Raw genomic sequence first — 115,343 nt, forward strand, 5'->3', positions numbered from 1 at the left:
AGATGAGATTTCCCATACGTAAGTAGTAAGACACCTCAAAGACTAAGAGGTAGATAGGCTGGGAGTGGAAGAGCCGTGAGGCTTGGAGCGGACCAGTACTAATCAGTCGAGGACTTGACCAAAGCTTGAAGGCAATTAAGGTTTTTTTAGCGGATTATATTTAGTTTTGAGTGTAAAAGCTCACAAGGAAAAAAGTACGGTGGCAAGAGCAAGAAGGAAACACCTGTAACCATGCCGAACACAGCAGTTAAGCTTCTTCACGCCGAGAGTAGTTGGTGGGAGACTGCCTGCGAGGGTAGGACGCTGCCGTGCTTTTTAGTATTCCGGCTTAGCTCAGTTGGTAGAGCGCTTGACTGTTAATCAAGATGTCGTCAGTTCGAGTCTGACAGCCGGAGCGAAGAGAGAAGAGGATCTGGAAAGGTCCTCTTTTTTTGTGCTTAATAATTTAAATACCCTGGATTAATTATTGTGTCCTATTTGATATTAGGTTCAATTTTAAGTTTTTGGAAAGCTGAAATTAAATTCTTTAATCCTGGTTTTAGTTCCTGTCCATGTTTAACTGCAATGAAATATTTAATTTGGATCAAGTTATGATCAACAGGAAGTAGGTTAATAGGTGTCTGTGCCATTCTTTTGATTATGCTGGCTGCAGAAATAGTTAACCCTACACCTTTTATTGCCAAGTTAGTGGCAGTGATAATACTGCTACTTTCTAAAACAATATTAGGCTTGATATGAAATTTTTGAAACGCACCGTTGACTTGGTGACGTATAGCAGAATTAGTTGAACTGACAACAAAAGGTTCTTGCAAAATATCTTTAATGTCATATTCCTGCGGCTCGAGAATAAACCGTCCTTTTTTAAAATACTTTGATCTTGGTGAAATAATAACAAAATAGTTTTCACCACCATTGACATAGAAGTCTAGTCCTTGATTAAGTGATTCAGGAGTTTGACCGAGATAGCAATCTATTTGTTCATGCAATAGATGTGTTTCACTCACCCTGGGAAAGCTTTCCGCTAATTGTATTTTAATATGAGGATTTTCAAACATAAAATTAGGCAGCAGTTCGGGTAATAAAAATGTACCTAGACTTTCTAAAACACCAATTCTAATTACTTCTCTATTAGGTGACACGTATGGTATTAACTGCTCAGTTAGTTTTTGTTTATTGGAAATTTTAGTTTCTAAATAATTGTAATAAATTATTCCGGCTTCTGTTAACTTGAATGGAATTGATTCGCGGTCAATTATCTTAGTTCCCAGTTTCCGCTCTATTCTTTTAATTAGTTGCGTTAAATAAGGCTGTGAAATATATAATTCGCTGGCTGCTCGTGTAAAATTACTTTCTTTTAGTAGGACATCAATAAAATGTAAAACTGTTTCAGGGTCATTCATATTTTACCTCCCATAACAATTTTATTATAATCTTTTTACTTTAAAACTATTTCATTTTGCTAAAAAAAGTTAGTAAAATTTAACTGATAAGTATTTAAAGAAAGGAAGTATATTAATGATGAAACCTGGTACTTACAAAGTTAAGGCTAAAGGTCATGGCTCCAGTTTTATGCCTATGGAAGTGACCCTTTCTGAGGATAAAATCAAAGAAATTGGTATAGATTCAAGTGGTGAAACTGCAGGAGTAGCCGATGAAGTTTTTAAACGTTTGCCAAAGCAAATTATTGCTAGCCAAACTTTAAATGTTGATGCGGTTAGTGGAGCTACTATTTCCAGCCATGGAGTAGTCGATGGTGTGGCTCAGGCAATTAATGAGGCCGGTGGAGACGCACAAGAATGGTTAAACAGGCCAAAACCTCAGACCGCTAATAGTTCAGACGCTGAATACCAAACTGATGTTGTGGTGATCGGTGCCGGCGGGGCTGGTCTTGCTGCAGCCGCCAGAACAATTCAAAACGGTAAAAAAGTAATAGTATTGGAAAAATTCCCTCAAATCGGTGGTAATACTACTAGGGCTGGTGGTCCTTTAAACGCTGCTGAGCCAGAATGGCAAAATAAATTCCAAGCCTTACCTGGTGAAAAAGAAAGCCTGGAAAAATTAGCCGCTACGCCGATTGCTGAAATTGATCCAGAATACCGTGATGATTTTAAAGAATTGCAAAAGCAAATTAAGGCTTATGTGGATTCAGGAGAAAATTATCTTTTTGACTCGGTATTATTACATGAGATACAGACTTATTTAGGTGGCAAAAGAACTGACTTAAATGGTAATGAAATTCACGGTAATTATGCTTTAGTTACTGAACTTGTCAATAACGTACTTGATTCAGTTAAATGGCTAACTGATTTAGGAGTAAAATTTGACCGCTCTGATGTCACTATGCCGGTTGGAGCTCTATGGCGTCGCGGTCATAAGCCGGTTGAACCTATGGGTTATGCATTTATTCATGTTTTAGGTGATTGGATAAAAGATCATGGTGCTACGGTTTTAACTGAAACTAGGGCACAGCATTTAATTATTGAAGACGGTAAAGTTACAGGTGTTGTATCCCAAGGAAACGATGGCAGTAAGGTTACTATTCATGCCCAAAAAGTAATTTTGACTTCTGGCGGCTTTGGTGCAAATACTAAAATGGTACAAAAATACAACACTTACTGGAAGCACATTGATGATGACATTGCTACTACCAATTCACCAGCAATTACTGGTGATGGGATAGCTCTAGGCCAAGAAGCAGGTGCTGATTTAGTAGGTATGGGCTTTATTCAATTAATGCCTGTTTCTGATCCTAAGACCGGTGAATTATTTACCGGTATCCAAACTCCGCCTGAAAACTTTATTATGGTTAATCAAAAGGGTGAACGCTTTGTTAACGAATTTGCAGAGCGTGATACTTTAGCTAAGGCGGCAATTGCTAATGGCACTTTGTTCTACTTAATAGCAGATAAAAAAATAAAGGCTACTGCCTATAATACAACTGAGGAATCACTTGAGGCTCAGGTAAAAGCCGGTACATTATTAAAGGCTGATACTCTTGAAGAACTAGCCGAAAAAGCTGGTATGGATCCTGCTACTTTGGTCAATACTATTAAAAAGTATAATTCATACGTTGATGCTGGTAATGATCCGGAATTTGGTAAAAGTGCATTTAACCTTAAATGTGAAGTTGCCCCATTTTACGCAACGCCTCGTAAGCCAGCTATTCACCATACAATGGGTGGCTTGAAGATTAATCCTAAAGCGCAAGTATTAAATAAAGAGGGCCAGGTTATTGCAGGTCTATACGCTGCTGGCGAGGTTGCTGGCGGCTTGCATGCTGGTAATCGCCTTGGCGGTAATTCATTAGCTGACATCTTTACCTTTGGTAGAATCGCTGCCGATACTGCATGCGGTGAAATTGCACATAATGATGCCGTAACTGGTGCATCTGAAAAATAATATTTTGATTCTAGTAAAAAGGAAGGCGATTTGCCTTCCTTTTTATATATATCCTCTTTCAAAAGCAACAAAAATGGTGACAATTAGTAAATCTGCACAACCGCCTAAGCTGTAATTATGTACTAAGCACTCTTTACTTAATTTTTGCAATTGCTTTTTCCCAGCTGCAGCAGCATAGCCACCAAGATCTAAATATTTTGTTGCTTCTTGGTGGAGCCATTTAACTACATCATAATTTCCGGCCCGTTTAATTAGGTTACTGTCAACCGCTACTGTAGCTATTTTCATTAATGTGTCCAGAAGCCTGGTTTGAACAGTCCCAGTACTGCTTTTTAAAAAAGGCAGGGCCACTTCTCTGACTATGGGGTAGCCCTGCTCTGCCTGTGCTCTTGCTCCGCCTATCTTATATTTAACAAATTCTTGTTCACCAGCTGTTTGTAATTCATTATTTTGAACTAAATCACGCTGTACAAGCCCTTTACACATCTTGGTAATAGTAAGAAACAGTTCGGTCTTGTTTGTCATACTATAACTTTCGGCACAAACAAAAATTCCTAATGCAAAAATTGCTCCTTTATGGGTATTAGCACCATGGGTAGCAGTAAACATTTCTTTTTCAGCAGTGATGCCTCTTTGCCTTAATTGCTGAAACATTTGGGTTAAGTCAGTTGAGTGAAAAGTCTGGCCAATTTTAACAGCAGTGGCAAAATACGATTCTAAACTGATAGAGCTGTCAATAAAAGTATAAATATCCATGTCGGGATGTGGGCCTGGGCTCCCAGGATCTACCAGACCAGGTTTGGGTTCAGTAACAACTTCATACAAAAGCGAGCGTAAAGCGTTTTGGGTAATTGAATTAGTCATATTATAGGTTTGATTCATTGGTTAATTAATTCTTTGACAACTTGTTGAACGATTCTAATAATTTTTATGTTATAACTCTTTGCCATAATATCAGTATATCCTATTTCAAGACCCCGCTACCATACATTTATTAATTTCTGATAGATGTCAGTTTTACTTTTTATATTTTAGTTGACAGGAATGTTATCAACAATTTTTTGAATATCTGGTTTATGACTTTTAAGAAAGTCAATGAAATCAACAGTTCCTGGTGAAAAATTTTGGCTGGAATCATAAACTAAATAAACCTGACGGGTATTTTTAGGTAAATCCAGTTTTATAATGTGAATATCGAAACCACTCAGATAAATAGTTTTGGCAACGATGCCGACAATGTCATTGGTCAGTACTTGTCCTGCAATTGCTAATTCATCATGTAGTCTATTTGTGATATTTAGATCAGATGCAGTCGCCAATAAAGCATTAGTTATGTCTTTACCAATCTGAATTTTTTTAGAGTAGGTAATAATTGACTCGCCTTGTAATTCTGCAGGCGTAATTTCTGTTATTTTAGCCAGGTTGTTTTCTTTTGAAACGATAGCAATAATTTCTTCAGTGTAAAGGGGAATATAAGTAAAATAACTAAATTCAGGTACAAATGAGGAAATTCCAATATCATACCAACCATTTTTAATACCTTCGCAAATTTGATATGAAGGATTATCGTGGTAGATGAAGTGAGGGGAAATATTACTTTCTTGTTGATATTGCTTAGTTAAGTGGGGCAATATAGTTCCAATTGCTGTAGGTATACCGGCAATATGGATATTGCCCTGATCCTGACTGATACGCTGCTCAATCTGCTTTTTACCACGATCTAAAGTATTTAAAGATTTGGTTACAGTATCATAAAAAATTCGCCCATATTCAGTTAATTGCACATAACGTCCATTATGGTTAAACAGTTTGCATTGGAGCTCATTTTCCAGTTGCTTAATCGATATCGAGAGGGTAGGTTGACTGATGAACAAATTGTCTGCTGCTTTTGTGTATTGTTTTTGGTCTGCCAATTCACGAAAATAATAAAGTTGATTTAGATTCATGATGTCACCTCAAAATTATTTTTATATTCAATATTAATATTAATAATTACTATACTTAGTTTGATAAAGCCTTTACAAAATTTATTTATATTGTTATTGCTGAAATTAATATTCATACGTTATCGTTAATTTTACTATGTTTTGACGCTTTTAACTAATGAGTCTTTTTTATTATTGGCAACTATTTACGGCTAAACTTTACATTTTTGTTTCCTTTATCTGACTGCTGCAAAAGAATTAATTGACATAATTCAAAATGAGCCTAAAAATTAATACTCTGAAATTATGAAAATGAAAAATATTGTTGTAGTAGCGCTTTTAATTATAGTTATTTTTTATAATTTAGTAATCAGAAATAATTATTCATATCCGTTTTAATAGGATATATTTATTTCTGAATTATCAGCAGTCTTAATTTTGAAAGGTAAAGCTATGAAAAAAGGGAAAAGTTATAGTGGCGTTGCTGCCTCAGTTTATACCCATTTTGCAGTTGTGGGGGCAGCTACCTTATTTATTAGTCAATACAGAGAAATATTGGCCCATTCTTGGAATGCCAGTGCGACCCAAGTTTCACTTGTAATTGCAATGGTGGGCTTGGGTAGAATTTTTACAATTTTATTTGCTGGTGCTATTTCAGATAAGATTGGTCGTAAAAGGGCCTTGTTAATTGCATTGCTTAGTGACGCAATTTTTCTTCTTGGTGCTGCTTTTGCAAACAATATTTGGATAGCGGGGTTAGCAGCAATGTTTTTCGGTGCAACCAATTCATTTGGCGATACAGCCGGTTATCCTGCACTTGCAGATGCTTTTCCAGATAAAACAGCCACAATGAACTCGTTTGTTAAAGCCGCAATGCAAGTCATGCAAATGTTATTTCCATTTTGCGTAAAAATAATTAAAAACCCTAAGATTACAGCGTTAATATTAGTCATTATTATTTTACTGGATGTTGTATTTACAATGAAAACAGCTTTTGCCCCACAAGCTGAGGCAAAAGAGGCTCCTGCAGAAGAAAAAAGCCAAGAAACTGGTATTAGTGAGCAGAATCAGCCTAAGTTGGCTGTTGATGGCTTAATGATCATTGGTTTAGGTTTTACAATTTGTTTTACATTCTATATTTTTTCTCTTTATGCTCCCTACTATGGGCAGTATGTGTTAAATGAGTCCGCTGCTAACGCCAATCAGCTTGTATCATGGTATTCGATTGCTTCCTTAATATCTGTGTTTGTGACCTCAGCTTTAGTAACTAGGGTAAAAAGATTGAATTTAATTATGGTATATTCAGCTATTACTGCCCTTGGCCTGCTGTTTATGGTCTTAAAACCGTCCCTGCTAGCTGGTGAAATAGGTTCTTTAGCTGTCGGTTTCTTTACTGCAGGGGGAGTCTGGCAAGTTGCACTTTCCGTTTTGACTTCTTATTTTCCCCAAAGTCACGGAAAAATTACTTCATACTACAGTTTTGCGCCAGCCGTGGTTTATTTTGTAGCACCACTTATAGCTGCGTTTGTATTAAAGGCCAATGCTGCAAGTACATTGATGGTATTTTGGATAACTACAGTGATAACGATCATTTCGGTGGTTCTATGTGTTGTCTTGATTAGTCGTAGTAAAAACTTCAATATCAAAAATTAATATAAAGTAGAAGGTGAATTTATGTCAGAAAAAACAATTAAAGCAACAGCAGAAGGCAGAAATGGTCAAATCGACTTTGATATTAAAGTTGAAGATAATCAAATTACAGATATCAATGTGACTAAAACTGCCGAAACCCCGGGTATCTTCAACCAGGTTGTGGGTAAATTAAAAGAGAATATTATTAATAATCAAAGTTTCGCTGTTGACGCTATTTCCGGTGCTTCGATTATGACACAAGCTATGCTTGACTCTGGTAAAAAGGCCTTAAAAGCAAATGGTGTAAATATTGCTTCTCAGCCTAGCAATCAGTCACATCAAGATGTAACCTATGATGTGGATGTAGCCGTAATTGGTTCGGGGATGGCAGGCTTAATGGCTGCCTCTCGGGCATTATCAATGGGTAAAAATGTTCTTTTACTTGAAAAAAATGGCTATCTCGGTGGAGCTACAATTTTAAATGGTTCAAACGTAGTTGGCACTGGTTCAAAATTAGCAGCTACTTTATTTGGTGAGCAAGCAAAAAAAGATTCTCCGCAGTTCTTGGTTCAAGATATTGCCCGAGAATGCCGGGGGACAAACTATCCATTACTTTCAGATTTACTAGCGCAAAATATTGGTAAAGCAGTTGATTTTATTACTGAATTTGCAGATCTAACCTATCAGAAAGCTGAAACACAAACTATTGAACATTCTGTTAACCGCCAAATTGAAATGCCAACGGAAAGTTCTTATGAATTAATAGCTAAAGTGGCAAGTGCTTTTACCAAAAAGGGTGGCAAAATTTTACTGGAAACTCGGGTGGAACACCTGAATAAAAATGAACAGGACCAGCTCGTCTCATTAGTTGCTGAGGGTAAGCACGAAACAGTTACCGTAAACTTTAAGTCCTTAATTATGGCAGCTGGAGGCTGGGGCGCGCGTGATTACCGGCAGCACAAGACCAACATCCCTTATTATGGTCCAATGACTTCAACTGGTGATTATTTTGATTTTGCTAAAAATATGAATTTAGCTTCCCGCAATCTTGACTGGTATAAAGTTTACCCCCATGGTTTAGAAGTTGAGCCTGGTATTGCCAAATTAACCACCTATTCAACTAAAGAAGCGACGGACATGGGTGCTATTTTTGTTAATACTAGTGGTAAGCGAATTGTAAATGAATCTGCCCCATACACTCACTTTAGGAATGCCATTGCTGAACAAAAGGATAAAATTGCTTTTGTAGTGATGGATGAAAGAACATGGAACAGATTTTATGAACTGTTACTTAAATATGGTTTTAGCAAAGATGAAGTTCAAGGCTTCTTTGATCTTGACGGCAAAAAGAGTCCGATTTTAGTTAGCGGAGACCTGCAGACTGTAGCTCAAAAAGCTGGCATTAATTATGACAACCTAAAGAAGACTTTAACTGACTATGAAAAATATGTAACTTCAGGTAATGATCCTGAGTTTGGTCGTCCTTCCCAGTTTATGCATAAATATGAAGGCGATACCTACTTTGTGATTGAGCAGAAATTACGTTTTTGTACTACCCTTGGTGGTTATGAAACTAATCAGCGTATGCAACTTTTAGACCAAGATTTAAAAGCGTTAGACAATTTCTATGCCGCCGGAGAGATTGTTGGCGGTGCTAACGGTCATGATTCAATGCCAAGTATGATGAATTCTTGGTCTTATGCTTCAGGTTTTGTGGCCGGAACAGAGGCTGCTGATAATGCCAATTATCAAAAATTTGAAAAGACTGCACCTGATCCAACTGATGCAGTGTCTGGTGCTTCTAAAAATTAGTATAGAATAATTATTTTAAATTTAATAAAGGAGAAAAATGATGACTAATAAAATTACTGGTGTTAATGGTCCTATTACTGGCTGGCTTGATGGTCATACCTACTTAATTGGGTTGATGGCTTATCCTATTCGGCATTCAATGTCACCAACAATGCACAATAATGCGTTTGCTAAGCTGGGCTTGAATTACACCTATCTTTGTTTTGAAGTTGGCAACGATAAATTAAAAGGCGCAGTTGACGCTATTCGCACGTTAGATATGCGTGGTTCCAACGTTTCGATGCCTAATAAAAAAGAGGTCATTCAATACCTCGATAAATTATCACCTGCTGCTAAAATGTGCGATGCTGTTAATACTATTGTGAACGATCATGGCGTTTTGACAGGCTACACCACTGATGGTATCGGTTTTGTGCAATCACTTAAAGATGAAGGCTTTGATATTAAAGGTAAGATTATGACCTTAACTGGTGCAGGTGGTGCTGCAACACCGATAGCGGTTCAGTCAGCTTTAGATGGTGCTAAGGAAATTAGAATGTTTAACATTAGAGATAAAAATTGGCCTCAAGCTGAAAAGACTGTTAAAACTATTCGTGAAAACACTGACTGCAAGGTTTCTCTGACTGAATTATCTGATCAGGAAGCATTCAAACAATCAATTGCAGAAAGTGATATTTACTGCGATGCAACTAGCATCGGAATGAAGCCGTTTGAAGATAAGACATTAGTTTCAGATCCATCATGGTTCCATCAGGATATGGTAGTATTTGACACGGTTTATTCTCCAAGAACTACTAAGTTAATGAGAGTGGCACAAGAGGCCGGAGTTAAGCATGTCTATGATGGTATCGGCATGATGATTGATCAAGGTGCAGCATCATTTAAGCTATGGACAGGTAAAGAGATGCCAACCGATTATATCCGTGAGATTATATTTTCAGACGACAACGATTAGTTGAGGGATTAACTAATGGCTACTGTAAGGATTAGAAATACTGTTTTAGGTGCAGGGCTGCCCAAAATTGCCGTCCCTAATGTCGGAACAAGCACAGAAGAAATTTTGACTGCAGCTGAAAAGATTAAGTCTGCCAAACCTGATTTAATGGAATGGCGGATTGATTATTATGCTGCAGGAGTTAATGACTTTGCCAAGCTAAATACTACTGCCAAGAAATTGCGGCAGGAAGTGGGTGAGCTGCCTATTTTGGTTACCTTTCGCACTAAAAATGAAGGTGGGGTCTGCAGTCTGGCTGAAGACGAATATTTAAATTTAATAGAATATGTCGTTACTAATAGGCTGGGTGATGCAGTTGATATAGAACTTTTTCATGATGAAAAAAGAGTAAAGTCTTTAGTAAACTTAGCTCATGACTACAATGTCGTAGTAATTATGAGTAACCATGACTTTGAAAAGGTGCCAGCTAAAGATGTTATTGAATTTCGTTTACGAAAAATGGCTCAACTTGGTGCAGACGTCCCTAAATTAGCCTGCATGCCTCATAGTGCCTCTGACGTTTTAACTCTTTTAGCAGCAACGACAGAAATGAATGCAGAAATTTCTAACCCCTTGATTACTATGGCTATGGGCGATATTGGTAAAGTTACCAGAGTAGCCGGTCAAGTTTTCGGTTCTAGTTTATCCTTTGGTGCAGTTGGCCAAACTTCGGCACCCGGTCAATTGTCAATTGCAGATTTGCGGAATGCGGAAAAGTATTTGGCAGTGGATTAAAATTAATATAATAATAGTATTAAAAAGCTAACTTTATATACTGATAAAGTTAGCTTTTTGTGTACAAATTTTATTTTGAATAGTAAAAATTGAAATAACTAAGACGGTTTATATAATAAGATTTTTTATTTTATTTTATATGTAACTAGGTAATATTATAATGTCTATTTTTTGTGAGACAGTACAAGAGTACAATTATCAAGAGAAGTAATTTGAAAGCATATTCAAACTTTAAATGATAAAATGTTTAGAGCAAAAGAATACTATTTTATTGTAAATCATTAAACTTTTAAAATAAATGTAAGGAGAGATCATCAGTTGGCTACAATTCGTGATGTTGCGAAAGAAGCAGGTGTGTCTTTAGGTACTGTTTCGCGCTATTTGAATGGATATACTCTAAAAAAAACAAATATGGATAAAATTGCTGCAGCTATTAAGAAACTTGGTTTCAAGCAAAATTATTTAGCAAAGGGCTTAAAAACAAAGAAAAGTCATGCAATAGGTGTTGTGGTAAATGCTTTAACAGATATTTTTGCTGCATCCATAGTCACTTCTTTAGAGGACTTTTTGGAAAAGAATAACTATGAGTTAATAATTGCTGATTATAAAAACAATATAAAATTGCTAAACGAAAAGCTTAAATTTCTGTACTCAAGAAATGTAGATGGCATCGTTCTTTTTCATGTTGAACAAGCAGTGCCCATATTAAAAGAATTCCGGAAGAAAAAAATCCCAGTAGTAGCTGTTGATACTCCCATATCTGGGTTTGAGTGCGATACGGTACTGCTGGATAATTATCATGCTTCAGTTGAAGCTGTCAAATCCCTCTATGAAATAGGTCACAGACAAATTGGCATTATTTCGGGTGGCCAACAAGGGTATGTTGGCTCTGAAAGATTGCGCGGTTATGTTGCTGCAATGAAAAAATACGGTATTTTTGATCGCGAGTTAATAGTAGGTGGAAGTTCATTTAAAGATTCAAGCTATGATGCTACTTTAGATTTACTTAAAAATAATCACCAAATAACCGCACTATATTCTACAAATTATTATATGACAATAGGAGCTATTCAAGCAATAAATGAGTTGAATCTCAGAATTCCTGTGGATATTTCATTTATTGGCTTTGATGACTATGATATTTCTACAGTAATAAAACCCCAGTTAACCGTTGTAGCACAGCCAGTCGCAAAAATCGGCCGAGAAATCGGGAAAATAATTATACAAAAAATTACTAATCCGGCTGACTTAAACTACCAAACCAAGTTTTTTAAAGCCAAAATTGTTTGGCGAGATTCTGTCATAAATAAAAACTTTTAAGAAAGCGATTGCAATTAATTTCTAAAAGTAATATTATTATTGTGTAATTGAACCGGTTCAATTATTAAAAGCTTTTTATTGTTTAGATACATTTAGGGTTCATTTTCGTAATATATATTATTCTGCTTTAGTGAACATTATATTTTATTATAAAAATGAACCGGTTTAAAAAAGTTTTGTTTATTTAAGTAAGGAGAAATTTTATGGATGACAAAAGTGTTATTCAGCAGAGTAAAAAACTAATGATAGCGATCATGGGTATTTCTCTGGTTTTATCTACTTCAGGAGCTATTAGTGGTACTATTCCTTTAATGGAAAAGCATTTTGCTAACATGCCAACTTCTACTGTAGAATTGATTGTCACTATTCCGAGCTTCTCTGGAATTTTTATTCCGTTGCTTGCTGGGTTTATTGAAAAGGTTACTGGTAAAAAACTGTTGGCATTGCTGGGATTAGGTATCACTGCAATTTGTGGTGTTATTCCAGTATTTACCGGTAATTATTGGTTAATTTTATTTTCCAGAATAATGGTAGGAGTAGGGATCTCTCTTCTTACTCCATTAAGTGTTTCATATATCACTGATATTTATGAAGAGAAAAGAGCTAATGAGCTTTTAGGCTACAGAAACTCTTTTATTAATATTGGTAGTACCGTTTTACTCTTTTTAGCTGGTTATTTAATAAAAATTGGTTGGCATTCTGCTTACTGGGTATTTGCTCTAGCTGTTATTCCGTTCATAATGACGCTGGTTTGGATACCTAAGCGTTTTGATAACTATAGTGTTACTGTGGGCGAAGATGTCGATCAGCAAAAGATTAAACAGACTACTAACTGGCAAATAATTGGCTATGCGATTTTGTTTGGCATTATGCAAATTAGTTATATGGGAATTAGTCTTAAAATTCCAAGCTACATTGTTAATAATCATATTGGTGATAGTAGTACAGGAAGCTTTATCTTAAGCTTATTACCAATTGCAGCTATTGTTTCAGGGCTTCTTTATAAATACATTTATCATGTCTGGCAGAAAAATACCACTGCGTTTAGTGCTACCATTGCTGGTCTTGCATTAGGAGTTACACTATTTTTACGCAATTCCTACTTAATTGGTGCTTGCATTATGATTTCCGGCTTTTTCTGGGGCATCATGAATCCTCATATGACTGAACTGTTTGCCCTTAGTTCGCCAAAAGGTTCAATGACGTTGAGCACTTCCATAGTTATCTTTGGAATTAATATCGGTGGAACGTTTGCTCCATTTATCTTCCAATTTTTAGGAGCTTTATTCCATAATTATAGCCCTGAAATGGGTCTGATCATTTCAGCACTTATTTGGATTATTTTTGGTGTGGTATTTTTGATTGTAAATTTGATGTTAGCTAATAAAGCTAAAGGAGACAATAAAGATGCGTAAAAGAACTGTTCACTTGGATTTTCACACTAGTCCATATGTTAAAGTTGGTGAAAAATTTGACAGTCATGAGTTTGCTCAAACCTTAAAAAAAGCTCATGTCAACTCTATTACCTGTTTTGCTCGGGATCATCATGGGTATCTCTGGTATAATTCTAAAAATCATCCTGAAATGATTCATCCAGGATTAGTCAATCATAACTTGCTTGCAGAACAAATTAAAGCTTGTCATGAGGTAGGAATAAAAGTTCCTATTTATTCTACCTGTCAATGGGATGAATATTGCATGTTAAATCACCCAGAATGGCTCTGCCGAGATCCTGAAGGCAATAGAATTAATATGGGTGATGAAAAGCCTAATTTTAATGATGTTTTATGTTTAAATAGTGATTATCGTCATTATTTGTTCGACCATGTTAACGATGTGATAGACAGTATTGGAGCAGAGAACATTGATGGTTTCTTCTTTGATATTTTTTTCCTAGTGCCATGCGATTGCAAACATTGCAGAAAAGAAATGGCTCGCCTAGGTATCGACCACACAATTGAAAGTGAACGTGTACGGTATTGTCATTTAATGCTAAAAGAGTTTAAACGTGAAATGACCAGTCTAATTCATAAACGAGTTAAGAATGCTACTATTTTTTATAATGGTTCTCATGTTGGACCTTATATTAAAACTTCACTGCGTTACTACTCACATCTTGAAATAGAGAGTCTCCCTGGTGGAAACTGGGGCTACGATAATTTCCCTCTAGTAGACAGATATGCTAGAACACTGGGTAAAGATATTATCGGTATGACTGGAAAGTTTCATACATCATGGGGTGATTTTCAATCCTTTAAAAATAAAGAAGCTTTGGAATATGAAGTTTTCCAAATGTTATCTTTTGGTGCAGGGTGTTCAATTGGTGACCAATTACATCCTAGTGGACAATTATCTCCTGCTACCTATGAATTAATTGGCCATGTGTATAAGACTGTAGAACAACTAGAACCAGAACTTGAAAATACGAAGCCTTTAGCAGAAATTGCTGTAGTTACTCCGGAAAGCATATGGGACAACGGTATGACTTTAGACGAATCCCTTATCGGAGCCAACCGAGTCCTCGACGAACTGGGATATCAATTTAATATCATAGACTTAGAAGCAGATTTTTCTCAATATAAATTGCTGATTCTGCCAGACAAAATTAAAGCTACACCAGAAAGTTTTGCCAAACTGCAAAATTATGTCAAAAACGGTGGCAAGGTGTTGTTGTCATACCAGTCAATGGATCAAGGAGTTTACAATGAAAACCCTCTGACTGGTAATTTAATGGAAGGATACTCTTTCTGGGATCGCGATTATATTTATCCTAATTCACAAATAGGACATAATTTACCTCAAGAAGAACATGTTATGTATGAGCAGGGAATGGCTGTTGAACCAATTAGCTCAAAAGTTATTTTGGAAACACGTGAACCCTACTTTAACCGTGAAGGTAAATATTATTACGGCCATAAACATGCTCCTTCCACAGGCAAAAAAGGTGTACCAGCAGCTACTCTGAAAGGAAACTGCATTTACTTTTCACATCCTGTTTTCAAGATTTATCGTGACTATGCTCCTCGGTGGGTAAAAGAAATCATCTCTGATGCTTTGAACATATTACTTCCAGATCGGTATGTTGTTAAGCCAGAAGATAAACCAAGCCTGTCAGCACAGTTACATTACTCATCAAATAAAAATAAGTTTTTGTTACACCTATTAGATTATCCTCTAAAGAAAAATGCGGTTAATTTATATACTATTGATGAACGGTCACAGTTGATAAATCAAAACTTTACAGTTTTAGTAGGAAACAGAAAAGTTAAAAAGGTCGAACTTATAAGGCAAAATCAAGAAATTGCTTTTCACCAAGATGATACCAAAATTAGCTTTACTGTTCCCAAAATTGACGGCTATGAAATTGTAAAAATACAATGTTAGGAGAAGTATATGAATAAAAATAATAATATTGAATGGTTCAAAAATGCTAAATATGGCATGATGATTCATTGGGGATTATATTCTCTTCTTGCTGGTGAATATGAAGGAAAATCTTCAAGTTATTATGCCGAATGGATTCAATCTAAATTGCAAATACCTATTGTTAAGTACCGCCAACTTGCAACAGCTTTTAATCCAATTTATTTTGACGCTGATAAGATTGTCGCATTTGCTAAAAATTGTGGTATGAAGTACCTGGTAGTTACTACTAAACATCATGATGGTTTTGCAATGTATCATTCACAAGTTGACCCATACAATGTTTATGACGCGACACCTTTTCACAGGGATGTAATCGGAGAATTGGCAGAAGCTTGCCAAAAGGCAGGTTTGAAATTTGGTCTTTATTATTCACAAGACTTAGACTGGCATGAACCTAACGGTGGCGGCTACCTTTCAAATGATATCGAATCAGCTGGTACTACTTGGGATAACAGCTGGGATTTTCCACAGAAAAACAAGAACTTTGCTCAGTGTTTTAATGACAAAATCATACCTCAGATTAAGGAAATAATGAGTAATTACGGTGAGATAGCTACAGCTTGGTTTGATGTACCAATGACTTTGACTGAGGCTCAGAGTCAGGAAGTTTACGACACGGTGAAAAAACTGCAGCCAAACTGTTTAATCAATTCCCGTCTTGGTAATGGTAAATATGATTATGTTTCACTTGGTGACAATGAAATTCCAAGTGACAAAGAAGAAAATCAACAAAATGTTGATTATAATTCAATTGAAGGATTTAAACCGTCTCCTTATGGCTTATATGAAACGGCTGGTACAATTAACGATTCTTGGGGCTTTTCGTACCGCGATCAAAATTGGAAATCTCCCGCAACAATTTACCAATACCGCAAACATTTAAATAGTTTAGGAATCAATTATCTTTTAAATGTTGGACTTGATGGCTTAGGCAGAATTCCTTTACCAGCCCAAGAAAATATTGCTGCTGCAGCAAAATTGGTTGAAAATTAATAAAATGTTTTAACAATGATATGACCTCCGAAATTAAGTCAGTTTCGGAGGTCGTATTTTTTAACTATTTAATACAATAAAAAGGCTCATCATAATTCGATGCGCCTTAGTTAATGAAAGTAATTCTGGATTTTTTGAGCGAGATTTTCTTTAGTGCTTAATATAAGCTCAATATAAATTATTTTTTCTTTTTTATCTACATGGTAGAAGATATATTCATATTTATCAATTAAAACATAATAACTATTAAGTAATTCAGAGAACTTAGCAGCTTTAATGCCCAGATATGGAAATGACCCTAGATTCTCTAGTTTTTCTTTTTCCCTGGCTAAAACTTCTTTTTTTACTTTTTCACCAAAACTAGATAATAAGTATGTTTTGAGATTTTCAAAATATTTTATAGAAGGGCTTGATAATTTTAATGTGAACATTAGCTGAATAACTTTTTTTTAATTTCATCAAAATTATAGTGCTTTGACTTTTCAGCTTTTTTAATTTTATTTACCAGCTCAAGAGCAGTAGTAAATTCATCATATTTTTCGATATCTATGAGCGCAAATTTGCCATAGCCATTTTTGGTAAGAAAAACTGGATTATCTTTTTTAACTTTATCAAGAACTTTATTGTAATTTCTTAATTCTGAAACAGGTCGAATTTGTAGCATAATTATCACTTCCTTTGACAAATATTGTACATTATTTTGCTAAAAATTTACAGCATAATAATGAACAGAATTAATAAACGCCATTTTTAAGTTTTTCATTACTGTCTGGTATTAGACTACTTAGTCGTTAGACAAGGGATTTTTTGAAACTAGAATAAAATTCCTTACATAAATGAGGTTAGTAACATATTTTTGGTAGATGATGTACCCAATTGATATTTAAAAGAAACTATTTTATTGGTATATGAGTGCATAACAACAAGTATTTATTAGAAAAAGACTTAGAAAAATAATTTAATCATCAAAAAAAGCAGGCATACAAACATATGCCTGCTTTTTACTATTTATGTTAATTAATCTTCGTAAGTACCGACTTTTTTCAACTTACCCAAGACACTTTCACCGTGAGGTGATTGTCCTATTGCAACAGTTAAATCACGGCCGGCTAGATTGCCATGGTGCTCACCATCAGTCCAGTGCGGATTACCAGTTACATCATAAACAACACCTTTAATAGCAACATAGGCTGGATTGCCATTTTTGCCATCATATTTTGCTAAAGACTCTTTTGTGAATTTTTCCATTGGAAATATCCCCTTTCCAAATACACTTACTAATTGTCACCTCAATTATAGTCGCAAAAAAATCACAAGTCTAACTTTTATTTTGATTTTTTTGATAGTTGAAACGCCAGCCAGCAATATCCCAGGGGGTAAAAGTCAGATCCAACTTACGCTGGTAAGCCTTTTCATAGGCTGTAACTTTTTGCTGATAATCACATGCCATCATCTTCTTGGAATTTTCATTGGCACTGAGCTTAACATCCGGAAAAATTGGTGGTAAAACGTGGACTACATATTTTGTTTGATAAAAATTAGGATGATCTTTTTCTAGTTTATCGATTGTCTGGATTTCAATAAAAGTTGAAATAACGGGGACATTTTGCTTAGCAGCAAAATAGTATGCGCCCCGTTTTAATTCACGGGGCTTGCGGTAATTCCACCACATTTCCTGTTCAGGATAAATTAAAACCCAGTTGTTTTGCTCTAAAGCATCATGCAGGTGATTCGGGAACTCGTTACCAACATAGCTGGGAGTTTCTATTAAGGGAATAGTGCCCACATAGTTCATTAAATAGCATAAAATTCCCGGTAATTTCAAATTAGTATCTTCAATGGCAATTGTTAATGAATGATGAGTTTTATTTGCTAAATGTTTAATTGGCAGGGAGTCAATTTGATTAAAATGATTGGCCGTAATAATTGCCCCGCCTTGAGGTAAATCAGCCAGGTTTTCGAGTCCGGTAAATGTGGTCGATGATGTCAAAATACGCATCAAAGTATTGAAAAGCAAGTGACCAATTCGATCATTTATTTTTCCCTTGACAGTTTTTTGTTCATGCCAAAAATTGTTGACTAATTCTTTACTCTCTTTGATGGATAATACAGGGTCACCAATTTCGACTTTGGCATGCCAATCCCTTTTGGCAACAGCTTCTTTAATATTTTGAATTACTTGTTCACGATTGTCACCGATAATCATAAACTAACAGGTCCTTGTTTTTTTACATTAGCCCAGTTATGAGGGTCATTAATGGTTTTGTCTTCTTTGGCTAGCATATGATCCAATTTGTGCCGGTCTTCATCACGCTGTTTATCAGTATAATTATTTAATTCTGCTAACAAATCATTGTAAAACTTAGTTTCTTTGGCACTGTTCCAAAAATATTCTTCATACTGCACATTTTGAAAATGCCACGGTTTAAAGAAAAGATTATAGTGAATTAAACTGGGATTAGCTAGGGGCTCAGTATTATCATTTGGCATTGCGTCCCATTTGGGATCTAAATGTAAAATTCTTTTATCGCCAATTTCATTTAAGTAGTCTTGATCAGGAGCAATACAGTCAAAATGATATTTTTTGAGTAAACTCATAAAATGGTCAATAAAGTGTTCGTCGCGAAAGGCTTTGCAGTTTAAAACCAGCATTCCGGAATTAATATATTTTTTCGGATCAAGAATTAGCACTTCTTTAATATACTTCACCATTTTTGTCACATGTTGAATTGAAGAGTCGGTGCAAGCGGCAAAGAGGTGACTACCTAGCTTAGTGTCATACAGTCTGCCAATATCATCGTTAACGATTGTGTCACTGTCGATATAAATAGCCTTATCGTATTGGGGAAACAGATCAGGAATGAATAAACGGTAGAAAATGGACATGGTAAAAAAGTCAGCCCGCAAAAAGTTTTCGGTACGATTCTGAATAGGGGCAACTATTTCATCATTAATATTAAAAAACTTAACGTGAACATTGCTGGTACCTATTTCTTGTAGGTCCTGTTTATGCTGTGTAGTTAAATCCTGACTTAAAAAATAAACTGTATAATCTTTATCAGTAGCGGCATTTTTAACCAAAGAATTGAGCGATACTGCCGCGTATTTCGTAAAGTCATCACTGATAGCATAAAAAACTGGAATTGTCATGTTGTTATTTTCTCCAAAAGTTATTTTTTTATTAAATTGCTTTTAACATTAAGATAATTAGTCAAAATGTCATCATATTCATGCAATTTTAGCACTTTATGTACACGTTGAACATCCCATGGCTTAACCGTCAAGGTATGAAAGACGGGCCAAAAGCGAAAACTGGTAGTAAAGTGCTGGATCACAGTGTCTGGTTGCAATTTATACTGTTCATTATAGCGCCTGGGAGCAATTTTCTTTTCTCGTGCATAACGGTTAAGCGCAGTTTGATCTGGCATTAAAACAGTTCTGGTTTGTAAGAGGTGTCGAATGCGGGCAAATAAGTTAGTTTTCCTGATTTCAGGCAAGTTAAGCAGCAAAACGCCGGAATTAACGTAATCAAACACTTTGTGTTCGTGCAAGTTGTGGAAAAAGAAGCGCCCCCAGTAATCAAGGACACCAACAAGTTCAGTGCCAGTTAAATCTTGCTGGTAAAAGTTGACTAAACTGCGTCTGACAATCACGTCAGCATCAAGATATAATATTTTATTTGGCAGCTGCGGTATTTCATCCGCAAAAAGTCTGAGCATAGCATAGGGAGTAAAATGAGTACTCATATTTGCTATGAGAGGTTCTCTGACAAATAAACCAGTACAGTCCATCAATTTTAAAGTGTTTTGGGGATTTTGCTTTACTAAGAGTGATTTGAGATAATCAGCCGCGTGCTTACTAAAAGGCTGAAATTTTTTATGATAACTTTGAGTATACATTGTTAGGATGTATATATGGAGTTCTTGGGCACCACTGTTTTTCAATAATGAAAGAGTAGCGATAAGAATGCCATCCTCGGCGTTATGGTCACCGCAAAAAAGAATATTCATTGAGAACTCCTTAGTTTATTTTTTGGTACGTACAATATTCATAATTACTTTTTAAGGCTCGTTTTTGCATTGTTTGATAAATTTCCTGGTGCAGCTTTTCTTGTGCCCGCTTTTTACCAATGTGTGAATCTGGGTAAAAAGGGCCATCGAGATACACAATTATGCGCGGCCTTTTACCCCATTTGGGCTTAGTATAAGTTGTAGTCATAGTAAAACTGGCCACGCCAAGTGTAACGGGAAAGTGCATACTGGTTGCAGGAAAAGGCCTGATTTTAGTGTAATAGGGCCAAACGTGAGCTTCAGGATAGATGACAACTACTTTTTTAGCCTTAATAACGGTAGCTACTGCCTTAATTAGTTTACCAGATTGCTGTAAGTTCTGACCCACAGGAAGCCCAAAATAAGGCAAAACCAGTTTGCCTAACACAGGGATGCCCCAATTTGATTGTGCCCCAATTGCATAATAATTTTTGGTTGGAATAATACTTAGCGGTAAAACCACGTCACCAAAGGCTTGGGTATGGTTGCCATAGATAAAGTAGCCTTGATTTGCGGCAGCTTGCAGCTTATCCTTGCCAACTATCTTTACCCTTAAAACCAACTTAATATAGATTATACTAATTAAATGCCCTAATGAACGTATAATTTTTGCCCAGACTTTTCCACCTAAAGAATGGGGGAAAATATTATAGCTATTTGGCAAGTGATAATCCTGGCTCTGGCTAACTACCAAATCATCAGTTAAATGATGATAAAAGTATTTGTGCTTACCCATGAAACCCTTCTTTCGATAATGCCATCAAGTAATTCTATCATGAATCTTGTGAGATTAAAAAGGGGGGGCGATATAGGTTAGTTGTCATAACTTTATCTAGGCAATCTATCTTCACATACTTGCTTAATTTATTAATAGTTAAGCAAGTACTTACCCAAAATATTATAAGTAGGTAATTACTTGTCGATTAAATTAACTTTATGTACACAAAAAGAGCACATAATTGACATGTGCTCCTAAATTAACTGAAAATAAGTATAAGATGTGCTTTTCACAAATGCATGGTTAAAATAATCCAATCAAACAACCAATAGTTATAATTACTACCATGATGATAATGACTTTAGTAGCTGTCATTTGTTTACTGGAAACAAGCCACCAGCCTAAAATAACCATAGCTAAAGGCAATAGTCCAGGGAAAATACCGTCTAGAACCGTTTGTAAAGGTTGCGATTTGCCACCTAAAGGAATTTTCGCCACTGTCTTTAAGACAATGGTATTTGCGGCTAATGCACCTACGACCATTACACCTAAGATGTTAAAAGCATCGGTAATTCTTTTGGAGTTTTCGCCTACAATGGTGTCGATTGCGCCAACTCCCAGTTTATAACCACTATGAAACGCAATATAGGAAATTGTAGGTCCGATTATACCGTAGGCAATGATGTAAAATAATGGTCCAACAGGACTGCCACCCTTGGCTAGACTCATAGCAATTGATAATAGAATAGGAACAATAATTCCTTGAATAATTGAATCACCAATGCCGGCCAAAGGACCCATTAAAGTAGCTTTAATGTTAACTGGCATTTCTTCTGAAACGTCATTACCCAAAGCGATTTGCTCTTCTAGGGAAGCAACAATCCCATTAATAATTTGACCTGTTTGTGGTTCAGTATTGTAAAACATGGAATGACGTTCAAGTAGACGTCTTTTTTTCTCAGGATCATTTTTATAATATTTACGTGCAAAAGGTAAGTAAGAATATGCCCAGGCATGTCCCTGCAGCTTTTCATAGCTCATTGAACTGAGATGTGTAAAACCCCACCGATACCAAATTTGATTAAGTTCATGTTTTGATAGTAGCTTTTGTGGTTCAGTATTATTTTCATTTGTAGCCATTTTTAACACCTCTCGTTAAAATAAGTCTTCATCTTCATATTCGTCATCATTATCAACCGCTTGTTCTGCATTATTTGCAGAGCTGGTAGCAGTTGAAGCACTGCTTTTACCAGTTGCCATGTAATACAGATATGCGACTAAAGCGGAAATAAAGACAATTGCAATCATGCTTAATTTGGCAAAAGCAAGTAAAACAAAGCCGACAAAGAAGAAAATAAAGTGTGATTTGTTTTTGATTACTATGCTCATTAGCATTGCAATACCCAAGGCCGGCAAAACGCCGCCCAAAACCTGAATAATGTGGGTTACAATAGCGGGAATGCTGTCGATTAGCCAATTGACTAAGCCTTTACCATAATAAATTGCCAGAAAAACTGGTACGGCACGTAAAAGGAAGGTAGTGATTTGTGGATAAACTAGATGGTTCAGGACAATACCGCGATCGTCATTATTATGAGCGGCGTTTTCAGCGCGAGTGTTCCAGAAAGAATAAAGAGCCATTCTGCCGTTATAGAAAATTAAGCCAAATGTCTGACCAATAAGAATGGCTAAGGTAACAGCGATTGCAGGATTTTTAGTAGTCGCCATTGCTAAGCCGATTCCACCATAAGCTGCATAAGTAATTTCACTGTTAGTAGCGCCTCCAGTTGACAGGTTAGCGATGAAAACTGCTTGTACAGCTAAGCCGCACAAAATACCATTTTTAATATCACCAAAGGCAAGACCGACTAGTAATCCGGCTACCAAAGGTCTACCAACAATATAGAAGCCTCCAGTCATACCAAAGAGCCAAGGTGTTTCAATCGCTCCCAGATAACAGAAAATTCCTGTTAAAAGTGCGGGAAAAAATAAATTATTCATTTTTATTGCCTCCAAAAATTAGGACATAGAATCATATTTCTTTTTCATAGTTGACCAAGGCTTAATCTCATCATCAGGTAATAGCTGAAATTGAATATCAATACCATGCTTGGCAATATCTTCAAAAGCGTTATAGTCGTCTTGATCGATGGCCACTGTCCGTCCGAGTACCTTAGTTCCAGGACGGGTATTCATCGGGCCAACATTTAATACTTTGCCAAAGTCAACGCCCATGTCTGCCATTTGGGCAAAAGTCTTAGGGGAGTCGCTGATTAAGAAAAATTTCTTTTTAGATTCAATCCCCTTTTTGATTTTTTCGCCAGCTTCAGCAACCGTATAAATGCCAACTTTTAAGTCGTTAGCAGCAGCTTTTAATACCTTACGGCGCAACTTATCGTGGGCTATATTATCACCGACAACTAAAATGCCGTCCACAGGACGTGCTTTTGTCCAACGGGTCATAGTTTGGCCGTGGATTACCCGATCATCAATTCTTACTACTGAAATACTCATTATTACTACACCTTTCTTATTTTTTAAAATTCAATATCGTCATCATCATCTTGCTGGTCTTGAGCAACTGCAATACCATTGGTTCCTGCCTGTAAAACTGTCTGTACGGCTTCATCAAGCGTTGTATTGTCAGATAACTGAGGAACAAGTTCTAAAAGCATTGGTAGATTCAGTCCACTGACCACTCGTATTCTTTCTGTATGAGCCAAGTAGTACTTAAAGGACTCATTGTATGGAGTTCCACCTTTTAAGTCTGCCAGAATTAAGATTGGTTCTGTTTCACTGTCAAGCAGCTTTTGTAGACGGTCACGATATGAACCAATTCCTTTTTCATCTAATGCAAGTGTCATGATCTGGTCCGATTTGCCGGCAATAAATTCAAAGCCGGAAGCGATACCTTGTGCTAAATGTCCATGTGAAGTTAATAATATTTTCACTAAAATCACCCCTTTTGTAAATACATATTAATTTACAACACAATTATATGTAATCGCTTTATATAAGTCAAACACTATTTTTATAATAAAAAGTAAGCGGTTGACATTATCACTTTCTGTGGGTAAAATCAATTTATGTAAATACAAAAAGGAGAATAACAATGAAGTATACAATAGATGATTTTGCGCGACTAATTGATCATACTAACTTACATGCGGATGCAACCGAAGAAGACATGAAAAAGCTTTGCGATGAAGCTAAAAAATATCATTTTAAGATGGTAGCAATTAATGAAGTTCAATCTGAATTTTGTGCCCAGCAACTAAAGGGGACGGATATTGATACTGGGGCTGCGATCAGTTTTCCTTTGGGCCAAACTACAATAACTTGTAAATTGGCAGAAACTAAAGATGCATTACAAAATGGTGCTAATGAAATCGATTATGTTGTTAATTTAACGCAAGTGCGAGCTCATAATTGGTCTTATATCGAAGATGAAATGACTCAAATGGTTAAACTTTGCCGTGATCACGATGTACCATGTAAGGTCATTTTTGAAACCTGCTACTTGACTAAAGCTGAAATTAAGCAGCTGGCCTTAATTGCTAAAAAGGTTAAACCAGATTTTGTCAAGACTTCAACTGGCTTTGGCACCGCTGGCGCAAAAGTAGAAGATGTTAAGCTGATGAAAGAAAATGTTGGTCCTGATGTCAAAGTCAAAGCAGCGGGGGGAATTCGTAATACTGATGATTTCCTGGCAATGATTGCAGCTGGGGCCGAACGTATAGGTACCAGTTCAGGTGTAAAGATTATTGAAACTCTTAAACAGCGGTTTGAAAAAGACGGCATTAACGCAATTGAAATTTAAATAAAAAGTCAGTGTAAAAAAAGTAACAGCTAACTCTTTACACTGGCTTTTTGCATGGTATATTATTTTTATAATGACATAATTAGTAATGTGAAAGTGATGGAATAAATTGGCAGAAAAAGAACTCCCTAAATACCAAATAATTGCCAATGATCTTTTGAATAAAATTCAAACTGGTTTTTACCCGCAAAATACAATTATTCCACCGGAAACTGTATTAGCGGGTAAATATCAGGTAAGCAGGCCAACAATGCGGCAAGCAATTTCATTGTTAGTTAATCAAGGTTATCTGGAGCGAAAACGTAAGCGAGGGACATTAGTTAAAAAGGTTAAGATTGAGCAAGAATTTACCCATTTGATTGAAAGCTATAGTGCAGAAATGAGTGCTAAGGGCATTTACCCCAAAACCAACTTGCTTTATTTTGATGAAGAAAAAGCGACACCCGAAGTATGCAAAAATTTACAGCTGCCTGAGAAAGCACCAGTTTTTAAATTAGTGCGGCTGCGCTATGCCAATGATCAACCGATTGTTTTAGTTACAACTTATGTGCCTAAACAGAGGATACCTGAGTTGATTAATTATAATTTTGCCCAGGAGTCTTTATATAGTACTCTTGAAAAATACCATTTAAAAGTTACGCGAGTAGTGAGGCGATTGGAAGTAATAGAAGCTGACGAAACTACCGCCAACTTATTAAACATTGCAGTTAATAAGCCGGTGTTCTACTTTCACACTCAAGGACTGACAAGGGATGAACGGCCAATTGAATATTCGATTGCCAAATATCGGGGAGATATTAACTCATTTATAATTGATGTCCAGCGCTAATTTTATACATTAAAAAAGACTTACTTTGCCTGTGCAAGTCGAAGTAAGTCTTCTTTTATTGAATTTTGATTGAGCCCACCGAGCTGACAGCAGTTAATTGGTTGACACTGCCTTCATGCTTGTAAAAATGCTTGCCCATTCTACTGCCGTGAAAGTAGATTGAGCCAAGAGTAGTAGATAAATCATAATCAGTCTGATCATCTCTAGCGTCTAACGTTTTTAGTGATCCGGCAGCCAGTTGAAAGTGGTTTTTTCCTTGTAAACCTTTGATCTTGACAGATCCAGCAGCTAGATTTGCATTAGAATTCATCTTACACTGGTAGATATCTAAATTACCCGCATCTAAACGTATTTTAGTATCATTTTGAATCGTGACGTCCTGTAATTTTAAGGAACCAGCATTTGCTCTGACATCAAGTTTCTGCATATTCAGGCCACTCAAATTAAGTCTACCGGAAAAGTCGTTTATTCGTACCTCATTGAGCACGGCAGTCTGGGGAACCGTAATTGTCATTTTATATTCGGCTTTGCAAATATAAATTTTTTTCTGATGATTATGAGGATAATGAGGCTTTTGCTCACGAATAAAAAGAGTTTGTTCTGCCACACTAATTTTCATGCGCTCAGGATTAATGTCATGAGTTGATATATGAAAATCAGCGCCCACTTGAACAGTAACATTAGCAACATATGTTTTTGCATCTATGTTGCTAAAATTTTCCAAATCAATTTCTTGTGATTCTACTTTTTCATCTTCAAATTCTTGATCAAAGTCTCCGTCAATATGTATTTCCATAATTAAGCTATCTCTTATCTTTTAACACTAATTTAATTTTTCCTTATGATATCATGCTAGTTTAAGCTAGGCAATAAAAAATTAAACTTTGTATTTATTACTTTGATCTAGACAGTTAGAAAGATTTGAATTAATTTCAAAAATCAATTCAAATCTTTTTGCTTTATGCTGGTAATTAGCTGCAGATTGTATAGAAGTTAAATCTATAAGAATGTCACCGTCACCACAGGGAACTTTGAGTAGCGACGCACCCCTCTTAATTTTTTAGTAAAATGTTTGTGATAGGTTATTACCGTGAATACAAGTTCATCCTCAGAAGAAATTGCCAACTGGTAACTGGCCTTAGATGGTCTACTCATTTATTGAATTTTGATTGAGCCCACTGAACTGATAGCAGTTAATTGGTTGGCACTGCCTTCATGCTTGCAAAAATGCTTGCCCATTCTATTACCATGAAAGTAGATCGATCCTAAAGTGGCAAATAAATCGTAATCTGTCTTATGCTCTTCATCATCTATCATTTTTAATGAACCAGCGGCTAGGTTAAAGTGGTTTTTCCCTTGCAAGCTTGTGACCCTGATAGTTCCAGCAGCCAGATTTGCATTAGAATTCATCTTGCAGTGATTGATGTATAAACTACCAGCGTCTAGCACCATTTCGGCTTTATTTTGGATCGTGATGTCCTGTAATTTTAAGGAACCAGCATTTGCTCTGACATCAAGTTTCTGCATATTAAATCCAGCTAGGTCAATGTTGCCAGCAAAGTCAATTATCTGGACTTCATTGAGCTCTGCAGCTTGAGGTATGGTAATAGTTATTTTAGGTTTAATTTTGCGAATATAAACTTTTTTGTTAAAATGAGGCTTTCGTGCATGAATAAAAAGGGTTTTCTCTACCACACGAATTTTTATCCGATCAGGATTAATGTCATAAGTTGATATATGAAAATCAGAGCCTACTTGAACAGAAACACCAGAGGCGGCTATTTCAACATCTATATTGCTAAAATTTTCTAAATCAATTTCTTGTGATTCTACTTTTTCATCATGAGTTTCAAATTCTTGATCAAAGTCTCCGCCAATATGTATTTTCATGATTAATCTGTCCCTTATCTTTTTAACACTAATTTAATTTTTGCTTTATCTTATAATATCATGCTAGTTTAAGTGAAGCAATAAAAAATAAAGTATTAGATTTAGTCAACTAAAATAACCAATTAAAGAGACTTGGATTAATTTTAAAAATTAATCCAAGTCTTTTGCTTTATGAGTTTAATCAGCTACAAGATGTATAGAAGTTAATTTATGAGAATGTCACCGTCACCACAAGAAACTTTTAGTAGAGGCGCACTCTTTAATTTTTTAGCAAAATGTTTGTGATAGTTATTACCATGCAATATAAGTTCATCCTCTGAAGAAGTTGTCAACTGGTAACTGATCTTAGGCGGTCTGCTCATTTGGAAATCTCCTTCACTTAAATTAAAGGAGCTGTCAGCCAATAATTTGGAATCATTGACTCTTACGTCACCATCACCCAAAGTTGCCTTAATTTTAAATTGACTATTCGTAATAGTTAAATCACCTTCATTAAAGTTTAAAGTACTATTCGTTAAAATTGAATTATTAACTTTTAAATCACCGTCGACCAGGTCAAAATTGGCTTTGCGAGCTTTCACGTTTTCAGCACTGACATTACCATCTTCAAGCTGTAAGTTGAGGTCAGAAACAGTTAAGTTAGTTAAATGAATATTACCTTCAGAACATGATCCTGATATTTCTGTGATAGAGTCATCTGCCGGAACGGTAACATTTACCTGATAAGTCCCGTCCTCATAAGCATTATTGTCAGATATGGTCAGCTGGTCGTCTTCAACTTTAGCACTAATCTTTTTGATATTAGGACCGCTGATAGTAACTTGAAAGTCGTTTCCTTTAGTGATTTGGATATTGGGCTCTTCGGCGTCAATATTAATCTTAGAAAATTTGCCTACATTAAAAGTACGTTTTTTGGCTACTACGTGGTGGGATTTTCTACTTCTTTGATTATGATTAAAAAAATTTCCAATATTAGTTGTCTGGCCCGAATGAATGTTATTGATATCTTCATTGCCGCCTTTGGCATGGCCAAAAATAAATAAAATTATGCCAATAATGACGATCAGCCCGCTAATTTGGTAAAACTTTTTCATTGCTCTCCTCCTTGTTTGGGCTACGTTTTTTTGAATAGGTGCTACTTACCAAGAAAGCATCTATGTAAATTACTTGCCCACTAATTAATTAGAATATCGCCATCCATACTGGTAACTTTTAGTACAGGTTTATTTTTAACTTTTTTTGCAAAATGGTTGGAATGGTAAGAACCTTTAAACATGATTTTATCATCCGAATGGTTTGTCAATACATAGTTGATTTTAGGGGCGTTTGACATTAAAAAGTCGCCGTCATTCAATATAACTGAGCTGTTATTTAGTATTTGAGAGTCGCTAATTTTAACATCGCCATCATTTAGTTTTAGTGAACTACGTGAAAAAGTCGATTGATTTACTTTGAGGTCACCGTCATTTGAATTTAGGTCAAGGTTTTTTGCAGTAAGCTTATTAAGCAAAACGTCGCCATCTTCTATTGTCAAATTGATGTGGGGAACATTTAAACTGTTGATATAAAAATCGCCTTCTTCACAAAAACCAGTTATCTTTTTCACTGCGTTTTTAGCAGGAATATAAATGTCGACTGCATAATAACCATCGTTATAATGATGTTCTGGCTGATCCGAAATAGTGAGCTGATTGTTAGCGACATTGGTTTTTATTTTTTTGATGTCTGCTCCGTGCCCACCTCTAACTACCACTTTGAACTTGTTAATATCCTTAAGTGAAATTCGGATATCGGGTCTGTAACAGGCTAACTTAATACTGTCGAACTTATTCACGTAAAAAGTCTTGCTTTCATTATAATGAGTGCGTTTACCATTATAATCATGTGACGGGTTATCATTTAATCTAAATACGAGTAGTAGAATCAGCCCGATAAGCAGTATCACACCACCAATTTTATAAAACTTTTTCATTTTTATTTTTCCTTATCTGTATTTTTGTCAGAACTCGTCTGAAAGTAATTTTTCTTAAGCAGGTTTTTACCTAAGTTTCTAATAATTTGGGTACACTTGGCAATCAAAATTTTGCCCAGTTTGATAATAAACGGCATTAACAGTAGGATGACGCCGATACAAATTAACGATTTACCTAAGTAAACGTAGCCTGTTGGCCAATCACTGGTGAATAGGAGAGATAGCGACTTCAGGAAGTTTAAACCACCACCAACAAAAAAGTTAAACAAAAATCTTATTAAAGCAAAAAGTAAGCCAAAGAAAATTGCCAGTAAAAAGAAAATTACGAATAAAATTACCAAAATAAGCGGTATCCCGATCGGAGCAGCACAAATACCCAATAATATATACCAGCTGGCCTTTAAGTTTGACTTAGGAGTTTCTGTTTTGGCAGGTGCTGAATCATCTTTAGTTGAATAATCAGCTAAAATATTGATTGCCAGCTGTTTAGGAGTTCCTAATTCCGCCTCAATTGTAGAACGTCTGACGAAGTCGCCATCTAATAAAAATTCACGGTAAAATTCAACGACATCTTCGCGGTCTTTCTCAGGTAAATCGACTAAGTTTTGTTCAAGTTCGGCAATATAATCAGCAATTACTTTGGTCATTTTGTCCTCCTAATACTTGATTAACTTTTGCACTAAAATCTAGCCATTCATCTTGAATTGAGTTTAGCATCGTTATTCCTTCAGCAGTAATATGGTAGTAGCGCCGGTTTCGCCCCTGATAAGGCTCATCATAAGTTGTTAAGCAGTTATCCTTTTTTAGTCTTCGTAAAACAGGGTAAATAGTTGACTCGGAGATAGAGAAAATCTTTTGCACATTTTGCGTCAAAGCGTAGCCATACAGATCATCTTGTTTTAGAAAAGCTAAAACCGCACCATCTAGCAAACGAGTTGGTATTTGGATTGCCATGCTTTGCCTCCCCTAATATTATATGTTATATAATATTTTAATTTAGGCCGCAGAAATTAGCAAGTACCAAGCCATAACTTTTTTATAAATATACCGAAAAATTAACAATCGACCTTTCTCAAAATGTTAGGACAAAAAATAACCGTCGCTGTTTTAGCACACTTGGCGGTTTTAAGTAATACAGTTTATTAATAAAAGATCTAAAATTCGCTGCTTAATTGTTCTAACAACTATAATTATTGTAAATTAAATTAGTTTACTAAAAACTATAATAAAAAGATTGCAATATTATAAAACTTAATTTTAAATATTATTTAATAGTTATTGAGAATTTTTAAAACAAGGATTGCATGATGAATTAATAAAAAACTTAAATAAGTTCTTAGAACAAATACTTCAAAATGTCGCTTTTTGAAACACTTGGGCTTAAACACTGATCTTATAAAAAATAATGAGGAAGTACAAAAGGGTTTAAGCTCACCTTATGCGAATATTTTTACTATCAATAAATTTATATTAGGGGGGGTTGTAAGTGAAATATATTTTTAAAAAAGATCCTAAAAGGGTAATAGTTTACCTTATTTTAACCATTATTTTGGCGTTATTAATGGTTTCGAACTCGCTAGTATTAAAGTATATTATGGACGTGGCTTCAAGCAAGGGCTTGAATAAATATGTGTCCTTGGTTATCAATGTATTGTTATTTATTTTGGTTCAGTCTTTGGCATATTATTTGCAGCAGCTAAATTCACAATATCTGGCAAGAGAAGCTGTATCGGTCTATCGTAATGTGGTTTTTAAACGCTTGTCACAACAAAGACTGATAAAACTTAATTCAAATGAATCTGGGCAATACATTTCGTTATTGACTAGTCAAATGGATAATTTAGGGCAAAATTATTTTTATACCTTTTTTTGGGGATTATATTTACTACTACAATTTTTGGCTGCCAGTTTGCTCTCTTGGATAATAAACCCAGTGATGGCAATTTTTGCTATTATTTTAAGTATTCCTAATATTTTGATACCACTAGTTTTCAGGAAAAAATTACAATTAAAAAAGAGTAGCACAATTGCTGCAACTAATAATTACGTTAATAAAACGAACGACTTATTTTCTGGTCTAACAGACTGGAAGGTAAATCGCTCTGAAACTGCAGTAGTTACAGAAGAAAACAAAATCAATGAAAAATTATTACATAGTGAAAAAGAAGAGCTAAAAACAGAAAATACAGTTACAGTTCTCAATAAAACTTTTTCTGATTTTTTGTATTTTGGTACATGGCTAATTGGCACGTTTTTTATTATGAAGAATAATTTATCAATAGGCCAAATTGTGGCATTTACTCAATTAGTTACGAATATTTCTTTTCCTATTTACAGTTTTTCTGATCTATTTTCCCAATGGATCGGAGGAAAAAAGGTATTTGACTCTATAGAAAAGGAAACTGGCGAAGAAGCAAATACCTTTGAAAACGATAAAGCCATTGCGCCTTTTTCTAGTATCGAATTAAAGGATGTAAGTGTTTCTTTTAAAGAAAAAAATATTATTGATTCACTGAGTCTTAAAATTACAGCTGGGCAAAAATATTTGATTGTTGGTAAAAGCGGTAGCGGTAAATCTACTTTCATCAAACTTATTACCAAACAATTAGATGACTACCAGGGAGAGATTTTATTAAATGGAATAAATATAACCCAACTTACTGATAACCAAATTTATCAAAATATCAGTTACTTACCACAAGATGGCCACGTTTTTGCGACTACATTGCGTAATAATTTAACTTTATATAAAAATTATCCGGATGAAACTATAATTAAAGTATTAAAGTTCGTAGAATTAACTAAATGGGCTAATGCCGAATCTTTGAATATGAATCTTGGAAATTCAGATACAAAAGTTTCAGGAGGAGAAGCTAAGAGAATTGAATTGGCAAGACTAATACTTCGGGAAAAAAGTGTGTTAATTTTGGATGAATTCTCTTCTGGAATAGATAAAATAACTTTGCAAAAAATAGAAAGTAAGCTTTTAAGTTTACCTGTTACATTATTATATGTAACCCACACATATGATGATGACTTAATAGCTAAAGCGGATGAGGTTATTCGATTTTAAAATGTTGTAGTAGTGCAGCTTTTTAGAGGAAGCTTTATATCTTGAAGAAAACAGAAAAAAACTGATAAGCACAAAGTTATCAGGCTTTTTGCTAGCAATAATACTAGCTAGAATCTAAATTAATGATCAAAGTGGGCTATTCCAAATATATGTCGAGAAACAGGTCAACCCTTTTTCTTATTAATAAGCGCAATACAAAAATATATGTGATGGTAAATTGATTAGACAATATCTTTTTAACAGATGTATTTCTAACTGATGATAATATCTCCATCTCTTGAAATTGCTGTTAAGGAATCACTTTGTGCGTTTTGGCTATTAAAGCTGTTGCCAATATTGGAATGGTGATAAATGATGTCCCCATCACTTGTTTTTAATTGTACGCTGATCTCGTGAGCAAGATGGCTTAACCTCAAATCACCGTCTGTAGTTTTAAGAATGTTTTGGTTAGTAAGCTGACTGCGCTCAATCTTAACATCCCCGTCTTTTGCTTCTAGGTTGAGGTTAACGTGACATTGGTTAATTTCCACATCGCCATCACCTGTTTTGACGACAATTTGCTTAAGAATACTGCGTTTAAAACTGACATCTCCGTCATGAACGCTGCTTGCTAACTGAGCAATTTTTGACTGGGTGACAAAGAAGTCAGAGTCTCTGCCAGAAAAGGTTAGTTGGTCTGAGACTTGAACGTTATTTAAGTATAAATCTCCATCATGCAAGTCAAGTACAATATTATTAAGACTGAGATTTTGTAACATAACGTCACCATCGCGGTTATGTCCACTAATTTCAGTTAGCGAATCTACATTAGGAACGGTAATTTCTACGCGACTGACATTGGTAAGTCTGTTGAACATAAGCACATGAGTTTTTTGTTCAGTGGGAAACTCTTTAACTACTAATGTCTGCTTAACTAAATCTATTTGTATTGGCCGACTACTATAATCTGCCACTACTATTTGAAATTGCTGACCTTGACGAATCACTACATCGGTGTCCAACACTTCCAGTTTTACTTCACTAAAGCCTCCAGGAGCAATAGTACGCTCCTTGCGCGGATATTTTTTAACACGCAAGCCGTTAAAATAATTATCACTGGCATGCGGAGCATTAGCAGAAGATGTGGCTGCTATTAAAAACCTAACATAATCATGTTTAATTTGTTGGGCCAAACTGTCTGGAGTTCCTAATTCTCTGTTAATTTCTTCTTTTGTTTGAAAGTCACCATCAAGTAGAAAATCACGGTAAAAATCTAATGTGTATTTTTGCTCAGCTGTGGACAAAGTTGATAAATTAAGAGCTAACTTTGAGATGAAATTTTCAAATAGTGGATTCATCATTTTTCTCCTGTTACTAAAAACGTACTTTTCCTTTTATTATACGCTAAAAATTATGACAAAAATATTAGAATTACTTAAAAATAAAAATTAATTAGACCACAAAAATTGCCCAATGATCCGATCTACTTTGTAATTTTCATGTAATTTACTGTGTTGACCATTTGCGCCCTTAATTTCGATTTCGTGATACTTGCCTTTGCCACTTAGTAGGTAACGTAAAGATTGCGCTGAAACACAACTGACATCATCATCTGAATTAGTACCGTCTTCTTTATTACCAAAAATATTTAATATAGAAACATTATTGGGAAAACTATGACGGTGCATTAAAAAATATTTGTAGGATTGAGTCATGTACTTTGGCCGCCCATTTTTGAGCAGGTAATTATGATTGGGTTCCTCATCTATGCCAATGATGCCATTAAAGGGTGCACCAAGATTAACTTGCTTTTTTAATCGCGGTAAGTTACTATCTTTACCATATTTTAGCTGGTAGGCAAGTGTCATAATGTTTCCCATGGAATGAGCAACGGTATTATAGTGTTTAATATGATATTTTTGTTTTAAGAGTAAAATCAAATTATAAAACCACTCGCGGGTAGTATAATAATTACTGTTTTTATTATCTTGTAGAATCACTTGAATAAGTGGTCGTTTAGTAGCGCGTGGCCAACTTCCTTGTAAATCAACTTTGCCGCTAGCAGAAATTCTGGCAGTTAAGACTTTATGAGCACCATTATGCTGCTGAGCATATGCAATCATGCCTGCAGTGGATCGTGCTCCCGCACCATAGCCATGCAAATAGATGGTAGGCACTGCTTCAAAACGAACTTTTTTCTTGAATGTGGAGCTGACTTCTTCAGACGGCTCAAGGTTTGTCTTTTTAAAAATATGGCACAGCATGGTTATAAGCAGCAGCACACTAAGAATACTGCCTAATCCAATTAACCATTTTTTCTTCATAATATTACCTTTTTTATAATTGATTATTAATTATATCTTACGTGTATTATTCTAATATTAAAATGGCAAAGTGCTAATAATATAGCTTAAATAGCAACGCTAGCTCTAGATGTTCTTACATTGAAAGGAAATTTATTTAATGGCACCAATTTTTATTTTAATCAGAGGAAACTCAGGCAGTGGTAAAACCGTTTTAGCTAATTATTTGCAAAAACAGTTTGGCTACCAAAGATGTTTACTTTTGCATGAAGATGTATTGCGCCTTGATCTTTTACATGTTAAGGAAAAAGTAGCAGCACCAACTGCCAGTCTAATAGACTCATTGGTAATGTGGGGCCGGCAGTATTATCCCATAATTATATTAGAAGGGATATTGCCCAAAAAGATTTATGGCCCAACTCTAACTAAAATAATTCATGAATTCGGTGCAGGAGCTTTTGTTTATTATTTAGATATTTCTTTTGCACAAACAATAAAAAACAATAATAAAAAGGGCAATCCTTTTCCACTCGCAACTCTTCAAAAATGGTGGCTTGAAGAGAATATACTTGGCGGAAATGAGCGTAAACTGGCAGAAGGCTCGATCAAGGAATCGGCAGAGGCAATTTTGACAGATATTGCAGATTATAAAATGAAAAAAGGTGACCGGAACGTCACCTAAAATTTAATTAATTAAAAAAGGCAATAAAAAAAGCACCGACTACTTGCAGTGCTATTTTTATTATGGTGGGTGGCCAGGGGCTCGAACCCTGGACCCACGGATTAAGAGTCCGTTGCTCTGCCAACTGAGCTAGCCACCCGTTATCATTTCTGTTGACAGTTAATTATGATAACAATTAATTTGCTTTTTGACAAGGCTTTTGTGTAAAAAAGTATGAAGAATTCTACTTAGCCTTTGACTGACTCCAAAATTTTAGTTAGGCATCTAAGAGATAATTTTGATATTTTATAAAATTTATGATGTTTTGCAAAATTAGAGCAAGATTATCAGAATTGACAAATAAAAACTATTTGATACTATATAAAGGTTTAACAAAAAAAGACAGCAATCAAGTGACTGCTGTCTTTAATTATCAATGGGTGGCCAGGGGTTCGAACCCTGGACCCACGGATTAAGAGTCCGTTGCTCTGCCAGCTGAGCTAGCCACCCATAAGCGTTATTACAAATAACCAACGGAGACTATTATGCTATTATTTTCGATGAAATGCAAGTTTTTTTATTAAATTTTGATGACTTTTTTGGCTAATAAACTAAAAACCAGTATAATGATAACAAAAGGGGGCTTTTCGATGTCAAAGAAAATTCTCGTTGTTGATGATGAAAAACCGATTTCTGATATTATTAAATTTAATTTGACAAAAGAGGGTTTTGATGTCGACACTGCTTATGATGGTGAAGAAGCCATCAAGAAGGTTGACGAATACAATCCTGACTTAATGATTTTAGACTTGATGTTACCCAAAAAAGATGGTTTGGATGTAGCTCGTGAAGTAAGACAAACACACGATATGCCCATAATTATGGTTACGGCTAAAGATACTGAAATTGATAAAGTTCTAGGTCTGGAAATGGGTGCAGATGATTATGTGACTAAGCCTTTTTCTAACCGTGAACTAGTGGCACGGGTGAAGGCTAATTTGCGTCGGCGTAATATTGTTAAAAAAGATGAAAGTGCTGGCGATGATAGTTCAACGAAAAATATTACCATTGGCAATCTGGTAATTATGCCAGATGCCTATATTGTTGAAAAAGAAGGCAAAAAGATTGAGCTGACTCACCGTGAATTTGAGTTGCTCTATTATTTAGCCCAGCATATGGATCAGGTAATGACCAGGGAACATCTTTTACAGACTGTTTGGGGTTATGACTACTTCGGTGATGTCCGGACAGTTGATGTTACTGTGCACCGTTTACGTGAAAAAATTGAAGATAATCCAATTCAGCCGCAGATTTTAGTAACTCGTCGCGGTGTTGGCTATTACGTTAAACAGCCTAATGAAGACTAACAAAGAAAGCCCCGCAGTATTTAGCAAGCGCGGCTTTCTTTTTATTTAATTTTGTAAAACTATGAAAAAATTCAAGAATAAGTTTAAACATTTAACCATTTCGATAAATACTACTTTAGCTATTGTGTTCATGGCGATGATCATCGCTACCATTGAAGTTATTGGTGCCTATTTTACACGTCAATTGGAACAAAACAGTATTGAAAATTTTCAATCATCCATTCAAGTTTTGCCAATAGTTTCTAACCAGTTGTCAACGCAATTACTAAAAGACAATAAGCATACTGACAGTAATTTAAACAGAATTGTCAATGACTACAGCAATGGTATAGGTACGATTAGTGAAATTATTGTTGTAGACAATAAGGATATTATTCGTGCAGTTTCAAACCTAAATGATAAAAACCGGATTGGTCAGCGTGTCAATAATACTTTGGTTAAGCAGGTAACTTCAACTGGCAGACAGGCAACTAAAGTTGTCAATGAAAACGGAGACTATATGGTGCAAGTTACCCCTTTGAACGCAGGTAACGGCTCCGCCAACACTGTTGGTGCGATTTATGTCCGAGCGTCAATGCAAGGGGTTTTTAATGACCTGCGCAATATTTCATTGATGTTTTTGGTCACTTCTATGATTGCCGCAGTAATGGGGGCAATCTTATCTTTAGTAGTCTCCCATGCGATTACTAAGCCCATTGAGGAAATGCAAAGCCAGGCACTTAATATTGCTGATGGTGATTATTCAAGTCAGGTAAAAATCTATTCCAACGATGAATTAGGGCAGTTAGGTCAGGCTTTTAATACCTTGTCTGTTAGAATTGAGCGCTCTCAAGAAGAATCTGAAAGTGAACAGCGTAGGCTGGACAGCGTACTGTCTCATATGAGTGATGGCGTTCTTGCTACTGACCGGCATGGTAATGTTAATGTTGTCAACCAAATGGCGCTCAATTTTTTAAACCAAACGGAAGATGAAATCATTAATCAGCCCATCGCTACGGTTTTAGGCTTAAAAGAGTCTTCACAAGATTTAATTGCCAATCAGAAAGGCATAGCAATCACCCTGAGTAAGGGAACAAGGGATGAAGTCATTCTACACGCCAGTTTTTCTCTTATTAAAAGAGTTACGGGCTTTGTTTCTGGTAGTGTCTGTGTTTTGCATGATATTACTGAACAACAGAAGAATGAAAATTCACAAAAGCAGTTTGTTTCTAATGTTTCCCATGAATTACGTACGCCACTTACTAGTTTACACGCGTATATTGAGACGTTAAATGAAGGAGCATGGAAAGATCCCAATGTTGCCCCCAAATTTTTGCAGGTAACGCAAGAAGAAACTGAGCGCATGATTAGAATGATCAGTGAACTTCTCAGCCTGTCAAGAATGGATAGGGGAGTTTCCAAGGTTGATTTAGAATGGGTTAACTTTAACGATTTTGTAGCTCATATCTTGGATCGCTTCGACATGATTGTTAAAACGGATAAAAAGGAAAACAAAAAGTATACCATTACTCGTGAGTTGGGTACGCAGGCGTTATGGGTAGAAATTGATACTGACAAGTTTGCGCAGGTAATTGATAACATTATGAACAATGCCATTAAATATTCGCCTGATGGTGGCGTGATCACAGTAAAACTGCACTCAGAGCAAAAACGCATTGTTTTGAGTATTGCCGATCAGGGCTTGGGTATACCGCGAGAAGATTTAACTAAAATTTTTGATCGCTTTTACCGCGTTGATAAAGCTCGTTCACGGGCTCAGGGTGGCACAGGATTAGGCTTGGCGATTGCTAAAGAAATAGTGGAAGAACATCACGGTCATATTTGGGCCAACAGCAGTGAAGGAAAGGGCTCTACTTTTTATATTGCACTGCCTTATGAACCAATGAGTGAAGGGGATGATTGGGATGAAGTCTAAATTTAAGCTTGGCGACGCGTTGCTTTTAATAGGAACTTTGGCTGTTTTCGGTCTGTCAATTGTACTCTGGATATTTATCATGACTAATGACCAGTATTTCAATCATATTAGTCAAACCAGCAGGGTAACAGAACAAACGCGCAGCCGCCGCGATCGGATTGTTTCCAATCTATATATTCCTACTAATTCTTATGGCTTTAAAAATGGTCAGTTGTACCGCTTGTATGATGCTAAAAAGAATTTACCTCTGGAATTTGTCAAAGAAATAAAAGGGGTAAAGTACCGTAATATTAAGAAAATTAGCACGGATAAAAAACAATATGAGGAAATGTTGCATAATTCGGAGTGTGTCCAGTTAAGCTTTCCAAAAGAAGTCAGCATTAATTTGTTCACTAAGAAAAACGTTAAAAAAGGCGATCCTAAGTTTCGTCGTATCTTCATCACAAATAGTAATGATTTCCTTTATTTAGGTAATGATAAGACTTATACCATTTACCGCATTAATTTAATTAAGGGTGACTTTAATAAGCTGCGTAGTTATGCCAGTAACGCTCGGGGCAAGATCCCCGTTGAGTTTGTGCGTCTCAAAAATTGCTATGAGGTATTTTTTACCAGACAAGACCACTGGCGCATATACAGCTATCTGACAAATACGCAAACCGATTCTTACTTTGTTTCTCGCCTTCTCGGTACGACAAATGTAACTACACGCTCTAATAAAAAAGGCTGGGTTACGTATTCGCTTAACTACTATACTAACTTAAGAGTGCCAAAGGCTAAAACCGACCGGCATGATTTTCACTATACTCGTTATGAAAAGCGCAAAGACAAAACGCTGAACGATCAACTGCTGGAAAGTGTCAGTTTTGTTCATAAGCTTGGCTTGAGTGAACAAGATTTACGTTATTTTGATACAACGGATGATTCCATTAGCTATGCTAATTATGTTGAAGGGATACCCGTCTTTTGGGATAACAGCAGTCCTCAAGTGATGACATCATTTACTGGAGATGCAGTTAAAGTTGATTTTAACAATACGGATTTACAAATTCCGATACCTTTTGATGGACAAACAAAAACCCTGCCATCAAGTATAACGGTAATGCAAAGATTAGTTAATGCCGGCATGAGAAAAGAAGAAATTCAGCGCATAATAGTGGCTTTTGGTGTGGAAAAGGATAATTCACATGACCACCTGGTTAATCTAGTACCGGGTTATTATGTGAAAGCTTATAATCAATGGAAGAGTTTAGCTGAATGGGAAAAAGTTGATTTTCTGAGCTTAAATAAATATAAACAGGCAATAATGGAAGAAGGGAAATAAAGATGGACCGTAAAAGAATAGAATGGTTATTTTTCATTATTTTCTTGTTAATTGATATTTATTTAGGAATAGAAATTTGGCGTTCTCCTATTAGCTTAAGTGATACCTCCGGTTCCACTGCAACAAGTATCCGGGCCGAGATGCGTGCTGACGGCATTGATATTCCCCTCCATATTTCGCATAAGCAACAATCTGGTTATTACTTAGCTGTTAAGAATCGCGACTATCTTTCTCGTAAAAGCAGCAGTTTAACGCAAGTTACTACCCATTATTCTAAAAGCGATAATTCTTTAACTGGTACACCAAAATCCCTGATTTTGCTCAGTGGAAATCGTAAAAAGAATTTACAACAATTAGAGGATTTTAAAAATGATCCTAAAAATGTTCCTTACGGTAAAGAATTTAAATTCGAACCCAGTATGTCAGGCGATAATACCTATTGTTATGTCCAAAATACTGACTATGGCCGTATTTATGACAGTGATGCCCAGTTAACAATTAATGTGCGTGATAATCAAATTGTTAACTATACTATTTCTTATATGGGGCCTATTAATGCTGTACGTGAACCACAATTAATTATCAGTGCCTGGCATGCTGTCAAAGCAATGTATACTGATAGGGAAATTGTCAACAATTCACGTGTGATGCAGGTTAGCCTGGGTTATTCTAAATTAACCGATGTTCGCGGGAGTACTATTTTATTACCAACTTGGTTAATTCAGGTAGAAAATAAGACTACTAAGAATATCACTGTTAAAAGAGTTAATGCATTTACAGCACAAATCTTGCAGGGCAGCTCATATAATGTTAATGTACAAAAAAATTAGGAAGGAAAGAATGCGGTGCAGGTTTCCGTTTTGGCCAGCGGTTCGACTGGCAATACCAGCTTGATTGAAACTGGGCAGCATAAGATTTTGATGGATGCCGGCTTGTCAGGCAAAAAAATCAAGATGTTGCTAAGTGAAGTTGGCGTTGATATTAAAGATATTGACATGGTTTTTTTAAGCCATGACCATTCAGATCATAGTAAAGGATTGGGGGTTTTGATGCGACGTTACCCTCAAATTGCTGCTTTTGCCAATAGTGGTACCTGGGAATATTTAACTGAAACGCAAAAAATTGGGCAGATACCGGTTGAACAAATTAATGTTATTGAACCGGGGCAAACAAAAACATTTGGTGATTTGGATGTTACTGCATTTGCGACCAGTCACGATGCGGCTCAGCCACAATATTATGTTTTTACAAGCGGCGGTAAACGAATGGCCTTTTTAACAGATACAGGTTATGTTTCCCGTAAGGTAAAAAGTGTAATTGCAGACGCAGATGCCTATCTGATGGAGTTTAATTATGACGATATGATGCTGCGTAATGGCCCGTATTCCTGGGGTTTAAAACAGCGCATACTATCAGACGTTGGTCACTTATCAAACGATGATGCAGGGCAGGCTCTGCTGGATGTGGTAACAAGTAAAACAGAACATATATTTTTGGCACACAGGAGTCAGCATAATAATACGGCAAAGTTAGCCTACAATGCTGCTAAAAAAATAATGGTTGACGGAGATGCTAATTTGCCCAGTGATGTTAAAATTGTTTTGACCGACCCGGTCCAGCCGACTAATTTAGTACAAATTTAAGGAAATTTTTTACCTTTTTTCAAATTTTGTTAGTATAGTAAAAAAGATGTATAAAGGAGACTAAATGATGAATAATCAAAACTCTGGTCGTCAGCAACATGGCATTTTGAAGACTGCTATTGTTGGTGTTGTAGCCGGACTAATAGGTGGTGGGGCCTCATATGTGGCCTTAGATCAAATTAATAATGCTAATATGAATAATAATGCACAGACTAGTATTAGTTCCAGCAGTGCTAAAACCTCTAGAAACAGTGCTAAAACCAGCGGGACAATGACCCCAGCTTATAACGACGTTAAAGGTGCTGTGGTTTCAGTTATTAATATGAAAAGGCAGACAAACAGCAGCAATTCCCTTTTCGATTTTTTCGGCGATTACGATAATGATAATAAGGGCAAAGGAAAGCTGCAGACATACAGCGAAGGTTCAGGCGTAATTTACACTAAGTCCGGTAATAAGGGCTATATTGTTACCAACAACCACGTTGTTTCTGGTAGTGATAAAGTTCAGGTTATGCTGTCTAATGGTAAAACAGTTAATGCACGTATCATTGGTACGGATGCTACAACAGACTTAGCTGTACTTTCAATTGACAGCAGCTATGTCACTCAAACGGCTGAATTTGGCGATTCCAAGAGCTTACAGGCAGGACAAACAGTAATTGCGGTTGGCTCTCCTCTGGGCAGTGAATATGCTTCTACGGTTACGCAAGGGATCATTTCGGCTCCTGCACGTAGCATTACTACTTCATCTGCTAATCAGCAAACAGTTATTCAAACGGATGCAGCAATTAACCCTGGTAACTCGGGTGGTGCATTAGTTAATTCCGCGGGACAGGTTATTGGGATCAACTCAATGAAGCTTTCGCAATCAAGCGACGGTACATCAGTCGAAGGAATGGGTTTTGCTATTCCTTCCAATGAAGTAGTAACTATCGTTAATCAATTGGTTAAGAAAGGTAAGATTGTACGTCCACAATTGGGAGTTAAAGTAATTGCTTTACAAGGCATTCCTTCCAGTTACAGAAACCACCTTAACATCAAATCTAATCTTAAAAATGGTATTTATGTAGATTCAGTTACTAAGCACAGTGCGGCTGCGATAGCAGGAGTTAAAGCAGGCGATGTAATTATTAAAGTTGACAACAAAGCTGTTTCAGATGTCGCTTCGTTACACAGCATTTTGTATAATCACAAAGTCGGAGATAACGTCAATTTGACCGTTAATCGTAACGGAAAAGAAATCAATTTACGAGTAAAATTGCAGTCAGACTAAATCAAAAATATTCCAGAATTAAGTAAAAAAAAGGCTATACTATGCGGTTTTAAACATAAGTATAGCTTTTTTCTTAATATTGTTATTGGGAAACAAATTAAAGTTCGGAATTAAAAGCTGTCAAGTAAAACACAAAGATAAAAATCTTGTTGATAATTGTGGATAACTTTGTGGATTGTGCATAAAATGCGAAAAAGTAGTTGGGACAAATTGTGGAAAACCTGTGAATTGTGTGTAAATAATAGTGAAAATTAATTAGATCAAACAGTTGTTCAAGGCTTAACAGCAGTATTTGAGAGCAAAAAGTTTGTGAAAATCACCTATAATTAATCTCACTGTGGGTAAATTTAATTTGATAAATTTAAAAAAATAAGCAAAACACAATTTATTCGCTTACTAAAGGTAAAGACCACAAAATGTAGTTTTTAACTTTACACAGTTGTGGAAAAGGTAAGTGGAAACTTTGGGAATTGGGGGATAAAATAGCAGTTATGAATATTAAAATTGTTTGTGTGGGTAAGTTAAAAGAAAAGTATTTTAAGGATGCTATTGTTGAATATCAAAAAAGGCTGAGTAGGTTTGCCAAAGTTCAGGTAATAGAAGTGCCAGATGAAAAAGCTCCTGAAAAATTTAGTGCGGCAGAACAGGAAAATGTTAAAAAAATAGAAGGACAAAGGATCTTGAGCAAAATAAAAGATAAAGAATACGTTTTTGTGACCGCAATTAATGGCAAGCAGCGAACCAGTGAAGAATTTGCGCACGAAATCAAGGATCTTGCAACCTATGGACATTCTGATCTTACTTTTGTTATCGGTGGCAGTTTAGGTACCAGTTCAGAAGTGGATAAAAGATCGGACGATTTAATGAGCTTTGGTGAAATGACTTTGCCCCACCAGTTAATGCGGGTCGTTTTGATTGAACAAATTTATCGCGGCTTTATGATTAATAGTGGCAGTCCGTATCATAAGTAGATTTCTTTAACTTAATACCGTATTGTATAAAATCCGTGGCAGTAGGGCTTAAAACATTACAAGATTGAATCTAGGATGGAATTTTAAATATGAAAAAGATTGGAATACGTGAAGTGGCAGAAGAAGCCCATGTTTCTACGGCTACAGTTTCACGAGTTTTGAATAATCGCGGTTATATTAGTAAAGAAACTCGTGATAAAGTGCATGTAGCCATGAAGAAATTAGAGTATTATCCCAACGATCTAGCTCGTGCATTATATAAAAAAAGAACATATACAATTGGTGTAATTTTTCCTTCAAATGTTCACCCATTTCAAGCTGAACTAATCCAAGACATTGAATATCTCTTGGCCCAGCAGGGTTACAAGCTGCTGTTATGCAACAGCTTGAATAATCCTCAAAAAGAGATTGAATATTTAACAATGCTCCGCAAAAACCAGGTAGATGGCATAATTGTGGGGACACATAATAAACATGTGTCTGGTTATCAAAATTCCAAACTACCAATAGTTGCAATTGACCGTGATTTAGGTAGTAATACTACAACAGTTGCTTGTGATAATTATGCTGGCGGGAAAATGGCAGTGCAACTACTAATTAATCATGGCTGTAAGCAAATTCTCGATATTAGAGGAGATAGTACTGTCAAACTACCGGCTAACGATCGCTCGATTGCCTACATGGATTTACTAAAAAAATACAATTTACCGAAAAATATCTTAGAAGTTCCGTTTGTATGGGATGCTGCTAAAAAGAAAAAAACTATTGAGAATTATTTGCAAAGTCATCCTCAAATTGATGGTATCTTTGCGGGAGACGACCTTTTAGCTTCATTAGCTATTTTTTATTTGGAAATGCATCATAAGAGAGTACCAGAAGATGTAAAAGTTATTGGCTTTGACGGAGCAAAGCAAACTTTGCTATATAATCCCAGGTTAACAACAATCAGGCAGCCAATTGCTCAAATAGCTAAGGTAGCAACAGAAAAATTAATTAATAAAATTAATGGTAAAAAGGAAACAGATCGATTGGATCTTCCTGTTAGCTTATATTTAGGCCATACTGTGTAAAACTCGTCAGTCTAAGAGCTGACTTTTTTAATTTGCAATATGTAACCGGTTGACATATGTAACGGGTTGCAGTATATTACGATATATAAATGAAAGTGCTAACAAGGAGAAGCGATGAAATCAATGCCAACTAATAATCAAAAAATTTATTATCAGCCCAAAGATGTCTGGGTAGGAGACATTATGCCGTATGCTAAAGACGGTCAGTTTTATGTATATCACCAAAGAGATAAACGTATAAATGGCCCTATTACTGATCCTTTTGGGTGGTCACTAGCAACTACTAAAGACTTTGTGCACTACCAGGATTATGGAGAAGTATTAAAGCGTGGCAGCGATCAAGATTGGGATCAATTCATTTATGCGGGATCTATTTTTGAAGCTAAAGGTAGTATTCATGCTTTTTATACCGGATTTAATAAAGAATTTTTAAAAGAGAAGAAGACTTCACAGATTTTATTGCATGCTACTAGTAAAGATTTTGTTCACTGGACTAAGTCAAAAAATGCTTTAAAACTTGAACCTCAGCCAGGCTATGATAATCGTAATTGGCGAGATCCGTCAGTTATCTGGGATGAAAACAAAAAAGAATATCTGTTGATTTTGGGAGCGCGTAAAGGTCAAGATAAGCACAAACTAACTGGACGGCTCGTGAAATATACTTCAAAAGACCTCGAAAATTGGCAGTTTGAAGGCGATTTTTGGGCACCAAATTTATATACTATGTTTGAAATGCCACAGCTGTTTAAAATGGGTGATTGGTGGTATCTGGTTTATTCTGAATACAGTGTAAAAAATAAGGTTTTTTATAGGATGAGTAAAAGTCTTGCTGGTCCTTGGCTTAAACCTAAAGATGAAGCTTTTGACGGGCGCGCTTATTATGCTGCGCGTACGGCTTTTGACGGGAAGCGACGAGTACTTTTTGGCTGGGTTCCGACCAAAACAGATCTAAATGACATGAACAATTATGAGTGGGGCGGTACTTTTGTACCACAAGAAATTTATCAGCGTTCAGATAAAACCCTGGGCGTCCGCCCTATTGCAGAAATCTGTGCAGCTTTTGCAAATAAACAAGAAATTGCGCCACAAGAATTACAAACCACAGACACACTTCAAGAAAAGGAACTTATTAAAAACACGGGCGAGCATTTTTACTTTCATGCCAAAATCAATTTCAGCTCTAGTGTCAGTGATTTTTCTGTAAGGCTTTATCAAAATTCTGCAACAGATGAATCATATGAGTTTAGATTTAATTTGGATGAGAATTGCTTAACCTTGGATAAGAATCCTTGCTACAGGTGGTATCAAATGATGAACAAGGGGCTTAGCAGACCAATTAATTTACAGGCCGGTAAAGAATATGATCTTAAAATAATCGTGGATGATAATATCTTATCTATTTATTTAGATGGTACAGCCTTAAATGCCCGTGTTTATCACAAATTTGGTCACAGCTTAAGTATGACAGTGACTAATGGTGCCCTTCATGTTGAGCACATTGAATTTTCCAATGATTATCGCAAATGATAAAAGAGGATAAAAGTATATGACGGATTATAAAAAAATTGCACAAGAAGTCTTAAAAAACGTTGGCGGTGCTGATAACGTAGTTAGTGCCACTCATTGCGTTACAAGATTAAGATTAGTTTTAAAAGACATTAATAAAGCGGATCAGGATGCTCTCAATAATATTGAAGGAACTAAAGGAGTAATATACAACAGCGGTCAATTGCAAATAGTATTTGGGCCGGGAGCAGTTGAAGAAGCTTATGATGCTTTTGTCAAGGTATCAGGTACAAAGGAAGTTTCAGTAGATCAAATTAAAGATGAAGGAATGAAAAATAAGAATAAGTTTCAACAGGCTTTCAAGGTTTTTGGTGATATCTTTATTCCTATAATTCCAGCTTTCATTGGTGCTGCTATGATTTTAGGACTGAGATCACTGCTTGCCACTCCTGGTATGTTTGGTATGACTAAGTCCTTAGCACAGCAAAGTGTTTATGTAGGCGATTTTTGTAAGTTTTTGAATGTGATTGCTGCTACGTTCAAAATACTTCCTGTTTTAGTAATGTATACTGCAACAAAACGATTTGGTGGCAATCCAATTTTAGGAATATTGGTTGGCTTTGTCATGATTTCTCCTGATTTGGCTGACAGAAACGCTTTTGTGTTAGGTCAAGTGCACCCGGCATACTGGAACCTATTTGGTCTAAAAATTGCTGCAGTTGGTTTTCAGGGCGGTGTCTTTGCCGCTATTTTAACCGCTTGGTTCCAAGCAAAAGTAGAAAAGTTTGCTACCAAATACGTACCTCAAATTGTTTCGTATATTTTAGTACCGACAATTACATTACTGGCAGCTAATTTATCCCTATTCTTATTATTTGGACCACTCGGCTTGTGGATTGGTGATGTTTTAGGTGGGATTATTAACTTTCTCTATATGAAGATGAGTGCATTAGGCGCGTTTGTTTTTGCAGCTGGATTGCAGCCACTTGTTGTTACAGGCACCCAACATGCTATTCAGGGGATTGAAGCAAACTTAATTGTGCAAACAGGTTTCGACTATATTCAGCCTATCTGGTCAGTTTCAATTATTGCGCAAGGTGGCGGCTGCATTGGAATGTATCTGATTTTAAAGCAAAAGTCCAAAGATCGAGATATTGCCATTTCAAGTTTTATTCCTACTTTGGTTGGTATAACAGAACCAGCAATATTTGCAGTTAACCTTAAATATAGTATTGTACCTTTTGTGTGCTCATTCTTAGGAGCTGGTTTTGGCGGCATTTACATGAAATTGTTCAATGTTAAAGGTTTAGCCCAGGGGCTGACTGTACTTCCTGGTTTGACAGTTGCAAGACCAATTGAACCATATGTCATAGGTAATTTAATTGCATTTATTTTACCAATTATCTTTATTCTTACCTGGAATAAATTCAAGCCAATTTTACCGGAGAATAAGAGACGGGTTAATCATCGAGAAAGCAAAATAATTGTTCCTACTGATGATAATTCAGTCTTAGCACCAGTCGATGGTGAATATCTTCCACTTGAAAAAGTTAATGATGAAACATTTTCTAAAAAATTGGTCGGAGACGGTTTTGCTATTCAACCTACTACCGGTGATATTTTTTCACCCGTTAATGGTAAGGTAATTTCGGTATTTCCTACTAAACACGCAATTACTCTAGAAAGTGAAAATGACGTGCAAATATTATTGCATATGGGGATTGATACTGTAGATTTAGGCGGCCAAGGATTTACAGTTTTAGTAAAAGACGGTCAAGAAGTAGCTGCCGGTGATCCTCTTGCAAAAATGGATTTAAAAGCTATTCAAGCAGCTGGTAAACAAACTACTGTTATGGTATTATTCCCAGAATATAAAAAAGGCTTTACAACTGAAAATAAAGAGACAGAAGTCAATCACGGCAATTTGATTTTGCAATTAAACAAGTAGTGAACGAAAATTTATTGAAAACAAGGAAGAAAAAATGCAAACTCCGGCTAAAATTACTAACAAGCGGTATCGGCTAAATTATCACATAACAACACCTTCTGGATGGATGAATGATCCTAATGGCTTTTCATATTACCAAGGATATTATCATATTTTTTACCAGTACTATCCTTATTCAGCTAAAAGGGGCCCTATGCACTGGGGCCATTATCGCAGTCAAGATTTGGTTCACTGGGAAGAATTGCCAATTGCACTGACCCCGGATAGTCCTGAGGATAAAAATGGCTGTTATTCTGGCAGTGCAATTGAAAAGGATGGTCGCTTGTATCTGATTTATACAGGTAATCATTACTACGATGTCAATGATCATAGTCGCTTTTATCAAACACAAAATGTTGCTTTTAGTGACGATGGCATTCATTTTACAAAATATAGTGGTAATCCTGCGATTGCATTGCCACCGACGGATAACTCACAGCACTTTCGTGACCCTAAAGTATGGCAAGATGGAAATGAATATTATATTGTTGTGGGTGGTCAGGATAAGAAAGGATTAGGCCGTGCAATTACTTATAAGTCGACTGATTTATTGCATTGGGATTATTTAGGCCCGATAGCCGTTTCTCAAGGAGCCGATATTGAAGGCTATACCTGGGAATGCCCTGATCTTTTTTCATTGGGCAGAGAGGACGTTTTGTTATGTTCACCTCAAGGAATCGTGGCAAAGGGTAAAGAATATCTTAACTGCTATCAAACGGGATATTTTATCGGTAAAATGGATTATCGCAACAATCAATTTAAACATGGTGCATTTCAAGAACTTGACCATGGACATGACTTTTACGCTGCCCAAACCATGTTAACTCCTGATGATAGGCGCATTGTTTTTGGCTGGCTCGATATGTGGCACGCAGACTTTCCCGAGCAGGCTGATGGCTGGTGTGGGGCGTTAACTTTGCCGCGAGAATTAACTTTAAAGAACAATCAGCTGTATATGACGCCCATAAATGAGTTAAAACAACTACGGCAAGAAAAAGTAGTTGACGAAAAACAAACGAGTTCTTCAATGCAAGTTAATGTTTCTGATCCGCAGCACTTGGAGTTGCTTTTAACTGCTAAAACTGAAAATTGGTCAGGTAATGAGATTAGCTTCATTTTTAAAAATGAACAGGAAAATCTGGTTACATTATCTTGGAATAAGGAAAATAATGAAGTAATTTTGATCAGAGCGGATAAATCGACAACCGACGCACAACGTTATGGCAAACTGAGACCAAACTCAAAATTAAAAATACAAGTTTTTATTGATACAAGTTCAATTGAGTTTTTCTTAAATGACGGGGAGCTGGTATTTTCAGAACGCTATTACACAACCAAAAAGCCGGCAATTTTTATCACTGCAGACGCGCCGGTTAATATTAGTTTTGCTGGTTATTCTTTAGCTGAATAAATTAAGGGATAGAAAAAAAGTGGACAAGCATGTCCACTTTTTTATTTTAACGTCAATAATGCTAGATTTACTAAAACCAAAATTGCAATTGACTGCAGCCAGTCACTTTTTTTAACAGGAACAGCTGCAATGACAGAACGCTTGGCATTTTCGCGGTAACCATGGGATGCCATACCTTGAGCTAAATTTTCTGCAGAATTCAGAGCAACTAAGATAGCTTTAAAATAAAGAACCGGTGACCAAAAACTCAAATATACTCCCCGCATCATGCCAGCAGTACGAATTTGCTTAACGGCCTCTTTCATTCGGGGAACGATATTAAGAGCAGCTAAAACTCCATAAGCAAACTTGCTGGGCAAATGAAAATTTTGTTCAAAAGAGCGGGCAAATTCTGTAGCAGTAGTGTCTATTGAAACGCAGTAGATAGTCAAAGTATAAACGTAAATTCGACTAGATAAGCTTAGTGCGTTCTGTAAGTTGGGTTGTGGCGAGAACCAGTATAAAGTCGCAAAAACTGTAAAAGCGGCAATTAAAGGCATTAGTAGAGTTAAAAGCAAATTGCTTAATTTAATGTGTTTGCAAATTAAATAGACCAATGCAAAGAATATGATTAAGAGGTTTGTTAGTAAACTTGATTTCAGTGATATTTCTACAGAAATAATCAGAGCCAAGATAAATTTAAAACTAGGATTCATGATAGTACCTCACTTGTTCGTGTAAGCTAGATGCTGGTTTTTAAAAATGAGGTGATAGTCACACCAATCAGCTAAATTCTTTAACTCATGGCTGATAATTAAAAGCGTTTGCTTCCGTGCTTTCTGACTTTCTCTTAATAAAGACATCACTTTGACGGCAGAGTCAGCATCCAGGCCGCTAAGTGGTTCGTCAATTAACAATACATCCTGATCTGAAATCAACATTAACAAGATTTGCAGTTTCTTTTGTTGTCCACCGGATAATGAATATACGACATGATCAAGTAGTGAATCAAGTTCAAGAGTGGATAAAGCAGCAGCTATTTTGCCATCAGTAAAATAAGAATTGGTCCGCTTTTTTTTGCTGAGGTTAATTTCATCTGCAACAGAGACATTGATAAACTGGTCAGTTGCATTTTGAAATATTTGGCCTACATGAAGCAAATACTTACGAGTAGGTAATTTATTAATTTCACGGTTGTGGTAGGTGATGCTGCCTGAATAAGGGATCATTTTAGTCAGAGCATTAAAAAGCGAAGTTTTGCCCACACCGTTGGCTCCTGTAATCAGAGTGGTTTTACCAGAGACAATCTTTAACTGTTCCTGCTTTAAGAGTACACGATTTTGCCTAATCTGAACGTCTTGCAGAGTAAAGCACGACCGGTCATTTTCCTTTGGTAAGACAAAAGTATAGGAATTAGAATCCGTATTTTTTCGCAACAATTTTTCCTGTTCTGCTTGAGAAAGCTGCACCAGGCGTTTACCCTGAAATTGAAAAAGATTGTCGCAGATTCCTTCATAACCAGCTAGCACATGGTCACTTAAGATGATTGTTTTTCCTTGATCGCGCAGATGTGCTAGTTTAGCGATTAAGAACTTGCGGGCAGCGGGATCACAGCTGGCGAAGGGCTCATCAAGTAAAAACAAGTCAACATTCATCGCTATAAGAACAGCCAATGCCACTCTTTGTTGTTCACCACCAGATAATGTGTTGATTTTTTGATCAAGTAAATAATCAATTTGGGTAAACTGAACGGCTTCATTTAACTGTTTTAGATACTGGGCCTTATTAAGGCAGAGGTTTTCCAGTGCAAAAATAATTTCTTCTCGAGGAGTTGCCATAGTAAATTGCTCACTGGCATTTTGAAACATCATAGCAGCCTTTAAGCCGCCCAGAGTAACAGTGCCGCTTAGTTGTCCAGCAAATTCAGGATATAACTTTGCTATTATTTTCAATAAGGTAGATTTACCACAGCCAGTTGGTCCAACTAACAATGAAAACTGCTTTGTAGGAATATTTAAGTTAATGTCTGTTAAAATTTCGTTTTGTTTATCATATGAAAATGTTAGGTTATTTAATTTAATCAATTTAGTTACCAAAAAAATCGTCAGGATAATAGCCTGACGATGTAAAATCTTTCGTTTTCCCTTCGCTGGCATTATCCATAGCAGGTTCTGCGGGTTTAATCTCAGCCTTTACAGGCACCCCGATGTTAAATTTTATTATACAGAAAAGAAAATTAGTTGTCTAGATGCACAAGGAGTTTCCGTTATCCATGTAGCAATGATAAAGGTAAAATAACAAAATTATATTAGTAAGATGAAAATTTGCTATATAATAAAACTATATAACCCCAAAATTGTATAAGAGGTGAAAGAAATGGCAGCAGTTAAATTGGAACAATATTTAGCCAGTATCATAGATGCGGCTAGGTCTGATACTAATGAAGTGAAAATAAAACCAGGTAACAGCAACTTTGATTTGTTTATAGCCTTTTTAGAAAATCGTAATACGGGAATTCATCGCTACCAAACAACAGGGTTGACTATTCTGTATGAGGCAAAAGGTTCAACTAAAGTGAGAATCAATAGTCAGGATTTTATGCTCAATGATGGTAATATCATCTTTTTACAGAAAAAGAGCAATTATGAAATATTAAAACCTGGTAGTAAAGATATTTTAGTTAAGCTTGAATTTGATCCTAATATAGATGTCCAGAACTTTTTCGACAATCTAACTGTAATGAATAATTATGAGAAAAAATTGCTTAAAAAAATCAATACTACTTTTGAGCAAAAAAGATTATTAGGGTTAAACGGAACGCTAATGTCAGAGTCTGCCCATCTACTTAAAAAGATAATTAATGAATATCTTAATTATGACTTGTTTACCCGCAACGCTATCATGGCAGAACTTACCTTGCTTTTCGTTTCTGCTGTCAGAAAGCAAAATTTAACTTCCACTCCAGCAACAAGTCATCAGTTTGCACAGACGGATCTGGAAAAATATATTGATGCCCATTTTACTAACATTACGCTTAATGATGCAGCCAAGCATTTTGGCTTTAATCCTAATTATTTTTCAAGTTTGGTTAAACAAAAAACAGGCAAAAGTTTTGTGGAACATGTCGATGAAAGGCGCATGCTGGAAGCACGAAGTTTACTTGCCCGCCCGGATATTTCCGTCAAAGAGATAATTACCCGTGTTGGTTATAGCGGCAAGTCCTTCTTTTATAAGAAGTTCAGTGAATATTATCATGAAACGCCAGTGCAAATGCGTGCAGAACTATTCAGGCAGGCAAATATTAATTTGAAATAAAAAACAACCTTGAACAAGAAGGTTGTTTTTTTACATTTTTTCTAAACGTTTAATTCTGTCCGCTGTTGGCGGATGACTGTCAAACAAATGGGTAAAACTGAGTTTTTTACGCATAGGATCTTCAATATACATTCCGGCACTGCTGGGATCAGCTTTTTTCATTGGTGCAGAGCCGTCAATTTTTTCAAGCGCTGAAATTAGGCCTTGAGGATTGCGCGTTAACTCTACTGAAGAAGCATCGGCAAGGTATTCACGGTTACGTGACAATGCCATTTGCGCTAAACTGGCACAAATAGGCCCCAAAATTAAGACAAACGCTACAGCTATTACCTTAAAAATGACAACGATAGTGCCACCACTATCATGATCACTATCACGATCATCATCAATCCACCAGATATAGCGGCTGGCAATCCCAGAAAGATAAGAAATGACTCCTACTAGCACTGCCGCGATAGTAGAAACTAAAATATCGTAGTTTCTGATATGAGAAATTTCATGACCCAAAACTCCTTCCAGTTCCTCCCGGTTCATCATATCGAGTAAACCTTGAGTAACTGCAACTGCTGAATGGTTCGGATCCCTTCCTGTCGCAAATGCATTAGGGCTGGCGTCATCAATAATAAATACTCGCGGCATGGGCACACGACCAACTAGTGCCATATCTTGCACAACGTGCCATAACTCTGGATTATCTTGTTCATGAACTTCTTGGGCATGATTGAGGCTCATAACCATGTTTGCCGGATTGGGCAAGACAATTAGCATGTAAATTATACTAAAAATCACTGCAATAACTAAACCTAAAATTGGCCTGTTGCTAAAAAGGTAACCCAGTCCCGCACCTACAAGTGCCAAGATAATAACAAACAATCCCATAATACCCACAGTTTTGCGCTTATTGCGGGCAATTTGTTGAAATAACATAAAACTGGCCTAGTATTTAAAACTTAACTTTAGGTACTTCTTTTTCAGATTCACTAGTTTGCAAGTAGTCAACTTTCTTAAAACCATGAATGTGAGCAACAATATTGGAAGGGAAGGTTAAAAGTTTTTGATCATATAGAGCAGCAGATGAATTATAAAGCTGTCTTGAATAGGCAATTTTATTTTCAGTATTAGTCAATTCTTCTTGCAATTTCAAGAAGTTTTGATTGGCTTTAAGGTCAGGATAATTTTCTGATAAGGCAAAGATGGACTTAAGCGCATCAGAAATTTGGTTAGAAACTTTTAAGGTTTGTGCATGGTCATCGCTGGGAATGTTAGTTAACTGATTACGCAGCTGCACAACGTTTTCCAGTGTTTCTTTTTCGTGTTTGGCATATCCTTTGGTAGTTTCGACTAAATTAGGAATCAAGTCATTACGCCGCTTTAATTGGACGTCAATTTGGCTCCAGGACTCATCGGTGTAAACCTTGGCTTTTTGTAAGCCATTGTATACCGCAATATAGATTGCAATTAATAAAATAATAATAATTACAATTATCCAAGTTAAACTGTTCATAGTCTTCCTCCTTATATATGTCTCTTAATTATAACTGATTAAGAGACTTTTGAGTATAAAAAAGGAGCTTATACTACCTTTCATTAGCAAAGCTTTACTAAATTGATTATTAAATTAATAAAATTCCCCAGCCTACAACTGTCAAGACCAGCAAACCTATGAACTGCATTACAGTCCATTTTTTGAAAAATTCCCCTCTTGAAACTGTCGCATTTTGGGTAAAAGTTTTGAGCACCAGCATATTTGCCATTGAACCAATCGGTGAACCAAAGCCACCTATATTGGAACCTAAAAACAATGCTTTAGCATAAGGGGTAAATTTACCAACTAAAATGGTTGCAGGAACATTACTGATAATTTGACTTGAAATAATTGACGTGAAGTAAGTTGAAGTTTCTGAATTGATCATTGTATGGATAATGCTGACAATCATCGGAATTTGTTGAATATCACTAATGAAAATAAAGAAGCATGTGAAAGTTAATAGCAGAGCAAAATCAACCTTAAGCAAGATTCTGGGGTTTATTAATAATGCCAGGATAATTGCAACGATCAGTGGAATTACCACATTAATAACTTTAAATACGCCCAAGAAGAATAGTGCAAACACTGCTGTAGTAATGATTGTTGGTCTTAAGCTGATATTAATCTGTTTAACATCCTGCCGCGGAATTTTTTTGCGGGGGATAAAGTGAAAAATAATCAGCGTAATAACGAGTGCCATTATTAAATAGGGCAAAGACCATGAAAAAAATTGGACAGCGTTAACAGAATATTTGCTAACTAAAAAGATGTTATGAGGGTTACCCCAAGGAGTAAAGGCAGCCCCAATGTTTGCGCCCATACCGATTAAAGTAACGGGTAAAATCTGGGGTAAATCACATCTCTTAGCAATATTCAAGTATAGGGGAATCAATGTAAGCGCTGTTATGTCATTGCCCAAAAACATCCCCGCGATAATTGCTAAAGCCGTAAATAAAATATTTAGTTTTTGCATATTATCAGCAATACTGGTCAGTTTATACGCGAGCACATCAAGGACGTGTAAGTAGGCGTATATTTGAATAATGATTAGCATCGCGGCGACTGAAAAGATCGTATGTAAGTTAATGTCTTCAAACCGCGGTCTAGCAAAAAAAAGACTGATAATCGTTATTACAAAAGTAATTTGCAGGATTTTATCGCTAAAAACCTTTTTCAAGACGGTCATAAAATGTCCCCTTTCACAAGTTATAATCATCTGTAATCGCTATATACATTTTGACCTTTTTTTCCCTTATTAGCAATAATAATTTTTTAGATTAAGGGATACTTTTACTATAAACATAATTTTTGACACTATAACTTAATATATCCTATACTTGAGAAAATTGCTAAGGATTAGGAGGAAATATTAAAATGAGTAATTCCGAAACAGTTAAAATGAACGTTAAATCAGGTGCTGCTGATAAAATTAAAAAGAGTGTGAAAGAGGGTCAAGTTGTTTTATTATCGTTAAACGACGGCTCTAATAAATACTCTAATATTGCTGGCAGTTGTGCTGCCGGAACCCGCTTTCAATTTGTGGTCTTGGATAAGCAAGATCCAGACTTTTCAATTAAAGTTGAAAATAATGCGGGCTTTGACTTATACACAAGTCCTGCAGAAATGCAATATTTAGGGAATAACTTGGTAGTTGATGAAAAGAATGCAGCAATCAGCTTAGCTGACGACAGTGGCGTGATTGATGCTGCTATGACCGTTAGTGAAAATAATTAGTGTGATAAACTGATAATATTTAATAAATAATATTAGATTTTAAGCGGTTCCAAAGGAACCGTTTTTTGATATTAAAAATCACAGTAAAATGATCTAGTACGAGCAAATCTTGCTTCATTATAGCTTAAGTGGTAAACTATATGAGATTTTCGAAAATCTGAAAGGAAGTATAGTACTATGCGTAAAGGTGAGAATTACAACACCGGTTGTGAACCAAACCAAAGACCTAAGAACAAAAGAAACGGCAAGAAACGTGTTGCGCACGTGGCGGCAGTTGTTGCTTTCTTGAACAAGGCCAAAGCAGACGAAAATAAATAGTTTGTTTTTAAATAAGACTAAAAGGTGGATGACATTACGTCCACCTTTTTTTATTATCTTAAATTGAGTAGAATTGAGTTAAATATTAATGTCTTATTTTAAGGAGAACATTCAAAAGTGAAGTTTCAATGCAGTGCGTGCGGTTTGCGTATCAATGCCAAACATTTTAAACAAGCAGGTTTGGTTAATCCTAAGTTAACCAGTATCTGTGATCTGTGCATTCAAAGAGGAAAAGCGCCGGAGAATTTTGCCAATATTGCGGTTAAAGTCTTTGCGCAATGCCTGCTGTTTACCTTTGTAGGTAAGGATGAAGACAGTGGCAATACTTCTTTTTTGGTAGCTAAAAATGACCTGCGCAAGCGTTATGAGGCCTTCATTCAGGATTATGACGGCAATGAATTGGCCCAGCAGCAACTAGCAACACATGATTTTAACCAGGCCGTAATTGACAGCGAGACAGGCCAAACTGGCTTTGTGCCCAGCAGCGAGTTTACTTTTGCCGAAAACCTAAGTAAATTAGGCTTAAACGTCGACTTTAAGCTCAATGAAGTGGATTATATTGACCGAGAACGTATTCGTGCCAAATACCATTATCGCTGCCAATATTGCGGCAGGCGCGGCCGCAGCGTTGATCACAAAGATCCGGTTTCACTGTCACATAATAATGATTTTGACAACCTGATTTTATCCTGCACGGAATGCAATCGTATTAAGTCCAACATGCCCTATAAATTGTTTGTCAGTTTAAATAATGAAATTCCTGAAGTTAACCAAAAACTGGTCAAATATGAAAATGCCCTTGCTACTTTGAAAGGTGAATTTGAGGAAAGACGTCGCGAACTAGCCGCTAAAATGCACCTGAAAGGCGTTGTTAATGATCCTGAACTTGACCAGATTCGTAAGCAAAACAAAAAATTGCAGGATGCAATTGATAGCTTGGAAAGTGATTATACTGACTTGCGTTCTTTACGCGAGCAGCACTTTATGACTGGGTGGAAACTAGCGCAAGTAAACGCAAAAGAAGATATTATTTAACTTTTAAAAGGCTTACAATGGAATTAAGAGCAAAAGGAGGTCAGAAAATGAAGTCAACTAAATTCAAGCAAAATATTTTAACAAAACTAGGCATCAGTATGGCTGCTGCAGTACTAGGCATGATGAGTGGCGTTAATCTGGTGCAGAATGTTGTGGCAGCTTCTGCTGCACCTGCTGCTAAAGATCAAACTGCAAAAATAACACCGAATGCACCCAGTACTAGCAATAATCAGCTAGGTTTTTGGACTGGAACGGATGGCAGCTGCACGTGGCAATATGATGTCCTTACTAATACGCTGACTATTAGTGGTGCTAAAGGAGCACAATTGTCAAGCACACCTTTTACTAAAGAATTCAAATGGGCTGGAAGTATTGAACATATCGTTTTTGAAAGTCCGTTTAAGTTGTCTGCAAATTCAAAAGAAAAATTTGCTAATTTGAGATATTTGTCTGATATTAAGGGTTTAGAGAACGCTGATACCAGTGAGGTAACCGATATGTCTGGTTTATTTGCCGGTGATATGAACCTTAATAGCTTAGATATTAGTAAGTTTGATACCGGTAAAGTTACAGATATGAGTAACATGTTCTTTAAATTAGGTATGGATAATGCTACTGCCATAGCAATAGATTTGAGTAAATTGAATACCGCAAATGTAACCACTATGAACAGCATGTTTGCGGCGGCCAATTTTAAAAAGCTGGATTTAAAAAATTTTAATACTAGCAAAGTAACCGATATGGCAAATATGTTTTCCGGTACCAAGGCAGAAACGATTAATGTAGATAGCTTTGATACCAGTAAAGTACAAAATATGAGCGGAATGTTCAATAATTGCCTGATTAAACAGCTCGACTGCTCAGGCTTTAATACCAAAAACGTAACGGACATGAGCAACATGTTTTCTCATAGTATGGACATAACAACTCTAAACTTGAGCAATTTTAATACTAGTAATGTTCAAAATATGAAAGCTATGTTTTTTGGAGATTCCAATTTGACCAATTTGGATTTGAGTAACTTTGATACTAGTAAAGTAACTAATATGTCAGGTATGTTTTCAAACGATACAGCATTAAAACAACTTAATTTAACGGGTTGGAATACTGCCAATGTTACTGATATGAGCACTATGTTTGCTGGATTAAAGAATATGGTCAGCTTGGATATTAAGCACTTTAATACCAGCAAGGTAACTGATATGTTTGGCATGTTTGAGGGTGCTGAAAATTTAACTGATTTTGATATTAGTCATTTTGATACCAGCAAGGTCACTAGCACCAGCTATATGTTTTCTGGTATGAAAAAAATTACCAGCTTAGATTTAAGCCATTTTAATACTAAGTCCAATAAAAATTTGTCTGAAATGTTTAGTGATGATGACAATTTAAAGACGGTTAATTTGAAAGGCTGGAATACCAAACGGGTCAGGAGTATGAGTCGCATATTTAAAAACGACCCGCAGCTGGTCAATATTAATTTAAGTCATCTTAAAACTAATAGTCTCACTGAAGCTTATGAGATGTTTAAAAATGATCGGAGCCTCAAAACTGTTGATTTACATAATTGGAACACTCGTAAATTAACTGAAGTAAGTGAGATGTTTGCTCAATGTCCTAATCTGACTAAAGTTAATTTACATGGCTGGCACATGCCTAAACTGACTGATTCGACAGATATGTTTATGCAGGACAAGAAATTAGCAGGGGTTGATCTGACTAATTTTAATATTCATAACAGCAGGATTTTAAATCAGGCAGGCAATCCTAAAGGATTTGCTGTGAAGCTGGGCCATTACCGTTTGCGTAAGAGTTCAGGTGTAGGCCAAGGATTTAAACACATTCAAGCTGTAGGTAAAGGTACAATTAGAAAACCGAAAGGCAAAAAATATACTGCAAAGCAATTATTTAAGCTGTATAATCACTCTGCCAAAAAGAGCCCTAAAGAAACCTATGTCATGTATAACGGTAAAAAACCACAGTTACCAAAATCATTTCATTTTTGATTTTAAGTAAAATAAAAGGATTAGCTCATTTCAGAACTAATCCTTTTTAGTTTGTCTTTCTAGTAAACTTTAGGCAAATTCAGGGAAGTTTAAAGTTTTTATCTGTTTTTTAGTGGTTTTTAACAGCCAGATTGCCTGATCTACTTGTGCCAGCGTCGCTTTGCTCGACCGTAAGACAACAGCAGCATTAGCTAAAGCATAGTCATAGCTCTGCATAAGTCCATCATAGTGAACACTCTCGTTAATAGTTTGCTGTCCAGAGTCAAAGTCTTTCTGGAGCTTCACTTTATCGCTGTCGGTTGCTACTTTTTGTTTCTGCTCGGCTGCTAATGAAGTGTTTACAGGAGAAAGTTTTATGCCCCAGCTAAATTTCACATCACTTGCTTTGACGAAACTGTTAGCTGCTATTATTTTTTCACTGGTGGTGAGAATGGTTGGCCCATATTTTTTGTCAGTCGCCCTGGCCTTCAATTGTGTGCCATCATTATTGATAAGGGCTTTTCTATCTAAATTGTTACTCAGAAGGTGGTAATACAACTCAGCTTTGTTTGTAGTCCCATTCCAAATATAGAACAAGCCGTCAACATTAAAGTCAGACTGCTTTGCAGTGTTAAAACTAATCCCAACGGGTTTTCCTGTGGCGTCATAAAGCTTAACGTTTGCAGTAGTCTTTGCAGTAACAAAACTATAGGTTAAATCAGAGTAGTCGGTCGTTGGCAAGTAATTTCTCAGGTTGATACAGTTTTCATCTATGTATTCATTATGATGATTATGCAGGCGGAAAATATAGCCTTCAAAGTCTTCTGCCCAAGGTTCGACGGCTAAATCAACTTTTATTTTCTGCCCCTTTTTTAAAATGTGTTTGGTTTTCTTTTCGTTTAAAGTCTGAGTGGCTGTCTTTTTAAGAACGGTGGCCGTTGTAACCCCATTGTAAGTTAGAGGATAACCATCTAAACTTGCAACATTATAGGCTTTGACATAGCGATTTTTACCAATCGCATAATAGTTTTTCCCTTTAATTTTTGTGAGTGGCAGATAGAAAATATGCTCATCATTATCTGATTTAAAGAATTTACTATAATAGTATTTTGGTCTTGCTTTAACTTGTTTAACTTTGCCTTGATATTTAACGATAGCTCGCTTAGGTAAAGTGTGGCCAGTCTTGTTACCGGCTTTAGTATAAACGGCTGATTTTTGTAATAAAACTAATTTACCCTTTTTACTGTTTTTACCGTTAACTTCCTTGACATCTGCAGCATTAATGTAGCAACCTTTACCAATATTATAGAATTTTTGGCCCTTAATTCTTTTAGTGCCATAGTATTTCATAACATCTGCATTAAAGCTATAGATATACTTATAACCACTGGCATCATCTTGAGCATATGGCAGATATTTTTTCTTGTTTTTAATTTTATGACCATGTTTATTATAAAGATGGGCACCATAGATTAAAGTAATTTTACCCTTTGCGGTCTTTTTACTGCTTTTAGCAGCCACTACTGTTTGTATTTGATTGCAATTTGCTAAAAGCGGAGTTACGACCAGTGCTAAAATAGCCAGGCTAATTCCAATTCTTTTTGTCAGCTTCATAATTCACCCTCACTATCTCTACTACTTTCTGTTAAATTTATTATAACCTAATATAGGTGCAGCAATACATGTCTTACAGTAAAAGAATTACAGCCTGGCAAAGTTTAACTTAAGTTTTAAATTATTAATTAGATTTAAGCAAAATGCCCTTATAATAATGGTAAGAGAAAAGAGGTCACAAGATGAAGTTACCAAATTTAATCAAGTTTAAAAAAACTGGGATAGGTATTGCAACAATGGCATTAGGTTTAGTCGTAACGGTGCAAACCAATTTAAATGTAGCTGCTGCAACAGAAACTCCTGCTGTTGTCCCAATTAGTGCGACAGGTTTGCCATCTGATGCCGGTCTGTGGACTGGCACTGATGGCAGCTGCACATGGAAATACGACGTTATTAGTAGAACTCTACGGATTAGTGGCGCGCAAAAGAGCAGTCAATTATCCAGCACACCATTTTTAAAGCAGTTTAAATGGTCTGGTAATATTGAGCATATTGTGTTTGAAACACCAGTTCAAATGGCTCCGAATTCGGCAGAAAAGTTTGCCGGTCTTGAGTATTTGGAGGATATTACAGGTCTCGACAAAATTGATACTAGTCAAGTGACAAATATGGCTTTGCTTTTTACTAATGACAAAGCTCTAACTAAAGCTGATGTGAGTCACTTTGACACCAGCCAAGTGACTAGCATGGAACGAATGTTTGACAACACAGCATTAACAGAAGTAGATTTGAGCAGTTTTAATACAAGCAAAGTCACAAATATGAGCGGTATGTTTAGAAACAGCCCGATGAAACATCTTAATCTGAAAAGTTTTGCTACCAGCCGAGTGACCAATATGGCAGAGATGTTTGCGGATAGCGATGTGGCAGAACTTAATCTGGCTAATTTTGATACTAGTAATGTCACTAACATGGCTGGTATGTTTGCTGGAATAAAAGTTCCTGAACTAAATCTTAAGCACTTTGATACCAGAAAAGTTAATAATATGTCCGATATGTTTTCCAGTACCCAAAATTTGTCAAGTCTTGATCTGAGTAATTTTGCTACCAGTCAAGTGACTAATATGGCGGAAATGTTTTCGGGCAGTACAGTTATTCACTTAAACTTGGCTAATTGGGACACCAAAAAAGTCACCAGTATGAAAAATATGTTTCAAGGGTGTTCTAACTTAACTAAACTTGACTTAAGTGGCTTTAATACTGGTAATGTTACAGATATGTCGGGGATGTTTGCAAAATTCGCTCACTTGGATCAGCTAAATTTCAGTCACTTTGATACGAGTAAAGTTAAAGATATGAGAGAAATGTTCGCATGCAATCCGGCTGTTACTAGTTTAGATTTAGGTAGTTTTGATACCAGCAACGTTACTAATATGATCTCGCTGTTTTCTGGAGACAGCTCTTTGGCTAAACTCAATTTAACGGGTTGGAACACCAAGAACGTACGCTGGATGAATTCAATGTTCAGTGGCGACAGCAGTCTAAAAGACATTGACTTGAGGCACTTTAATACTGCCCAAGTTACTGATATGCTTAGGATGTTTAAAGGTGCAAAAAGTCTTGAGCAGCTTGACCTGCATACTTGGGATACACGCCAGGTTACCAGGGTCAGCCAAATGTTTATGGACTGTGATAATCTTGTTTTTGTTGATTTGCGTGGCTGGCGGTTACCAAAAATGTACGATTCAACGGAAATGTTTACTAATGATCAAGAGCTCGCTGGAGTTGATTTAAGCCATTTTAATATTCATAATAGTCAGATTTTGAAAAATGCTGGTAATCCTAAAGGTTTTGTTGTCAAGCTTGGGCATTACCGCTTACGTAAGAGTTCGGGAGTAGGCCAAGGCTTTAAACATATCCAAGCTGTTGGCAAAGGCACAATTAGAAAGCCGAAAGGCAAGAAATATACTGCAAAACAATTGCTAAAACTGTATAACCATTCGGCTAAAAAGAGTCCTAAAGAAACTTATGTTATGTATAATGGCAAAAAGCCGCAGCTGCCTAAAGGGTTCAAGCTTAAATAGATAAGAAAAAAAGGCTAGTTCGTTTTTAATTACGAATTAGTCTTTTTGTTTTATTAGTGAAGAAATAGAAAATTATTTTAATTTACCTTCATCAATAAGTTTATCGTCACGTTTTGCCAGTTTCTTGTTATGTGCCTCATAACCTTTATCAGATAAGTCGGCATTAAACTTGTATCCCCGTTTCTTTAAAGCATTAATATCTTTTTCCATTAATGGTGTATTTACTTTAGGATGTTTCTTATAATATTTATAATCGTTTAAATAATTCCCATATACTATAATATCACTCCAGTCTTCATGTTTCTTAACCTTATTTTTCTTAGGAGGATTTACTGGTTGTGGCTTCAGATCACCCGATGGTTTAGTAGTAGGAACATTTTCCAATTTAATCTGTCTGTTTAACCATTTAATTTCTGCATTAAGATATTTCTTGAAAGTCTTGGCATACTTAGTCTTATAATTTTTAAAATGCTTCAAGATCTTCTTGTAAAGGGCTAATTTTTTAGTCTTATTCGTTAGCTTCTGCCCCTTCTTGACGTTCTTATTGAAATAATTATTTGCTTTTTGGTGGCGTTTTGACCAAGTTTTCTTAGTTTTGTGGATATTGGTCTTTGGTTCGGGATCATTATCTTGGATAGGTTGCGAAATTGGTTCAGCTACAGGGCAAGATATTTCTGATATTAATACGTGGGTATCTTGGATAGGTTGCGAAATTGGTTCAGCTACAGGAGTTTCAGTTTTATCTGTTGCACTTGTGTCTGGATTATTTGTATTAGTGTTGGTATTAGTATTTGTATTTGTTTCGTTAGTTGCAGCCACATCTGCTAAAACAGCTGAAGTTTGACTAATAATTGGCGCTAAAACGGTAATACCCGCAACAGCTGCAACAATAATATTTTTATGTAATTTCACTTTGATTTACTCCTTTAAATTTGATTTCAATATCCTTTATCGCTAGGCTTGTCACAACTTTTTATCAGTTGATAGCTGTTTTTTAATAATTAGTAGCTAATGAACCAGCATTAAACTGATAGTCTCATTTTTGCCATGCTCTACATATTGTCTATTATATTTGCTTGGACTATTTTAGTAAAACTAATATTGCTCTGACCAGTAGCCATTTAATCACCGGGAGGAGTAGACATAGTTGTCAGCTGCTCTTTAGCGGTTTTAACATACCAGACAGCTTCATCTACCTGCGTGACAGTTGCCTTATCAGACCTTAACATAGCAGAAGCGTTTCTTAAGGCACAATCATAATTAGACATAAGATCATGATAAGCGCTATTTTGTGCTAGATCTTTTCCTTCATTAAAAAGTGTGAGCAGTTCCTGTTTGTCAGCTCCTGTCGCAATCTTTTGCCCATTTTCAGCCTGCTCAATTGTATTCAGGGCCTTAAGCCTTAACCCGCTAACGTATTTCACAGCGTTTACCTTAATGAAGTTATTGCCATAAATTAGTGCTTGCTTTTTTGCAGGGTAAGTTGGCTCTGAATTTGGCACCGGGTTTGGTTGGTTGGCATCAATCACACTGGCGTCACTGTAATTTAAACAATGATAAAACAGTTCCACCTTATTTTCCTCAGGTACCCAGAGGTACATTAAGCCATCAACTGTCAGATTACTGTATTGCGGCTTTATAATACGTTTACCAATTGTCTTGCCAGCTGTGTCATAAAGTTCAGCGCTGTTGTTTGTCACTGGCGTAACGTAAGTATAAACTAAGTCGCGATAATCAATGATAGGCAGATTCCTTTTCAGCTTAACATTGTCCTCATCAACATATTCATCCGGGTAATCATGTAATCTGTATATATAACCCTCGAAGCCATCACTTTCATAAGGAATAACAGTTAAATCAAGTTTAATCTTTTGTCCTTTTTTGAGTTTCCGCTTTGCGGCAGAAAAATTTATTGTTGTAGTATAAGTTTTTTTAGTGACTGTGGCATTTACAGTGCCGTTGTAGCGAGCAATGTGGCCATTAATGTAGCCGACGTTGGCTGCTTTAATGTAACGATTATGTCCTAAAGAATAATAATATTTCCCTTTGATTTTATGAGTAGGTATGTAGCGGGGTTTGAAGTATCTATCTATATCTTTAAGATAGTAAAAATATTTGGGTGTTTTAGTAGCAGTCTTAGCTTTTCCTTGGTACTTAACTACTGTATTAGTTCTTAGTTTCTTTCCCGTTGTTTTGCCAGTCTTGGTGTAAATCAGTGCATCGTGTTTGATAGTCAATTTACCTTGTGTGATATTGCGCCCATTGACTTTTAAAACATTAGCACTATTAATGTAATAGTTATGCCCCAAGTGGTAAAATTTTTGTCCGTTAATTTTTTTAGTGCCATAGTAGGGATAGCTGGTTCTACTGTCATCATCATAAACTATCATTTCTGTAGTCAAATAGCCCTTGGGATCAGAGCTAAAGCCGTTAGGAATATTATAGCTATGTGTACTCTGATTTTGCTTCAATTTTATTTTATGGCCTGACGGGTTGTAAACATAATCACTCTCAAGCAGTGTGACTTTTCCTTTGGCTTTCTGAGCTGCTTCTACTGTTTGGGGGTTAGCGTTATATGGCAAAAATAGACTAGTAGTTATAGCCAAGGCTGTTAAGCCAATGCCAACTTTCTTGAAAAATTTCATTTTATGACCTCGCAAAAAATTACTTATGTTAATATCATTGTACCCTAAACTGCTGCTTAAAATTGTTTTATTATATAAATTGTTAGAACTTTTGTCTGGTTTACAATATTTTGGCAAGGGTAAACTAATTTTCAAATTAAGCAATAAAAATAGAGCTAATCCACCATAAAAGTGGACTAACTCTATTTTTTAATTTAACTCCATTCGGCAAAGTTTAAAGTACTTAATTGAATTTTGGTTGTGTCAAGTAGCCAAATTGCCTGTTTTACTTGTGCAATCGTGGCTTTTGGAGATTGTAAAATAGAAGAAGCAATCATCAAAGCATTATTATAATTACTTACTGCAGTTTGTTGCTCACACTTAACATTCTTGTTATTCTTATTTTCCTCAAATTTTCTTTGCAATTCTTGCTTATCCTTATCTGTTGCTACTTTCTGCTCGCTTTCAGCGTCTTTGGCAGTATTGAGAGGGGTAAGTTTAATTCCACCGGCAAAAGTAACATCACTAGCTTTGACAAAACTGTTAGTATAGCGAATCTTATCTTCTGTCGATTCAATTAGTTTATTGTTTTTGTCAAGCTCTGGTTTTTTAAGATCAGTGCCGTCGTTATTAACGAAATAGCTTCTGTCTGTTCTGTAGGTTAAAAAGTGGTAAAACAATTCTGCTTTCTTTTCACTAGGTACCCATAAGTAATAAAGACCATCAACGGTCAAGGGGCTTTGATTACGATTCCTGTAACTGATGTCTGTTGTAGTGCCGTCAAAATTATAGAATTTAGTATTTGTCGTCGTATTAGGCTTTACATAGGTGAATGTAAGCTCATCGTAACTTGATGTTGGCAAATAGTTTCTTAATTTAATGTAACCTTGACCAACATATTCGTTAGGATAATCGTGCAGGCGATAAATATAGCCTTCAAAGTCTTCTGCCCAAGGTTGAACCGCTAAATCAACTTTAATTTTTTGACCCTTTTTGAGAACGTGCTTAGTAGAATCATTGGTTAAAGTTTGAGTTGTCGTCTTTTTAAGAACAGTAGCATAGGTAACGCCATTGTACATAAGGGGATACCCATCTATACTATCAACGTTATTTGCTCTAATATAACGATTTTTCCCTATTGCATAACAGTCTTTACCATTAACAGTTGCTGTCGGCAAGTAATAAAAAGTTGCCTTTTGCTCAGAAACGTTAAATTTTGCAAAATAATATTTTTGATTAGATTGGGTTTGCTTAACCTGGCCCTGATAGTTAACGACTGATTTAACTGGTAGAGTCTTGCCTTTTAGTTTACCTGTTTTAGTATAGATCGCAGATCTGTGATTCAAAACCAGCTTACCAGTCTTAGAGCTTTTACCATTAACGTTATTAACATCACCGTCATTAATATATTCTCCTTGACCAATTTTATAGTATTTTTGCCCATTAATCATTATTGTGCCGTAATAATCTAAGGAGTCGACATCAAAAGAAGAAACATAGCAGAAACCATTAACGTCTGGTTCAATTACAGAATAATTCCCGTTTTTTCTTACTTTAAGTCTTTGACCATATTGATTATATACGGGTGCGTCATTGACTAAAGTAATTCTGTTTTTAGCTAGTTTTTGTGCTTTTGGCGCAGCTTGCACTGTTTGAATATGATTTAGACTTGGCAGCAGCGGACTAATTGTCAACACTGTTGCGGCTAAGCCAATACCAACTTTCTTGAAAAATTTCATATCTTCACCTCATAATATACAAATTCTTTACTTATATCATTGTACCGCAAACTAGTTAATAAATTTATCTCAAACAAGCGTTCGATTATTTTTGCTTGCTAACAAATGCTTGTATAATTAGGTTAGTAAATGTCTGAAAGTAAATAAAAAGAAGATGACATGATGAAGCAAGAATCTTTATTTGCAAATAATGAACAAAATGAACCTTTGGCTAACCGTGTACGCCCCCAAAACCTAGCTCAGTTTGTAGGACAAGAGCAGCTACTGGGACCGGGAAAAATATTGCGGGAAATCATTGATAATGATCAGGTTTCCTCAATGATTTTTTGGGGACCACCGGGAGTCGGTAAAACGACTTTGGCTGAAATAATTGCCCGGCAGAGTCAAGCTAGCTTTTACAACTTTAGTGCGGTTGACAGCAGCATTACTAAAATCCGCAAAATTATGAAGCAGGCTGAAGCTGAACATGAAGTAGGGCAAAAAACACTGGTATTTGTAGATGAAATCCATCGTTTTAATAAAGCACAACAAGATGCTTTTTTGCCTTACGTTGAACGCGGCAGTATCACGTTAATTGGCGCCACGACCGAAAATCCTTCCTTTGAAGTTAACTCGGCGCTGCTTTCACGCTGCAAGGTTTTTGTCTTAAAACCGCTTGAAGTCAAAGATATTATCAAGCTATTGCAAAATGCTTTGCACAACCCTAACGGTTTTGGCAAGCTAACCGTTAAAATCAGTGAGCAGGAGATTAAAGCCATTGCCAAATTTGCTAACGGTGACGCCCGAACGGCTTTAAACACGCTGGAGATGGCAGTTTTAAACGGCAACAAAAATGGTAATACAATCGCTGTGACCATGGACAATTTGGGACAATTAATCACGCAAAAGTCAGTCTTGTATGACAAAGACGGGGAAGAACACTACAATATTATTTCTGCTTTACATAAATCAATGCGTAACAGCGATGTAGATGCAGCAATCTATTGGTTGTCGCGGATGCTTGAAGGGGGAGAAGATCCGCTTTATATTGCACGCAGACTAGTGCGCTTTGCCAGTGAAGATATTGGCTTGGCAGATACTAATGCACTGAATGTGGCGGTCAACGTCTTTCAGGCTTGTCAATTTATAGGAATGCCGGAATGTGATGTGCATTTGACGGAAGCAGTGATCTATCTGTCACTTGCGCCAAAGTCAAATGCAGTTTATAAAGCTAGATTAGCCGCTGAAGAAGACGTTAAGAAGACGATAGATGAACCAGTGCCTTTGCAAATTCGCAACGCCCCGACTAAGTTGATGAAAGATTTGGGCTATGGCAAAGGTTACCAGCTGGCGCATTATGCTAAAGATAAATTGACGACGATGAAAACAATGCCACCGAGTTTAGAGGGACACGAATATTATCTGCCAACCTCGCAAGGTCATGAAGACCGCTTTAAAAAGAGGCTGGAACAGATTAAAGAATGGCACAAAGAACACGATAAATAGCCTGAAATTGTTCCTAAAGTCTGGTTTCATTAGTTAGATTATAATGTGGCACTTCTATTCAAGTGCCAACTAAAGACAGGCAAACCACAATTTGAATGGTTTGCCTGTTTGCTATGAATTCGAATTTGTCCTAATTTTGGGATTAACAGCAGAAGTGAAAGTCACAGCTTTTTAATTTACATAAGTTACAAAAGGTTACTTTAGTTTGATAAAGTTATTAATTTCACAAATAAGTAGTATTATCAATGTGAAAAGAATAACTAATAGGAGGAAATAAAATGAATATTGCGCAAGCAATCAAAGTAACTTTTTCGAATGTTGCGATTGTCAGTTCAATAACGTCAACAATTTTCATTATTCTATTGGGCTTTTACCTGCGTAAACGCGGTATTTTTACCGAAAAGTTTGGTAAAATATTGTCCAAAATAGTTTTGACAGTTGCGTTACCAGCATTGGCTTTTAACTCATTCATGCAACCAATTAGCAATGAAACTTTATCACAAGGGATGAATGTTTTAATCTGGGGAATTGTAATTTATATCATTTTGATATTCTTGACCCCGTTGTCTTATGTTAAATACCCTAAAGATAAAAGAGATGTTTTGGCAGTACTAACCACATTTGGTTCAACTACTTTCTTTGGTATTCCAATTGTAGGGGCTGTTTTCGGTCCTAAGGGTATCATGTACAGCTCTATCTTTAACATTGGTTACCGAATCTTTTTATATTCATATGCGTATATCAAGATGTCCGGACTCAAGATGAAGGCCAGCAACTTAAAGAAGATGTTTGTTAACCCAGTCGTAATTGCAACATTCTTGGGTCTGATTTTATGGTTGTGCCAAAATTACGTACCTCAAGTAGCTGTTAAACAAGCAGTTAACGGCGTAATCAATGCCAATGCCCCGATAGTGCACGTTGCGTTTTACCGTATTGACCAAACCGCAATTTGGCTATATAAACCAATGCAATACTTAGCAAATCTGGCTTCACCTCTTGCTTGGTTATCAATCGGTTCTACTTTAGGCTCAACTTCATTCAAAGAAGCTGCTGCTAACAAGACTTCATGGTACTACAGTTTTAACAAGGTTATATTAGTGCCAATCTTGAACTTACTGCTCCTAGTTATTTTGAGTGTAACTAATATTTTACCTGTTAGCTACATTGCATTAGGAACAATTATTATCATGATGGCTACACCAACTGCAGCTGTTGCATCATCTTATGCAATCAGTTTTGACCGTGAGCCGGTATTATCTTCTGATGCATCATTTATTTCAACAATTATGGCGGTTATTGCCATGCCAATATGGATCGCTTTTCTGGGCGTTCTCAGTCAAATTGGTATATTTCATTAATTAGGAGGGAATTTTTAAATGTTTAAAATAGTAGCCTATGGCGTTCGCGAAAATGAAGTTGATTATTTTAAAAAATTAAATAAATATAATTATGAATTGCAGCTGGAATCCGACATGTTAACTCATGATAATGTTGAAACGGCTAAGGGAGCAGATGCAGTTTTACTCAGAGCCAACTGTTTAGGTGATGCAACCAACCTGGCCAAATTCAACGAGTGGGGCATTAAATATGTTTTCACGAGAACAGTAGGATATAACCATATTGATCTCAAGGCCGCTAAGAAATATGATATGAAAGTTGCCCGCGTTCCTGCTTATTCACCATACGCAGTGGCTGAATTAGCTATGACTTTAGGGATGATGCTCTTTAGACATACCGCCTTAGCTACCACCTTGACTAATAAGGGAAACTTTTCAGTTTCGACTGCCACTTTTTCAGGTGAAGTTCATTCAAGTACAGTAGGTATCATTGGTACTGGTAGAATTGGAGCTACGGAAGCACAACTGTATCATGGCATGGGGACCAATGTTTTGGGCTATGATCCTTATCCGAGTGATTTTGCCAAACAATACGTAAAGTTTGTAAGTCAAGACGAATTACTAGCTCAATCAGACATTGTTTCAATTCATGTACCGTATTTCCCAGGGCAAAATGATAATTTGATAGATGAAGCTTTTCTAGGTAAAATGAAGAACAATGCGGTTCTGGTCAATACTGCCAGATCACAACTGGCAGATTATCCTGCTGTAATTAAGGCGATTAAGGACGGTCAAATTGCCGGCTTTGCAAGCGATGTTCTGCCTGATGAAGCAGAAGTTTTAGGCCATAATTATAATGGCAATATCACTAATGATTTAACCAGACAATTAACAGAATTGTATCCTAAGGTTTTATTAACACCTCATATTGGTTCATATACCAGTCCTGCTTTAACAGACATGATCAACGTCAGTTATGAGAACTTCCACCAGGTATTAGAGACTGGTCATACTGATAATGATGTGAAACTTGACTAAAGTTTATCTAATAAAAAAACAAGCTACGACAATAGCTTGTTTTTTTATTTATTCAATTTATATATTTTAATTGGTCGACCAACCTTTAAATAGTGCACTTTAGCTGAAAGCTTGCCCGTTCTTTCCAAATAATCCAAATATTTTTTGGTAGTAATGCGTGATAATTTTGATTGTCGAGCTACATCTTGATTGGAAAATTCACCAGCAAGTTGGGAAATAGCAGTTTTAATTTTGGTTAAGGAAAAATCTGAAAGCCCTTTAGGCAACCCGGTCTCATCATTTAAGTTATTCATATCTTGGGTAATAAAAATATGATCAAGTTCACCTTGTGACACCGTGTTGTTTTTTTGCAATACTTCGTTATATTTTAAAAAATGTTCAATTGCCTCTTTAAAACGTTTAAAAGAAAAAGGTTTGAGCAAGTAGTCCAAAACACCATATTTTAAAGCCATATTGATGTTGGTACTGTCTTTGGCGGCAGAAAGCATAATGACATTGGGATGGAGATTATGCTGAATAAATTGTTCCAGTAATTCGGTGCCAGAAGTTTTAGGAAGGTAAACATCAAGCAGAATCAGATCAGGGTTGATTTTTTTAGTAATTGCTAGTGCCTTTTTGGCAGTAGCAGTTTGATAAACAGTCAGGTTTTCCGGCTTAATAATTCTCATTAAATATTGTTTGTTAATCGAGCTGACCATCGGGTCATCTTCAACTATTAAAATTGTTAACATTTTATTCCTTTTCGTTTTTTTCCTGCAAAGGCAATTCTATATAAAAATTGCTACCATGAGGTTTACAAGATGAAACTTCAAGATGGCCACTATAGGATTTAATGATTTGCTGTACCAGAATAAGTCCATAGCCGTGATCCTTGCCCTTAGTTGAATACTTCTGTTTAAATAAATGCTTTTTAACTGCGCTCGCAATGCCAGTACCGGTATCAGCAACTTCAATAATTAAGACTGAACTTTCATTATCGAAATTAATTGCCAAGGTGATTTTGCCGCTATCTTTAATTGCTGCAAGCGAATTATCAATGAGGTTGCCCAGTATTTTAATCAGGTCTAAATTTAATTGCTCAGTTACAACCTTTTGCGGTAAATTGGAGTCTGGCGTAATTTCCAAGTTGACTCTTTGCTCTTGCGCCTGGTTCATTTTTCCAGTTAAAAAGCCAACAAGCGCAGGGGATTCGAGCTGTTTATTCAGTTGACCAAATTCTTGCTGGTAATTTTGGTTTATTTTTGCAATGAATGAATTAACTTGATCATACTGCTTTAATTCAATCATGCCGTAAATTGCCTGCAATTTATTTAAAAATTCGTGTGACTGTGCCCTTAGTGACTGAATGTATTGTTGGCTGCCGGCAAGCTGTTCGGATAACTTCTGGTATTTGGACTGATCCTGCAGTAGAGCTACTTGACCAAAAATCTGCTTATGGTATACCAGCTGGCTGACCGAAACAATATATTCTTTAGCATTGATCAAGACAAGTTCATTTGTCTTAGGTAATTGTTGGCTGTCTGCAAATAATAAATCAATTAGATTTTTATCCAGGGCTTTTCCCACCATTAAGGAAGGGAAAGATTTTTTAGCCAAATAATTAGCTGTAATTAAAATTTTGTGATTATTTACAACAATAAGCGCTTCATCAATACTGTCATTAATAGCATATAATTCTGTGAGCTTAAATGCAATTTCGTTTGGTTCCATATCAAACAGCGTTTTTTTAATGCGTCTTGATATTAATAAAGCCAGCAGTATGCCAATTATTAATGAAACTAGAGAGCCAATTACAACTGATCTTTGGGCGACTCGAATAACTTTATTAATTGATTTGTCAGTGAGACCAACACAAACTATTCCGATTTGCTGCTTGTGTGCAAAAATTGGGCGGAAAATCCGGTAGCCAGTTCCCAAAACACCCATACGGTGAGAATAATGCGCCTTACCAGAGCTTGATTTTTGAGCATCAGAAGGCGAACTGAATTTTTTGCCGATATGATTCTCAGAAGGATGGGAATAGCGGACGTAATTATTGTCAAGTACCACAATAAAGTCTACTTTAGTTTCTTTTTTAACTTGTTCGGCATATTTTTGGATCGGGTTATATGTTGTGGGTTTGACTTTTTTTCTTAAAGCAATTTGTACCTGCTCATTATTGGCCACAATTTTAGACACACTATTAATTTCTTCTTTGATGATTTGTTTTTGATTTTGCGCTACTTTGTATGAGGTGATGGTTCCAGCAGTTAGAATAAAAACAATGGTGGTAAAGAAAACCAGAAAAATAGTTTTTGTTTGCAGCGTAAAACGTGTTTTTTTAAACATATATCTGCCTTTGATATTGGATAACTTAATATCTCTTTCATACAGCTGAGACCCCTTAATTATTATTAGAATAATATTTTTGATAAAATCACATTTTACTTATACTATAAAATATGATAAAATGATTAAAATAAATTAGAAGAGAAAGGCTGTGGGAAATGAGATGAAAATGAAATTAGCAAGAGTTGCTTTACTGTGGTTGTGTATAATTGAAATGGAGGCTTTTTTCTCCAATAAGCCGAATTATAACTTAATATGGTCAATTAGTGCATTCATCATAACAATAATTGCTACGGCTTGCTTTGAAGTAAAAGAAGAAACATTTACTAAGCAAGTCGAAAATGATTTATTTTATTTTATGGCATTGCAAGGTGCACCTATTAGTTTTGAAACTTTATATTTGTTGAATATGACAGATGAACAAGAAGATCACCCATTATTGATATTCTTAATTATTGTATTAAATCTAATCTGTGTGATTTTATTTGACTATTTAATTAATCGGGCTAAATTTTACCAAGCTGAAAGTAAAAATGAATAAAATTTAACAAGATTTGAGTACCAGGCAACTATACTGCTTGGTATTTTTTCTAGCATAAAGTACGTTAGACTATTTGATAGTCCCTGGCTTTATTTCTGGCTTATTCGAAAACTTTTCAATACTAATCAGCTTTTTCTTTAGTTTAGAGTGAAACAAGTATGAACCTTTATTTGATAAAAAAGCGACACCATTCTCTTTACCATTATTTGCTTTTAAGCTAAACACACTGTCACTTATGCGTTTATATGTGCCTCTTTCAAATTGATGTCCGTCGACATTTATAGCATATTCGGGGTCCAAACCAAACGAAATTTCCACATGAGGATTGGAAGGATTTAGTGGCATTGCATTATTAGTAAAACCCCCAAATACAGTGGGCGGGTTTCTAGTATCATAGAGCAAAAAGCCTAAAGTGATAATAAATAAGAATCCAAAAATGTAGGTAGTAATTTTGTAACCATTTTTCTTCATGAGTTTTTCTCCGATGGTGAGGTAAAAGTAGAGGGTTTTCTACTAGCGTAATGCTTGTTGACTATTTATCTACATATAATAATAGAATCTAATTTTTGTCAAACTTAATTTGGAATTTACAAAATAGCGGCATTAATAATATACTTAAATAAAGTAGCAGTGTATGCATAATAGCAATCGATTATATGAATATAGGCCAAAAAATGAGTACATCAGTGATAGAAAACGTAGAAATTAACGGCGCTAAACTATATTTTTCAATTAGTTCAAAGCAAGGCCGGAAACCAATCATTTTATATTTGCATGGTGGTCCAGGGGATGCCTGCATTCCCTTAACGAAAAAATTTAATAGCGAACTAGAAGATCATTTTATTTTTGTTAATCTGGAACAAAGAGGTAGTGGACTGTCATACTACAAGTTTTCACCTGAAGAAGACTTGTCCATTGACACCATCTTGGCAGATATTCATCAGTTTGTGCTTTATTTATTAAAACGGTTAAAACAAGATAAATTGATCATTATGGGTCATTCTTGGGGCACGGTTTTAGGGCTCTATTTTATTCAAAAGTATCCAGACCTGGTTACGCAATACATCGGAATTGGTCAAGTCGTTAATATGAAAAAGAATATTGCTCTACAAAAAGCTTTTTTAAGAACAAAAATGAAAAATACTGCCAAACTTGACCAACTTGATTTTGTCCATGAACCAACTAAGGCCAGCCTCAAATTAACTAAAATGATTGTGGCTTATGGTGGCTCAATCTATGGCGCTAAAAACTACCGCAAATTAATTTGGCCGTTTATATCTGCTAAAGATTATTCTTTTAAAGACTTAATTCATCGCTTGCAGGGCTCGAAACAATCAATTCAGTATTTCTGGGAAGAATTAATGGACGTTAATTTTGAAAATGTTCTGCATTTTGCCGTTCCCATCACTTTCTGTGAGGGCAGGCATGACCACCATGTGTCCTCGCAATTGACTGCAGAATATGCTGCTAAAATTACTAGTCCGTGCAATATAATTTGGTTTGACCATTCCGGTCATTTCCCGCAGTGGGAGGAGCCAACTAAATTTAATCAGGAAATTATTAGGCTTTTAGAGTCACAAGCAAACTAAAAAACTGGCAAATCACGTTATTAACAGCGTGAGTTTACCAGTTTTTTATGTTTAATTAGACCTTATTAATTATTCTGAAAATTACTCAAAAACTTGACGGTTTTTTCATTTTGCGGATGATTGAATAATTGATCAGGTTTACCTTGTTCAGTAATTATTCCATCGCTGATGAAAAACATTTGGTCGGAAATCTCCTTCGCAAATGCCATTTCGTGCGTTACGATAATCATCGTTAAGCCTGTAGTAGCCAGGTTCTTCATAACGCTTAAAACTTCTCCGACCATCTCAGGATCCAAAGCACTAGTAGGCTCATCAAATAACAGAATTTCAGGATCCATGCAGATAGCACGGGCAATCGCAACCCGTTGTTGTTGGCCACCTGAAAGCTGGCTGGGACGAGCATTAACGTATTGCTCCATGCCCACCTTTTTCAGATTGGTAAGCGCAATTTTACGTGCCTCGTCTTTTGACCGTTTCAATACTAATTCTTGACCGACCATACAATTAGCTAAAACGTTCTTATTTTCAAACAAGTCAAATTGTTGGAAAACCATGCCGACTTTAGCCCGATAAATATTGCGATTATAGTTTGGTGCCAAAACATTTTCACCGTGAAAATCAACCTCGCCGGCAGTAGGCTCTTCTAGCAGGTTAATGCAACGCAAAGTAGTTGATTTACCACCACCTGAAGGACCGATAATGGTGGCAATTTCACCTTTATTAATGTCAAAAGAGATATCTTTTAAAACTTGGTGTTCACCGAATGTTTTCTTGATGTGCTTTAAACTTAAAATAGTTTCGTTTGTTTCAGTCATTAGTTCTTAGCCTCCATGTCTTTAGGTGTGCCCACTTGAACTTGGTTTGCCATTAAGTTGTAATTCTTACTTCCTTGGAGGTGTTTTTCAATTAAGTTGAAAATTCTCGTGATGGTAAAGGTCAAGATGAGGTAGATAGCAGAAATTGTCAGGTAAGTTGGGAAGAACTTGAATGTCTGACTAGCAACAGTTGAACCAACGAAGAACAACTCTGATACGGAGATGATGCTCAGGACTGAAGTATCCTTGATATTAACGATAAATTCGTTAGTAATTGAAGGAAGGCAGTTCTTGATCGCTTGTGGCAAAATAATGTGCCACATTCTTTGATTATGAGTCATTCCTAGCGCACTGGCTGCCTCAAACTGACCTTCGGGTGTAGAAATAATGCCTCCGCGAATAATTTCGGCTAAATACGCTCCAGTGTTGATGGAAACGATGATTAGTGCGGCGACAGTTCTGTCAATATTCAGGTGCCAGAATTGGGCAATACCATAGTAAATCACAGCTGCTTGCACCATCATTGGCGTGCCCCGGAAGACTTCGATGTAAACTGAAAGTAGCCAGTTGACAAACTTGAGCAGCCATCTTTTACCGGTAGTAGTTGGTGTAGGAATGGTTCTGACGATACCAACTGCCAGACCGATAAAGAAACCTGCAATGGTACCAACTGAGGCCAGAAGCAGCGTCATGCCGATACCATTTAAGATCATGCCGCCATATTGGCGCCACATTGATACTAACCACGGTTCTGACTTAGTCTTTTTACCTTTTTTGTTATTATCAGTTTTGGGCTGCTGCTTAACAGCTTCAGTCATTAGCTTAGTTCTTTTTGCTTCAGGAATAGTAGCTAATATCTGATTAACACTCTTAAGCAGTGCTTTATTGGGCTTAGCGATTCCGATGGCAGTGACAGACTCATCTTTTGTGGCGTGGAAACCAGCCATTTTGCTGACAGGAATTGACTTAATGTCAGGATCAACCATCTTAAAGGAAGTTGATTCAGTGTCCTCGGCAACATAGCCATCAATAGTACCGGAGATTAAACTTTGCCGCATTGCCGCAAAATCACGCATAGCCGGTTGACGCTTAGCGCCCTTTAACTGCTTGATCAGGTCATAGTGGAAAGTACCTTGTTGCGCCGTTAATTTTGCACCCTTAAAGTCGGTTAGTTTCTTAGCGTTAGCGTATCTGCTATTAATCTTGGTAATTACCACAAAAGTACTGTTTCTATAAGGCTGAGAGAAATTAATGGCTTTTTCACGCTCAGCTGTAGGGCTCATGCCGGCAATAATCAAATCGGCTTTGCCACTGGTTAGAGCAGGCAGCAAACCATCCCATTCGGTCTTAACTACTTCAACTTTTCGATGCAATTTTTGCCCAATAATTTTGGCAATTTTAACATCATAGCCATTGGCGAATTCTTTTGAACCCTCAATAGGTACAGCACCGTTAGCATCATTTGTTTGTGTCCAATTGTAAGGCTGGTAATTAGCTTCCATGGCTACTTTTAATGTGCCCTCATCTTTTTTAGCAGCAGCTTCAGTAAGACTAAAATTAGCTGCTATGCTCAAACAAGTGAATAAGGCAACTAGGGTAGCCAACCACTTAAATCTTGACTTCATTTTGAAAACCTCCACAAAATATGTTTCAAATAAAGCCAATACAATAAAAGCGTAAACAAAAACCTCGCTGTTAATCAAAACAACGAGGTTCATAATCTATTTTTAAAACAAATCATATAGCGCTCCCTGGGGACTAACCAGGACAGTCTGCAAAATATTCTCTTGCAGCCCAACAAGAAAATTGAAACGAACAATATTCTTATTTCGGCGGTAATTCTTATCCTGAACTTCACAGTGTTCGCTCACTCAGATCAGTTTTGTAATAACCGCGACCTCTATTGCATTGGAAATTATTTAACTTAGAAAAATAATAGGCTATTAAAAGCAACTTGTCAATAATTTTATTTAAAAAATATTTTATAATTATCTCATTTATTTTCTTTTACTATTTTAAAAGACTTCGAAAAGCTACTGTTACTGCCAGCCATTGCCACTTTGGTAAGCTTTCTTTTTCATTCTGGAAACATACGGGTTGCCAGCTACATAGTAACGTAGTTTTTTATTGGCCCATTCTAGTTCAGATTGGCTAACGCCAATTCTGGCACTGGTTTTAATTTCCTTAGCCAGCTTTTTGTGACTGTCATCTAAATCAATTTTAAAAGGGGAGTCAGTTAAGAAATGTAAATTCCATTTTTTACTGTGAATGCCAAAAGCCTGCATCATTTTCGCGGGGCCATTAGTTAAAAGGACACCGTCTTTACCCCCGCGATTTTTAATCATCTGCTCTATGCCCCAGACGGGCTCGATGGCTCTAATTAAAACTCCTTGCGGCTCATTATATTCTTGCGTTGCAACATCAAAAAAGAAATATTGTCTTTGAGCATAAATATAGATGGTTCCGCCTTTGCGATAAAGACCTTCATTAGCTGGGCTGCGATGACCGCCGTATGAATGAGCTGCGCGATCTTTGACCCCTAAATATGCTTCCGCTTCTACAATGTAGCCACCCATAATATGTTCACCGTCATTGTATGTGAGGGGTCTGCCAATTAAATCTTTAGTAATAGTGGCGGTAGATTTATTAGTAAAATAAGTTGAGTAATTCATTTTTTTCTTCCGTGTAGTAAACTTAAATTAAAAGGGGATATTAGCATGACAAAGATAAAATTAGTACGCATTTACGATCATGAGCAACCGCTCGGCTACCGCATTCTAGTTGACCGTCTGTGGCCACGAGGTAAAAGTAAAAAAGATGCAAATATAGATGAATGGGCAAAAGAAATTGGTCCCAGCACCGAATTGCGTAAGTGGTTCAATCATGATGATACTAAATATTCTGAATTTCGGCAAAAATACATAAATGAATTGGACCACAATCCTGTGACTGCTGCCTTTATTGCCAAAGTTAAAGCTGAGCTGGTTGAACAAGATGTTCTTTTTCTTTATGGCGCTAAAAACAAAGAGCACAACCAGGCAGTTGTGCTCAAAGAATACGTTGATCAAAAACTATAATTTGCGTTTACTCTTTTTAACACGTAAAAAGTGAAAAGCAATAGTTAAAATTAGAATACTGAACACGATTAATGCAAAGGTCGTATTAGGTAATTCGTAGTTCAGTGGTGGCAATGACAGCAATAGTTTAAAAGCAATGATGCCGATTAAAATATAAGCCATTGGCTGCAATTCAGGAATAATATCCATCAATTTGATGATGATTTCAGCGACGCCCCGCATACACAAGATACCGATCATGCCGCCAATTAATACTACTACCGGATTACTGGAAACCGCTAGGGCAGCTAGCACTGAATCAATTGAAAAAACGATATCCATTGCTTCAATTGAAATAACGGTCCGCCAGAAAAGTGACAAAAAATGTTTGCCCTTTTTAGGGGTATGCTTAGTAATTTTTGCCCTTTCAATCTTTGTGCTAGTGGCAGCCTTTTGGGGATGCCTTTGGTCGTAGAAAAACTTAAAGGAAAGATAGAAAAGATACAGACTGCCCGCTAATTTTATCTCCCAGAAATTGATTAAGTAAGTACCAATGCCAATCACTATAAAGCGAAAAATATATGCACCCCAAAGGCCATAGAACAATGACTTTTCCTGTTGTTTTTTATCAGGCAGAACCTTGGTTTGGGCTGCTAACACAACCGCATTGTCAACGGAAAGCAAGCATTCCATCAGAATCAGGGTTAAGATGGTGAGCCAATCTTTACCACTGGTTAACACGTGGATCCAGTTGCTGCCACTAAAAAAGGGAGCATACATTTTAAAAATTGTCATTTAAAGGCTCTTTTCTTTTTCAGATAAATTTTAATTACTGTGTCAAATTTTAACAAGTAATAACTGGTGCTCCAGTAAAAAAAGCAATGCGAATAGCTTAAAGAGCCTGCTTAAAAATTTAAAGCTGCTTAAAAACATCTAGAGCATCCGCAATGATGGCAGAAATGCCTTCTGCGGGAATGGCTGTTTTATTAATTGCCCAAACTTTGGCGCCAGCTTGCCTGTAAGATAAAAGTTGGGCGAAGGGATAGACCACAAAACTAGTGCCTGAAATAATTACTAAGTCAGAATTTTGCATGGCGTTCACAGACTTTGCCAAACTGTCACCATTAATGGCTTCACCGTATAAAACAATTCCTGGTCTGATAATACCGCCACAATTTTTATGACGGTAGGACTTCGCATATTCAGCGTATGAAACTGATTGATGACATTTAGTGCAGTAGATATTATAGAGACAGCCATGAAATTCGGTTACGTGCTTATTGCCAGCTTTCGTGTCCAAGCCGTCAACATTTTGGGTGATTAAATCACCTTTTTCGTTGCAGATTTCGGCAATTTTCTGGTGGATTTCGTTTGGCTTGGCGCTAGGGAAGTACATATTATCCATCACAAATTTGTAGAAGAATTCTGGTCGCTGATAAAGTGTTTCTTCACTTAAAATCGTTTCCGGACTTTCAGATACGCCATCATAAATACCGTTTTTAGAGCGATAATCAGGAATACCGGAATGAGTTGATACCCCAGCACCTGTCAGAAAAGTAATATGGTGTGCCTGATCAATGTCATTTTTTAATTCAGTTATCTTGTTAGAATCAATCATAATTTTGCCTTTCTTAAAACTAGATTTTCTACTGTTAGTTTACTACAAGATTTTGCCTGTGAGTTAGGGTTATTGCAATAAAAACCATGCTGGCAGAAATTGCTAGCATGGTTTTTATTAATTATAAAATTTGAATGTCATGTTCTTCGCATTTGGTAATCATATCATGAGGCCAAACACTAGCTTGAACTTCACCGATGTGAGCTTTGCCAAGCAAAAGCATACATAAGCGGGATTGACCAATTCCACCACCGATGGTATAAGGCAATTCTCCATCAAGCAGCATGCGGTGAAATTCCAATTTTTCACGGTCCAGACAGTCAGCTTTCTTTAATTGTTCGTGGAGACTTTCAGGACTAACGCGAATACCCATTGAAGAAATTTCAATTTTTTGTTTCAAGGGCTCATACCAGAAGATCAGGTCACCATTTAGTTGCCAGTCATCATAATCTGGTGCTCGACCATCATGAGGTTTACCACTTCTTTTCAGTTTGTCGCCGATTTTCATTATAAAGACTGCCTTTTCTTCTTCGGCAATTTTGTTTTCTCTTTCTTCAGGACTAATATCCGGCCAGCGGTCTTCTAGTTCTTGCGTGGTGATAAAGTAAAGCTTTTCTGGCAAACGGTAAGTAGAAGCGGGATAGCGGAAAGCACAGCCAGCTTCAATTTCCTTTATTGCTGCAAAAATTTTAGTAACGGTGCTTTTCAGGGTTTCCTCTGTTCTTTCCTCTTTAGCAATGATTTTTTCCCAATCCCACTGATCCACGTAGAGCGAGTGGAAGTTGTCTAAATCTTCATCGCGGCGAATGGCGTTCATGTTAGTGAAAAGTCCTTCGTGCATGTTAAAGCCGTATTTTTTTAGTGCCATTCTTTTCCATTTAGCAAGGGAATGCACGATTTCAAGTGTATCATCTGCAGGCAAATTCTTAGCATCAAAGGCAACTGGACGTTCAACTCCATTCAAGTTATCGTTAAGCCCTGTATGCTTTTCAACGAAAAGCGGGGCAGACATTCGCTGCAGATTTAATTTTTTAGCTAGAACTCTTTGGAATTCTTCTCGAATAAACACGATAGCTGCTTCTGTATCACGAATTGTGAGAGTAGGATGGTAACCTGCGGGTAAAATTAAAGTCATTGTTTTGACCTCCTATAAATTAAGGAAAAGAAAAAGCCCTTTATCCCGTTTTTAATAAAAACAAGGACGAAAGGCTTTTTCCGCGGTACCACCTCAATTGCCCTAAAGGGCCAACTCATGAAGCACTAACATGCTTCACCAGCGTGGTAACGTACTGGAGACGACACAACCTACTTTTACATGAATTTCAGCGTGCTGCTAAAAGTGTTTTTCAATAACTCAGGGTCTAACGGTTTTGCACTGTCACCGATTCACTTAAAGAGATAAGCTATTTACTCGTCTTTTTCACTGCATTTAATTTGATAATAATTCAATCATAATTTTAATAAAAATGCAAGTAAAATATCATTAATGTTGATTAACCGCTCTAAAGACTGCGAGTCTGTTATAATAGATGAAAATACAATTGAGGAGAGTCATATGATAGTTTTTTATCTAATTCTGGATGTCTTACTTTTAGGCTACACCTGTTATAGTTGGTACTGGCAGGCAAATATTGATTTAAAGGGACATTATCGCTCCTCTTCAATTATTTGGGCCGTGATTTTTATCTGGATCGGTTTTACCTGGCAATTAATTGAAAAGGGAGACCCGGGTTTAAGTATATTTTTAGCGATTTTCTTGATGATCGGTATAATTGACGGCTTTACAGGTCTGGCACCAAAAAGGGCCGTAGTTTCAGGTTACTTTCGCCGAACGATTTCATATTCGGAAATTGCAATGGTAACTTTAATTAAAGTACCTAATCCAAAGAAAAAACAGGTAATCTGTATTTTAACAACCCAAAAGAACAGACAATATTACCTGCGCTTTTCCTATGGCGTTGCGCAAATTGTTGAGGCGCTCAAAAATCACATTCATCATGATATTCATATTGAAATTCAGGATATTTTTTAAGTCACGTAAAAGCGTGTCTTTTTTTGAATTATTTTTCTTCCCAGTTCATTTCCAAATATTTAGTAAAACCGCCCTTAAGAGCGCGTTTTTTATTGACCTGATTTAAAAAAGTATCCTGGTCAACGTTTTTAAATTTGAGATAGGCTAAAATGACTTCGTAAACGTCACCCAACTCTTCAATTAAATTAGTTTCGGTTTTAGCGGCAAGAACTTCGTTAGTTTCTTCAATTAGTTTTTGCTTTAATGCTGGTTCAATTTCTGCTGGAGCAAGTTTGCGATAAGTAGCATAATGAGCAAATTCTGGAATTTTATCTCTGACTAGTTTTTTCATTTTAATAGACCTTTCTTAGCTGTAATAATTTATATATTATTATACTGCTAATAATTATAAATAATATGTGAAAGCGGTAACAAGATGTAGTAAAATTAACGAGTAGAGATATATTTAATAAAGAAAGTGTGACGAAATGCGTAATAACGATTTTAATGATGTGGTTCAAAATCGTCATTCTGTGCGCCATTTTGATAAGAGTGTCAAGATTCCGCGTTCAGAATTTAAGGAAATGTTTGAAGAAACAATTACAGCACCATCAGCTTGTGATTTACAAGCTTGGCATTTTGAAGTAGCTGATACACCAGAAAGCTTGGCTAAAGTAAAAAAATATATGATGAAATTTAATTATCCTCAGATTGATAGCTGCTCTGCTGTTGTACAAATATTTGGCTATAGTGATGCTTACAAGTCCTATCATGAAATGTGGAATAAGAATTATGAAGAGGGCCAAATCACTAAAGAAAAATTGAATGAAATTTTAAGTACTTTTTTGCCATTGTATGAAAATGGCAGCTATGAAATGCGTGCAACAGATGCAATAGTTGATAGTTCTTTAGCTGCAATGCAATTTATGTTAGTTGCTCGTAATCATGGTTACGACACGAACCCAATTGCTGGTTATGATGTTTCCAAAGTTGCGCAAACTTTTAATCTTGATCCTAAACTTTATGTGCCAGTTATGGCAATTGCTATCGGAAAAAGTAAGGAAACTGCAGATTCTTTAATTAAAACAACTCGCTACCCAGCTGAAAGTGTTTATCACTTTGCGGAATAAATAATAGCGCATTTTAAAAGCCTTCCGTTGTGGAAGGCTTTTTGTTAATTATAAAATTGGTGAAAGCATCCGTGAGAAACTTTGCAAAATCTTGAGCCAGCGACCTTGTTTGGCTATATCCTCGGGTGTTAATAATGATGAATCTTTCATATCATCTTCAAAAGACTGTGCGACTTCACTGGTAAAATTTTTATCATAAAAAACGGCAACATCTTCAAAGTTAAGATCATAGGAGCGATAGTCTTGATTCATTGAACCAACCGTAGAAAAAGTGTCGTCAACCACAATTGTTTTAGCATGAATAAAACCTTTATTATAAATATAAATTTTAATACCATAACGAGATAGTTCATTGGCATACCATTGTGTGGCGCGGTAAATAAAAGGGTGATCAGGTTTGCACGGAATCATAATTCGCAAATCAATTCCCGACATAGCAATAGTTTGCAAAGTCGCAAACATCGCGTCGTCAGGAATTAAATAGGGTGTCTGAATCCAGAGTCTCTTTTTAGCTAAAGACATTAGGCGCATAATACCATTACGCATATTAGCATTGTAACGATCGGGCCCATCTGAAATTATCTGTGTAGCTACGTCGCCGGGATGAATTTCATTTTCATCTAAATTAGGGAAAAGAACAGTATTAAATGTGATTACTTGGTTTTCCTTTTGAATGGAAGCATTCCAATCCATGACAAATCGTTCTTGCAAGAGCAGAGAGGCTGAACCGACAATTCTCACCTGACTGTCACGCCAATAACCAAACTTTTTCTTGCGACTGAGATATTGGTCACCAATATTAAAACCGCCGGTCCAAGATGTTTTACCGTCAACTACAACAATTTTGCGGTGCAAGTGGTAGTTAATCCGGTACCGCGTAATCATGTTGCGCGAGGTAATAAAGGGCAGCACAACCCCGCCTGCTTTTCTTAATTGGTCAAACCAGGCTTTAGTTGCTCCCATTGAACCCCAGGCATCATATAGTAAGCGTACAGATACGCCTTCTTGTGCCTTTTGAATAAGCAAGTCGAGAAAATCATTGCCTATTTCATCATTATAAAAGGTGTAAAATTCAACATTTACAGACTGTTTAGCTTTTTTGATATCCCGCATCATGTCGTGAAACATGACTTCACCATCGGTATAAAGTTTAACATGGTTATTTTTACTTAATGGTGACTCACCATCGTGATCAAAAAAGTGGATAACCATTTTAGCTTTATTTGAGGTATCAGATGTACTAATTTTTTTAGGTGCAGCAGTAATAGATTTTTGGACATTTCGCAGCCCAATATGATGTTGCTTGTTAATAGCGAAAATATTTTCCTGCGAAATTCCCCGACCGAAAAAGCCGTAAATGATCATCCCTAAAACTGGAAAAACCAGCAAGATAATCAGCCACGCCCAGGTTGTTGAGACAGACCGTCTTCTGTGAAAGACGATATAAAAGGCTAATATAGTATTAGTAATAATGATGATGCGTCCTATGTCACGGAGCAGAATCACACTTATTTCCTCCAAAAATCAAATTACTTTTTAAGACCAATAAATTTATCAATAATGTCGATCACAAAGGGATTATCATGCATCCAGCTGTGTTCTGCGTATTTTTTACCCCGAATCTCAACTTCATGATAAGATTTGGCATAAGGTGCTAAAATGTAGCGGATGCTTTTAGCAGAAGTCACGGAAATAAATTTATCGCTGTTGGTGTTGTCTAAAACATTGCCATAAATGTTTAGCACTGAAATATTGGGATTAAATCGTTTGCGTCTGAGTAAAAGATACAAGTAGTGCAAGTTAACTACAGCTGGACGTCCCTTTTGATTGAAAGCATTAACGTTGGGAATATCTCCTAAGTATACTACCCCGTCAAAAGGACCTGCGATAAAAGCACATTTGACCAAATGAGGGAACTGCTTTTTACGGGATTTGCGCATTTCTGTGCGTACAATGCAGGGACAGGCAAGAGAGTGTGCGATTGCCGAATATTGAGAAAAATGGTACCTTTGAGCTAAGAATGGTAACGTAAAACGCAAGTAGTAATCAATTGCATAAACGCCAACGAGTCGCTGGCGAAAAACAACTTGTACAATGGGATTTCGATCACCTGTCCAGGTACCTTCCAACTTGAAGTTACCCAGTAAGTCAGTAGTTACTTTGAGATACTTCGAAGTTCCTTTATCTATCAAAGCTTGTTGAATCATTACCTTGGTAGTATAGTCACCGCCACGAAAGCCATGAAAATAAATTATCGGTACTTGTTCAAAGTTACCTTTTTTTGGTTCAATGGTGGCGTCATCTTCAATTCTTTTTTTATGTAAACGCAAAAAAATACGAGTTGGTGCAAAAGTTGCCAAAGCAGCCAGAAAAAGCATACTGAGCCTGCTTGGCTCCTGTGCAAGATCCCGCTTGTGGTTTTTTTCCACTTCTTCCTTGTATTTTTTAGTATTGAAGAACATAATACCACCTTAAAAATAGAACTACATCTATTTTAGCATTGACTAGACAAATTAGTGAAAGGGGAACATATGAAATTTTATGCAGTAAAAAAGGGCCGCAAGCCAGGCGTTTATCGCACTTGGGATGAAGCCCGCAAACAGGTTGATGGTTATTCTGAGGCCGAGTTTAAATCTTTTAGCAAGATAACGGATGCTACAGAATATTTGGATTGGGATCACGAAACGGTTCAACAGGTCTTTCAAAAAGACGAGGATTCATTAAAAGAGGCAATTGCCAAGATTCAAAGAGAAAGCCATAAAATCAAGAATAATCCTTCTGCTCCAGCAACTTCTTCTAAAAAGAATAGAGCATTAAACGGGACAACTAAAGCAAATCCGTCCAGCTTTTTTGCCACAATCTATACAGATGGCGGCACTCGTAATACCGGCAATTTTAAAGGTGGCAATGTGCGTGCAACGGATAAAGCCGCATGGGCTTATCTAATTGAATGGCAAGAAGATGGCCAACAAAAGTCTGCTTATGATTCAAACGGTGAGTTTGGTGCGACTAATAATAAAATGGAATTAACTGCATTAATTGAAGCTCTCAAAAAATTGCTTGAGTTAAACTTTAACCACCAGCCGCTACTGTTTGTACTCGATTCTCAATATGTTCTAAATCCGATTACCCAAGGCTGGCTTAAGGGTTGGAAAAAGCGTGGCTGGACCAAAAGCTCTAAGGGCCCAATTGCAAATCTTGAATGCTGGCAGGAACTGGATCAGCTCTTGGCTGAATTTTCTCAGACTAAATTTGAATGGACTAAAGGCCATGCCAATAATCGCGGTAACGAATTTGTTGACCATACATTAAATAAGTTTATGGACCAAATGTAATTAGTTAAAATGTAGTGACTATTAAACCGCCAAACAAATGACTGAAAAATGAGGTAATATTGTGCCAAATTTGTTCAAACCAATTGCGGTTTTCCGGGGTATTTATTTTATCGAAAATGTCTTTTGCATTCTTTTTAATATTTTTTGATAAAGCATCAGCCTGGTCTCTAAATTTATGATTTTTTAAAGCACCAGAATCACGCACTTCAATTAAGATGTTGATTATTTGCTGTTTCTGATTATTATTAATGACGTCGCCAAGATGATTGATATTAATTTGGTTGTTAACAATGTCGTGAATCTGACTGTTTGAGATATTGTTACCGATTTTGCCCATTTCCTGCTTTGCACCTGCGACAGCATTGTTTAGTTGCGCATCGCTGTAGCCGTCTTTATCTTTATTTTCTTTAGTAATTTTACTGAGTGTGTTTATTTCATCTTGGGCTGCATTAACCTGGCTCTGATTTAAGTTTTCTCCGGTTTTGCTGTAAGCGGCATAGACACCGGCTAAAGCGCCGGAACCGTCAATAGGAACGGCGCTGGTAACATAAATGTTAGCATCAGAAATACCGGCAGTTAAAGCAGCGTTTTTGTATTGATCAGATGTGATTGTGGTAATATTGTTACGCCCTTGATAGTCAAGGATGTGGACGTTAATACCGTTACCAGAAGCGGTCTTTTCAATCATCGCACTAGACCAGACACCGGAATTAGTAGTAAAGTTGGCACCAGATGGGTTAAGGTATTTGACTAAGTCGGCACCTGTGATGGTAATAGTTTGATAGCTAGCTCCCTTTAGAGGCTCGCTAAGTGTTTTTAAGGTGCCATTTTTTTGCGTTTCAGTCAAAGATGTTCCCAAACAAATTACGGGCAAATCATCTGCTTTAACTGTTTGGGTAGCAGTGCCACATAAAATGGTACTAAAAAATAACATTGTAATAATAGCTAAAATAGTTTTTGCTTTTTTCATATGTAATTAGCTGATATATAAAACATAGAAGAAAGCAGAATTTCTTGTTTTTTCTACTTTCCGAAAGAAAATATTTTTCCTTTCTTTATTTTACTTACTGTCGTCTTCATTAGTTTTCTGATATCTCTCTTGAGGTGATCACATTGACTAACTCTTACAGCTTGAGGACATATCCTGCCCCATTATTACTTTTTACTTGGCTAGTGCTAATAAATTACGCACCGCATTTTCATCACGATCGGCTTTATAGCCACACTGATAACAAATATACTCATTGTGCTTAGTATGGTGCTTAACATTGCCTGCTAGCGTGATCTTTTCTGGACCAGTTTTAATGTAACCACAGTTAGCACAACGTTGTGTGGATGGGTATAAGCGGCTTGCTAAAACCAATTCTTTACCATACCACTTGCACTTATAAACTAATTCCTGCCGAAACTTTCCAAACATTGAACGATGTAAACCTTTAGATGCTATTCCCATTTTCATTGCTTTAACATCTAAATCTTCAATGACAATTTGATCGTAATCAGTTACTAACTTAGTCGTGAACTTTTGCAGTAAATCAGTTTGAATATTATTAACTTTACGATAATCACGTTGCAGTTTGTTTTTCACTGCTTGGTAATTACAACTTTTAAGAGCTGTTTTTAAACCATTTACTGTTCGCTTACGTGCCAGTTGACGTTGATAATGTTTGATACGCTCATATAGTTTAACTAGTTTCCTAGGTAAAACTTGTAAGTTACCGCCTGTCCAATTAAAATGACCAATATTTACATCAACTGCAGTTTTTTGACCAGTTTTTGCCTTTACCTTAGGCTCAAATTGATAAGTTAAAGCTGCTGTATAATGTCCGCTCTCTTTTAAGATACTAACGGTTAACAATTTCGTCATTTGTGGCTTTTCTGCTAGTTTAATATCAAACCAGTCTTCTTTAACCACTCCTCGAGGACGGTCTAAACGTAATTTGCCATTAATAATCTTAGCTCGATCTGTTTTAAAGCCTTGACGGGCCGCCTTTTTGCTTTTGAATTGTGGTTTGCCCCAATCAGGTTGAGCTTTGTCAAAAAAATTCTGCCATGCCTGTGCCAAATCTTTAATTGCTAATTGCAAGCAACGAGCTGATAATTTATCTTGCCAATCTTCTTTGTTAGCGACTAATTCATTACGTACTCGATATTGGTTGGGCTTAGGGTTATCTATTGGATTAATGGTATTAGCTTCATACATATCATTCCAAGTAGCTAAGCCCTGATTCCAACAATAACGACGATAGTCGCACAAGGCTACAAGCTGCTTAGTCATTATCTGATTAGGACATAATCTGACTAATTGAGTTTTAGTTACTATCATCAGTATCTTCCTCAACTAAGCTTTTATCAGCTTCCAAATGCTTCTTATACTTACGTAATCCGTATAAGCGACAAGAAAAAGCTTGAATGATACTTACTAAGTCATCAACCAATTCTTGATCAGGAGAGGTCTTTTTACGATTTAAAACAATTATTTTAGTACCATGTCGTTTACAAAAACCAGCAAACCAATCATAACCAAAACGAATAAAACGATCTTGATAGGTAATATAAATTTCACTTACTTTACCTGCTTCGACTTCTTCAAGTAGCTTATTCCAAGCTTTACGCTTGTAATTTAATCCGCTGCCAATATCAGTTATTGCTTCATCCATAATAATGCCCTTGGCATTTAAAAAGGTTTGAATAAAATCAATTTGATTTTGCAAATCTTTCTTTTGCCCATAAGTTGAAACTCGAGCATAAGCGATAATTTTACCTTTCTGCTTACTACCGGATTTATGCAAAATTTGTTCGACTTGTTCTTCAGTGTAATAGCGACGATTAGTTGGTGTGCGGTGTGCAACTAATGTTTTATTACTATCCCACTTTTGTAAAGTACGGACAGTAACACCAAGCAATTTAGCCATTTCACCAATCTTATAGCTAGCCATATAACAATCCTTTCTATGTTTTGTTCTTTCTTAAGATTATTATATAGCAATTGCCTATTTTTAACTATAATATTCTATAAAATTATAAACAGTTATTTCCCTCCTTTTAACTGTCCTTAATTATACTAAATGATAAACGCAAAAGTTTAAATTATAGTTATGTACTACTTACTTTACGTTATTTTTAATATTTAAGATGGTATAATAACAAAAGTGAAGGAGGGAGCTATGACTCAGCAACCTGAATTAACTGTCATCATGCCAATTTACAATGTTGCAAAATATTTAACTCGTGCACTTGATCATTTAGCACAGCAAGATGATCCGAATTTTAAGTTGTTAATTGTCAATGATGGTTCAACCGATAATAGTAGAAAAATAGCTGAGAGCTATCGCGAAAAATTCCGCTACTTTAAAATAATAAACAAACATAATGGTGGCTTATCCGATGCACGTAATGTAGGTATTGCAAACGTTGATACACCATATTTTACTTTCCATGATGGTGATGACTGGGTAGATTCCGGTTATACAGCATTTTTTGTGAATGCTTTTCATGATCATCCCGATGCAGCAATGGTTTCCTGTGGCTTTTGGCTTGATTACGAAAATAAGCCGGATTCAGTTCCCGCAACTAAAAAAGTTGTGCAAGGGATGAAAGGCAAGGCTAGAACGTACCAGTTAATCAGCAACCCATTTGGTTCTTTATGTGATAATCACTGCTTGGCTACTCCTGTTAAAGGCTACACCTGGAACAAGGGTTATAAATTGTCAATTGTGCGCCAGAATCATCTTAGCTTTAAGAAAGACTTAGCTTTCATGGAAGATCAAATATTTAATGTCCAATACTTGGCTTTAACAGAGGGCTTTTATTGTGATAGCAAGCCTTTATATCATTACTGGCAACGCAAAGACAGCATGGTTCATCACTTTAATTCAAAAATGATTCCTGATAATTTTAAAGCGAATTACATAATTGCTAAAATTATTATCCGTAGCTTGTGGCATGAACATAAGAAGGAAAATGGTTCTAATCAGAAGTTGATTGAGGCTAGTGAGAGAGACCAAAGATGAGAGAAAAAGTAAATGGTAATGAACTTTATTACAGTAAATTAGGTAAGGGCGCGCCACTTCTTCTATTACACGGACACCATTTAGATGGCGGCATGTTTGACCAGATAGTGGCTCCTTTGTCTCTTTATTACACGGTTTATGTGCTGGATATGAGGGGTCATGGTCTGAGTCAGGGAGAAGCGGCAGAACACTACCAGACTGAAGTTGAAGACCTTGCGGCTTTTATTAAGCAGGTTCATATCAGAGGCTGCTATTGCTTTGGCTTTGATGCAGGCGGCTTAGTGGCAATGATGCTGGCAAGTCAAGACCAAGATATCTTTAAAAAGCTGATGATAGCAGGTGTTTTTGTTAACGGTAATGGCATCAGGCCTTACCACTATCTGACTGAAGGTTTTCTGCGCTTCTTACGCATGAACCGAGACAGTAAAGTAGAATTATCAGAGAGCTTTATGTCGGTTGACAGCTTAAAGGCAATTAAAATACCTACCTATTGTGTAGTAGGTGAAAAAGACTGGGTTAAAGTAGAGCATGTCCGCTGGTATAGTCAAATTATTCCTCAAGGACAGCTTTTGGTCATGCCCAGGCAAAAACATGAAAGTTACGCCGTAAAGAGTTTCAAATTACTAAACTTAATGGAAGACTTTTTCCAATAGGTCATTAAATTTTTAGAATTAAGAGTAAATTCGCATAGTAGAAGCCGAAAGTATCTTCGGCTTTTTGCTTGAATTATTACTTTTCTAGGCACTAAGGACTTTTTTGGTTATAATAGACTTGCAAAGATTGTATTTTTTAAAAAACGAGGTAGCTATGAACAAGGAAGAACTTCTTCAGTTAATGCACCCAATGAAGCTAATTGGGCTGGGCGGAAATCCCGCTTTAAATGAAAAAATTGCGCAAATATTGAAAAAGCCATTAATCGAAACTGCTGTGCAGCATTTTAGCGATGGCGAAATTCAAGTTAATATTGGCGAAAGTGTCAGGGGGTGTGATGTTTTTGTCATTCAGTCAATTCAAGATCCTGTAAATGAAAACTTTATGGAATTAGAAATTGTTTTAGATGCCTTGCATCGTGCTTCAGCGCATAGGGTTAATGTAGTAGTACCATATCTGGCTTATTCACGCTCAGATACCAAAACTCGTTCACGGGAACCAATTACTGCTAAACTCATAGCTAATTTATTACAAATTACTGGTATGGATCATTTAATCGCACTTGATTTGCACGCTTCACAAATCCAAGGCTTTTATAATGTTCCAGTTGATCATTTGCACGCTATGCCATTATTAGCGCAATATTTTATTGATAATGGCATCGCTTCTAAAGACGAAGACGACATTGTCGTTGTTTCACCGGATCATTCTGGTGCTAAACTTGCTCGTAACTTTGGCCAGTGCTTTGATGCTCCCATCGCAATTGTAGATCAGCGCCGTGCCCGTTATGACGCTGATGTACATGATATGATCGGTGATGTTAAAGACAAGAAATGTATTATTGTAGATGACTTAATTGATACAGGATCGCGTATTTCCTCTTCAACCAAGTCTGTTTTAGCAGCAGGTGCAAAGAAGGTTTATGTTGCTGCCACACACGCACTGCTCTCACAAAACGCGCTCGAAGTTCTAAATGAATTACCAATTGAACAAATTGTAGTGACTGACACAATTAAGCATAGCCATTATCCGGACAGAATGGTTCGTATTTCTGTTGATTTGCTTTTGGCGCGAGGAATTAATTATGTATATAATGATCGCTCAATGCATTTGTTAAGTGAAAGTGATTTAAAGTAAAGACATATTAAATGGCTTACTGCTAACATTTTTCTCTTTAGTATAAATTATAAGCATATAATATACCGGTGCCTTTTTTGTTTATTTATTCTATATCATTGGTATAATTAAGGCAAAATGTATAGGAGCTGAGAAAACATTATGGCACGACGTAAAAATTACAAAAGAAGACGTACAATTTTAAGTAATACATTTCACTTAATTAGAGAAAATGGAATGGATAGTGTTTCATTTCAAATGATTGCAGAAAAGTCGGGAATTTCCAAATCCTTACTGCAATCGTATTATCCCCATAAATCAAACTTGATTACTGATGTAGTGCGCAATATTCTCAATACATTAGATAAGCAGGTGCAAAAATTTGGTGTTAGCAAGGAAGACGAAGTTTGTGCTCGCACTAAAGCCTTTATTTATGCAATTGAAATGCTGGGGATCAAAGATGAAGGTCTTAAGCGCATTATTACAGAGGTGTTTAAAAGTAACGAGTCGTTAGATTTTTGGAGTAATACCATTAATGATTGGTTAAAGGAGAAACAGCTATTTAACCACGTTGACTTTGATCCGAAAGAAGTACGGCTGGGGATTGCTTTTGCCGTGACAGGTATCAGTCGTCTATATTATGACAATAAAGATTATGACGTTTCTCCTGAAGAAATAGCAGATTATGGTACAAAATCATTTATGTATAGTTTCTTACATTGCTCAGAATCTACTATTGATAAGGCGCTTAAAGAAGGTCATGAAATTATCGAATCTACCGATATTAAGACCATACATCATGCAATAGATACAATGTTTGATGAAGACAAGGAGATTGTCTGTTAGAAAGGAAAAATATGGCAAATGGCGCGCGAGATGGTTTGCACAGAATAAATAAAGAGCAGAACGAGGATTATAAAAAAGTTCTGTCCTTTATTATCTTTCTGATTGTGTCGCTAACCATGATTACCGCTACTTTCCTAAATCCCTTTTTCATGAAAGGGCAAATTAGAAACAATAGCAATGAGGCTGTAGTTGTCAGGCAGATCAACAAGCACTTTGATACTTTAGCAGAAATAATTGGTGCTAATAAAAATGGCAACGCTAATTTGTTGACTACTAAGCAAACACAGCCAATTGCTGACCATATTATTGACTATACGTTGGGTATACCATGGTTTAAATTCAGTAATATGAAATTAGCCAAGCAAATTTTGCATGACATTGATTTAAATGTTGATCAAGGCGTATCTAGTGATGCCCAGTTAGTACAAGAAAAACTAAAAGAGCAGGAAAACAATGCCCCATATGACGTAATAGATGCTTTTAATCTGAATACGGTTACACTTGGGGGCAATGTGGCTTTTATTTTATTAATCGTTAATGTAATTATACTGATAATGGCTATTATTAGTTTGCGGTCATTAATAAGTGATATGAAGTTATTTTTAAATTCAAAAATGCTGACCCACGAAGTTACCGCGTCTGGTATGTGGGCAGGGTTTTGGTTAATATTAATTGCGGGCGTATTGGCAGTTATTCCCGTAATTTTTAACGTTGAAAGTTTAGCTGTATTAGGTTATGTATTGGAAATTAGCAGCAGTATTTTCCTAGATTTTGTCATTGTAGGTGTCATTCTTTATATCCTAAGCGCAATTCCGTGGGAAATTAGCTCGCCAAACAATTAAGTAGCTTGGCTTAAAAAGCAATTGGTCATTTTTACCAAAGGAAGCTCATATGAAAATTTATTTTGCAAATGCCTTGTTTTCACAAGCAGAAATTAATTATAACGCGCAATTAGCGGCAAAAATTCGGCAAATAGATGATGCCATTGATTTATATTTACCTCAAGAAAACGCGTCAATTAATGATAAACAAGCGTATGCTGATTCTAAAATGATCGCCCAGGCAGATACCGCAAAATTACTCAATAGTGATTTGATGGTTGCGGTTCTTGATGGACTTAGCATTGATAATGGTGTTGCCAGTGAAATAGGTGTGGCTTATGCAAAAGAGATTCCCATAATTGGCTTATACACTGATACACGCCAGCAGGGCGCTACTAATCAAAAAAAACTGCACGCTCTAACTCAGATTGCTGAAAATCAATTTCATTATGTTAACTTGTATACTACTGGTTTGATTAAGCTTAATGGAACCATAGTTAATAATGAAAAAGATTTGTTGACTGCTGTTGCACGCTACCTTTAAAGTTTTACTCAGTTCAAAAATATCTAAAACCTCGAAAAAAACAGCTTTTCGAGGTTTTTATTATTGAATTGATTCAGAAGGATTTTTAAGTTGAAACAGCTTAAAGGTATAACTGGTCAAACCTGAGATTTTTACTTCATATTCATGACCAACAACCAGCGGGATTGATCCAGGATAATAAGTGATAATAGTTTCAAAATTGCCATAGCCACTCTTACTGTAATTATGGACATTTTTAGCCTGATAAGTTTGGGCAGTATCCTTATCAGTAATGGTAATTATTGGATTGCCTTTAAAGCTTTGATCTGAAAGATAGACAGACCAGGCAATATTTTGACCTTGCAAAAGTTCAATTGGAAAAACTTCGCTGCTAGGATAAGTTACCATTTCTTGACTGGGAATACGAAAAACATCATCAGGATTAAAAACTTTTTGAACAGAATAGCGGTAGCCATTTTTACCATACGCAGCGCCTGCTCCAGTTGATGTTAGGCGTGTTGATAATAGCCATGCTCGGTGACCAGTGTCAGCGCCTGTTAAATTATATTGGTCGGTTATCAGATCAGTAATAACATCACCAGCTGATTGATCACTAGTATTGAAATTAAGGTTAGCTTTGCTCGAAATGTTGCGAGCTAGCTGCCAAACGTTTTTATTAATTACTTTCGGGCGCTTTTCAAAAGGCAGGCTATGTTGGTTAATCCTAGGGTTAGCATTAAGTGCGGCCAGTACAGCTGCAGTTTTTTGCGCAGCAATATTATCCTGAGAATTTTCTTTAATAGGAGTCAAGCCAAATAGCTGTCTATAATAGTTGGTGTAGGCTAATTGACTATTGAGGTAAGCAGGAACGAGTGTGCCTTGTTTAAATCTGTTTTTAAACTGGGGTTTGCTCAGATAAAGATTATTAAAATTAAAAGTGGTATTATCAAGCTGTGCATATTCCTGTTGTAAATGGGTTACCTTATTTATTTCGTCAGGAGTGAATTCTGCCGCATAAACTTTGGTGTTACTAAATGGAAAAATGAAAAGTAAGCACAAGAGGGCAGTATAAATTTTCTTTATCATTTAAAGAGCTCTCCTTTCTTTAGTATAAATTATAAGGCAAAATCAAATTAACTATTATTAAGATTGAAAAAAATAGTGATGTTTAATAATTTGTTGCACAAGGCTTTTATGAGGACAAAGTATTTTGATTAATAATGCAAATATGCAGCTGGCAAAAAATATCAGTATCAGCTTAAGCAGTAACTTAGATGATTGGGATGGGATAACCGGCCCGGTAGATAAAGATTTGCGGCAAGTAGTAGTACAGAAAACTACTATTAATAATGGCTATGCCTATGTTTTGCAACATGTAGCTGGAGATACTTTTGTTTATCGTGGCCAAAATAACAGTAATACTCTTTTTAATAAGGAATTACCAGTTTTACATTTAGCTGGAACGGCTGCAGGTCATACACAAACTTTGGAGTATGCAGGAAGAAATGGGCAGTGGTTTATTGGCATCAAGCCAAATGATTTGAATTCAGGTTGGTCCAGCTGGTCTAAACAAATTGCACGTATTGAATTGCCACGATATTTTAAAATTACTTCGAATACCAAAATGCGACCGCGATTATCCAATTTAAATTACGCAGGAGCTGATTTTGGTGTCAGTTGTAGTGGAGATCAATTTGCGCGTGTAGAAGTTACTGTATCACCAGATTTACGTTACTTTTTAATAGCCTATGGGGATAATGACTTTACCGGCTATTTTGCACTCTACTATTTAAACGATATTAATAATGCTCTTGATGAAGCAACAACGTTAACCAAACATGTTGATATCAGAATGGTAAATTGTATTGCTGCATTTAAAATACCACATTTATCTGGTCGCATGGGATTGGTAGGCTCATTGCAGGGGTTTGCCATTGACAATAATCGGAATATCTATATTTCCAGTCAGTTTGCGGACGACAGATTGGGCCAAAATCGCAAAATTGTTAAAATTCCTTGGAATGCAGTCAGTCCGTCACAGTGGGAACTAATTGATTTGTCTCATAAAAGTGAATTAGAGATAGCCGGTTATTATACTGAGCTAGAAGGCCTACAACTGGTTGCTAGTAATGATATCTATTTGACCATAGCCTACCACCAGTCTTTTGATCGGGTTAATCCTGGCAAGCATCCCACAAAAATAAATAAGCTTTATGAAATAACCTGGGAATAAAAAGTTATTTTTTTAATATAGTATAAATTTTTTGTTTATGATTTTGCCTTATACAAGGCTTTTTGCTTATAATAAAAATAATCCTAAAAAATTGTCTAAATTACAATTCTTCGGGTTTTTCTTGCCGTATAATAAAAAGTTAAGAAATAATGCTAAGAGGTAAAAATAATGACTAAGAAAACACAAGTTGGTTTAATTTTTGGTGGAAATTCATCTGAATATGAAGTCTCAATCATGTCAGGCCACAATATTTATAATGCGATTGACCAAAATAAGTTTGATGTTCACCCAATTTGGATAACCAATGATGGCTATTTAGCAAGCGAAGAGGATTCATTTAAAGTTTTAAAAGATCCTAAATACACTATTAAGAATCCACATGAAGTGGCCAATATTTCAAACTTAATTCAACTGCAAAATTTACCGGAAATTGATGTTTTCTTTCCAATTGTGCATGGTAATTTAGGTGAGGACGGTTGTCTGCAAGGGCTATTCAGAATCTTGAATAAACCTTTTGTTGGTGATGACGTGTTAGCTTCTGCTGTAACCATGGACAAGGAATTTACCAAAATTTTAGCACAGCGTGTTGGCGTTCCTGTTGCTGACTGGATTGCGATTAAACGCTTTGAATATGAAGACGCTGCTAATGCCAAACGCGATTATGATAAAGTCAGTGAGAAACTAGGCTCTGACTTATTTGTTAAGCCGTCAAACCAAGGCTCTTCAGTTGGCGTTCATCATGTTACCAATAAAGAAGAATTTGATAATGCCTTGGCTGACGCTTTTAGATATGATGACAAGGTCTTAATTGAAGAAACCATTCATGGTACAGAAGTTGAAACTGCTGTTTTAGGTAATGACAAGCCAATTGTTTCAGGCGTAGGCCAAATTATCAATGCAGCTGGAACTTTTTACAGTTATGAAAATAAGTATGATGCTGATTCCACTACTACCTTGCAAATTCCGGCAAAATTACCTCAAGAAATTGTAGATAAAGTTAGAGCAAATGCTTTAAAAGTATATCAAGTTACAGAATGCAGTGGCCTGGCTCGAGTTGATTCGACATTACGTGCTAGTGATAATAAAGTTATTTTGACAGAAGTTAATGCGCTCCCCGGTTTTACTAATATTAGTATGTATCCTAAGCTGTTTGAAGAAGCAGGTATTTCGTATTCTGAACTGATTACCCGCTTAATTGGAAAAGCGCAGGAGCGTTTTGACCATAAGAAAAAGTTGTTACATAAAATTGGTTAATTAATTGTGCTAGGGAGTATATCTGATGAATGAAGATAAGCATAATTTTGAAGAATTAACCGCACCTTCGGCAACGGCTAAACACTTGCACATTAGTGTTGCTACATTACGTAAATATTCTTTAATTGTGGAAAAAGTTACTGGTAAGACTGATTATTATGCCAGAACAAAGCAAAATGCGCGTTTATATAGCAAGCAGGATGTGCAGGATTTGGAAGACTTTCACAAATTGGCGCAGGATAACGGTTTAACCTTACAGGAAGCTGCTCAACAGGTTTTTGCGGTTACTGCTAAAAAAGATAAGCCTGAAAAACCTGAAGATGACAAAAAGCAGGAAGTAATGTCTACTTCTCAGATGGTGAAATTACTGAATGCTTTACAGCAAACAATTGGCCAGCAGAATACAGCACTGAGTAATCTGCAAAAGCAATTGGATCATATCGAAAAGCAGAATAAACAGTTATTGGAAAAGCAAAAAGAGTTGGAAAAGCCTGCTCCTAAAACTACTAGTCCAGAAGATGATTTTAGTGTTTTGCCTGATATTTCAGGAATCGTAACCAATGATGATGACATAACAGATGTAGACGAAATGCCTGATACTAAACCATTAACTGCGGCTGAAAAACGAGCTCAGGTTGCACAAGACGAAGAAAAGTCAAGCGAGCAAATGCATGAGGAAATTTTGGCTAAAGCTAAAGAAAATGCCGAGAAAGGTGCTAGTACCAATACTCACCGAACATTAGCAGACATGCAGGTTGAGCAAGAAAAGACTCATTGGTGGCAACGATTCTTAGATATGTAGGTCTTAAAAAAACGGCTTTTACTTAAAAGTCGTTTTTTATAATATTTAAATTTTGCAAACTTAGCTTAAAATTTATGTTTAATGGCTGTTTTTAAGTTACAGTAGGTAAGTATAAATCGATTGGAATGATTTGGTTGAAAAAAATTAAAAAGCGCTACTTATTTGCGGTATTAATTGCAGCTATAGGTTTGATTCTAACAGCTTGTACCTATTTTGCGACAGATATTTATTCTAAAAATGATGTGGCTGTAATTACCGATACTAAGATTAAGGATACTTTAGAAGAAAAAAGTACAGATGTCTATGGTAATAAAGATGAAACCAGAAAGCAGGTCCTTCATTTAAAAGTCTTGTCAGGTAAGTTTAAGGGTCAAACCTATAAAACTACTAATATATATTACCCCTCGCAATTAGTTACGCAGAAATTTCGCGCGGGACAGAGAGTGTTGGTCAATGTTAAACATGGTGAACCGGTTATTCAGGATCCTAAACGAGACTGGGTTTTGGTTTTAGCTTTGACTGTAACGTCAACGCTAATGGTCGCAGTTGCCGGTAAAAAATCATTTAACTTAATTGCATCAATGATACTCAGCTGGGCGATTTTCTACCTGGTGATCATGCTGGATATCAAACTTAACGGTTCTTATATTGTCTTGCTGTTTGGTTTGGCTGATATTGTTTTTTCATTCTTTAGTTTATTGGTTGTTCAAGGCTTTAATCGTAAAATGCTGGCAACGTGGTTGGCGACAATTCTAGGTACTTTTGTTTCTTTTGCATTGTGTTACTTGATTATGCGCCTGACCGGTGAATCGGAGATCAAATACGAAACGGGAGATTACGCCACCCAAGATCCTCGCGGCATCTTTTTAGCACAAACCTTGCTGGGCATTTTAGGGGCTGTAATGGATGAAGCTACTGATATTATTTCCAGTCTTTATGAATTAATTCAGACTAAAGCTGATTTAACTGCCAAGCAATTAATTAAAAGTGGACGTACTATGGGTCAGGAAATCATGGGACCTCTGATTAATGTTTTGGTATTAATCTTTATGTCTGAAGAATTGCCGATGACTATTATCTATTTGCGAGATAATAACACTTTGCGTTCTACCTTTGGTTTTACTCTTTCACTTGGCGTCACACAGAGTATTATCTCAGCGATTGGTATAGTTTTAACGGTTGTCTTTGCTACTGGCTGCAGCTTGCTGTTTTTAGAAGAGAAAAAGCGGAAAGCGGGGATTGAAGAATGAGTACATTAACTGCCTTACTGATCGTGCTAGCAATCTTAATGACGATTGTAGGTGGAGAAACTGGAATTCGTAGTTTCTTTAGTGTTTTAATCAACACTTTACTATTAATCTTAGTAGCTATTTTGATTTCTTGGGGTATCAGTATCCCTCTTCTGATTTTGATTTTCGTTCCTTTAAAGCTGGTAACTATTATTTTCTTAGGCACGCATGATTATCAGGTTGCTAAAAATTCATTTTATTCTTCTCTAGTTGTTTGTTTAGCAGCCAGCTTAATCATTCTGGGTTTTGAATGGTTAGCGCAAGCTGCCGGACTTGGACCAGAAGCTGGTGAAATTTTGGTTGGCTTATCGCAAATGCCGGGTTTAAGTTATCCCTTAATTGCAGTAGCAGTTGCTATCTTTTCCACACTTGGTGCAGTAGCTGAAGCAGCTGTATCAATGAGTTCAGGTTTATTGGAAATTAAAAAGCATAATCCAGAAATTTCGTATGAAGATCTGAAAGCTAGTGGAGCCAAAATTGGTAATGACGTCTTGGGAACAGCAATGAATACTATTTTATTTGGAATGTTTGGCAGCTTCCTTTCATTATTTTTATGGTACATTCGTCTGAATTACACTTTAGGCGAAGTACTAAATGAAAAAATGTTTGTTAATGAAGCTTTGATTATAATGTACTCTTTAATTGGTGTATTATTAACTGTACCATTAGCAACAACCTTTTTAGCAAAAAACATGGTAAAAGTGGGGGAGAAAAATGAAAGTAAATGATTTAACATTAACTAATTTTAACCAACGCAAGTTCAACTTGCACACATACACTTTGGGGTCAATTGGCGAGCTGGTAACACCAAAACACCCCCTGGCAATTGTAGTTCCCGGAGGCAGCTTCGATCATTTGTCCCAAAGAGAAAGTGAACCTGTAGCGCTGGCTTTCAATAACTGTGGTTTTAACAGCGTGGTCATGGAATATAACCTGGTTCAGGATGAAGGCGATATTTACCCAGATGCAGGTCTGGACGTTTTGACTACTGTTAAGTACTTTCGCGAACATGCACAAGAATATCAGATTGATCCAAACAAAATAGTCACAATTGGTTTTTCCGCTGGTGGTCACGTAACTAGTTTTGCCAACAGTATGGCTAATTCTTCAAAGTATCAGAAAGAGTTTGGCTTTAAGAGTGAAGATGTTCTGCCTGATAAAACTATTTTAGGCTATCCTTTAATTAACTTGACCAAAATTGGTTTTGACATCCCAGAAGATGAGCAGGATAAAGTTCCGCAAGATGAATTTATCAAGGATAGTTCTTTGGGCGTAACCACTAATACGCCAGCAACCTTTATTTTCCATGCCTGGGATGACCCAGTGGTTCTTGTTACTAACACGTTTGAGTATGCGGAAGCTTTACATGATAACAAAGTTCCATGTGAAGTTCATATTTTCAATCGTGGTGGTCACGGCTTTTCCTTGGCAAGAAAAGATATGGTAGTTAAAGGCAGAGAATGGCAAGAAAATCCGCACGCTGCTCATTGGTTTGAACTGGCACAGGAATGGTTAACAAGTGAATGGCAATAAAAGGGAGTACAGATTCTGTACTTCTTTTTGTTCGGTTTTAGAAGTTTTAATTATAAAATTATAATAATACTCATATTAGAAATAAAAAATTTAAATTATTTTAAGCAAAGGTCTTGCATTTATTTCCAGAGGGTATATAATACCGGTATTTAAATCGAAAGAAAGGACATGATTTTTTGAAGCTAACGAAGATAAAAATTTTAACGGCAGTTAATGGCTTACTAACTCTAAGCAGTCTAATCATGTTATTCTTTGGATTATGCAATCAAGTTAATGAGTCAAAGAATCTGCTAGAAGAAGAGCAAGCAATTTCGCTGGACAATAATAATATGATTATTTTGGCGGCTGTAGTTGCTTTGATGGTCTTCGGCTATGCATTCTTTGCTACTTGGTTAAAAGGTGAACCCGCAAAAGTTCATTTATTAAGGCACAGAGCATAAGATGATTAGAAAAACTGAGCTGTACTTCAACGGTTGGGGTACAGCTCAGTTTTTTTATGAAAATAATTTAGACTATCTTTTTTGATTTCCTTTTTATATAGAGTTGCTTGTTTAACTAAACATATTTATGATGAGCATAAGTAACGAAAAGCTAGTAACAAAGAAAGGTATTATTGATAATGTGTACAATAAAAGATGAAGTTTATGATCCGTTTTTACCTACTTTATTATTATCTCTGCATGAGGAATACGTAAAAGAAATTGTAACGGGACAAAAAATAATTGAATACCGCAAGAGTTTTTTTAAAGATAGTTTTCAGGCTTTTGTTTATACTACCGGTAGTAATGGCGGGATACAACTATTTATCAAATGTGCACCTTTGATTCGCAGTAATGCTGCTACTTTAGCTCAGATAGGCCAAGAAATTCAAAAAGACGATTATGGAGAAATATATGACTATTTTATGCCTAAAGATGATGGCTGCATTATGCCTATTTTAAAATCATGTGCTGTTAAAAAAATTTCTCTCAAACATTTGCGAGCAGTTATGCCTGAAATAGTTGTTCCGCAAAAATATTTGTTTTTAGATCGACCTGATAAAAAGGACTTGCTCGACTTTTTATTAAAACAGAAATACGATAACTTAATCATTAATAAATGGGATGAGCGGTATGCAAAAGTTAGGCAAATAGTTGAAGAGAATAAGTAATTGCTGGAAAGTTTTCTAATTAGAATTATAGTGTAAAAAATATAAATAAAAATGAAAAATAAAGAAATATCATTGAATACTAAAAAAGATTTTGCTCAGGCGTTAAAAAAATTGCTTAAAAAAGAGTCATTAGATTCAATAACTGTAAAACAATTGTTAACCTTAACCAATAAAAGCAGGCCCACTTTTTACTATCATTTTCAAGATATACCAGACCTGATCAAATGGACAGTTAAAAACGAAATTATTGATCTTCTAAATAAATCACAGGGTTACGACAGTTGGGATAACGATATTTATAATATTTTCCAATACTTTTATGAAAATCCTTCGTTAGGCAAAGCTTTTTACGAGAACTTGGATATTAAACAATTTGATACTATTTTTAGAGAACCACAAATAAATGTTCTTTTTGGATATATTGATGAAATCATAAGCAAGGAAAACCTACATGTGAGAAAAGAAGACCGTAATTTTATTGCACATTTTTTTACTGGAGGCTTTACTGAAATTGTTCTTGATTGGCTAGGTAATGGGCAACAAGAGTCGCCAAAAGAAATGAAAAAACAGTTTTGTAGAACCCAGAAAAATATTATTGTTCATTCTTTAAAGGTAGCAAGTAAAGATAAAAATAAATACTGAAACAAAACTTATAACAATTTAGCGAATTTGTTAAACATCTAACAAATTATTGATGTTGTATATTTTATTTTTTATGCAAGCGCTTAATATAGATGATGTAAGAAATGTTATTTGATAACAAATACAAATAGAAAGGAATGCATATGAAAGTATTTAAGAATAAAGTAGCATTGATTACTGGTGCAGGTCATGGATTTGGACAAGCATTATCATTAGAGGCCGCTCAAAGAGGTATGAAACTTGCCATTGCTGATATAGATAAGGAAGCACTGAGTAAGACAGAAAATGATATTAAAAAAATAGGTGCAAAAGTGATCAGTATTCCAACTGATGTAACCGAAGAAAAGGATATTGACGCTATGGTTAAAAAAACTATGGCTGAATATGGAGAAATTAACTTGTTAATTAACTCGGCCGGTGTTGCAATTCCTGGACCAATTTGGGAACTTCCTACACGTGACTGGGAGTGGATATTACACGCTGATTTGATGAGCCAAGTTTGGGCATTAAAACGAGTAATCCCAATTATGCGTAAGCAAAAAGGACATGGCGACATTTTAAATGTTGCTTCAATGGCTGGGCTTATTACAAGTCCATTAATGCCTGCATATTATGCTACTAAGTTCGCTGTTGTAGGAATGACTGAAGCAGTTGAATATGATTTACAGGCTGAAGAAGCAAACGTTGGTTTACATGTATTTTGTCCAGCATTCGTAAAAACAGATTTATATCATACCGAAGAACATCGTCCAGAGAAATATACTGATAAAAGTGATCCTTATTATGCTAGTGAAACATTTAAGGAAGGTCAAAAGCAAGCTAAAAAAGATATTACTACTGGAATGCCTTTAGACAATGTACCAAAGATTATTTTTAAGGCTCTTGAAGATAATAAATTCTATATTCTGACTCATCCAGGTATGAATCCGGCGATTGTTGCAAGAGCCGAAAATATTCCTAGTGGTAAAGGACCTGATCTAAAAGCCTTAGCCCCATTTATGGAAGAAACACATGAAGTTGAAGAGGGATAGTAATGAAAGACGATAAAATTATAAATAACAATTTTAAAGATGTGGTATTTAATCGACAATCTGTAAGAAAATTTGATCCAACAGTAAAAATTTCACATGAAGAATTTGAAAAAATGATTGACGAGACTGCCACAGCACCATCCGCATGTAATTTGCAGGCCTGGCATTTTGTAATAGTCGACACGCCTGAAGGCAAGGAAAAACTGAAAAGTTATTTTATGAAATTTAATATGCCTCAAGTAGAAACTTGTTCTGCCATGGTTTTATTATTTGGAGATACTGAGGCTTATAAGTCTTATCGTGACTTATGGACAAAAGCATATCATAATGGTCAGATTGATAAAGCAAAATTAGATGAGGTATTCAGTACATTTCTTCCACTGTATGAACATGCAGACTATCAAACTTTAGTAATGGATTCGTCAATTGATTCAGCATTAGCAGCAATGCAATTTATGTTAGTAGCAAGAAGCCATGGCTACGAAAGTAACCCTATCGGTGGTTATGACATCAAGAAGGCAGCTGAAACTTTTGGACTTGATCCTAAACGTTTTGTACCTGTTATGGCAATTGCAGTCGGCAAAAGGCCTAAAGATGAAGAACCCGAAGTGAAATCTGTTAGATATCCTGTTAAACAGATATTTACATTTGCTTAAATTAAATACATATAAAAACGCAACCTAACTATTAGCTAGGTTGCGTTTTTTAATGGGATAGTGCATTAAAGAGATACTTATTAATACCAGTGGTGGGCTAGCCAAAAGTTCTTAGCGTTAACCCATGAACCATAACGACCGTAAACATATCTGTCAGCGGTTCTTTCTTGATTCTTCTTAGAATAATCACCGTTTAGATAAGCAATGTTTAATTGGTATTTGCCATAACAAACGCCATTACGTGCATAATAATTGCCACCTGATTCACGCATTGCAATCCATTTTTTGGCTGCACGTTCTGCTTTTGACATCTTGGCAGCTTGTACCGTTTGCGTGCACGAATTATTATTAGTAGTTTCCAAAGCAGTGACGAAACTAAATGATAGCGCCAATGCTGTAATTAACTTAAGTATTAAACTTTTACTTTTCTTCAATATCTTCAATCCCCACAATTAACTGTATTAATTCTATGGTTAATAATACACAGTCAATGTGTCATTGTTGTTACAGAAATAACACGCAACTCTTACAAAATTTTTGAAAAATTTAATAATTCTACTAGTTTTGAAAAAATTTATCTTAATAAAGCTAATTATTACTTACATGAATGTTTTAATGTCATTTTTATTTTTGTCTGTTAAAATTGGTAGTAATTAGTATTTTAGGAGGTAAATATGGCTGCTAAACATTTTTATGAAACTTTTCACCCTGAACACTATGATTTATTCATAGACATTAATCGGGAGCAGAAAAGTATTAAGGGTACTTCAACAATTACCGGTGAAGCAATTGAGAATACTATTTTAATTAATCAGAAATATATGAAGATTGCTTCAGTAACAAGTGAGGGCAAAAAAGTACCGTTCACTGTCAATGACGAAAAAGAAGCAATTGCAATCGAACTGGGCCAAACTGGTAAGGTAAAGGTTGAGATTAAGTATTCTGCACCGCTGACCGATTCTATGATGGGGATTTATCCTTCATACTATCAAGTTGATGGTGTGCAAAAACAGATTATCGGTACTCAATTTGAAACAACAGCTGCGCGTCAGGCTTTCCCATGTGTTGATGAGCCGGAAGCCAAAGCAACTTTTTCTTTAGCACTTAAGTATGATGAGCATGAGGGAGAAACTACAATTGCCAACATGCCAGAAGTTAAAGTTGAAGATGGCGTGCACTATTTCGCTCAAACCGTTAGAATGTCCAGCTACTTGATTGCCTTTGCCTTTGGTGAATTACAATCAAAGATTACTGAAACCAAAGACGGCGTTAAAGTGGGAGTTTTTGCGACTAAAGCACATCAAGCTAAGGAATTAGACTTTGCTTTGGATATCGCAAAACGGGCAATTGAATTTTACGAAGAATTTTACCAAACCAAGTACCCGCTACCACATTCTTGGCAATTAGCGCTGCCTGACTTTTCTGCCGGAGCAATGGAAAACTGGGGACTAGTCACATACCGTGAAGTCGCAATTTTGCTTGATCCTGATAATGCAACTCCGTACCAAAAAGCTTATGTGGCAACTGTTATCACTCATGAATTAGCGCACCAATGGTTTGGCGATTTAGTTACTATGAAGTGGTGGGACGATTTGTGGCTCAATGAAAGTTTTGCCAACATGATGGAATATGTTTCAGTTGATGCTTTAGAGCCAAACTGGCATGTTTGGGATAATCTTTACCAAATTTCGGAAGTACCAGCAGCTTTAAAACGAGATGCCACTGATGGTGTCCAATCCGTTCACGTTGATGTGGAACATCCAGCTGATATTGATTCAATTTTTGATAGTGCAATTGTTTACGCTAAAGGTTCAAGGATGCTGGTTATGGTACGGGCACTCTTAGGTGACGATGCCCTGCGCAAGGGCCTTAAGTATTACTTTGAACAGCACCATTATGGCAACGCCACCGGTGATGATTTATGGAACGCCCTTTCAACTGCTACTGATTTAGATATTGGCAAGATCATGCATACTTGGCTTGATCAACCGGGTTACCCAGTAGTTTCCGCCAAAGTAAACTCAGCTGGTCACTTGATTTTGAGCCAAAAGCAATTCTTCATTGGTGAAGGCAAAGATGTTGGACGTAAGTGGGCTATTCCATTGAATGCAAACTTTAAGGCACCACAAATTATGTCTGAAAGAGAACTGGATCTAGGAGATTATCAAGAGTTGCGCAGTGCTGCCGGTCACGCTTTACGTGTAAATGTAGGCAATAGTTCGCACTTCATTGTTAATTATGATGAAACCTTAATGAATGATATTATGGCTGAATTTACTAAGTTGAAGCCGGTTGATCAATTACAATTACTGCAAGACTTGGGACTTTTAGCAGAAAGTAAACAAATTTCATACGCTGAGATTGTCCCGTTACTGCCAAAATTTGCGCATTCTAAGTCATATATTGTCATTAGTGCGTTATCTTCCAGTGTTCGTTCATTGCGTAAATTTGTTACTCCGAATTCACCTGCAGAAAAAGATTTTAAGGCATTCGTTAATAAATTGACCCAAAAGCAAGTCGAACGGTTGGGCTGGCAGGCACAAGCTTCCGATACAGACGATGACAAGAGAATTCGTCCATTAGAAATAGCTTTGTCATTGTATGCCGACAACTCTGCTGTGATAAAAGATGGTCACCAAATTTTTACTGAACACAAGCAAAACTTAAACGAAATTGATGCTTCAGTTCGACCATATGTTTTAATGAATGAAGTTAAGAATTATAATGAGTCAGGCTTAGTTGACCGTTTGCTTAAAGAATATCAAGCTGCCATCGATCCTAACTATAAGGACGATCTTACTGATGGTATTACTAGCACTAAAGATCCCGCTGAAATCAAGGAACTTATTGAGAATTTTGAAAATGCTGCAGTCGTTAAGCCTCAAGATTTGCGTTCTTGGTTTGCGAATGTCTTGGCCAATCCAAAAGGCGAACAATTTGCTTGGGATTGGCTACGGGACCAATGGTCATGGCTGGAAAAAACAGTCGGTGGTGATATGGAATTTACCACTTATATTACTGTGGCTTCAAACATTTTCCATACTGAAAAGAGATTGGAAGAATTCAAAGAATTCTTTGAGCCAAAGGTTGATCAGCCGGGTCTTGGTCGTGAGATCAGAATGGATACTAAGAACATTGAGTCCAAGGTTGACTTGATTAATGCTGAAAAGGATGCTGTCAATCAAGCTGTTAAGGCAGCTTTATAACTAAAATTGTTTAATTTTTAATATCATATTAATAAGTGTTAAAAAAGAAGCTGGTAAATGAATGTTTAAAAACATAATTTACCAGCTTTTTTATGCTTGTATTAATATGTAAATTTCATAAAAGTAAGACTTTACAATATGGCGCTCTCAATTTAGAGTAAGTGAAGTGCTCCAGAATAGTTGGATAGGTAATCTAATTATTGGAGCATTTTTTTACGACTAATTGTTTATACCAACTATATTCTTTACCAGTCGAATTATTATTGATCTTTGTGAAAAATTAGCTTGATTCTAAGAAGGCTAAGTTAAAGTTATTGATACTAAAAGAAAAAATAAATGTCATGCATAAATGTATTAATTTTTGTAATTAATTATAAATACTGACTAACAATATTTTCAATTAAATTAATAGTATTGCCATAAAAATAGTTTAGGCTTGTGTTCTCAGAATCGGGTACACCACTGCCACTTTCTACGACGAAGGCTAAGTCACCTATATTGGCATAAGTGCTGTGTGGTGTAGCAGTAATGGTAATAATGTCGCCGCCATCCTTCTTACAACCTGCAATTTTGATCAAACCATTTTTATTTTCTCCAGATTGTGAGAACGTAATCAAAGTATGAGGCGATTGATCAGATACAATTGAGATTTCAACGCCATCCAGGTCTACACCATAAATTTTTTTAAGTAATAGTTTGCGGTAAGTGTAATTAACTAAAATCTTGCAAAAGCCCTCACCAAATAAATAAGTTCTTTTTTCCAGCTTAATTTTATTGAAAAAATCAGCAACTAATTCAGCGCTTAAATTACAGTGAACAAATGGCAGGTTGGCAAAGGTCTTTAGCGGATGAGTTTTGTAACGAGAGGAAAGGAAAAAGATAAATTCTTTAAAGTTAGCAAAACCAGCGCGCTTGACCAATCTGCTGATTGAAGCAGTTGACAGATAATTTTTCTTCGCTATGTAGCGAATATCTAAGCTATCGTTGGCGATAATGGAGTCAACGATCGACTCAATCACTTTAATATCTTGATGACGCAAATGATTATTAGGGAATAACCGGTCAATTTGAAAGATTTTTGTCATTTATCACACTACCTTGAAAATATTTTCCCATTTTGAAAATCACATCATAATTCATGTGTTTTATTGTTATTGCGCTTTTATTATACTATATTAACTTTGTTGAAAGAAAGCGTTTTAAATGATTTGAAAGGTGTGTGTGAATGAAGCAAGTTGTTATTAATGCCGATGATTTTGGTTATTCACTGGCCGTAAATCGAGGAGTTATTAAAGCGTATAAAGATGGGATGGTTTCTTCCACAACGCTTATGGCAAATATGCCGGGTTGTTTAGAGGCAATCAAATTAGCAAGTGAAAACAAGGACTTAGGAGTTGGCTGTCACCTTAACATTACGACTGGTAAACCAATGACGGATGCCAAAACGCTGGTTGATGCTAATGGCGAATTCTACCATTTAGCTGGTTATAAAAAACACCGCAGTGAAATGGATCCGGAGGAAATTTACCGTGAGTGGTGCGCGCAAGTCGATTTCTTGTTAAGTAAAGGAGTGAAGCTGACTCATTTAGATAGTCACCACCATGTTCATTCTTTTCCTGAGAACTTAGCTCTTATTCAGCGTATTTCTGATAAGTATCAGTTACCGGTTAGAAATTGCTACGGTATCGAAGATCAAGTTAAGTTGTCTTATCAAAGAGGAATTGCTGGTTTTGATGATCTGATGAATTACCCGCATATTCGCAGTTTGGATAAATCTTATCATGCAGACCAAGAACAATGTTTAACAGAAATACAAGCTGTTCTTGATCGTCTGCAAGAAAATCAAATTACTGAGTTTATGGTTCATCCCGCATTTGTGGATGAAACACTTTACTTTGGTTCTTCATTTAATATACCTCGAATTAAAGAAGTGACAATTCTCTGTGATTCTACTTTTAAAAAGAAGTTGCAGGAAAATCAGGTAGAAGTAATTCCTTATCCCAAATCTTAAGTAAAAAAAAGTGTAAAGGAGGCAAAATTATGAAGGGTAAATTTATGAAGTCCGCGAATGTTTTTTCACGGGCAATAATTCAACCCGTTATGTTTATGGCCGTAACTGGTATTATCTTATCAGTCTGTGCCATTTTGAAGCTAGACTTAATGCCGACCATTTTGAAAGATACTGGTAATTTTATTTACAATATCCTATCAAGCGGTATGATCGGGCAATTAAGTTGTATTTTCTGTGTAGGTATAGCTACAGCTTTGGCTAAGCCTAAATATAAAACTGATGCCGCAATTTTAGGTATCGTTACTTATTTAATCTTTTTGTTCGCCAACAATTCATGGTTGCAATTAACCCACCGTTTGGCTAAGCCAAATTCTCAGGGACTCTTTGGTACTGGGCAAAACATGGTTTTCGGTATCCAAGTCACTGATATGGGAGTTTTCCTTGGAATTATTTTAGGAATCCTAGTGGGCTGGATGGTAAATAAATGGGGGAATATTAAGCTCCATAAATATTTATCACCATATGCAGGAACAAAATCCGTTTACATTATTTTAGTATTTGTAACTATTCTGTTTGCAATTGCTATTACTTATGTTTGGCCTGCAGTTAACTGGGTTATTGAAAATATTGTTAAGGTAATGTCAACTACGGGCTCCATTGGGTTCTTCTTCTATGGCTTTTTAAACCGTATGCTTTTACCTGTTGGACTGCACCACTTCTTATGGATGCCTTTGTTCTACACTCCTTTAGGTGGTACTGCCAGAATTGCCGGCAAGCTATACACTGGTGCGTTTAATATTTGGTTAGCTGAGTTAGGCAACCCTAGTCATATTACTGCAATGCACCAATCTATTGGTTATCTGTCTAATTTTGGTTCAATTTCGTTACCTATCGGTATTGCTTTTGCTTTCTGGAAGATGTCAGAACCAAAGAATAGGCAAAAAGTTGCGGCTATTTTAATTCCAACTGTTACTACTGCCTTTTTAGCAGGTGTTACTGAGCCTTTGGAATTTATGTTCCTGTTCTTATCACCATTACTATGGCTAGCTCACTCAGTTGTTTACGGAATTAGTCTATTTTTGACAAATATAGTTGGTATCGATATTCAGTTTGATACCGGTATTAATATGATTATTAACAGTTTTGCCTTTCCGGCAAGGCTAGGACACCAGTATCTCATCCCAATAATGTTTGTCGTCACCGGTTTACTTGAATATTTTGTCTTCGTCTTTATGATCAAACGCTTCAACATTCCAACTATTGGACGTGCTAACGCTGACGAGACACTCCTTAATGGTGCAGAAAGTGAAGATGAATCTGTCGAGCAGGCAGAAGAAAAACTTGCTCAAACTGACAGTGCTACAGAATCTGCAGACACTGCAAAATTTGATAATCAAACTAAAAATATTGTAGCTGGTCTAGGTGGTCCAGAAAACATCGATGAAATGATTAATTGTTATACTCGACTTCGCGTTGACGTTAAAGATACAAACAAATTAGATATGGATCTGTTAAAACACAAGACAGGTACTAAAGGCGTAATGCAAGATGGTAATAATATCCAAATAGTATTTGGAGTTGATGTAGAAAGTATTCATGATAAAGTTGATGAATATCTTGATTATCTGAAAAAACACCCATCAGAAAGTGGAAAGTAATTTAGGAGGATTATTGAAATGGCAAATAAATTTGTAATCATTGGTGGCGGATCAACCCAATCACCAAGTATCTTGGAGGTTTTACGTCAACGTTCTGCTGACTTAGATATGAACCAGCTAGTTCTTTATGATATTGATGAAGAAAGAGTGTCTCTTTTAGGGCAGTACACCAAAATGTATTATAAAGAAACAGGTTCACCGGTTCATGTTTCTTACACGACTAACTTGGAAGAAGCTCTACAAGATGCAAACTTTTTATTCATGCAAATTCGTCCAGGTCTGAACAAACAACGGGCTATTGATGAAAAAATTTGTATTCGCAATGGCGTTATTGGTCAGGAAACTTGTGGACTTGGCGGCTTTTCCTTTGCAATGAGGGTAATACCAGATATTATCGCTATTATTAAGAAGGTTAAGCAAATTTGTCCTGATGCATGGATTTTAAATTACACTAATCCAGAAGCAATTTTGTCAGAGGCAATTTACCGAGAATTTCCTGAAGCAAAGGTAATTTGTATCTGTGACATGCCAATTTCAATTGAAGGTGCAATTGCACAATACTTCCATAAAGATTTAAAAGATATTACCTTCAAATACTTTGGCATGAACCACTTCGGCTGGTGGACATCAATGATTGATGAGAACGGTCAGGACTTATTGCCACAACTGCGTGAGGACGTCCAGTCTGGCAAGATTGATACCCTTGCTCAATGGAATGACGAAACTCTTGATGACCAGTATTGGATTGATACATACAAGCGCATGATTACCATTTTCAAGCGTTTTCCTGAATATTTCCCTAACTGCTACTTGCAGTACTATTTGATGCCTGATGTAATGATGGCTGAATCTGATGTTAACTTCACACGTGGTGACTGGGTAATGCAGGGACGTGAAAAGAGAATCTTCACAGAATGTCGGCGCGTTTTAAAAGCCGGCACAGCTAAAGGCTCTTCACTTAATTCTGGCGTTCACGGCAACTACATCGTTGATATTGCTAACGCAATTATCCATAATACCCGCGAACGTTTCACCGTTAACCAAAAGAACAATGGTGCCATATCTAATTTTGATCCAGATGCCGTAGTGGAAGTTCCAGCATATATTGGCAGCATGGGTGCAGAAACCATTAGCATTGGTAAGATCCCAACTTTTCATAAAGGTCTAATGGAACTGCAAAAAGCTTACGAAAAACGGACAGTTGACGCAGCGTTATCTGGCTCATATCAAGTTGCCTTAGAAGCAGTTGTCCTTAATAAGACCATACCAGATTACCATGTAGGTAAAAAGGTTTTGGATGAGTTATATAAGGCTAATAAACAATATTGGCCGGAATTGCACTAATGTCGTTGCACTAAAAATATCATTACTAAAAAGATTAGCCTTAACTGCAGTTATTGCTAGTCTTTTTTGTGAGCAATAAATTTTATAGAAAAAAGACTAACTTTGAAGTAAAAGTTAGTCTTTTAGCATACTATTTAACTTATTTGATTAAAATTTAGTCATATACAATAACCGGCTCATGCTTACTTACATTGTGCCAGACTTGTTTAATTTCCCTAGGCTTAATATTAACGCAGCCGTGTGAGCCGCCTCTTAAATAAGCTTTTTTACTCCAGTCACCGCGCCAGCCAGCATCGTGAAAACCGCAACCAGTCAAGGTAAACGGCATCCAGTAACTGACAGGTGAAGCGTATTTGGAGCCATCATTGTTGCGTCCACGCAGTACCGCA

General features: G+C 36.2%; 109 protein-coding genes, 3 tRNA genes, 2 rRNA genes, 2 pseudogenes, 2 riboswitches and 1 other annotated feature (1 of these 119 running past the window's edge). Of the genes and pseudogenes, 64 read left to right on the top strand and 52 right to left on the bottom strand.

The window, feature by feature from the left end; all coding sequences use genetic code 11:
* The 3 genes from GYV61_RS02955 to GYV61_RS02965 form a co-directional block, all read left to right on the top strand.
* Positions 1-122: ribosomal RNA gene (locus GYV61_RS02955) — 23S ribosomal RNA — on the top strand; the annotation flags it as partial.
* A 73-nt stretch (positions 123-195) separates the two neighbouring features.
* A 5S ribosomal RNA gene (gene rrf, locus GYV61_RS02960) occupies positions 196-312 on the top strand.
* Between the two features lie 10 nt (positions 313-322).
* Positions 323-395 (top strand) — tRNA-Asn (locus tag GYV61_RS02965).
* Between the two features lie 78 nt (positions 396-473).
* Here GYV61_RS02965 and GYV61_RS02970 read toward each other — a convergent pair.
* Complete coding sequence (locus tag GYV61_RS02970) at positions 474-1,400, bottom strand: LysR family transcriptional regulator (RefSeq protein WP_174794731.1); 927 nt, start codon at positions 1,398-1,400, stop codon at positions 474-476.
* A gap of 118 nt (positions 1,401-1,518) precedes the next feature.
* Here GYV61_RS02970 and GYV61_RS02975 point away from each other — a divergent pair, with 118 nt between their 5' ends.
* Positions 1,519-3,399 carry a flavocytochrome c gene (locus GYV61_RS02975; RefSeq protein ID WP_174794935.1) on the top strand — a complete coding sequence of 627 codons (1,881 nt, stop codon included), beginning with the start codon at positions 1,519-1,521 and terminating at the stop codon, positions 3,397-3,399.
* Between the two features lie 42 nt (positions 3,400-3,441).
* On the opposite strand, the gene GYV61_RS02980 is transcribed toward GYV61_RS02975, so the two are convergent.
* Both GYV61_RS02980 and GYV61_RS02985 read right to left on the bottom strand, forming a co-directional pair.
* Positions 3,442-4,281 carry a triphosphoribosyl-dephospho-CoA synthase gene (locus GYV61_RS02980; protein ID WP_238786741.1) on the bottom strand — a complete coding sequence of 280 codons (840 nt, stop codon included), beginning with the start codon at positions 4,279-4,281 and terminating at the stop codon, positions 3,442-3,444.
* A 149-nt stretch (positions 4,282-4,430) separates the two neighbouring features.
* A complete protein-coding gene (locus GYV61_RS02985) occupies positions 4,431-5,345 on the bottom strand; it encodes a LysR family transcriptional regulator (RefSeq protein ID WP_046324094.1) in 915 nt (304 codons plus the stop codon).
* Positions 5,346-5,777: 432 nt separating this feature from the next.
* Here GYV61_RS02985 and GYV61_RS02990 point away from each other — a divergent pair, with 432 nt between their 5' ends.
* The 8 genes from GYV61_RS02990 (at position 5,778) to GYV61_RS03025 (ending at position 16,236) form a co-directional block, all read left to right on the top strand.
* On the top strand, positions 5,778-6,977 hold the full coding sequence (locus GYV61_RS02990; protein WP_174794732.1) for an MFS transporter: 1,200 nt from the start codon (positions 5,778-5,780) through the stop codon (positions 6,975-6,977).
* A 21-nt stretch (positions 6,978-6,998) separates the two neighbouring features.
* Positions 6,999-8,768 (top strand): FAD-dependent oxidoreductase, encoded by a 1,770-nt coding sequence (locus tag GYV61_RS02995; protein WP_174794733.1) that lies wholly within the window; start codon positions 6,999-7,001, stop codon positions 8,766-8,768.
* Positions 8,769-8,808: 40 nt separating this feature from the next.
* Positions 8,809-9,723 (top strand): shikimate dehydrogenase, encoded by a 915-nt coding sequence (locus GYV61_RS03000; protein ID WP_046324097.1) that lies wholly within the window; start codon positions 8,809-8,811, stop codon positions 9,721-9,723.
* Positions 9,724-9,738: 15 nt separating this feature from the next.
* On the top strand, positions 9,739-10,497 hold the full coding sequence (gene aroD / locus GYV61_RS03005) for a type I 3-dehydroquinate dehydratase (RefSeq protein WP_174794734.1): 759 nt from the start codon (positions 9,739-9,741) through the stop codon (positions 10,495-10,497).
* A 318-nt stretch (positions 10,498-10,815) separates the two neighbouring features.
* Positions 10,816-11,817 (top strand): LacI family DNA-binding transcriptional regulator, encoded by a 1,002-nt coding sequence (locus tag GYV61_RS03010; protein ID WP_174794735.1) that lies wholly within the window; start codon positions 10,816-10,818, stop codon positions 11,815-11,817.
* Positions 11,818-12,020: 203 nt separating this feature from the next.
* Positions 12,021-13,232, top strand: coding sequence for an MFS transporter (locus GYV61_RS03015; protein ID WP_174794736.1), 1,212 nt, complete (start codon positions 12,021-12,023; stop codon positions 13,230-13,232).
* Positions 13,225-15,201 carry an alpha-amylase family protein gene (locus GYV61_RS03020; RefSeq protein ID WP_174794737.1) on the top strand — a complete coding sequence of 659 codons (1,977 nt, stop codon included), beginning with the start codon at positions 13,225-13,227 and terminating at the stop codon, positions 15,199-15,201. The genes GYV61_RS03015 and GYV61_RS03020 overlap by 8 nt, the downstream gene beginning before the upstream one ends.
* Positions 15,202-15,210: 9 nt before the next feature.
* Positions 15,211-16,236: an alpha-L-fucosidase gene (locus tag GYV61_RS03025; protein ID WP_122025481.1), complete on the top strand. Its 1,026-nt coding sequence runs from the start codon at positions 15,211-15,213 to the stop codon at positions 16,234-16,236.
* 110 nt (positions 16,237-16,346) lie between these two features.
* On the opposite strand, the gene GYV61_RS03030 is transcribed toward GYV61_RS03025, so the two are convergent.
* From GYV61_RS03030 to GYV61_RS03080, 11 genes are all read right to left on the bottom strand, one after another.
* Complete coding sequence (locus GYV61_RS03030; RefSeq protein WP_174794738.1) at positions 16,347-16,667, bottom strand: type II toxin-antitoxin system RelE/ParE family toxin; 321 nt, start codon at positions 16,665-16,667, stop codon at positions 16,347-16,349.
* Entirely contained in the window at positions 16,667-16,900 is a 234-nt protein-coding gene (locus GYV61_RS03035; RefSeq protein WP_174794739.1) for a type II toxin-antitoxin system prevent-host-death family antitoxin, read from the bottom strand. Before GYV61_RS03035 ends, GYV61_RS03030 begins: the two co-directional genes overlap by 1 nt.
* Positions 16,901-17,253: 353 nt before the next feature.
* Entirely contained in the window at positions 17,254-17,484 is a 231-nt protein-coding gene (locus GYV61_RS03040; protein ID WP_110445406.1) for a cytochrome b5 domain-containing protein, read from the bottom strand.
* Positions 17,485-17,554: 70 nt separating this feature from the next.
* Positions 17,555-18,442, bottom strand: a complete 888-nt coding sequence (locus GYV61_RS03045) for a lysophospholipid acyltransferase family protein (RefSeq protein ID WP_174794740.1) — start codon at positions 18,440-18,442, stop codon at positions 17,555-17,557.
* Positions 18,439-19,386: a glycosyltransferase family 8 protein gene (locus GYV61_RS03050; protein ID WP_174794741.1), complete on the bottom strand. Its 948-nt coding sequence runs from the start codon at positions 19,384-19,386 to the stop codon at positions 18,439-18,441. The genes GYV61_RS03045 and GYV61_RS03050 overlap by 4 nt, the downstream gene beginning before the upstream one ends.
* A 20-nt stretch (positions 19,387-19,406) precedes the next feature.
* Positions 19,407-20,246: a glycosyltransferase gene (locus tag GYV61_RS03055; protein ID WP_110445409.1), complete on the bottom strand. Its 840-nt coding sequence runs from the start codon at positions 20,244-20,246 to the stop codon at positions 19,407-19,409.
* Between the two features lie 10 nt (positions 20,247-20,256).
* Entirely contained in the window at positions 20,257-21,021 is a 765-nt protein-coding gene (locus GYV61_RS03060) for a lysophospholipid acyltransferase family protein (RefSeq protein WP_110445410.1), read from the bottom strand.
* Between the two features lie 285 nt (positions 21,022-21,306).
* On the bottom strand, positions 21,307-22,143 hold the full coding sequence (locus tag GYV61_RS03065) for a PTS system mannose/fructose/sorbose family transporter subunit IID (protein WP_110445411.1): 837 nt from the start codon (positions 22,141-22,143) through the stop codon (positions 21,307-21,309).
* A 15-nt stretch (positions 22,144-22,158) separates the two neighbouring features.
* Entirely contained in the window at positions 22,159-23,004 is an 846-nt protein-coding gene (locus GYV61_RS03070; protein WP_110445412.1) for a PTS mannose/fructose/sorbose/N-acetylgalactosamine transporter subunit IIC, read from the bottom strand.
* An 18-nt stretch (positions 23,005-23,022) separates the two neighbouring features.
* Positions 23,023-23,517, bottom strand: coding sequence for a PTS sugar transporter subunit IIB (locus tag GYV61_RS03075; protein WP_110445413.1), 495 nt, complete (start codon positions 23,515-23,517; stop codon positions 23,023-23,025).
* Between the two features lie 23 nt (positions 23,518-23,540).
* Positions 23,541-23,954, bottom strand: a complete 414-nt coding sequence (locus GYV61_RS03080; protein ID WP_174794742.1) for a PTS sugar transporter subunit IIA — start codon at positions 23,952-23,954, stop codon at positions 23,541-23,543.
* Positions 23,955-24,115: 161 nt separating this feature from the next.
* On the opposite strand from GYV61_RS03080, the gene deoC reads away from it, so the two are divergent.
* Together deoC and GYV61_RS03090 are read left to right on the top strand one after the other, a co-directional pair.
* Positions 24,116-24,823: a deoxyribose-phosphate aldolase gene (gene deoC, locus GYV61_RS03085; RefSeq protein WP_110445415.1), complete on the top strand. Its 708-nt coding sequence runs from the start codon at positions 24,116-24,118 to the stop codon at positions 24,821-24,823.
* 109 nt (positions 24,824-24,932) lie between these two features.
* Complete coding sequence (locus GYV61_RS03090) at positions 24,933-25,652, top strand: GntR family transcriptional regulator (protein WP_174794743.1); 720 nt, start codon at positions 24,933-24,935, stop codon at positions 25,650-25,652.
* 55 nt (positions 25,653-25,707) lie between these two features.
* Here GYV61_RS03090 and GYV61_RS03095 read toward each other — a convergent pair whose 3' ends face one another.
* The 6 genes from GYV61_RS03095 to GYV61_RS03120 form a co-directional block, all read right to left on the bottom strand.
* Positions 25,708-26,448 carry a DUF4097 family beta strand repeat-containing protein gene (locus GYV61_RS03095; RefSeq protein ID WP_174794744.1) on the bottom strand — a complete coding sequence of 247 codons (741 nt, stop codon included), beginning with the start codon at positions 26,446-26,448 and terminating at the stop codon, positions 25,708-25,710.
* A 359-nt stretch (positions 26,449-26,807) separates the two neighbouring features.
* Entirely contained in the window at positions 26,808-27,542 is a 735-nt protein-coding gene (locus tag GYV61_RS03100) for a DUF4097 family beta strand repeat-containing protein (RefSeq protein WP_174794745.1), read from the bottom strand.
* Between the two features lie 203 nt (positions 27,543-27,745).
* The gene (locus GYV61_RS03105) at positions 27,746-28,636 is read right to left on the bottom strand and encodes a DUF4097 family beta strand repeat-containing protein (RefSeq protein WP_174794746.1); all 891 of its coding nucleotides are present in this window, start codon (positions 28,634-28,636) and stop codon (positions 27,746-27,748) included.
* Positions 28,637-28,716: 80 nt separating this feature from the next.
* Positions 28,717-29,514 (bottom strand): DUF4097 family beta strand repeat-containing protein, encoded by a 798-nt coding sequence (locus GYV61_RS03110; protein ID WP_174794747.1) that lies wholly within the window; start codon positions 29,512-29,514, stop codon positions 28,717-28,719.
* 2 nt (positions 29,515-29,516) lie between these two features.
* The gene (locus GYV61_RS03115; protein WP_174794748.1) at positions 29,517-30,161 is read right to left on the bottom strand and encodes a DUF1700 domain-containing protein; all 645 of its coding nucleotides are present in this window, start codon (positions 30,159-30,161) and stop codon (positions 29,517-29,519) included.
* Positions 30,142-30,468 carry a PadR family transcriptional regulator gene (locus GYV61_RS03120; RefSeq protein ID WP_046324117.1) on the bottom strand — a complete coding sequence of 109 codons (327 nt, stop codon included), beginning with the start codon at positions 30,466-30,468 and terminating at the stop codon, positions 30,142-30,144. Before GYV61_RS03120 ends, GYV61_RS03115 begins: the two co-directional genes overlap by 20 nt.
* 532 nt (positions 30,469-31,000) lie before the next feature.
* Between GYV61_RS03120 and GYV61_RS09835 the strand changes: the two genes are divergently transcribed.
* Entirely contained in the window at positions 31,001-32,587 is a 1,587-nt protein-coding gene (locus GYV61_RS09835; RefSeq protein WP_174794749.1) for an ATP-binding cassette domain-containing protein, read from the top strand.
* Between the two features lie 251 nt (positions 32,588-32,838).
* Here the strand turns inward: GYV61_RS09835 and GYV61_RS03130 are convergent, their stop codons facing one another.
* Together GYV61_RS03130 and GYV61_RS03135 are read right to left on the bottom strand one after the other, a co-directional pair.
* On the bottom strand, positions 32,839-33,927 hold the full coding sequence (locus tag GYV61_RS03130) for a DUF4097 family beta strand repeat-containing protein (RefSeq protein WP_174794750.1): 1,089 nt from the start codon (positions 33,925-33,927) through the stop codon (positions 32,839-32,841).
* Between the two features lie 87 nt (positions 33,928-34,014).
* Entirely contained in the window at positions 34,015-34,890 is an 876-nt protein-coding gene (locus tag GYV61_RS03135; protein WP_174794751.1) for an alpha/beta hydrolase, read from the bottom strand.
* A 139-nt stretch (positions 34,891-35,029) separates the two neighbouring features.
* Between GYV61_RS03135 and GYV61_RS03140 the strand changes: the two genes are divergently transcribed.
* Positions 35,030-35,551, top strand: coding sequence for a P-loop NTPase family protein (locus GYV61_RS03140; protein WP_174794752.1), 522 nt, complete (start codon positions 35,030-35,032; stop codon positions 35,549-35,551).
* 63 nt (positions 35,552-35,614) lie between these two features.
* On the opposite strand, the gene GYV61_RS03145 is transcribed toward GYV61_RS03140, so the two are convergent.
* A tRNA-Lys gene (locus GYV61_RS03145) sits at positions 35,615-35,690 on the bottom strand.
* Positions 35,691-35,967: 277 nt separating this feature from the next.
* Positions 35,968-36,040, bottom strand: a tRNA-Lys gene (locus GYV61_RS03150).
* Positions 36,041-36,180: 140 nt separating this feature from the next.
* Between GYV61_RS03150 and yycF the strand changes: the two genes are divergently transcribed.
* From yycF to GYV61_RS03205, 12 genes and pseudogenes are all read left to right on the top strand, one after another.
* Positions 36,181-36,897, top strand: a complete 717-nt coding sequence (gene yycF, locus GYV61_RS03155) for a response regulator YycF (protein WP_046324122.1) — start codon at positions 36,181-36,183, stop codon at positions 36,895-36,897.
* A gap of 61 nt (positions 36,898-36,958) precedes the next feature.
* A complete protein-coding gene (gene walK, locus GYV61_RS03160) occupies positions 36,959-38,812 on the top strand; it encodes a cell wall metabolism sensor histidine kinase WalK (RefSeq protein WP_174794753.1) in 1,854 nt (617 codons plus the stop codon).
* A complete protein-coding gene (locus tag GYV61_RS03165; RefSeq protein ID WP_338084989.1) occupies positions 38,802-40,136 on the top strand; it encodes a hypothetical protein in 1,335 nt (444 codons plus the stop codon). The genes walK and GYV61_RS03165 overlap by 11 nt, the downstream gene beginning before the upstream one ends.
* 2 nt (positions 40,137-40,138) lie before the next feature.
* The gene (locus GYV61_RS03170; RefSeq protein ID WP_046324125.1) at positions 40,139-40,966 is read left to right on the top strand and encodes a two-component system regulatory protein YycI; all 828 of its coding nucleotides are present in this window, start codon (positions 40,139-40,141) and stop codon (positions 40,964-40,966) included.
* A 15-nt stretch (positions 40,967-40,981) separates the two neighbouring features.
* Positions 40,982-41,779: an MBL fold metallo-hydrolase gene (locus tag GYV61_RS03175; RefSeq protein ID WP_122025503.1), complete on the top strand. Its 798-nt coding sequence runs from the start codon at positions 40,982-40,984 to the stop codon at positions 41,777-41,779.
* Positions 41,780-41,843: 64 nt separating this feature from the next.
* Complete coding sequence (locus GYV61_RS03180) at positions 41,844-43,052, top strand: S1C family serine protease (RefSeq protein WP_110445430.1); 1,209 nt, start codon at positions 41,844-41,846, stop codon at positions 43,050-43,052.
* A gap of 491 nt (positions 43,053-43,543) precedes the next feature.
* Positions 43,544-44,023, top strand: a complete 480-nt coding sequence (rlmH, locus tag GYV61_RS03185; protein ID WP_174794755.1) for a 23S rRNA (pseudouridine(1915)-N(3))-methyltransferase RlmH — start codon at positions 43,544-43,546, stop codon at positions 44,021-44,023.
* A gap of 89 nt (positions 44,024-44,112) precedes the next feature.
* Positions 44,113-45,093, top strand: a complete 981-nt coding sequence (locus tag GYV61_RS03190; protein ID WP_174794756.1) for a LacI family DNA-binding transcriptional regulator — start codon at positions 44,113-44,115, stop codon at positions 45,091-45,093.
* A 114-nt stretch (positions 45,094-45,207) separates the two neighbouring features.
* Positions 45,208-46,620 (top strand): family 43 glycosylhydrolase, encoded by a 1,413-nt coding sequence (locus GYV61_RS03195; RefSeq protein ID WP_174794757.1) that lies wholly within the window; start codon positions 45,208-45,210, stop codon positions 46,618-46,620.
* A gap of 19 nt (positions 46,621-46,639) precedes the next feature.
* Positions 46,640-48,058 (top strand): annotated as a pseudogene (locus tag GYV61_RS03200) (PTS transporter subunit EIIC); the annotation flags it as partial.
* A 57-nt stretch (positions 48,059-48,115) separates the two neighbouring features.
* A pseudogene (locus tag GYV61_RS09840) lies at positions 48,116-48,547 on the top strand (PTS sugar transporter subunit IIA); the annotation flags it as partial.
* Between the two features lie 34 nt (positions 48,548-48,581).
* Positions 48,582-49,997, top strand: a complete 1,416-nt coding sequence (locus GYV61_RS03205; protein ID WP_174794759.1) for a glycoside hydrolase family 32 protein — start codon at positions 48,582-48,584, stop codon at positions 49,995-49,997.
* Between the two features lie 41 nt (positions 49,998-50,038).
* Here the strand turns inward: GYV61_RS03205 and GYV61_RS03210 are convergent, their stop codons facing one another.
* Together GYV61_RS03210 and GYV61_RS03215 are read right to left on the bottom strand one after the other, a co-directional pair.
* The gene (locus GYV61_RS03210; protein WP_174794760.1) at positions 50,039-50,692 is read right to left on the bottom strand and encodes an energy-coupling factor transporter transmembrane component T family protein; all 654 of its coding nucleotides are present in this window, start codon (positions 50,690-50,692) and stop codon (positions 50,039-50,041) included.
* Positions 50,693-50,701: 9 nt separating this feature from the next.
* Entirely contained in the window at positions 50,702-52,132 is a 1,431-nt protein-coding gene (locus GYV61_RS03215) for an ATP-binding cassette domain-containing protein (RefSeq protein WP_174794761.1), read from the bottom strand.
* Positions 52,101-52,192: riboswitch (TPP riboswitch) on the bottom strand. Its footprint overlaps the gene before it by 32 nt.
* Positions 52,193-52,352: 160 nt before the next feature.
* Between GYV61_RS03215 and GYV61_RS03220 the strand changes: the two genes are divergently transcribed.
* Positions 52,353-53,291 (top strand): helix-turn-helix transcriptional regulator, encoded by a 939-nt coding sequence (locus GYV61_RS03220; protein WP_174794762.1) that lies wholly within the window; start codon positions 52,353-52,355, stop codon positions 53,289-53,291.
* Between the two features lie 30 nt (positions 53,292-53,321).
* On the opposite strand, the gene htpX is transcribed toward GYV61_RS03220, so the two are convergent.
* From htpX to GYV61_RS03235, 3 genes are all read right to left on the bottom strand, one after another.
* Positions 53,322-54,218, bottom strand: a complete 897-nt coding sequence (htpX, locus tag GYV61_RS03225) for a zinc metalloprotease HtpX (protein ID WP_174794763.1) — start codon at positions 54,216-54,218, stop codon at positions 53,322-53,324.
* 16 nt (positions 54,219-54,234) lie between these two features.
* On the bottom strand, positions 54,235-54,795 hold the full coding sequence (locus GYV61_RS03230) for a LemA family protein (RefSeq protein WP_110445437.1): 561 nt from the start codon (positions 54,793-54,795) through the stop codon (positions 54,235-54,237).
* 109 nt (positions 54,796-54,904) lie between these two features.
* Entirely contained in the window at positions 54,905-56,005 is a 1,101-nt protein-coding gene (locus tag GYV61_RS03235; RefSeq protein WP_174794764.1) for an SLC13 family permease, read from the bottom strand.
* 188 nt (positions 56,006-56,193) lie between these two features.
* Here GYV61_RS03235 and GYV61_RS03240 point away from each other — a divergent pair, with 188 nt between their 5' ends.
* The 4 genes from GYV61_RS03240 to GYV61_RS03255 all read left to right on the top strand — a co-directional run bounded on the left by GYV61_RS03240 (position 56,194) and on the right by GYV61_RS03255 (position 59,912).
* Positions 56,194-56,553, top strand: a complete 360-nt coding sequence (locus GYV61_RS03240; protein ID WP_046324134.1) for an iron-sulfur cluster biosynthesis family protein — start codon at positions 56,194-56,196, stop codon at positions 56,551-56,553.
* A 177-nt stretch (positions 56,554-56,730) separates the two neighbouring features.
* Entirely contained in the window at positions 56,731-56,871 is a 141-nt protein-coding gene (locus GYV61_RS03245; RefSeq protein ID WP_109917899.1) for a hypothetical protein, read from the top strand.
* A 117-nt stretch (positions 56,872-56,988) separates the two neighbouring features.
* Entirely contained in the window at positions 56,989-57,906 is a 918-nt protein-coding gene (locus GYV61_RS03250; protein ID WP_174794765.1) for an HNH endonuclease, read from the top strand.
* A gap of 47 nt (positions 57,907-57,953) precedes the next feature.
* Positions 57,954-59,912: a BspA family leucine-rich repeat surface protein gene (locus GYV61_RS03255; protein ID WP_174794766.1), complete on the top strand. Its 1,959-nt coding sequence runs from the start codon at positions 57,954-57,956 to the stop codon at positions 59,910-59,912.
* Positions 59,913-59,981: 69 nt separating this feature from the next.
* Here the strand turns inward: GYV61_RS03255 and GYV61_RS03260 are convergent, their stop codons facing one another.
* On the bottom strand, positions 59,982-61,505 hold the full coding sequence (locus tag GYV61_RS03260) for an SLAP domain-containing protein (RefSeq protein ID WP_174794767.1): 1,524 nt from the start codon (positions 61,503-61,505) through the stop codon (positions 59,982-59,984).
* A 182-nt stretch (positions 61,506-61,687) separates the two neighbouring features.
* Between GYV61_RS03260 and GYV61_RS03265 the strand changes: the two genes are divergently transcribed.
* On the top strand, positions 61,688-63,529 hold the full coding sequence (locus GYV61_RS03265; RefSeq protein WP_174794768.1) for a BspA family leucine-rich repeat surface protein: 1,842 nt from the start codon (positions 61,688-61,690) through the stop codon (positions 63,527-63,529).
* A 72-nt stretch (positions 63,530-63,601) separates the two neighbouring features.
* Here GYV61_RS03265 and GYV61_RS03270 read toward each other — a convergent pair whose 3' ends face one another.
* From GYV61_RS03270 to GYV61_RS03280, 3 genes are all read right to left on the bottom strand, one after another.
* Positions 63,602-64,441, bottom strand: coding sequence for a hypothetical protein (locus GYV61_RS03270; protein WP_174794769.1), 840 nt, complete (start codon positions 64,439-64,441; stop codon positions 63,602-63,604).
* A gap of 209 nt (positions 64,442-64,650) precedes the next feature.
* Entirely contained in the window at positions 64,651-66,174 is a 1,524-nt protein-coding gene (locus GYV61_RS03275) for an SLAP domain-containing protein (RefSeq protein ID WP_174794770.1), read from the bottom strand.
* Positions 66,175-66,368: 194 nt separating this feature from the next.
* Positions 66,369-67,892 (bottom strand): SLAP domain-containing protein, encoded by a 1,524-nt coding sequence (locus GYV61_RS03280; RefSeq protein WP_174794771.1) that lies wholly within the window; start codon positions 67,890-67,892, stop codon positions 66,369-66,371.
* Positions 67,893-68,054: 162 nt separating this feature from the next.
* Here GYV61_RS03280 and GYV61_RS03285 point away from each other — a divergent pair, with 162 nt between their 5' ends.
* The 3 genes from GYV61_RS03285 to GYV61_RS03295 all read left to right on the top strand — a co-directional run bounded on the left by GYV61_RS03285 (position 68,055) and on the right by GYV61_RS03295 (position 71,752).
* Positions 68,055-69,377, top strand: coding sequence for a replication-associated recombination protein A (locus tag GYV61_RS03285; protein WP_174794938.1), 1,323 nt, complete (start codon positions 68,055-68,057; stop codon positions 69,375-69,377).
* A gap of 278 nt (positions 69,378-69,655) precedes the next feature.
* Positions 69,656-70,735 carry an AEC family transporter gene (locus tag GYV61_RS03290; RefSeq protein WP_122025520.1) on the top strand — a complete coding sequence of 360 codons (1,080 nt, stop codon included), beginning with the start codon at positions 69,656-69,658 and terminating at the stop codon, positions 70,733-70,735.
* A gap of 18 nt (positions 70,736-70,753) precedes the next feature.
* Positions 70,754-71,752 carry an NAD(P)-dependent oxidoreductase gene (locus tag GYV61_RS03295; protein WP_174794772.1) on the top strand — a complete coding sequence of 333 codons (999 nt, stop codon included), beginning with the start codon at positions 70,754-70,756 and terminating at the stop codon, positions 71,750-71,752.
* A gap of 44 nt (positions 71,753-71,796) precedes the next feature.
* Here the strand turns inward: GYV61_RS03295 and GYV61_RS03300 are convergent, their stop codons facing one another.
* Complete coding sequence (locus GYV61_RS03300; RefSeq protein ID WP_122037155.1) at positions 71,797-72,483, bottom strand: response regulator; 687 nt, start codon at positions 72,481-72,483, stop codon at positions 71,797-71,799.
* A gap of 1 nt (position 72,484) precedes the next feature.
* The gene (locus GYV61_RS03305; RefSeq protein WP_174794773.1) at positions 72,485-74,080 is read right to left on the bottom strand and encodes an ATP-binding protein; all 1,596 of its coding nucleotides are present in this window, start codon (positions 74,078-74,080) and stop codon (positions 72,485-72,487) included.
* 169 nt (positions 74,081-74,249) lie between these two features.
* Here GYV61_RS03305 and GYV61_RS03310 point away from each other — a divergent pair, with 169 nt between their 5' ends.
* Entirely contained in the window at positions 74,250-74,621 is a 372-nt protein-coding gene (locus GYV61_RS03310) for a hypothetical protein (protein ID WP_174794774.1), read from the top strand.
* A gap of 69 nt (positions 74,622-74,690) precedes the next feature.
* Here GYV61_RS03310 and GYV61_RS03315 read toward each other — a convergent pair whose 3' ends face one another.
* Positions 74,691-75,092, bottom strand: coding sequence for a hypothetical protein (locus GYV61_RS03315; protein WP_122025529.1), 402 nt, complete (start codon positions 75,090-75,092; stop codon positions 74,691-74,693).
* Between the two features lie 215 nt (positions 75,093-75,307).
* On the opposite strand from GYV61_RS03315, the gene GYV61_RS03320 reads away from it, so the two are divergent.
* Positions 75,308-76,210 (top strand): alpha/beta fold hydrolase, encoded by a 903-nt coding sequence (locus GYV61_RS03320; RefSeq protein WP_174794775.1) that lies wholly within the window; start codon positions 75,308-75,310, stop codon positions 76,208-76,210.
* Positions 76,211-76,275: 65 nt separating this feature from the next.
* Here the strand turns inward: GYV61_RS03320 and GYV61_RS03325 are convergent, their stop codons facing one another.
* The 3 genes from GYV61_RS03325 to GYV61_RS03335 all read right to left on the bottom strand — a co-directional run bounded on the left by GYV61_RS03325 (position 76,276) and on the right by GYV61_RS03335 (position 79,697).
* On the bottom strand, positions 76,276-77,025 hold the full coding sequence (locus GYV61_RS03325; RefSeq protein WP_174794776.1) for an amino acid ABC transporter ATP-binding protein: 750 nt from the start codon (positions 77,023-77,025) through the stop codon (positions 76,276-76,278).
* Positions 77,025-78,650 carry an ABC transporter substrate-binding protein/permease gene (locus GYV61_RS03330; RefSeq protein ID WP_174794777.1) on the bottom strand — a complete coding sequence of 542 codons (1,626 nt, stop codon included), beginning with the start codon at positions 78,648-78,650 and terminating at the stop codon, positions 77,025-77,027. Before GYV61_RS03330 ends, GYV61_RS03325 begins: the two co-directional genes overlap by 1 nt.
* Before the next feature lie 109 nt (positions 78,651-78,759).
* A riboswitch (Lysine riboswitch) is annotated at positions 78,760-78,936 on the bottom strand.
* Positions 78,937-79,064: 128 nt separating this feature from the next.
* On the bottom strand, positions 79,065-79,697 hold the full coding sequence (locus GYV61_RS03335) for a DNA-3-methyladenine glycosylase (RefSeq protein ID WP_110445453.1): 633 nt from the start codon (positions 79,695-79,697) through the stop codon (positions 79,065-79,067).
* 45 nt (positions 79,698-79,742) lie between these two features.
* Here GYV61_RS03335 and GYV61_RS03340 point away from each other — a divergent pair, with 45 nt between their 5' ends.
* Positions 79,743-80,102 carry a DUF488 domain-containing protein gene (locus GYV61_RS03340; protein WP_174794778.1) on the top strand — a complete coding sequence of 120 codons (360 nt, stop codon included), beginning with the start codon at positions 79,743-79,745 and terminating at the stop codon, positions 80,100-80,102.
* Here the strand turns inward: GYV61_RS03340 and GYV61_RS03345 are convergent.
* The 3 genes from GYV61_RS03345 to asnA all read right to left on the bottom strand — a co-directional run bounded on the left by GYV61_RS03345 (position 80,097) and on the right by asnA (position 82,834).
* Positions 80,097-80,876, bottom strand: a complete 780-nt coding sequence (locus tag GYV61_RS03345) for a TerC family protein (RefSeq protein ID WP_174794779.1) — start codon at positions 80,874-80,876, stop codon at positions 80,097-80,099. The two genes, GYV61_RS03340 and GYV61_RS03345, sit on opposite strands and share 6 nt — an antisense overlap.
* Before the next feature lie 118 nt (positions 80,877-80,994).
* Positions 80,995-81,699 carry an NAD-dependent protein deacylase gene (locus GYV61_RS03350; protein ID WP_174794780.1) on the bottom strand — a complete coding sequence of 235 codons (705 nt, stop codon included), beginning with the start codon at positions 81,697-81,699 and terminating at the stop codon, positions 80,995-80,997.
* 121 nt (positions 81,700-81,820) lie between these two features.
* Entirely contained in the window at positions 81,821-82,834 is a 1,014-nt protein-coding gene (gene asnA / locus GYV61_RS03355) for an aspartate--ammonia ligase (RefSeq protein ID WP_174794781.1), read from the bottom strand.
* Positions 82,835-82,893: 59 nt separating this feature from the next.
* Positions 82,894-83,132: a binding site (T-box leader), on the bottom strand.
* A 122-nt stretch (positions 83,133-83,254) separates the two neighbouring features.
* Here asnA and GYV61_RS03360 point away from each other — a divergent pair.
* Positions 83,255-83,731 (top strand): hypothetical protein, encoded by a 477-nt coding sequence (locus GYV61_RS03360; protein WP_174794782.1) that lies wholly within the window; start codon positions 83,255-83,257, stop codon positions 83,729-83,731.
* 28 nt (positions 83,732-83,759) lie between these two features.
* Here GYV61_RS03360 and GYV61_RS03365 read toward each other — a convergent pair whose 3' ends face one another.
* The gene (locus tag GYV61_RS03365) at positions 83,760-84,062 is read right to left on the bottom strand and encodes a nucleoside triphosphate pyrophosphohydrolase (RefSeq protein WP_046324154.1); all 303 of its coding nucleotides are present in this window, start codon (positions 84,060-84,062) and stop codon (positions 83,760-83,762) included.
* Positions 84,063-84,198: 136 nt separating this feature from the next.
* Between GYV61_RS03365 and GYV61_RS03370 the strand changes: the two genes are divergently transcribed.
* Entirely contained in the window at positions 84,199-84,840 is a 642-nt protein-coding gene (locus GYV61_RS03370) for a nitroreductase family protein (RefSeq protein WP_174794783.1), read from the top strand.
* 48 nt (positions 84,841-84,888) lie between these two features.
* On the opposite strand, the gene cls is transcribed toward GYV61_RS03370, so the two are convergent.
* Complete coding sequence (gene cls, locus GYV61_RS03375) at positions 84,889-86,352, bottom strand: cardiolipin synthase (protein WP_420870802.1); 1,464 nt, start codon at positions 86,350-86,352, stop codon at positions 84,889-84,891.
* A 17-nt stretch (positions 86,353-86,369) separates the two neighbouring features.
* A complete protein-coding gene (locus GYV61_RS03380) occupies positions 86,370-87,302 on the bottom strand; it encodes an alpha/beta hydrolase (RefSeq protein WP_174794785.1) in 933 nt (310 codons plus the stop codon).
* Positions 87,303-87,371: 69 nt separating this feature from the next.
* Here GYV61_RS03380 and GYV61_RS03385 point away from each other — a divergent pair, with 69 nt between their 5' ends.
* Positions 87,372-88,175: a ribonuclease H family protein gene (locus GYV61_RS03385; RefSeq protein WP_174794786.1), complete on the top strand. Its 804-nt coding sequence runs from the start codon at positions 87,372-87,374 to the stop codon at positions 88,173-88,175.
* 4 nt (positions 88,176-88,179) lie between these two features.
* On the opposite strand, the gene GYV61_RS03390 is transcribed toward GYV61_RS03385, so the two are convergent.
* The 3 genes from GYV61_RS03390 to GYV61_RS03400 all read right to left on the bottom strand — a co-directional run bounded on the left by GYV61_RS03390 (position 88,180) and on the right by GYV61_RS03400 (position 91,114).
* Positions 88,180-89,145, bottom strand: coding sequence for a DUF1002 domain-containing protein (locus GYV61_RS03390; RefSeq protein WP_174794787.1), 966 nt, complete (start codon positions 89,143-89,145; stop codon positions 88,180-88,182).
* A gap of 192 nt (positions 89,146-89,337) precedes the next feature.
* On the bottom strand, positions 89,338-90,501 hold the full coding sequence (locus tag GYV61_RS03395; protein WP_174794788.1) for an RNA-guided endonuclease InsQ/TnpB family protein: 1,164 nt from the start codon (positions 90,499-90,501) through the stop codon (positions 89,338-89,340).
* Complete coding sequence (locus GYV61_RS03400) at positions 90,488-91,114, bottom strand: IS607 family transposase (protein WP_174794789.1); 627 nt, start codon at positions 91,112-91,114, stop codon at positions 90,488-90,490. Before GYV61_RS03400 ends, GYV61_RS03395 begins: the two co-directional genes overlap by 14 nt.
* A gap of 228 nt (positions 91,115-91,342) precedes the next feature.
* Here GYV61_RS03400 and GYV61_RS03405 point away from each other — a divergent pair, with 228 nt between their 5' ends.
* The 6 genes from GYV61_RS03405 to GYV61_RS03430 all read left to right on the top strand — a co-directional run bounded on the left by GYV61_RS03405 (position 91,343) and on the right by GYV61_RS03430 (position 96,166).
* The gene (locus GYV61_RS03405; protein WP_174794790.1) at positions 91,343-92,188 is read left to right on the top strand and encodes a glycosyltransferase family A protein; all 846 of its coding nucleotides are present in this window, start codon (positions 91,343-91,345) and stop codon (positions 92,186-92,188) included.
* The gene (locus tag GYV61_RS03410) at positions 92,185-92,841 is read left to right on the top strand and encodes an alpha/beta fold hydrolase (protein ID WP_174794791.1); all 657 of its coding nucleotides are present in this window, start codon (positions 92,185-92,187) and stop codon (positions 92,839-92,841) included. The genes GYV61_RS03405 and GYV61_RS03410 overlap by 4 nt, the downstream gene beginning before the upstream one ends.
* 154 nt (positions 92,842-92,995) lie before the next feature.
* Positions 92,996-93,976 carry a ribose-phosphate diphosphokinase gene (locus tag GYV61_RS03415; RefSeq protein ID WP_174794792.1) on the top strand — a complete coding sequence of 327 codons (981 nt, stop codon included), beginning with the start codon at positions 92,996-92,998 and terminating at the stop codon, positions 93,974-93,976.
* A gap of 141 nt (positions 93,977-94,117) precedes the next feature.
* Positions 94,118-94,801: a TetR/AcrR family transcriptional regulator gene (locus tag GYV61_RS03420; RefSeq protein ID WP_174794793.1), complete on the top strand. Its 684-nt coding sequence runs from the start codon at positions 94,118-94,120 to the stop codon at positions 94,799-94,801.
* A gap of 11 nt (positions 94,802-94,812) precedes the next feature.
* Entirely contained in the window at positions 94,813-95,643 is an 831-nt protein-coding gene (locus GYV61_RS03425) for a hypothetical protein (RefSeq protein WP_174794794.1), read from the top strand.
* 49 nt (positions 95,644-95,692) lie between these two features.
* Positions 95,693-96,166 carry a nucleoside 2-deoxyribosyltransferase gene (locus GYV61_RS03430; RefSeq protein WP_174794795.1) on the top strand — a complete coding sequence of 158 codons (474 nt, stop codon included), beginning with the start codon at positions 95,693-95,695 and terminating at the stop codon, positions 96,164-96,166.
* A 60-nt stretch (positions 96,167-96,226) separates the two neighbouring features.
* Here GYV61_RS03430 and GYV61_RS03435 read toward each other — a convergent pair whose 3' ends face one another.
* On the bottom strand, positions 96,227-97,231 hold the full coding sequence (locus tag GYV61_RS03435) for a CAP domain-containing protein (protein WP_174794796.1): 1,005 nt from the start codon (positions 97,229-97,231) through the stop codon (positions 96,227-96,229).
* A gap of 124 nt (positions 97,232-97,355) precedes the next feature.
* Between GYV61_RS03435 and GYV61_RS03440 the strand changes: the two genes are divergently transcribed.
* The 11 genes from GYV61_RS03440 (at position 97,356) to GYV61_RS03490 (ending at position 106,735) form a co-directional block, all read left to right on the top strand.
* A complete protein-coding gene (locus GYV61_RS03440; RefSeq protein WP_174794797.1) occupies positions 97,356-98,378 on the top strand; it encodes a helveticin J family class III bacteriocin in 1,023 nt (340 codons plus the stop codon).
* A 168-nt stretch (positions 98,379-98,546) separates the two neighbouring features.
* Positions 98,547-99,632, top strand: coding sequence for a D-alanine--D-alanine ligase family protein (locus GYV61_RS03445; protein WP_174794798.1), 1,086 nt, complete (start codon positions 98,547-98,549; stop codon positions 99,630-99,632).
* A 25-nt stretch (positions 99,633-99,657) separates the two neighbouring features.
* Positions 99,658-100,434 carry a MerR family transcriptional regulator gene (locus GYV61_RS03450; protein ID WP_174794799.1) on the top strand — a complete coding sequence of 259 codons (777 nt, stop codon included), beginning with the start codon at positions 99,658-99,660 and terminating at the stop codon, positions 100,432-100,434.
* A 125-nt stretch (positions 100,435-100,559) separates the two neighbouring features.
* A complete protein-coding gene (locus GYV61_RS03455) occupies positions 100,560-101,684 on the top strand; it encodes a YibE/F family protein (protein ID WP_420870797.1) in 1,125 nt (374 codons plus the stop codon).
* On the top strand, positions 101,681-102,451 hold the full coding sequence (locus GYV61_RS03460) for a YibE/F family protein (protein WP_174794801.1): 771 nt from the start codon (positions 101,681-101,683) through the stop codon (positions 102,449-102,451). Before GYV61_RS03455 ends, GYV61_RS03460 begins: the two co-directional genes overlap by 4 nt.
* Positions 102,438-103,256, top strand: a complete 819-nt coding sequence (locus GYV61_RS03465; protein ID WP_174794802.1) for an alpha/beta hydrolase — start codon at positions 102,438-102,440, stop codon at positions 103,254-103,256. Before GYV61_RS03460 ends, GYV61_RS03465 begins: the two co-directional genes overlap by 14 nt.
* Positions 103,257-103,432: 176 nt before the next feature.
* Positions 103,433-103,696 carry a hypothetical protein gene (locus GYV61_RS03470; RefSeq protein WP_046324173.1) on the top strand — a complete coding sequence of 88 codons (264 nt, stop codon included), beginning with the start codon at positions 103,433-103,435 and terminating at the stop codon, positions 103,694-103,696.
* Positions 103,697-103,875: 179 nt separating this feature from the next.
* Positions 103,876-104,406, top strand: a complete 531-nt coding sequence (locus tag GYV61_RS03475) for a hypothetical protein (RefSeq protein WP_174794803.1) — start codon at positions 103,876-103,878, stop codon at positions 104,404-104,406.
* Between the two features lie 51 nt (positions 104,407-104,457).
* A complete protein-coding gene (locus GYV61_RS03480) occupies positions 104,458-105,048 on the top strand; it encodes a TetR-like C-terminal domain-containing protein (RefSeq protein WP_174794804.1) in 591 nt (196 codons plus the stop codon).
* 143 nt (positions 105,049-105,191) lie between these two features.
* The gene (locus tag GYV61_RS03485; protein WP_174794805.1) at positions 105,192-106,079 is read left to right on the top strand and encodes an SDR family NAD(P)-dependent oxidoreductase; all 888 of its coding nucleotides are present in this window, start codon (positions 105,192-105,194) and stop codon (positions 106,077-106,079) included.
* 2 nt (positions 106,080-106,081) lie between these two features.
* Entirely contained in the window at positions 106,082-106,735 is a 654-nt protein-coding gene (locus tag GYV61_RS03490) for a nitroreductase family protein (RefSeq protein ID WP_110445489.1), read from the top strand.
* 80 nt (positions 106,736-106,815) lie between these two features.
* On the opposite strand, the gene GYV61_RS03495 is transcribed toward GYV61_RS03490, so the two are convergent.
* Positions 106,816-107,172: an aggregation-promoting factor C-terminal-like domain-containing protein gene (locus GYV61_RS03495; protein ID WP_174794939.1), complete on the bottom strand. Its 357-nt coding sequence runs from the start codon at positions 107,170-107,172 to the stop codon at positions 106,816-106,818.
* 237 nt (positions 107,173-107,409) lie between these two features.
* Between GYV61_RS03495 and GYV61_RS03500 the strand changes: the two genes are divergently transcribed.
* Positions 107,410-109,941, top strand: coding sequence for a M1 family metallopeptidase (locus GYV61_RS03500; RefSeq protein ID WP_174794806.1), 2,532 nt, complete (start codon positions 107,410-107,412; stop codon positions 109,939-109,941).
* Between the two features lie 371 nt (positions 109,942-110,312).
* Here the strand turns inward: GYV61_RS03500 and GYV61_RS03505 are convergent, their stop codons facing one another.
* Positions 110,313-111,026: a MurR/RpiR family transcriptional regulator gene (locus tag GYV61_RS03505; RefSeq protein ID WP_174794807.1), complete on the bottom strand. Its 714-nt coding sequence runs from the start codon at positions 111,024-111,026 to the stop codon at positions 110,313-110,315.
* A gap of 140 nt (positions 111,027-111,166) precedes the next feature.
* On the opposite strand from GYV61_RS03505, the gene GYV61_RS03510 reads away from it, so the two are divergent.
* From GYV61_RS03510 to GYV61_RS03520, 3 genes are read left to right on the top strand one after another with little or no spacing between them, the layout of a single operon-like run.
* On the top strand, positions 111,167-111,952 hold the full coding sequence (locus GYV61_RS03510) for a carbohydrate deacetylase (RefSeq protein ID WP_174794808.1): 786 nt from the start codon (positions 111,167-111,169) through the stop codon (positions 111,950-111,952).
* A gap of 29 nt (positions 111,953-111,981) precedes the next feature.
* Positions 111,982-113,610 (top strand): PTS transporter subunit EIIC, encoded by a 1,629-nt coding sequence (locus tag GYV61_RS03515; RefSeq protein ID WP_046324181.1) that lies wholly within the window; start codon positions 111,982-111,984, stop codon positions 113,608-113,610.
* A gap of 18 nt (positions 113,611-113,628) precedes the next feature.
* Complete coding sequence (locus GYV61_RS03520; RefSeq protein WP_174794809.1) at positions 113,629-114,954, top strand: family 4 glycosyl hydrolase; 1,326 nt, start codon at positions 113,629-113,631, stop codon at positions 114,952-114,954.
* Positions 114,955-115,108: 154 nt separating this feature from the next.
* On the opposite strand, the gene GYV61_RS03525 is transcribed toward GYV61_RS03520, so the two are convergent.
* Positions 115,109-115,343 carry the end of a L,D-transpeptidase family protein gene (locus tag GYV61_RS03525; RefSeq protein ID WP_174794810.1) on the bottom strand. It continues 977 nt past the right edge of the window, so only the last 235 of its 1,212 coding nucleotides appear in the window; its start codon lies off the right edge, out of view — the gene reads right to left on this strand; the stop codon is at positions 115,109-115,111.

The organism is Lactobacillus melliventris (genome assembly GCF_013346935.1).
Taxonomy (GTDB): Bacteria; Bacillota; Bacilli; order Lactobacillales; family Lactobacillaceae; genus Lactobacillus.

Excerpts from the sequence above, each read along its gene's own strand:
- aroD (WP_174794734.1), top strand. The coding sequence starts at position 9,739 with ATGGCTACTGTAAGGATTAGAAATACTGTTTTAGGTGCAGGGCTGCCC.
- GYV61_RS03040 (WP_110445406.1), bottom strand. The coding sequence starts at position 17,484 with ATGGAAAAATTCACAAAAGAGTCTTTAGCAAAATATGATGGCAAAAAT.
- GYV61_RS03415 (WP_174794792.1), top strand. The coding sequence starts at position 92,996 with ATGAACAAGGAAGAACTTCTTCAGTTAATGCACCCAATGAAGCTAATT.
- GYV61_RS03165 (WP_338084989.1), top strand. The coding sequence starts at position 38,802 with ATGAAGTCTAAATTTAAGCTTGGCGACGCGTTGCTTTTAATAGGAACT.
- GYV61_RS03365 (WP_046324154.1), bottom strand. The coding sequence starts at position 84,062 with ATGAAAAAACTAGTCAGAGATAAAATTCCAGAATTTGCTCATTATGCT.
- GYV61_RS03240 (WP_046324134.1), top strand. The coding sequence starts at position 56,194 with ATGAGTAATTCCGAAACAGTTAAAATGAACGTTAAATCAGGTGCTGCT.
- GYV61_RS03130 (WP_174794750.1), bottom strand. The coding sequence starts at position 33,927 with ATGATGAATCCACTATTTGAAAATTTCATCTCAAAGTTAGCTCTTAAT.
- GYV61_RS03030 (WP_174794738.1), bottom strand. The coding sequence starts at position 16,667 with ATGTTCACATTAAAATTATCAAGCCCTTCTATAAAATATTTTGAAAAT.
- GYV61_RS03390 (WP_174794787.1), bottom strand. The coding sequence starts at position 89,145 with ATGAAAAAAGCAAAAACTATTTTAGCTATTATTACAATGTTATTTTTT.
- GYV61_RS03190 (WP_174794756.1), top strand. The coding sequence starts at position 44,113 with ATGAAAAAGATTGGAATACGTGAAGTGGCAGAAGAAGCCCATGTTTCT.
- GYV61_RS03140 (WP_174794752.1), top strand. The coding sequence starts at position 35,030 with ATGGCACCAATTTTTATTTTAATCAGAGGAAACTCAGGCAGTGGTAAA.
- GYV61_RS03020 (WP_174794737.1), top strand. The coding sequence starts at position 13,225 with ATGCGTAAAAGAACTGTTCACTTGGATTTTCACACTAGTCCATATGTT.
- GYV61_RS03075 (WP_110445413.1), bottom strand. The coding sequence starts at position 23,517 with ATGAGTATTTCAGTAGTAAGAATTGATGATCGGGTAATCCACGGCCAA.
- GYV61_RS03480 (WP_174794804.1), top strand. The coding sequence starts at position 104,458 with ATGAAAAATAAAGAAATATCATTGAATACTAAAAAAGATTTTGCTCAG.
- GYV61_RS03380 (WP_174794785.1), bottom strand. The coding sequence starts at position 87,302 with ATGTTCTTCAATACTAAAAAATACAAGGAAGAAGTGGAAAAAAACCAC.
- deoC (WP_110445415.1), top strand. The coding sequence starts at position 24,116 with ATGAAGTATACAATAGATGATTTTGCGCGACTAATTGATCATACTAAC.
- GYV61_RS03340 (WP_174794778.1), top strand. The coding sequence starts at position 79,743 with ATGACAAAGATAAAATTAGTACGCATTTACGATCATGAGCAACCGCTC.
- GYV61_RS02985 (WP_046324094.1), bottom strand. The coding sequence starts at position 5,345 with ATGAATCTAAATCAACTTTATTATTTTCGTGAATTGGCAGACCAAAAA.
- GYV61_RS03135 (WP_174794751.1), bottom strand. The coding sequence starts at position 34,890 with ATGAAGAAAAAATGGTTAATTGGATTAGGCAGTATTCTTAGTGTGCTG.
- GYV61_RS03285 (WP_174794938.1), top strand. The coding sequence starts at position 68,055 with ATGAAGCAAGAATCTTTATTTGCAAATAATGAACAAAATGAACCTTTG.
- GYV61_RS03400 (WP_174794789.1), bottom strand. The coding sequence starts at position 91,114 with ATGGCTAGCTATAAGATTGGTGAAATGGCTAAATTGCTTGGTGTTACT.
- GYV61_RS03120 (WP_046324117.1), bottom strand. The coding sequence starts at position 30,468 with ATGGCAATCCAAATACCAACTCGTTTGCTAGATGGTGCGGTTTTAGCT.
- GYV61_RS03515 (WP_046324181.1), top strand. The coding sequence starts at position 111,982 with ATGAAGGGTAAATTTATGAAGTCCGCGAATGTTTTTTCACGGGCAATA.
- GYV61_RS03215 (WP_174794761.1), bottom strand. The coding sequence starts at position 52,132 with ATGCCAGCGAAGGGAAAACGAAAGATTTTACATCGTCAGGCTATTATC.
- GYV61_RS03015 (WP_174794736.1), top strand. The coding sequence starts at position 12,021 with ATGGATGACAAAAGTGTTATTCAGCAGAGTAAAAAACTAATGATAGCG.
- GYV61_RS03060 (WP_110445410.1), bottom strand. The coding sequence starts at position 21,021 with ATGGGTAAGCACAAATACTTTTATCATCATTTAACTGATGATTTGGTA.
- yycF (WP_046324122.1), top strand. The coding sequence starts at position 36,181 with ATGTCAAAGAAAATTCTCGTTGTTGATGATGAAAAACCGATTTCTGAT.
- GYV61_RS03220 (WP_174794762.1), top strand. The coding sequence starts at position 52,353 with ATGGCAGCAGTTAAATTGGAACAATATTTAGCCAGTATCATAGATGCG.
- GYV61_RS03305 (WP_174794773.1), bottom strand. The coding sequence starts at position 74,080 with ATGTTTAAAAAAACACGTTTTACGCTGCAAACAAAAACTATTTTTCTG.
- GYV61_RS03000 (WP_046324097.1), top strand. The coding sequence starts at position 8,809 with ATGACTAATAAAATTACTGGTGTTAATGGTCCTATTACTGGCTGGCTT.
- GYV61_RS02995 (WP_174794733.1), top strand. The coding sequence starts at position 6,999 with ATGTCAGAAAAAACAATTAAAGCAACAGCAGAAGGCAGAAATGGTCAA.
- GYV61_RS03425 (WP_174794794.1), top strand. The coding sequence starts at position 94,813 with ATGGCAAATGGCGCGCGAGATGGTTTGCACAGAATAAATAAAGAGCAG.
- GYV61_RS03370 (WP_174794783.1), top strand. The coding sequence starts at position 84,199 with ATGCGTAATAACGATTTTAATGATGTGGTTCAAAATCGTCATTCTGTG.
- GYV61_RS03395 (WP_174794788.1), bottom strand. The coding sequence starts at position 90,501 with ATGATAGTAACTAAAACTCAATTAGTCAGATTATGTCCTAATCAGATA.
- GYV61_RS03345 (WP_174794779.1), bottom strand. The coding sequence starts at position 80,876 with ATGACAATTTTTAAAATGTATGCTCCCTTTTTTAGTGGCAGCAACTGG.
- GYV61_RS03330 (WP_174794777.1), bottom strand. The coding sequence starts at position 78,650 with ATGAAGTCAAGATTTAAGTGGTTGGCTACCCTAGTTGCCTTATTCACT.
- GYV61_RS03210 (WP_174794760.1), bottom strand. The coding sequence starts at position 50,692 with ATGAATCCTAGTTTTAAATTTATCTTGGCTCTGATTATTTCTGTAGAA.
- GYV61_RS03500 (WP_174794806.1), top strand. The coding sequence starts at position 107,410 with ATGGCTGCTAAACATTTTTATGAAACTTTTCACCCTGAACACTATGAT.
- GYV61_RS03290 (WP_122025520.1), top strand. The coding sequence starts at position 69,656 with ATGAATATTGCGCAAGCAATCAAAGTAACTTTTTCGAATGTTGCGATT.
- GYV61_RS03105 (WP_174794746.1), bottom strand. The coding sequence starts at position 28,636 with ATGAAAAAGTTTTACCAAATTAGCGGGCTGATCGTCATTATTGGCATA.
- GYV61_RS03055 (WP_110445409.1), bottom strand. The coding sequence starts at position 20,246 with ATGAATATTCTTTTTTGCGGTGACCATAACGCCGAGGATGGCATTCTT.
- GYV61_RS02990 (WP_174794732.1), top strand. The coding sequence starts at position 5,778 with ATGAAAAAAGGGAAAAGTTATAGTGGCGTTGCTGCCTCAGTTTATACC.
- GYV61_RS03035 (WP_174794739.1), bottom strand. The coding sequence starts at position 16,900 with ATGCTACAAATTCGACCTGTTTCAGAATTAAGAAATTACAATAAAGTT.
- GYV61_RS03115 (WP_174794748.1), bottom strand. The coding sequence starts at position 30,161 with ATGACCAAAGTAATTGCTGATTATATTGCCGAACTTGAACAAAACTTA.
- GYV61_RS03295 (WP_174794772.1), top strand. The coding sequence starts at position 70,754 with ATGTTTAAAATAGTAGCCTATGGCGTTCGCGAAAATGAAGTTGATTAT.
- GYV61_RS03280 (WP_174794771.1), bottom strand. The coding sequence starts at position 67,892 with ATGAAATTTTTCAAGAAAGTTGGTATTGGCTTAGCCGCAACAGTGTTG.
- GYV61_RS03315 (WP_122025529.1), bottom strand. The coding sequence starts at position 75,092 with ATGAAGAAAAATGGTTACAAAATTACTACCTACATTTTTGGATTCTTA.
- GYV61_RS03420 (WP_174794793.1), top strand. The coding sequence starts at position 94,118 with ATGGCACGACGTAAAAATTACAAAAGAAGACGTACAATTTTAAGTAAT.
- GYV61_RS03445 (WP_174794798.1), top strand. The coding sequence starts at position 98,547 with ATGACTAAGAAAACACAAGTTGGTTTAATTTTTGGTGGAAATTCATCT.
- GYV61_RS03205 (WP_174794759.1), top strand. The coding sequence starts at position 48,582 with ATGCAAACTCCGGCTAAAATTACTAACAAGCGGTATCGGCTAAATTAT.
- GYV61_RS03230 (WP_110445437.1), bottom strand. The coding sequence starts at position 54,795 with ATGAACAGTTTAACTTGGATAATTGTAATTATTATTATTTTATTAATT.
- rlmH (WP_174794755.1), top strand. The coding sequence starts at position 43,544 with ATGAATATTAAAATTGTTTGTGTGGGTAAGTTAAAAGAAAAGTATTTT.
- GYV61_RS03335 (WP_110445453.1), bottom strand. The coding sequence starts at position 79,697 with ATGAATTACTCAACTTATTTTACTAATAAATCTACCGCCACTATTACT.
- GYV61_RS03325 (WP_174794776.1), bottom strand. The coding sequence starts at position 77,025 with ATGACTGAAACAAACGAAACTATTTTAAGTTTAAAGCACATCAAGAAA.
- GYV61_RS03260 (WP_174794767.1), bottom strand. The coding sequence starts at position 61,505 with ATGAAGCTGACAAAAAGAATTGGAATTAGCCTGGCTATTTTAGCACTG.
- htpX (WP_174794763.1), bottom strand. The coding sequence starts at position 54,218 with ATGTTATTTCAACAAATTGCCCGCAATAAGCGCAAAACTGTGGGTATT.
- GYV61_RS03460 (WP_174794801.1), top strand. The coding sequence starts at position 101,681 with ATGAGTACATTAACTGCCTTACTGATCGTGCTAGCAATCTTAATGACG.
- GYV61_RS03505 (WP_174794807.1), bottom strand. The coding sequence starts at position 111,026 with ATGACAAAAATCTTTCAAATTGACCGGTTATTCCCTAATAATCATTTG.
- GYV61_RS03485 (WP_174794805.1), top strand. The coding sequence starts at position 105,192 with ATGAAAGTATTTAAGAATAAAGTAGCATTGATTACTGGTGCAGGTCAT.
- GYV61_RS03385 (WP_174794786.1), top strand. The coding sequence starts at position 87,372 with ATGAAATTTTATGCAGTAAAAAAGGGCCGCAAGCCAGGCGTTTATCGC.
- GYV61_RS03300 (WP_122037155.1), bottom strand. The coding sequence starts at position 72,483 with ATGTTAACAATTTTAATAGTTGAAGATGACCCGATGGTCAGCTCGATT.
- GYV61_RS03170 (WP_046324125.1), top strand. The coding sequence starts at position 40,139 with ATGGACCGTAAAAGAATAGAATGGTTATTTTTCATTATTTTCTTGTTA.
- GYV61_RS02980 (WP_238786741.1), bottom strand. The coding sequence starts at position 4,281 with ATGAATCAAACCTATAATATGACTAATTCAATTACCCAAAACGCTTTA.
- GYV61_RS02975 (WP_174794935.1), top strand. The coding sequence starts at position 1,519 with ATGAAACCTGGTACTTACAAAGTTAAGGCTAAAGGTCATGGCTCCAGT.
- GYV61_RS03520 (WP_174794809.1), top strand. The coding sequence starts at position 113,629 with ATGGCAAATAAATTTGTAATCATTGGTGGCGGATCAACCCAATCACCA.
- GYV61_RS03410 (WP_174794791.1), top strand. The coding sequence starts at position 92,185 with ATGAGAGAAAAAGTAAATGGTAATGAACTTTATTACAGTAAATTAGGT.
- asnA (WP_174794781.1), bottom strand. The coding sequence starts at position 82,834 with ATGACTTTAATTTTACCCGCAGGTTACCATCCTACTCTCACAATTCGT.
- GYV61_RS03275 (WP_174794770.1), bottom strand. The coding sequence starts at position 66,174 with ATGAAATTTTTCAAGAAAGTTGGCATTGGCTTAACAGCCTTGGCTATA.
- GYV61_RS03510 (WP_174794808.1), top strand. The coding sequence starts at position 111,167 with ATGAAGCAAGTTGTTATTAATGCCGATGATTTTGGTTATTCACTGGCC.
- GYV61_RS03110 (WP_174794747.1), bottom strand. The coding sequence starts at position 29,514 with ATGAAAAAGTTTTATAAAATTGGTGGTGTGATACTGCTTATCGGGCTG.
- GYV61_RS03050 (WP_174794741.1), bottom strand. The coding sequence starts at position 19,386 with ATGACAATTCCAGTTTTTTATGCTATCAGTGATGACTTTACGAAATAC.
- GYV61_RS03235 (WP_174794764.1), bottom strand. The coding sequence starts at position 56,005 with ATGACCGTCTTGAAAAAGGTTTTTAGCGATAAAATCCTGCAAATTACT.
- GYV61_RS03025 (WP_122025481.1), top strand. The coding sequence starts at position 15,211 with ATGAATAAAAATAATAATATTGAATGGTTCAAAAATGCTAAATATGGC.
- GYV61_RS03070 (WP_110445412.1), bottom strand. The coding sequence starts at position 23,004 with ATGAATAATTTATTTTTTCCCGCACTTTTAACAGGAATTTTCTGTTAT.
- GYV61_RS03100 (WP_174794745.1), bottom strand. The coding sequence starts at position 27,542 with ATGAAAATACATATTGGCGGAGACTTTGATCAAGAATTTGAAACTCAT.
- GYV61_RS03065 (WP_110445411.1), bottom strand. The coding sequence starts at position 22,143 with ATGGCTACAAATGAAAATAATACTGAACCACAAAAGCTACTATCAAAA.
- GYV61_RS03360 (WP_174794782.1), top strand. The coding sequence starts at position 83,255 with ATGATAGTTTTTTATCTAATTCTGGATGTCTTACTTTTAGGCTACACC.
- GYV61_RS03245 (WP_109917899.1), top strand. The coding sequence starts at position 56,731 with ATGCGTAAAGGTGAGAATTACAACACCGGTTGTGAACCAAACCAAAGA.
- GYV61_RS03195 (WP_174794757.1), top strand. The coding sequence starts at position 45,208 with ATGAAATCAATGCCAACTAATAATCAAAAAATTTATTATCAGCCCAAA.
- GYV61_RS03430 (WP_174794795.1), top strand. The coding sequence starts at position 95,693 with ATGAAAATTTATTTTGCAAATGCCTTGTTTTCACAAGCAGAAATTAAT.
- GYV61_RS03475 (WP_174794803.1), top strand. The coding sequence starts at position 103,876 with ATGTGTACAATAAAAGATGAAGTTTATGATCCGTTTTTACCTACTTTA.
- GYV61_RS03265 (WP_174794768.1), top strand. The coding sequence starts at position 61,688 with ATGAAGTTACCAAATTTAATCAAGTTTAAAAAAACTGGGATAGGTATT.
- GYV61_RS03405 (WP_174794790.1), top strand. The coding sequence starts at position 91,343 with ATGACTCAGCAACCTGAATTAACTGTCATCATGCCAATTTACAATGTT.
- GYV61_RS03465 (WP_174794802.1), top strand. The coding sequence starts at position 102,438 with ATGAAAGTAAATGATTTAACATTAACTAATTTTAACCAACGCAAGTTC.
- GYV61_RS02970 (WP_174794731.1), bottom strand. The coding sequence starts at position 1,400 with ATGAATGACCCTGAAACAGTTTTACATTTTATTGATGTCCTACTAAAA.
- GYV61_RS03095 (WP_174794744.1), bottom strand. The coding sequence starts at position 26,448 with ATGGAAATACATATTGACGGAGACTTTGATCAAGAATTTGAAGATGAA.
- GYV61_RS03180 (WP_110445430.1), top strand. The coding sequence starts at position 41,844 with ATGATGAATAATCAAAACTCTGGTCGTCAGCAACATGGCATTTTGAAG.
- GYV61_RS03310 (WP_174794774.1), top strand. The coding sequence starts at position 74,250 with ATGAAATTAGCAAGAGTTGCTTTACTGTGGTTGTGTATAATTGAAATG.
- GYV61_RS03490 (WP_110445489.1), top strand. The coding sequence starts at position 106,082 with ATGAAAGACGATAAAATTATAAATAACAATTTTAAAGATGTGGTATTT.
- GYV61_RS03455 (WP_420870797.1), top strand. The coding sequence starts at position 100,560 with ATGATTTGGTTGAAAAAAATTAAAAAGCGCTACTTATTTGCGGTATTA.
- walK (WP_174794753.1), top strand. The coding sequence starts at position 36,959 with ATGAAAAAATTCAAGAATAAGTTTAAACATTTAACCATTTCGATAAAT.
- GYV61_RS03350 (WP_174794780.1), bottom strand. The coding sequence starts at position 81,699 with ATGATTGATTCTAACAAGATAACTGAATTAAAAAATGACATTGATCAG.
- GYV61_RS03435 (WP_174794796.1), bottom strand. The coding sequence starts at position 97,231 with ATGATAAAGAAAATTTATACTGCCCTCTTGTGCTTACTTTTCATTTTT.
- GYV61_RS03255 (WP_174794766.1), top strand. The coding sequence starts at position 57,954 with ATGAAGTCAACTAAATTCAAGCAAAATATTTTAACAAAACTAGGCATC.
- GYV61_RS03450 (WP_174794799.1), top strand. The coding sequence starts at position 99,658 with ATGAATGAAGATAAGCATAATTTTGAAGAATTAACCGCACCTTCGGCA.
- GYV61_RS03045 (WP_174794740.1), bottom strand. The coding sequence starts at position 18,442 with ATGATTATCGGTGACAATCGTGAACAAGTAATTCAAAATATTAAAGAA.